This window comes from Paucibacter sediminis (genome assembly GCF_030254645.1).
Classification (GTDB): domain Bacteria; phylum Pseudomonadota; class Gammaproteobacteria; order Burkholderiales; family Burkholderiaceae_C; genus Paucibacter_B; species Paucibacter_B sediminis.
On record NZ_CP116346.1, the window covers coordinates 4213468 to 4324115 of the forward strand.

The 110648-nt window shown below is 68.4% G+C and carries 106 protein-coding genes, 2 pseudogenes and 2 riboswitches (2 of these 110 only partly in view); of the genes and pseudogenes, 59 read left to right on the forward strand and 49 right to left on the reverse strand.

Annotation, left to right across the window (positions count from 1 at the left end):
* The 5 genes from PFX98_RS19500 to PFX98_RS19520 form a co-directional block, all read right to left on the reverse strand.
* Window positions 1-5, reverse strand: partial view of a DUF4337 domain-containing protein gene (locus tag PFX98_RS19500; protein WP_285232148.1) — the 5' end (the start) only. It extends 571 nt beyond the left edge of the window; the window shows 5 of its 576 coding nt (coding positions 1-5); its start codon is at window positions 3-5; its stop codon lies beyond the left edge, outside the window.
* 17 nt (window positions 6-22) lie between these two features.
* Complete coding sequence (locus PFX98_RS19505) at window positions 23-523, reverse strand: dihydrofolate reductase (protein ID WP_285232149.1); 501 nt, start codon at window positions 521-523, stop codon at window positions 23-25.
* Window positions 524-593: 70 nt separating this feature from the next.
* A complete protein-coding gene (locus tag PFX98_RS19510; protein ID WP_285232150.1) occupies window positions 594-1439 on the reverse strand; it encodes a thymidylate synthase in 846 nt (281 codons plus the stop codon).
* Window positions 1440-1474: 35 nt separating this feature from the next.
* Window positions 1475-1687 carry a hypothetical protein gene (locus PFX98_RS19515; RefSeq protein ID WP_285232151.1) on the reverse strand — a complete coding sequence of 71 codons (213 nt, stop codon included), beginning with the start codon at window positions 1685-1687 and terminating at the stop codon, window positions 1475-1477.
* A gap of 163 nt (window positions 1688-1850) precedes the next feature.
* Entirely contained in the window at window positions 1851-3671 is a 1821-nt protein-coding gene (locus tag PFX98_RS19520) for an ABC transporter transmembrane domain-containing protein (RefSeq protein ID WP_285232152.1), read from the reverse strand.
* Between the two features lie 104 nt (window positions 3672-3775).
* On the opposite strand from PFX98_RS19520, the gene PFX98_RS19525 reads away from it, so the two are divergent.
* The 4 genes from PFX98_RS19525 to PFX98_RS19540 are packed head-to-tail and all read left to right on the forward strand — an operon-like array spanning window position 3776 to window position 8492.
* Window positions 3776-4279, forward strand: a complete 504-nt coding sequence (locus tag PFX98_RS19525; protein WP_285232153.1) for a MarR family winged helix-turn-helix transcriptional regulator — start codon at window positions 3776-3778, stop codon at window positions 4277-4279.
* Window positions 4276-5679, forward strand: coding sequence for an efflux transporter outer membrane subunit (locus PFX98_RS19530; RefSeq protein WP_285232154.1), 1404 nt, complete (start codon window positions 4276-4278; stop codon window positions 5677-5679). Before PFX98_RS19525 ends, PFX98_RS19530 begins: the two co-directional genes overlap by 4 nt.
* A 9-nt stretch (window positions 5680-5688) precedes the next feature.
* A complete protein-coding gene (locus tag PFX98_RS19535; protein WP_285232155.1) occupies window positions 5689-6921 on the forward strand; it encodes an HlyD/EmrA/EmrK family protein in 1233 nt (410 codons plus the stop codon).
* Between the two features lie 2 nt (window positions 6922-6923).
* The gene (locus PFX98_RS19540; RefSeq protein ID WP_285232156.1) at window positions 6924-8492 is read left to right on the forward strand and encodes a DHA2 family efflux MFS transporter permease subunit; all 1569 of its coding nucleotides are present in this window, start codon (window positions 6924-6926) and stop codon (window positions 8490-8492) included.
* A 371-nt stretch (window positions 8493-8863) separates the two neighbouring features.
* Here PFX98_RS19540 and PFX98_RS19545 read toward each other — a convergent pair whose 3' ends face one another.
* Entirely contained in the window at window positions 8864-10954 is a 2091-nt protein-coding gene (locus PFX98_RS19545) for an acetyl-CoA hydrolase/transferase C-terminal domain-containing protein (protein WP_285232157.1), read from the reverse strand.
* 173 nt (window positions 10955-11127) lie between these two features.
* On the opposite strand from PFX98_RS19545, the gene PFX98_RS19550 reads away from it, so the two are divergent.
* From PFX98_RS19550 to PFX98_RS19560, 3 genes are read left to right on the forward strand one after another with little or no spacing between them, the layout of a single operon-like run.
* Window positions 11128-11967 carry a GGDEF domain-containing protein gene (locus tag PFX98_RS19550; protein WP_285232158.1) on the forward strand — a complete coding sequence of 280 codons (840 nt, stop codon included), beginning with the start codon at window positions 11128-11130 and terminating at the stop codon, window positions 11965-11967.
* A 12-nt stretch (window positions 11968-11979) separates the two neighbouring features.
* On the forward strand, window positions 11980-12888 hold the full coding sequence (locus PFX98_RS19555; protein ID WP_285232159.1) for a delta(1)-pyrroline-2-carboxylate reductase family protein: 909 nt from the start codon (window positions 11980-11982) through the stop codon (window positions 12886-12888).
* Between the two features lie 34 nt (window positions 12889-12922).
* Window positions 12923-14002, forward strand: coding sequence for a hypothetical protein (locus PFX98_RS19560; RefSeq protein ID WP_285232160.1), 1080 nt, complete (start codon window positions 12923-12925; stop codon window positions 14000-14002).
* 26 nt (window positions 14003-14028) lie between these two features.
* Here the strand turns inward: PFX98_RS19560 and PFX98_RS19565 are convergent, their stop codons facing one another.
* From PFX98_RS19565 to mutL, 7 genes are read right to left on the reverse strand one after another with little or no spacing between them, the layout of a single operon-like run.
* Window positions 14029-15126 (reverse strand): lipocalin-like domain-containing protein, encoded by a 1098-nt coding sequence (locus tag PFX98_RS19565; protein WP_285232161.1) that lies wholly within the window; start codon window positions 15124-15126, stop codon window positions 14029-14031.
* On the reverse strand, window positions 15126-17675 hold the full coding sequence (locus tag PFX98_RS19570) for an ABC transporter permease (RefSeq protein ID WP_285232162.1): 2550 nt from the start codon (window positions 17673-17675) through the stop codon (window positions 15126-15128). The genes PFX98_RS19565 and PFX98_RS19570 overlap by 1 nt, the downstream gene beginning before the upstream one ends.
* A gap of 3 nt (window positions 17676-17678) precedes the next feature.
* Entirely contained in the window at window positions 17679-18311 is a 633-nt protein-coding gene (locus PFX98_RS19575; protein ID WP_285232163.1) for an ABC transporter ATP-binding protein, read from the reverse strand.
* Window positions 18298-19254, reverse strand: coding sequence for a tRNA (adenosine(37)-N6)-dimethylallyltransferase MiaA (gene miaA / locus PFX98_RS19580; RefSeq protein WP_285232164.1), 957 nt, complete (start codon window positions 19252-19254; stop codon window positions 18298-18300). The genes PFX98_RS19575 and miaA overlap by 14 nt, the downstream gene beginning before the upstream one ends.
* 13 nt (window positions 19255-19267) lie before the next feature.
* On the reverse strand, window positions 19268-20500 hold the full coding sequence (locus PFX98_RS19585; protein WP_285232165.1) for a multidrug effflux MFS transporter: 1233 nt from the start codon (window positions 20498-20500) through the stop codon (window positions 19268-19270).
* 5 nt (window positions 20501-20505) lie between these two features.
* Window positions 20506-21822: a pseudouridine synthase gene (locus tag PFX98_RS19590; protein WP_285232166.1), complete on the reverse strand. Its 1317-nt coding sequence runs from the start codon at window positions 21820-21822 to the stop codon at window positions 20506-20508.
* Between the two features lie 45 nt (window positions 21823-21867).
* Entirely contained in the window at window positions 21868-23796 is a 1929-nt protein-coding gene (gene mutL, locus PFX98_RS19595) for a DNA mismatch repair endonuclease MutL (RefSeq protein WP_285232167.1), read from the reverse strand.
* 370 nt (window positions 23797-24166) lie between these two features.
* Here mutL and PFX98_RS19600 point away from each other — a divergent pair, with 370 nt between their 5' ends.
* The 7 genes from PFX98_RS19600 (at window position 24167) to PFX98_RS19630 (ending at window position 31580) form a co-directional block, all read left to right on the forward strand.
* Complete coding sequence (locus PFX98_RS19600; RefSeq protein WP_285232168.1) at window positions 24167-25039, forward strand: c-type heme family protein; 873 nt, start codon at window positions 24167-24169, stop codon at window positions 25037-25039.
* Between the two features lie 12 nt (window positions 25040-25051).
* On the forward strand, window positions 25052-26506 hold the full coding sequence (locus PFX98_RS19605; protein WP_285232169.1) for a serine/threonine-protein kinase: 1455 nt from the start codon (window positions 25052-25054) through the stop codon (window positions 26504-26506).
* 9 nt (window positions 26507-26515) lie between these two features.
* Window positions 26516-27160 carry a DedA family protein gene (locus tag PFX98_RS19610; RefSeq protein ID WP_285232170.1) on the forward strand — a complete coding sequence of 215 codons (645 nt, stop codon included), beginning with the start codon at window positions 26516-26518 and terminating at the stop codon, window positions 27158-27160.
* Window positions 27161-27166: 6 nt separating this feature from the next.
* A complete protein-coding gene (locus PFX98_RS19615; RefSeq protein ID WP_285232171.1) occupies window positions 27167-28540 on the forward strand; it encodes a cache domain-containing protein in 1374 nt (457 codons plus the stop codon).
* Window positions 28537-29169 (forward strand): response regulator transcription factor, encoded by a 633-nt coding sequence (locus PFX98_RS19620; protein ID WP_285232172.1) that lies wholly within the window; start codon window positions 28537-28539, stop codon window positions 29167-29169. The genes PFX98_RS19615 and PFX98_RS19620 overlap by 4 nt, the downstream gene beginning before the upstream one ends.
* Before the next feature lie 127 nt (window positions 29170-29296).
* A complete protein-coding gene (locus PFX98_RS19625) occupies window positions 29297-31375 on the forward strand; it encodes a carbon starvation CstA family protein (protein ID WP_425334627.1) in 2079 nt (692 codons plus the stop codon).
* Between the two features lie 55 nt (window positions 31376-31430).
* Window positions 31431-31580 carry a YbdD/YjiX family protein gene (locus PFX98_RS19630; protein WP_285235644.1) on the forward strand — a complete coding sequence of 50 codons (150 nt, stop codon included), beginning with the start codon at window positions 31431-31433 and terminating at the stop codon, window positions 31578-31580.
* 10 nt (window positions 31581-31590) lie between these two features.
* Here the strand turns inward: PFX98_RS19630 and PFX98_RS19635 are convergent, their stop codons facing one another.
* Together PFX98_RS19635 and tsaE are read right to left on the reverse strand one after the other, a co-directional pair.
* Window positions 31591-32982 (reverse strand): N-acetylmuramoyl-L-alanine amidase, encoded by a 1392-nt coding sequence (locus PFX98_RS19635; protein ID WP_285232173.1) that lies wholly within the window; start codon window positions 32980-32982, stop codon window positions 31591-31593.
* Window positions 32979-33482, reverse strand: coding sequence for a tRNA (adenosine(37)-N6)-threonylcarbamoyltransferase complex ATPase subunit type 1 TsaE (tsaE, locus tag PFX98_RS19640; RefSeq protein ID WP_425334706.1), 504 nt, complete (start codon window positions 33480-33482; stop codon window positions 32979-32981). The genes PFX98_RS19635 and tsaE overlap by 4 nt, the downstream gene beginning before the upstream one ends.
* Before the next feature lie 51 nt (window positions 33483-33533).
* Here tsaE and queG point away from each other — a divergent pair, with 51 nt between their 5' ends.
* Window positions 33534-34589, forward strand: a complete 1056-nt coding sequence (queG, locus tag PFX98_RS19645; protein WP_285235648.1) for a tRNA epoxyqueuosine(34) reductase QueG — start codon at window positions 33534-33536, stop codon at window positions 34587-34589.
* On the opposite strand, the gene PFX98_RS19650 is transcribed toward queG, so the two are convergent.
* On the reverse strand, window positions 34578-35474 hold the full coding sequence (locus PFX98_RS19650; protein WP_285232174.1) for an AEC family transporter: 897 nt from the start codon (window positions 35472-35474) through the stop codon (window positions 34578-34580). The two genes, queG and PFX98_RS19650, sit on opposite strands and share 12 nt — an antisense overlap.
* 134 nt (window positions 35475-35608) lie before the next feature.
* Between PFX98_RS19650 and PFX98_RS19655 the strand changes: the two genes are divergently transcribed.
* From PFX98_RS19655 to PFX98_RS19665, 3 genes are read left to right on the forward strand one after another with little or no spacing between them, the layout of a single operon-like run.
* Window positions 35609-36589 carry a tripartite tricarboxylate transporter substrate binding protein BugE gene (locus PFX98_RS19655; RefSeq protein ID WP_285232175.1) on the forward strand — a complete coding sequence of 327 codons (981 nt, stop codon included), beginning with the start codon at window positions 35609-35611 and terminating at the stop codon, window positions 36587-36589.
* Window positions 36582-37487: a site-specific tyrosine recombinase XerD gene (gene xerD / locus PFX98_RS19660; RefSeq protein WP_285232176.1), complete on the forward strand. Its 906-nt coding sequence runs from the start codon at window positions 36582-36584 to the stop codon at window positions 37485-37487. The genes PFX98_RS19655 and xerD overlap by 8 nt, the downstream gene beginning before the upstream one ends.
* 9 nt (window positions 37488-37496) lie before the next feature.
* A complete protein-coding gene (locus PFX98_RS19665; RefSeq protein WP_285232177.1) occupies window positions 37497-38057 on the forward strand; it encodes a hypothetical protein in 561 nt (186 codons plus the stop codon).
* Between the two features lie 284 nt (window positions 38058-38341).
* Here PFX98_RS19665 and PFX98_RS19670 read toward each other — a convergent pair whose 3' ends face one another.
* Window positions 38342-38827, reverse strand: coding sequence for an Lrp/AsnC family transcriptional regulator (locus tag PFX98_RS19670; protein WP_285232178.1), 486 nt, complete (start codon window positions 38825-38827; stop codon window positions 38342-38344).
* A gap of 42 nt (window positions 38828-38869) precedes the next feature.
* Here PFX98_RS19670 and PFX98_RS19675 point away from each other — a divergent pair, with 42 nt between their 5' ends.
* The gene (locus PFX98_RS19675; RefSeq protein ID WP_285232179.1) at window positions 38870-39472 is read left to right on the forward strand and encodes a MarC family protein; all 603 of its coding nucleotides are present in this window, start codon (window positions 38870-38872) and stop codon (window positions 39470-39472) included.
* 247 nt (window positions 39473-39719) lie between these two features.
* Entirely contained in the window at window positions 39720-41018 is a 1299-nt protein-coding gene (gene aceA, locus PFX98_RS19680) for an isocitrate lyase (RefSeq protein ID WP_285232181.1), read from the forward strand.
* 68 nt (window positions 41019-41086) lie between these two features.
* On the opposite strand, the gene PFX98_RS19685 is transcribed toward aceA, so the two are convergent.
* Complete coding sequence (locus PFX98_RS19685; protein WP_285232182.1) at window positions 41087-42235, reverse strand: iron-containing alcohol dehydrogenase; 1149 nt, start codon at window positions 42233-42235, stop codon at window positions 41087-41089.
* A 99-nt stretch (window positions 42236-42334) separates the two neighbouring features.
* On the opposite strand from PFX98_RS19685, the gene PFX98_RS19690 reads away from it, so the two are divergent.
* The 3 genes from PFX98_RS19690 (at window position 42335) to PFX98_RS19700 (ending at window position 45655) form a co-directional block, all read left to right on the forward strand.
* Window positions 42335-43255 (forward strand): alpha/beta hydrolase, encoded by a 921-nt coding sequence (locus PFX98_RS19690; protein WP_285235649.1) that lies wholly within the window; start codon window positions 42335-42337, stop codon window positions 43253-43255.
* A complete protein-coding gene (locus PFX98_RS19695) occupies window positions 43252-44109 on the forward strand; it encodes a YbgC/FadM family acyl-CoA thioesterase (RefSeq protein WP_285232183.1) in 858 nt (285 codons plus the stop codon). Before PFX98_RS19690 ends, PFX98_RS19695 begins: the two co-directional genes overlap by 4 nt.
* Before the next feature lie 139 nt (window positions 44110-44248).
* Window positions 44249-45655: a hypothetical protein gene (locus PFX98_RS19700; RefSeq protein WP_285232184.1), complete on the forward strand. Its 1407-nt coding sequence runs from the start codon at window positions 44249-44251 to the stop codon at window positions 45653-45655.
* A 39-nt stretch (window positions 45656-45694) separates the two neighbouring features.
* Here PFX98_RS19700 and PFX98_RS19705 read toward each other — a convergent pair whose 3' ends face one another.
* Both PFX98_RS19705 and ygfZ read right to left on the reverse strand, forming a co-directional pair.
* Window positions 45695-45946 carry a DUF4936 family protein gene (locus PFX98_RS19705; protein ID WP_285232185.1) on the reverse strand — a complete coding sequence of 84 codons (252 nt, stop codon included), beginning with the start codon at window positions 45944-45946 and terminating at the stop codon, window positions 45695-45697.
* A gap of 27 nt (window positions 45947-45973) precedes the next feature.
* Window positions 45974-46921 carry a CAF17-like 4Fe-4S cluster assembly/insertion protein YgfZ gene (gene ygfZ / locus PFX98_RS19710; RefSeq protein ID WP_285232186.1) on the reverse strand — a complete coding sequence of 316 codons (948 nt, stop codon included), beginning with the start codon at window positions 46919-46921 and terminating at the stop codon, window positions 45974-45976.
* A gap of 83 nt (window positions 46922-47004) precedes the next feature.
* Here ygfZ and mltG point away from each other — a divergent pair, with 83 nt between their 5' ends.
* The 7 genes from mltG (at window position 47005) to PFX98_RS19745 (ending at window position 52024) form a co-directional block, all read left to right on the forward strand.
* On the forward strand, window positions 47005-48009 hold the full coding sequence (mltG, locus tag PFX98_RS19715; RefSeq protein ID WP_285232187.1) for an endolytic transglycosylase MltG: 1005 nt from the start codon (window positions 47005-47007) through the stop codon (window positions 48007-48009).
* Entirely contained in the window at window positions 48006-48638 is a 633-nt protein-coding gene (gene tmk, locus PFX98_RS19720; RefSeq protein WP_285232188.1) for a dTMP kinase, read from the forward strand. Before mltG ends, tmk begins: the two co-directional genes overlap by 4 nt.
* A complete protein-coding gene (gene holB / locus PFX98_RS19725; protein ID WP_285232189.1) occupies window positions 48632-49654 on the forward strand; it encodes a DNA polymerase III subunit delta' in 1023 nt (340 codons plus the stop codon). The genes tmk and holB overlap by 7 nt, the downstream gene beginning before the upstream one ends.
* 79 nt (window positions 49655-49733) lie before the next feature.
* Entirely contained in the window at window positions 49734-50135 is a 402-nt protein-coding gene (locus tag PFX98_RS19730; RefSeq protein ID WP_285232190.1) for a PilZ domain-containing protein, read from the forward strand.
* Window positions 50136-50186: 51 nt separating this feature from the next.
* Window positions 50187-50969: a TatD family hydrolase gene (locus PFX98_RS19735; RefSeq protein WP_285232191.1), complete on the forward strand. Its 783-nt coding sequence runs from the start codon at window positions 50187-50189 to the stop codon at window positions 50967-50969.
* A gap of 1 nt (window position 50970) precedes the next feature.
* A complete protein-coding gene (locus PFX98_RS19740; RefSeq protein ID WP_285232192.1) occupies window positions 50971-51648 on the forward strand; it encodes an ankyrin repeat domain-containing protein in 678 nt (225 codons plus the stop codon).
* Between the two features lie 121 nt (window positions 51649-51769).
* Entirely contained in the window at window positions 51770-52024 is a 255-nt protein-coding gene (locus PFX98_RS19745) for a hypothetical protein (RefSeq protein WP_285232193.1), read from the forward strand.
* A 10-nt stretch (window positions 52025-52034) separates the two neighbouring features.
* Here the strand turns inward: PFX98_RS19745 and PFX98_RS19750 are convergent, their stop codons facing one another.
* Together PFX98_RS19750 and PFX98_RS19755 are read right to left on the reverse strand one after the other, a co-directional pair.
* Entirely contained in the window at window positions 52035-52298 is a 264-nt protein-coding gene (locus tag PFX98_RS19750; RefSeq protein ID WP_285232194.1) for a DUF1488 family protein, read from the reverse strand.
* 20 nt (window positions 52299-52318) lie between these two features.
* Window positions 52319-52546 carry a glycine zipper 2TM domain-containing protein gene (locus PFX98_RS19755; protein WP_285232195.1) on the reverse strand — a complete coding sequence of 76 codons (228 nt, stop codon included), beginning with the start codon at window positions 52544-52546 and terminating at the stop codon, window positions 52319-52321.
* A gap of 268 nt (window positions 52547-52814) precedes the next feature.
* Between PFX98_RS19755 and PFX98_RS19760 the strand changes: the two genes are divergently transcribed.
* The 3 genes from PFX98_RS19760 (at window position 52815) to PFX98_RS19770 (ending at window position 55511) form a co-directional block, all read left to right on the forward strand.
* Window positions 52815-53900, forward strand: a complete 1086-nt coding sequence (locus PFX98_RS19760; RefSeq protein ID WP_285232196.1) for a TIR domain-containing protein — start codon at window positions 52815-52817, stop codon at window positions 53898-53900.
* A gap of 78 nt (window positions 53901-53978) precedes the next feature.
* A complete protein-coding gene (locus tag PFX98_RS19765) occupies window positions 53979-54512 on the forward strand; it encodes a hypothetical protein (RefSeq protein ID WP_285232197.1) in 534 nt (177 codons plus the stop codon).
* A gap of 297 nt (window positions 54513-54809) precedes the next feature.
* The gene (locus PFX98_RS19770; protein WP_285232198.1) at window positions 54810-55511 is read left to right on the forward strand and encodes a hypothetical protein; all 702 of its coding nucleotides are present in this window, start codon (window positions 54810-54812) and stop codon (window positions 55509-55511) included.
* A 31-nt stretch (window positions 55512-55542) separates the two neighbouring features.
* Here the strand turns inward: PFX98_RS19770 and PFX98_RS24735 are convergent, their stop codons facing one another.
* Both PFX98_RS24735 and PFX98_RS19775 read right to left on the reverse strand, forming a co-directional pair.
* Window positions 55543-55773 (reverse strand): helix-turn-helix domain-containing protein, encoded by a 231-nt coding sequence (locus PFX98_RS24735; protein ID WP_425334628.1) that lies wholly within the window; start codon window positions 55771-55773, stop codon window positions 55543-55545.
* Complete coding sequence (locus PFX98_RS19775; RefSeq protein WP_285232199.1) at window positions 55767-56225, reverse strand: helix-turn-helix domain-containing protein; 459 nt, start codon at window positions 56223-56225, stop codon at window positions 55767-55769. The genes PFX98_RS24735 and PFX98_RS19775 overlap by 7 nt, the downstream gene beginning before the upstream one ends.
* 66 nt (window positions 56226-56291) lie before the next feature.
* Between PFX98_RS19775 and PFX98_RS19780 the strand changes: the two genes are divergently transcribed.
* The 8 genes from PFX98_RS19780 to PFX98_RS19815 all read left to right on the forward strand — a co-directional run bounded on the left by PFX98_RS19780 (window position 56292) and on the right by PFX98_RS19815 (window position 61135).
* Complete coding sequence (locus PFX98_RS19780) at window positions 56292-56585, forward strand: single-stranded DNA-binding protein (protein WP_285232200.1); 294 nt, start codon at window positions 56292-56294, stop codon at window positions 56583-56585.
* Window positions 56586-56596: 11 nt separating this feature from the next.
* Window positions 56597-56812 carry a hypothetical protein gene (locus tag PFX98_RS19785; protein ID WP_285232201.1) on the forward strand — a complete coding sequence of 72 codons (216 nt, stop codon included), beginning with the start codon at window positions 56597-56599 and terminating at the stop codon, window positions 56810-56812.
* Window positions 56809-57810: a rolling circle replication-associated protein gene (locus PFX98_RS19790; RefSeq protein ID WP_285232202.1), complete on the forward strand. Its 1002-nt coding sequence runs from the start codon at window positions 56809-56811 to the stop codon at window positions 57808-57810. The genes PFX98_RS19785 and PFX98_RS19790 overlap by 4 nt, the downstream gene beginning before the upstream one ends.
* A 68-nt stretch (window positions 57811-57878) precedes the next feature.
* Window positions 57879-58073: a major capsid protein gene (locus PFX98_RS19795; RefSeq protein ID WP_285232203.1), complete on the forward strand. Its 195-nt coding sequence runs from the start codon at window positions 57879-57881 to the stop codon at window positions 58071-58073.
* A gap of 63 nt (window positions 58074-58136) precedes the next feature.
* On the forward strand, window positions 58137-58451 hold the full coding sequence (locus PFX98_RS19800; RefSeq protein ID WP_285232204.1) for a hypothetical protein: 315 nt from the start codon (window positions 58137-58139) through the stop codon (window positions 58449-58451).
* Between the two features lie 79 nt (window positions 58452-58530).
* Window positions 58531-59886 carry a virulence factor TspB C-terminal domain-related protein gene (locus tag PFX98_RS19805; RefSeq protein ID WP_285232205.1) on the forward strand — a complete coding sequence of 452 codons (1356 nt, stop codon included), beginning with the start codon at window positions 58531-58533 and terminating at the stop codon, window positions 59884-59886.
* A 2-nt stretch (window positions 59887-59888) separates the two neighbouring features.
* Window positions 59889-60161: a DUF2523 family protein gene (locus PFX98_RS19810; protein ID WP_285232206.1), complete on the forward strand. Its 273-nt coding sequence runs from the start codon at window positions 59889-59891 to the stop codon at window positions 60159-60161.
* Window positions 60158-61135 (forward strand): zonular occludens toxin family protein, encoded by a 978-nt coding sequence (locus PFX98_RS19815; protein ID WP_285232207.1) that lies wholly within the window; start codon window positions 60158-60160, stop codon window positions 61133-61135. The genes PFX98_RS19810 and PFX98_RS19815 overlap by 4 nt, the downstream gene beginning before the upstream one ends.
* 428 nt (window positions 61136-61563) lie before the next feature.
* Here PFX98_RS19815 and PFX98_RS19820 read toward each other — a convergent pair whose 3' ends face one another.
* From PFX98_RS19820 to PFX98_RS19830, 3 genes and pseudogenes are all read right to left on the reverse strand, one after another.
* On the reverse strand, window positions 61564-61902 hold the full coding sequence (locus PFX98_RS19820; protein WP_285232208.1) for a helix-turn-helix domain-containing protein: 339 nt from the start codon (window positions 61900-61902) through the stop codon (window positions 61564-61566).
* A 233-nt stretch (window positions 61903-62135) separates the two neighbouring features.
* Window positions 62136-62258 (reverse strand): annotated as a pseudogene (locus PFX98_RS19825) (alcohol dehydrogenase); the annotation flags it as partial.
* 51 nt (window positions 62259-62309) lie between these two features.
* Window positions 62310-63107 (reverse strand): Crp/Fnr family transcriptional regulator, encoded by a 798-nt coding sequence (locus PFX98_RS19830; RefSeq protein WP_285232209.1) that lies wholly within the window; start codon window positions 63105-63107, stop codon window positions 62310-62312.
* 257 nt (window positions 63108-63364) lie between these two features.
* On the opposite strand from PFX98_RS19830, the gene PFX98_RS19835 reads away from it, so the two are divergent.
* The 3 genes from PFX98_RS19835 (at window position 63365) to PFX98_RS19845 (ending at window position 65385) form a co-directional block, all read left to right on the forward strand.
* Window positions 63365-64078: a sensor histidine kinase gene (locus PFX98_RS19835; RefSeq protein ID WP_285232210.1), complete on the forward strand. Its 714-nt coding sequence runs from the start codon at window positions 63365-63367 to the stop codon at window positions 64076-64078.
* A complete protein-coding gene (locus tag PFX98_RS19840) occupies window positions 64075-64767 on the forward strand; it encodes a response regulator (RefSeq protein ID WP_285232211.1) in 693 nt (230 codons plus the stop codon). The genes PFX98_RS19835 and PFX98_RS19840 overlap by 4 nt, the downstream gene beginning before the upstream one ends.
* A gap of 102 nt (window positions 64768-64869) precedes the next feature.
* Window positions 64870-65385 (forward strand): CBS domain-containing protein, encoded by a 516-nt coding sequence (locus tag PFX98_RS19845; protein WP_285232212.1) that lies wholly within the window; start codon window positions 64870-64872, stop codon window positions 65383-65385.
* 15 nt (window positions 65386-65400) lie between these two features.
* Here PFX98_RS19845 and PFX98_RS19850 read toward each other — a convergent pair whose 3' ends face one another.
* Window positions 65401-65709, reverse strand: a complete 309-nt coding sequence (locus PFX98_RS19850; protein WP_285232213.1) for a hypothetical protein — start codon at window positions 65707-65709, stop codon at window positions 65401-65403.
* Window positions 65710-65722: 13 nt separating this feature from the next.
* Window positions 65723-66151 carry a universal stress protein gene (locus PFX98_RS19855; protein ID WP_285232214.1) on the reverse strand — a complete coding sequence of 143 codons (429 nt, stop codon included), beginning with the start codon at window positions 66149-66151 and terminating at the stop codon, window positions 65723-65725.
* A 135-nt stretch (window positions 66152-66286) separates the two neighbouring features.
* Between PFX98_RS19855 and PFX98_RS19860 the strand changes: the two genes are divergently transcribed.
* Together PFX98_RS19860 and PFX98_RS19865 are read left to right on the forward strand one after the other, a co-directional pair.
* Window positions 66287-66736 (forward strand): host attachment protein, encoded by a 450-nt coding sequence (locus PFX98_RS19860; RefSeq protein WP_285232215.1) that lies wholly within the window; start codon window positions 66287-66289, stop codon window positions 66734-66736.
* A gap of 14 nt (window positions 66737-66750) precedes the next feature.
* Window positions 66751-67362: pseudogene (locus PFX98_RS19865) on the forward strand (phosphoribosyltransferase); the annotation flags it as partial.
* Window positions 67363-67387: 25 nt separating this feature from the next.
* Here PFX98_RS19865 and PFX98_RS19870 read toward each other — a convergent pair.
* Together PFX98_RS19870 and PFX98_RS19875 are read right to left on the reverse strand one after the other, a co-directional pair.
* Window positions 67388-67885, reverse strand: coding sequence for a GlcG/HbpS family heme-binding protein (locus tag PFX98_RS19870; RefSeq protein ID WP_285232216.1), 498 nt, complete (start codon window positions 67883-67885; stop codon window positions 67388-67390).
* Window positions 67886-67905: 20 nt separating this feature from the next.
* Window positions 67906-69171 carry a putative Na+/H+ antiporter gene (locus tag PFX98_RS19875; RefSeq protein WP_285232217.1) on the reverse strand — a complete coding sequence of 422 codons (1266 nt, stop codon included), beginning with the start codon at window positions 69169-69171 and terminating at the stop codon, window positions 67906-67908.
* A gap of 129 nt (window positions 69172-69300) precedes the next feature.
* Here PFX98_RS19875 and PFX98_RS19880 point away from each other — a divergent pair, with 129 nt between their 5' ends.
* Window positions 69301-72558 carry an amidohydrolase family protein gene (locus PFX98_RS19880; RefSeq protein ID WP_285232218.1) on the forward strand — a complete coding sequence of 1086 codons (3258 nt, stop codon included), beginning with the start codon at window positions 69301-69303 and terminating at the stop codon, window positions 72556-72558.
* A 3-nt stretch (window positions 72559-72561) separates the two neighbouring features.
* Here the strand turns inward: PFX98_RS19880 and PFX98_RS19885 are convergent, their stop codons facing one another.
* The 4 genes from PFX98_RS19885 to PFX98_RS19900 form a co-directional block, all read right to left on the reverse strand.
* On the reverse strand, window positions 72562-74256 hold the full coding sequence (locus PFX98_RS19885) for a serine hydrolase domain-containing protein (protein WP_285232219.1): 1695 nt from the start codon (window positions 74254-74256) through the stop codon (window positions 72562-72564).
* Between the two features lie 123 nt (window positions 74257-74379).
* Window positions 74380-75933: a DegQ family serine endoprotease gene (locus PFX98_RS19890; protein WP_285232220.1), complete on the reverse strand. Its 1554-nt coding sequence runs from the start codon at window positions 75931-75933 to the stop codon at window positions 74380-74382.
* A 62-nt stretch (window positions 75934-75995) separates the two neighbouring features.
* Entirely contained in the window at window positions 75996-77318 is a 1323-nt protein-coding gene (locus tag PFX98_RS19895) for an ATP-binding protein (protein WP_285235650.1), read from the reverse strand.
* On the reverse strand, window positions 77318-77977 hold the full coding sequence (locus PFX98_RS19900) for a response regulator (RefSeq protein WP_285232221.1): 660 nt from the start codon (window positions 77975-77977) through the stop codon (window positions 77318-77320). Before PFX98_RS19900 ends, PFX98_RS19895 begins: the two co-directional genes overlap by 1 nt.
* A 110-nt stretch (window positions 77978-78087) precedes the next feature.
* Window positions 78088-78191, forward strand: a riboswitch (glycine riboswitch).
* Between the two features lie 9 nt (window positions 78192-78200).
* Window positions 78201-78313, forward strand: a riboswitch (glycine riboswitch).
* Between the two features lie 59 nt (window positions 78314-78372).
* Between PFX98_RS19900 and gcvT the strand changes: the two genes are divergently transcribed.
* From gcvT to PFX98_RS19920, 4 genes are all read left to right on the forward strand, one after another.
* Window positions 78373-79488 (forward strand): glycine cleavage system aminomethyltransferase GcvT, encoded by a 1116-nt coding sequence (gene gcvT / locus PFX98_RS19905; RefSeq protein ID WP_425334629.1) that lies wholly within the window; start codon window positions 78373-78375, stop codon window positions 79486-79488.
* Window positions 79489-79541: 53 nt separating this feature from the next.
* Complete coding sequence (gene gcvH / locus PFX98_RS19910) at window positions 79542-79919, forward strand: glycine cleavage system protein GcvH (RefSeq protein WP_285232222.1); 378 nt, start codon at window positions 79542-79544, stop codon at window positions 79917-79919.
* Between the two features lie 106 nt (window positions 79920-80025).
* Window positions 80026-82902: an aminomethyl-transferring glycine dehydrogenase gene (gcvP, locus tag PFX98_RS19915; protein WP_285232223.1), complete on the forward strand. Its 2877-nt coding sequence runs from the start codon at window positions 80026-80028 to the stop codon at window positions 82900-82902.
* Window positions 82903-82914: 12 nt separating this feature from the next.
* Entirely contained in the window at window positions 82915-84306 is a 1392-nt protein-coding gene (locus PFX98_RS19920) for an L-serine ammonia-lyase (RefSeq protein WP_285232224.1), read from the forward strand.
* A 12-nt stretch (window positions 84307-84318) separates the two neighbouring features.
* Here PFX98_RS19920 and PFX98_RS19925 read toward each other — a convergent pair whose 3' ends face one another.
* Both PFX98_RS19925 and PFX98_RS19930 read right to left on the reverse strand, forming a co-directional pair.
* Window positions 84319-85080: a spermine/spermidine synthase domain-containing protein gene (locus PFX98_RS19925; RefSeq protein WP_285232225.1), complete on the reverse strand. Its 762-nt coding sequence runs from the start codon at window positions 85078-85080 to the stop codon at window positions 84319-84321.
* Window positions 85080-85856, reverse strand: coding sequence for a YoaK family protein (locus PFX98_RS19930; RefSeq protein ID WP_285232226.1), 777 nt, complete (start codon window positions 85854-85856; stop codon window positions 85080-85082). The genes PFX98_RS19925 and PFX98_RS19930 overlap by 1 nt, the downstream gene beginning before the upstream one ends.
* Before the next feature lie 66 nt (window positions 85857-85922).
* Between PFX98_RS19930 and PFX98_RS19935 the strand changes: the two genes are divergently transcribed.
* On the forward strand, window positions 85923-86111 hold the full coding sequence (locus PFX98_RS19935; RefSeq protein WP_285232227.1) for a CopG family transcriptional regulator: 189 nt from the start codon (window positions 85923-85925) through the stop codon (window positions 86109-86111).
* Here the strand turns inward: PFX98_RS19935 and ftsH are convergent.
* A complete protein-coding gene (gene ftsH, locus PFX98_RS19940; RefSeq protein ID WP_285232228.1) occupies window positions 86108-87997 on the reverse strand; it encodes an ATP-dependent zinc metalloprotease FtsH in 1890 nt (629 codons plus the stop codon). The two genes, PFX98_RS19935 and ftsH, sit on opposite strands and share 4 nt — an antisense overlap.
* Window positions 87998-88138: 141 nt before the next feature.
* Here ftsH and PFX98_RS19945 point away from each other — a divergent pair, with 141 nt between their 5' ends.
* On the forward strand, window positions 88139-89404 hold the full coding sequence (locus tag PFX98_RS19945; protein WP_285232229.1) for a putative glycoside hydrolase: 1266 nt from the start codon (window positions 88139-88141) through the stop codon (window positions 89402-89404).
* A gap of 6 nt (window positions 89405-89410) precedes the next feature.
* On the opposite strand, the gene PFX98_RS19950 is transcribed toward PFX98_RS19945, so the two are convergent.
* Window positions 89411-90472 (reverse strand): patatin-like phospholipase family protein, encoded by a 1062-nt coding sequence (locus PFX98_RS19950; RefSeq protein ID WP_285232230.1) that lies wholly within the window; start codon window positions 90470-90472, stop codon window positions 89411-89413.
* A gap of 201 nt (window positions 90473-90673) precedes the next feature.
* Between PFX98_RS19950 and PFX98_RS19955 the strand changes: the two genes are divergently transcribed.
* The 3 genes from PFX98_RS19955 (at window position 90674) to PFX98_RS19965 (ending at window position 94750) form a co-directional block, all read left to right on the forward strand.
* A complete protein-coding gene (locus PFX98_RS19955; protein WP_285232231.1) occupies window positions 90674-91567 on the forward strand; it encodes a hypothetical protein in 894 nt (297 codons plus the stop codon).
* The gene (locus PFX98_RS19960; protein WP_285232232.1) at window positions 91564-93411 is read left to right on the forward strand and encodes a diguanylate cyclase; all 1848 of its coding nucleotides are present in this window, start codon (window positions 91564-91566) and stop codon (window positions 93409-93411) included. Before PFX98_RS19955 ends, PFX98_RS19960 begins: the two co-directional genes overlap by 4 nt.
* A 121-nt stretch (window positions 93412-93532) precedes the next feature.
* On the forward strand, window positions 93533-94750 hold the full coding sequence (locus PFX98_RS19965) for a DUF4382 domain-containing protein (RefSeq protein ID WP_285232233.1): 1218 nt from the start codon (window positions 93533-93535) through the stop codon (window positions 94748-94750).
* Between the two features lie 29 nt (window positions 94751-94779).
* Here PFX98_RS19965 and PFX98_RS19970 read toward each other — a convergent pair whose 3' ends face one another.
* The 4 genes from PFX98_RS19970 to PFX98_RS19985 are packed head-to-tail and all read right to left on the reverse strand — an operon-like array spanning window position 94780 to window position 98120.
* Window positions 94780-95790, reverse strand: a complete 1011-nt coding sequence (locus PFX98_RS19970) for a TRAP transporter substrate-binding protein (RefSeq protein ID WP_285232234.1) — start codon at window positions 95788-95790, stop codon at window positions 94780-94782.
* Window positions 95791-95815: 25 nt separating this feature from the next.
* Entirely contained in the window at window positions 95816-97114 is a 1299-nt protein-coding gene (locus tag PFX98_RS19975; protein WP_285232235.1) for a TRAP transporter large permease, read from the reverse strand.
* Between the two features lie 5 nt (window positions 97115-97119).
* Window positions 97120-97569: a TRAP transporter small permease gene (locus tag PFX98_RS19980; RefSeq protein WP_285235652.1), complete on the reverse strand. Its 450-nt coding sequence runs from the start codon at window positions 97567-97569 to the stop codon at window positions 97120-97122.
* A gap of 53 nt (window positions 97570-97622) precedes the next feature.
* Window positions 97623-98120, reverse strand: coding sequence for a gluconokinase (locus tag PFX98_RS19985; protein WP_285232236.1), 498 nt, complete (start codon window positions 98118-98120; stop codon window positions 97623-97625).
* Window positions 98121-98278: 158 nt separating this feature from the next.
* Here PFX98_RS19985 and gntR point away from each other — a divergent pair, with 158 nt between their 5' ends.
* Window positions 98279-99310, forward strand: coding sequence for an HTH-type transcriptional regulator GntR (gntR, locus tag PFX98_RS19990; protein WP_285232237.1), 1032 nt, complete (start codon window positions 98279-98281; stop codon window positions 99308-99310).
* Window positions 99311-99317: 7 nt separating this feature from the next.
* Here gntR and PFX98_RS19995 read toward each other — a convergent pair whose 3' ends face one another.
* Window positions 99318-100025, reverse strand: a complete 708-nt coding sequence (locus PFX98_RS19995; protein ID WP_285232238.1) for a substrate-binding periplasmic protein — start codon at window positions 100023-100025, stop codon at window positions 99318-99320.
* A gap of 182 nt (window positions 100026-100207) precedes the next feature.
* Here PFX98_RS19995 and PFX98_RS20000 point away from each other — a divergent pair, with 182 nt between their 5' ends.
* The gene (locus PFX98_RS20000; protein WP_285232239.1) at window positions 100208-102460 is read left to right on the forward strand and encodes a tetratricopeptide repeat protein; all 2253 of its coding nucleotides are present in this window, start codon (window positions 100208-100210) and stop codon (window positions 102458-102460) included.
* A gap of 4 nt (window positions 102461-102464) precedes the next feature.
* Here the strand turns inward: PFX98_RS20000 and PFX98_RS20005 are convergent, their stop codons facing one another.
* The 5 genes from PFX98_RS20005 to PFX98_RS20025 all read right to left on the reverse strand — a co-directional run bounded on the left by PFX98_RS20005 (window position 102465) and on the right by PFX98_RS20025 (window position 109876).
* Window positions 102465-105710, reverse strand: a complete 3246-nt coding sequence (locus PFX98_RS20005) for an efflux RND transporter permease subunit (protein ID WP_285232240.1) — start codon at window positions 105708-105710, stop codon at window positions 102465-102467.
* A gap of 10 nt (window positions 105711-105720) precedes the next feature.
* Window positions 105721-106887, reverse strand: a complete 1167-nt coding sequence (locus PFX98_RS20010; protein WP_285232241.1) for an efflux RND transporter periplasmic adaptor subunit — start codon at window positions 106885-106887, stop codon at window positions 105721-105723.
* Window positions 106888-107056: 169 nt separating this feature from the next.
* Complete coding sequence (locus PFX98_RS20015) at window positions 107057-108241, reverse strand: MFS transporter (protein WP_285232242.1); 1185 nt, start codon at window positions 108239-108241, stop codon at window positions 107057-107059.
* Window positions 108241-109338, reverse strand: coding sequence for a chorismate synthase (gene aroC, locus PFX98_RS20020; RefSeq protein ID WP_285232243.1), 1098 nt, complete (start codon window positions 109336-109338; stop codon window positions 108241-108243). The genes PFX98_RS20015 and aroC overlap by 1 nt, the downstream gene beginning before the upstream one ends.
* A gap of 73 nt (window positions 109339-109411) precedes the next feature.
* A complete protein-coding gene (locus PFX98_RS20025; RefSeq protein WP_285232244.1) occupies window positions 109412-109876 on the reverse strand; it encodes a CBS domain-containing protein in 465 nt (154 codons plus the stop codon).
* Between the two features lie 92 nt (window positions 109877-109968).
* Between PFX98_RS20025 and PFX98_RS20030 the strand changes: the two genes are divergently transcribed.
* Window positions 109969-110648 carry the 5' portion of an O-acetylhomoserine aminocarboxypropyltransferase gene (locus PFX98_RS20030; RefSeq protein WP_285232245.1) on the forward strand. It continues 625 nt past the right edge of the window, so 680 of the gene's 1305 nt are visible here — the first part of the coding sequence; it begins with the start codon at window positions 109969-109971; its stop codon lies off the right edge, out of view.

Consider the following 110648-nt stretch of genomic DNA (forward strand, 5'->3'; position numbering starts at 1 on the left):
GACATGGGTGAATCTCCTTGAATTACTTGCTGCGGCGCTGGTAGCGCACAAAGGCATAGGACCAGCCCTGGGCGGACTGCTGCGGCTGGCGCGCGACCTCGGCGAAGTCTTCGGCACGCCAGCTGGGGAAGAAGACATCGGCGCCCTCGAAGCTGGCGTCGATCTCGGTCAGTTCAAGGGTGTCGGCCCGGGGCAGGGCGAGGGCATAGATCTCGGCCCCGCCGATCACGAAGACCTGGGGCTCGCCGACGCAGGCGGCCAGTGCCGCCTCCAGGCCGGCGCACACCTCGGCGCCTTCCAGCATCAGACCCGCTTGGCGTGACAGCACGATGTTGCGGCGCCCGACCAGGGGGCGGAACTTGGCCGGGATCGAATCCCAGGTCTTGCGCCCCATGATGACGGTGTGGCCCAGGGTCAGGGCCTTGAAGTGCGCCATGTCCTCGGGCAGGCGGCACAGCAGCTCGTTGCCGCGACCGATGGCGCCGCCGCGCGCCACGGCAGCGATCAGGGTGATGCCGCTCATGTTCGCACCCCAGGCGCTGCGCGCCGCCCCGCCGAGCGGGGATTCGCCCCTTCGGGCGGCCGTGCGTGGCTCATACCGCCACCGGCGCCTTGATGGCCGGGTGGTGCTTGTAGTCCAGCACCTCGAAGTCCTCGAACTCATAGTCGAAGATGCTGGCCGGTCTGCGCTTGATGTTGAGCGTGGGGTAGGGGAAGGGCGCGCGCGCGAGCTGGGTCTGCACCTGCTCGGCATGATTGCTGTAGATATGGCAATCGCCGCCGGTCCAGATGAAGTCGCCCACCTCGAGATCGCATTGCTGGGCCAGCATATGGGTCAGCAGGGCGTAGCTGGCGATGTTGAAGGGCACGCCCAGAAAGATGTCGGCGCTGCGCTGGTAGAGCTGGCAGGACAGACGCCCCCGAGCCGTAGCCGAGTCCGGTGGCGCCACATAGAATTGGAAGAAGGCATGGCAGGGCATCAGCGCCATCTGGTCGAGCTCGGCCACGTTCCAGGCGCTCACGATGATGCGGCGCGAATCGGGGTTGTGCTTGAGCTGCTTCACCACCTCGGCGATCTGGTCGATATGGCTGCCGTCGGCCTTGGGCCAGCTGCGCCATTGCACGCCGTAGACCGGGCCCAGCGAGCCGTCGGGCCGCGCCCATTCATCCCAGATGCTGCAGCCGCGTTCCTGCAGCCACTGCACATTCGAGTCGCCGCGCAGAAACCACAGCAGCTCGAGGATGATGGACTTGAGGTGCACCTTCTTGGTGGTGACGAGCGGAAAGCCTTCGCGCAGGTCAAAGCGCATCTGGTGGCCGAACACGCTGCTCGTGCCGGTGCCGGTGCGGTCGCCCTTGTGCACGCCATGCTCGGCCACATGGCGCATGAAGTCTTCGTACTGGCTGCGCACCGGGCGCGAATGGGATGCTTCGGTCATGGGGGCGGATTCTAGTTACCTCCGCCGGTCCCCTCTCAGACCTGCTCCGGCTTTTCGAAGTCCTGGACCAGCGCACCCCATTCGGATGCGCTCATGTCGATTTCGACGATCTCGGGGCGGCGCGGTTCAATGCCGCGCCGGCGCTCGCCCTTGACCAGCGCGGGTTGGTCCTTGACGCGCCGGTCCGCTCCCGTCCGGCGCTCGCGACGGCCGCCCTGTTCCGCGTCCGCGCCTGCACTCTTTGCCATACATCGCTCCCTTCGACCGGGGCAAACAAAACCCATCGGCCCCGACCAGCGCGGCTGGTCGCCATGGCGCTACTGTAGCCAAGGCGCGGGCCCATGCCCGCCGCCCGACCCGCCGCCGCGTGAGGGAATTCCGCTCTTTGCGGCCCGCTGCCGCGCCGGCCTGCTAGGCCTCGAACTGCAGCGCCGCCAGGCGCGCGTACAGCCCGCCGCGCGCCACCAGCTCGGCATGCGAGCCCTGCTCGACGATGCGGCCCTGGTCCATCACGACGATGCGATCGGCACGCTGGATGGTGGCCAGGCGGTGCGCGATCACCAGCGTGCTGCGGTCGCGCATGGCGGCCTCCAGCGCCGCCTGCACCACGCGCTCGCTCTCGGCGTCGAGCGCGCTGGTGGCCTCGTCCAGCAGCAGCAGCGGCGGGTTCTTGAGGATGGCACGCGCGATGCTGATGCGCTGGCGCTGCCCGCCCGAGAGCCGCACGCCGCGCTCGCCCAGAAAGGTCTGGTAGCCCTCGGGCAGCTTCATGATGAAGTCGTGCGCGAAGGCGGCCTTGGCCGCGGCCATCACCTCGGCATCGCTGGCCTCGGGCCGACCGTAGCGGATGTTCTCCAGCGCGTTGTTGGAGAAGATCACGCTGTCCTGCGGCACCAGGCCGATGCGCTGGCGCAGTTCCTTCAGCGCCAGCTGCGGCAGGGCCTGGCCATCCAGGCGGATCTCGCCGGCCTGGGCGTCGTAGAAGCGCAGCAGCAGCTGGAACACCGTGCTCTTGCCGGCGCCGCTGGGGCCCACCAGGGCCACCGTCTCGCCGGCTTTCAGCTCCAGATCGAAATCCGCCAGCGCCGCGTGGTCGGGGCGCGAGGGGTAGTGGAACTGCACGCCGCGCAGGCTCAGGCTGGAGCCCCCCTGGGCGGCGGCCAGGGCTTGGGGCCGGGCCGGGTCCAGCACCGGCGAGCGGCTGGAGAGCAGCTCCATCAGGCGCTCGGTGGCGCCGGCGGCGCGCAGCACATCGCCCCAGACCTCGGCCAGCACCGCCACGCTGCCCACCAGCAGGGTCACGTAGACGACGGTCTGGCCCAAATGCCCCGGCGTGATGCGGCCGGCCAGCACCGCCTGCGTGCCCTGGTAGAGGCCCCACAGCAGGGCGCCGAAGGTGGCGCTGATGATGAAGGCCACCATGCCCGAGCGCACCTTGGTGCGTTTGCGCGCGGTGTCGAAGGCGGCCTCGCTGGCGGCGCTGAAGCGGCCGGCCTCGGCGCCCTCCTGGGTGTAGCTCTGCACCACGGTGACGGCATTCAGCACCTCGGCGGCGATCGCGCTGGTGTCGGCCACGCGGTCCTGGCTGGCGCGTGAGAGGCGCCGCACGCGCCGGCCGAAATACAGCGCCGGCAGCACCACCAGCACCAGGATGCCCAGCACCTGGGTCATCACATAGGGGTTGGTGACCACCAGCATGATGAGGGCGCCCGCGCCCATCACGATATTGCGCAGCCCCATCGAGAGGCTGGAGCCCACCACCGTCTGCACCACCGTGGTGTCGGTGGTGAGGCGGCTCAGCACCTCGCCGGTCTGGGTGGTCTCGAAGAACTCGGGGCTCTGCTTCAGCACATGGGCATAGACGGCATTGCGCAGGTCGGCGGTGACGCGCTCACCCAGCCAGGTCACCATGTAGAAGCGCGAGGCCGAGAACACCCCCAGCGCCACGCCCACGCCGAACAGCGCCAGGAAATGCTCGCGCAGCGCCATCACGCGCGCGCCCGGGTCGGCGGCCACGATGCCCTGGTCGATCAGCACCTTCAGCGCCAGCGGCAGGGCCAGCGTGCTGAGCGCGGCCAGCAGCAGGAACAACACCGCCAGCGCGATGCGGGCGCGGTAGGGGCGCAGAAAGGGCAGCAGGCCCGAGAGCGCCTTGGGGCTGCCCTTGGGGCGTTCCTGCGGCTTGCTGGCGGCGAGTGGCGGGGCGGTGGTGGCAGTGGCGGTCGAGCTCATCGGCGCAGTGTAGGGGCCTGCCCGTGACGCTCGCTGCCGCGACAACCCCAGCTTGCGCAGGGATATATGCTTGGGCAATAATTGCCTAGGCAATCAATCAAGCCATGAGCAAATCCAGCAGCAAACCCGTCAACTTCTACAGCGCCGACACCTACCGGGTGGACGAAAGCCTGGGCTGGCTGGTCAAGCACCTGATGCAGTCCATCGTCTACCAGGCCGACCGGCGGCTGGACCCGCATGACCTGACCCATGCGCAATGGGGCCCGCTGCTGCGCCTGCGCTTCATGGGCCCCAGCTCCAGCGCGGCGCTCGGCCGCGAGCTCGACATGGACGCCGGCGCACTGACGCGCCTGCTGGACCGGCTCGAAGCCAAGCGCCTGATCCAACGCGAGCGCTCCAGCGAGGACAGGCGCGTCGTCATCGTCTCGCTGAGCGAGGAGGGCGCAAGGCTCACCGCCAAGGTGCCGGCCATCCTGTCCGAGGTTTTCAACGCCCATCTGGTCGGCTTCAGCCACGAGGAATGGCGCACCCTGATCCAACTGCTGCAACGCGCGGTCGCCACCGGCGACGCCCTGCGTGCGGCCTCCAAGGAAGAGAAAGAGGCATGAAGAGCCCATACAAGACGCTGCGGCTGGCGCCGCTGCTGGCCAGCCTGGTGCTGGCCGCCTGCGCCCCGATTCCCAAGCTGCCCACGCCCGCCGCGGCGCTGCAGGGCGAACAGCTGGGCCTGGCGCCCCAGGAGCAGGCCAGCCTGAGCAGCGCATGGTGGCAGGGCTATGGCGATGCCCGGCTGAATGCCCTGGTGGAGAAGGCCCTGGCCGACGCCCCCAGCCTGGCGCTGGCGCGTGCGCGCATCGCGCGCGCCAGCGCCGGCATCGAGGCCGCCGAGGCGGCCGACAAACCCGCCACCGGCCTGGGGCTGGACATGCAGCGCCAGCTCTATACCGAGACCGGGCTCTATCCGCCACCGATCGCCGGCAGTGTGCGCAACACCGCCACCCTGCAGGCCGGCATCAGCTATGACTGGGACTTCTTTGGCCGCCACCAGGCCGCCCTGCAGGCCGCGCTGGGCCAGCGCCGTGCCGCCCAGGCCGATGCCGCCGCGGCGCGCCTGACGCTGGCCGCCCAGGTGACGCGCAGCTACCTGGCGCTGGCCCGCGTGCTGGCACAGCGCCAGCTGCTGGCCGAACAGCAGGCCCTGCGCGCCGCCAGCCTGCAGCTGGTGCGCGAGCGCGCCGCCGCCGGCCTGGACACCCAGCTGGAGCTGCGCGGCGCCGAGGCGCCGGTGGCCGAGTTGCAGCGCCAGGGTCTGGCGCTGGACGAGCAGGCCCAGGCCTTGCGCCACCAGCTGGCGGCGCTGACGGTGCAGCCGGCCCAGGCACTCGCCGAGTTGCGCCCGGCACTACCGACGGCCCAGGCCTGGGCGCAGGAGCCCGGCATCGACCTGCTGGGTCGCCGGCCCGATCTGCAGGCGGCGCGCTGGCGGGTGGAAGCCGCCACGCAGGACGTGACGGTGGCGCGCAGCCAGTTCTATCCCAATGTGACGCTGACGGCCTTTGCCGGCTTCAGCGCCATCGGCTTCGACCGGCTGCTGGAATCGCGCAGCCTCCAGGCCGGCTTCGGCCCCTCGCTGCGCCTGCCGATCTTCGACACCGGCCGCCTGCGCGCGCAGCTGAAGGGCTCGGCCGCCGAGCAGGACGCCGCGGTGGCGGCCTACAACGCCGCGCTGCTGGAAGCGGTGCGCGACGCCAGCGACCAGCTCAACAGCCTGAAATCCCTGCAGGCCCAGGCGCAGACCCAGGCCACGCTGGTGGCGAATGCCGAGCAGCAATTGCAGCTGGCCGAGCAGCGCCAGCAGGCCGGCCTGGGCAATCGCCTGCCGGTGCTGGCGGCGCGCCAGAGCCTGCTGGCGCAGCAGCGCCAGGCCCTGGACCTGCGCGGCCTGGGCTTGGACGCCCAAGTCAATCTGATGCGCGCCCTGGGCGGCGGCACCACCGAATCAAACTGAGAACCGACCATGAGCAACAACGACAACAGCACCCCTAGCAACGGCAAGCGCAAGCGCGGCCTGACCCTGGTCGCCAGCGCCGTGCTGCTGGGCTTCGCCGGCTACAGCGTCTACCAATGGCTGGTGGCGAGCCGCTACGAGAAGACCGACAACGCCTATGTGCAGGCCAATGTGGTGCAGATCACGCCCCTGGTGGGCGGCACCGTGCGCGCCGTCCATGTGGACGACACCGATTTCGTCAAGGCCGGCCAGCCGCTGGTGAGCCTGGACCCGGCCGATGCCAGCGTGGCGCTGGAGCAGGCCCAGGCCGCGCTGGCGCAGACGGTGCGCGAGGTGCGCACCCTGTACGCCAACAACAGCACCCTGCAGGCGCAGCTGCAGGGCCGCGAGTCCGAGGTGGCGCGCGCGCAGAGCGAGCTGGCCCGCCTGCAGGCCGATGTGCAGCGCCGCGCGCCCCTGCTGGCCAGCGGTGCGATCGGCAAGGAAGAGCTGGAGCATGCGCAGGCCCAGGTGACGTCGGCGCGCAGCGCGCTGGCCACCGCCCAGGCCGGGCTGCAGAGCGCGCGCGAGCAGCTCGCTTCCAACCAGAGCCTCACCGAAGGCACCAGCGTGGCGGAGCATCCCAATGTGCAGCGCGCCGCGGCGCGCCTGCGCGAGACCTACCTGGCCTTCAAGCGCAGCGAGCTGCCGTCGCCGGTGAGCGGCTGGGTGGCCCGGCGCAGCGTGCAGCTGGGCCAGCGCGTGGCCGCCGGCGCACCGCTGATGGCGGTGGTGGGCCTGCAGGAGGCCTGGGTCGACGCCAACTTCAAGGAAGGCCAGCTGGCGCGCCTGCGCATCGGCCAGCCCGTCACCCTGGTGGCCGACCAGTACGGCGACAAGGTCGAGTTCCACGGCACCGTGGCCGGCCTGGGTGCCGGCACCGGCGCGGCCTTTGCGCTGCTGCCGGCGCAGAACGCCACCGGCAACTGGATCAAGGTGGTGCAGCGCGTGCCGGTGCGCATCGCGCTGGACGCCAAGGAGCTGGCCGAGCACCCGCTGCGCGTGGGCCTGTCGATGAATGTGGCGGTGGACGTGCGCGATCAGGCCGGCAAGTCGGTAGCCGACGTGCCGCGCAGCGCGCCGCTGGCCGCCACCAAGGTGTTTGACGCGCAGGACCAGGCCGCCGAAGCCGAGGTGGCGCGCATCATCAAGGCCAATCTGGGCCACGCCGCCGCCAAGTCCGGCAAGCCCGCCAAGGCCTGAGCATGAGCAGCAGCTCCCCCGCCGCGGCCGCGCCCGCGCCCCTGCATGGCTCGGCCCTGGTGCTGGGCACGCTGGCGCTCTCGCTGGCGACCTTCATGAATGTGCTGGACTCGTCCATCGCCAATGTCTCGCTGCCGGCGATCTCGGGCGATCTGGGCGTGAGCCCGGTGCAGGGCACCTGGGTCATCACCAGCTTCGGCGTGGCCAATGCGATCTCGGTGCCGTTGACCGGCTGGCTGACGCAACGCTTCGGCGCGGTGCGGCTCTTCACCATGAGCGTGCTGCTCTTCGTGGTGGCCTCCTGGCTGTGCGGCTTCGCCCATTCGCTGGAGATGCTGGTGGCCTGCCGCGTGCTGCAGGGCCTGGTGGCCGGCCCGATGATTCCGCTCTCGCAGACCCTGCTGCTGGCCAGCTATCCGCGCGAGAAGGCCGGCACGGCGCTGGCGCTGTGGGGGGTGACGACCCTGGTGGCGCCGGTGGTGGGGCCGCTCTTGGGCGGCTGGATCACCGACAACGTCTCGTGGCCCTGGATCTTCTACATCAATGTGCCGGTGGGCCTGCTGGCTGCGGGCCTGACCTGGAGCATCTACCGCGAGCGCGAGACCGCGGTGAAGAAGCTGCCCATCGATGGCGTGGGCCTGGCCCTGCTGGTGATCTGGGTGGGTGCGCTGCAGATCATGCTGGACAAGGGCAAGGAGCTGGACTGGTTCGCCAGCGGCGAGATCCAGATCCTGGCGCTGACGGCGGTGGTGGGCTTCGCCTTCTTCCTGGTCTGGGAGCTCACCGATGAGCATCCGGTGGTGGACCTGCGCCTGTTCGCGCGCCGCAACTTCCTGTTCGGCGCCGCCACGCTCTCGGTGGCTTACGGCCTGTTCTTCGGCAATGTGGTGCTGCTGCCGCTATGGCTGCAGCAATGGATGGCCTACACCGCCACCGACGCGGGCATGGCGCTGGCGCCGGTGGGCCTGCTGGCCATCCTGCTCTCGCCGGTGGTGGGCCGCCATGTGGGGGTGCGCGACCCGCGCTGGATGGCCACCTTCGCCTTCGTGATGTTCGCGGTGGTGCTGAGCATGCGCGCCAACTTCACCACGCAGACGGACTTCGCCACCATCATGATCCCGACCGTGCTGCAGGGCGCGGCGCTGGCCTTCTTCTTCATTCCGCTCACCACGCTGACGCTGGCCGGCATCACGCCCGACCGCATCGCGGCGGCGGCCGGCCTGTCGAACTTCGTGCGCATCACCGCCGGCGCCATGGGCACCTCGATCTCCACCACGCTGTGGGAAAACCGCGCGGCCCTGCATCACCATCATCTGGCCGAGCGCCTGGCGCAGGGCGATCTGGTAGCCGGCGAATCGATTTCGCGCCTGCAGGCCTTGGGCATGGCGCCGCAGCAGGCTCTCGCCTATATCAACCGGCTGATCGATCAGCAGGCCTTCACGCGCGCCGCCGACGACATCTTCCTGGCCTCCGCCTTCATCTTCCTGCTGCTGATCGGCGGCGTCTGGCTCACCAAGCGTCCGCCACGCCTGGGTGCGGCGGGGCCGGTGGATGCGGGTGGGGCGCATTGATCGATCCAGGCGCGGCCGGCAGGTGATGTAGGCCCTGCGACGGTACTACTTCGAAGAACTCGCGCCTCCAGCGCACGGTCGAAGCGGCGCAGGCTGGTGGGCACGAGGCCCCTCTTGCGGTGCCGAGCCGCGCAGCCGAACCGGGTTGCGCATCGCTCCAGGCGATGCGTCGAGCGCGCCTTGTTTGAGCACCGAGCACAGTTGGCCGCCGCAGGCGGACAACGGCCCGCAGGGGTGCGAGGGCGAGTTGCGCGCGAGTCCCGGTTTGGCGAGCAGCGAGGGGAGCCTGAACGCAGTGAAGGCCGCCGCATCTGGGGCCGAGTGCCCGCCAGCCTGGGCCGCCGCGCGGACGGCACCAGCAGCGCCCCTCGTCACAAATTCGCCGCAAACAGCCTGCGAATGAACAGATCCTTGAAGCTCGATGCCTGGTCCAGCCCCAGCCGCTCCAGGTAGGCGGGCGGCACCGGCCGCTCGCCTGTGAGGCTCTTGAGAATCATCGGCAACAGCTGTAGCGGATGCTGGCTGGCATGCTTGAGCTTCTTGAGCGCGCGCACGATGGTGATCTCGTCCTCGCTGAGATCGGTGCCGAAGGGGAAGTCGGGCAGCACGCCCTCGTTGCGCCAGGGTCGCAGCTTCTCGCGCAGCATCTCGGGCCGGTTGTTGCGGTAGCGCTCGGGCAGCTGGTAGTCGGCCTCCAGCTTGCCATGCGCCTTGGCCTCGGCGATGAGTTGGTCCTGGAAGCGCGAGTCGGCGATTGCCAGCAGGCGTTTCACGATCTCGCCATCGGTCTGGCCGCGCAGATCGGCCACGCCGTACTCGGTGATGGCGATGTCGCGCAGATGGCGCGGGATGGTGATGTTGCCGTAGCTCCAGACGATCGAGCTGGTGAGGCCATGCTGGTTCTCATGCGTGGCACGCAGCATCAGGATGGAACGCGCATCCGGCAGCGCATGGCCCATCGCGACGAAGTTGTACTGGCCGCCCACGCCCGACACCATCTGGCCCGAGTCCAGCCCGTCCGACGAGGCCGCGCCCAAGAGGGTCAGCTTCATGGTGGTGTTGAAGAGGCGCGCATCGCGGCGCTGGGCACGCTTGAGGCGCTCGCAGCCCAGCGCATCGCCATAGAGCTGGTTGATGTAGGCGATGCGGGTCATCGAGATGCGCTCGCGCTGCGCCTCGGGCAGCTCGCGCAGGCGCTGATAAAAGTCGCGCGGGCCCAGGAAGAAGCCGCCATGCATGATGGTGGCATGCAGCCAGCGTTCGCCCAGCGCCGCGGCAACGCGGCCGTCGTCCAGCGCCGTGCCCGCCGGCACGCGGCCGGGCTGCAGCGCGCCGAGTTGCTCCAGGTAGGCGATATCTGGCGCCGTTAGCTCTGCGGCGATGCGGCCGCGCTCGGCCAGCGCCCGCAGCACCGCCAGGTCGGGGCGCGTGCCCACGCGGCCGGCGTTGGCCAGCTCCTGCAGGTCGGCGTCGTCGTAGACCTCGCGGCGTATCAGGCCGGCGTCGATCAGGCGCATGAAGCCGTTGACGAACATTTCCGAGCAGCCGTAGAGGCCCTGGGCAAAGCCGCCCAGCTCGCGACCCGCCAGCCCCTCGGCGCCGTCGGCGCAAAGCGCGCCGAGGATGCTGCGATAGGCCTCGGGCTGGCGGTCACGCACGATCAGGCCCTGCGCCACCGCGTCGCCCAGCGAGCCGATGCCGATCTGCAGCGTGCCGCCGTCCAGTACCAGGCTGGAGGCATGCAGGCCGATGGCGTAGTCGGCCCAGCTGATGGAGGCATTCGGCGGGCCGAACAGTTCATGGTTGGCCGCGGGGCAGCGCAGCAGCAGGTCCACCCGATCGAGCGGCCACAGCGCCGTGCCGGCCATGAAGGGCAGGCGCTCGTTCACCACCGCCACCTTCAGCAGCGGCCGGCCGGCGGCCGCCATGCGCTCGATCAGCTCCTGGGTCACGTCGGGGTTGCAGGACATCGAGAGCTGCAGCCCGCCGGCGGCGTTCTCGCGCAGCGCCACCGCCTGGGCGATCACGTTCACGCCCTGGGCCATCATGTCGCGCGCCACGAAGCTGTAGTTGGTGCAGACGAAGCCCTGCTGTGACGCGTCGTTGTTGAGGTAGTCACCGGTCTTGAAGAAGAACTCGTGCACCTCGATGTTCGGCGGCAGGGCCTGGGCGCGCGCCGCCTTCACATAGTCGAGGTCGGGGTAGTCGCCGAACACGCGCTCCAGCAGGGGCCCCAGGAAATGCTGCTCCAGCTCCGACTTGCCCACCGGCCGTTCCAGCGAGAGCGCGGTGAAGATCTTGAGCCGCCGCGCCGGTGTGGCAGCGATGCGACGATAGAGCGCGTTGACCCAGGGGTTGGGCTTGCCCAGGCCCAGCGGGATCGCCAGCACGATCTCGCCCGGGATGCGTTCCAGCACCGCGTCCACCGCGGCCTCCAGCTCGGTCAGCGTCTGCATGTCCATTTCATGTCTCCTGCTTGGTTCTTCTGCCTACTTCTTGTGCCTATAAGGCAGTGTCGGCGCAGTCGGCCCGGCCGGACTTGATTTTGGCCAAGTCAAGCGCGCGCACCGCGGCCCCCGGGGCCCATCCCCCATTCCGGGGACGCGCGTCGCCAGCCCGGGCAAGCTGTGCTGCAATGGCTGCGCGGTCCACCCACTTTCCCTTCATGCTGTTCAACGAGATCGACACGCCACGCTGGCTGCCCCTGCTGGGGCAATGGATCCAGCGCTTGGGCCTGCTGCGCACCTGGGCGCTGCTGTGCGCCGGCGCGCTGCTGCTGTGCCTGGGGCTGGCCGGCCTGCTGCTGGCGGGGCCGACCGGCCACCTCACCGCCGCCCTGGTGGCCAGCGGCATGGCGGCGGCCTGCGCCGCGTTGTGCGGCTACCTGCTGCTGCGCCTGGTCCAGCATATCGACAGCACGCAACGCGGGGTGCTGCGCCACGCCACCGAAGACCCGCTCACCGGCACGCTGAACCGCCGCTACTTCCTCGAACTGGTGGAGCGCGAATGGTCGCGGGCGCGCCGCTACGACATGTCTTGCGCGCTGCTGCTGATGGATGTGGACCATTTCAAGCGCGTCAACGAACGCTTCGGCCACCGCTGCGGCGACCAGGTGCTGCGCGAGATCGCCGCGGCCAGCGTCGAAACCCTGCGCCACGCCGACGTGCTGGCGCGTTTCGGCGGCGAGGAGTTCATCGTGTTCCTGCCGCACACCGACCCGCTCGGCGCGCTGGACGTGGCCGAGCGCATGCGCGAGCGCGTGGAGGCGCTGCAGCTGGCCTGGAACGGCGCAGAGCTGCGCGTCAGCGTCAGCCTGGGCGTGGCGGCGCTGCATCCCGAGCACCTGACGCTGGATCAGCTGATCCACGACGCCGACGATGCGCTGGCTGTGGCAAAGTCCGCGGGCCGCAATTGCGTGCGCGCTGGCGCCGGGCTGCTGCCCGGCAAGCCCAGCATGATGAACAACAACAACTGACGCCCATTCCCCATGCAGATGCTTGACGCCGCGGCCACCGCGGCCCGCTTGCCCTATGCCCGCCTGATGCCCGCCGTGGCCCAGGCCATGCTGGACCTGCGCGCCGGCCGCATCCACAGCTGCCCGCGCGCCGTGCTGCCGCTGCCCGAGGGCGGCAGCTACCTGGCCATGCCCTGCACCGATGCGCAATACGCGATCAGCAAGCTGGTCTCGGTGACGCCGGCCAACCAGGCCCTGGGCCTGCCTACCATCCAGGGCCTGGTGCTGGCAAGCGATGCCCGCAACGGCAGCCCGCTGGCCCTGCTGCATGGCGGCACGGTGACGGCGCGCCGCACCGCCGCGGTGAGCCTGCTGGGCATCGAACGCCTGCTCGGCCGCGCCCCGCAAGACCTGACCCTGGTGGGCACGGGCGGCCAGGCCTGGTCGCATGCGCTGGCGCTGCTGGAGGTCTGGCCGGGCCTGCGCCTGCGCATCAAGGGGCGCAGCGCGGCGCCCGGCTTCGTGCAGCGGCTGGCCGCACAGGGCCTGACGGCCTGCGTCTGGCAGGAGGGCGACGGCTATGGCGATTGCGCGCTCGCCGCCACCACCTCGCTGAGCGCGGTGCTGCCCGAGGATCTGGCACCCGAGACCCTGATCGTCGGCATCGGCAGCTTCCGCCCCGACATGGCCGAGCTGCCCGCCACCCAGGTGCGGGCGCGCCAGCTCTTCGTGGACGATCCCGAGGGCGCCCGGCACGAGGCCGGCGACCTGCTGCAGGCCGGCGTGGACTGGTCGCGCGTGCATGGCCTGGCCGAGCTGCTCGCGGGCGAGGTGAGGGCGCAGGGGCCCTTGCTCTACAAGACCGTGGGCCAGGCCGCCTGGGACATGGCGGCGGTGCGCTGCGCGCTTTCGGATTTCTGTGGCACTACGCTTGGGCGTTAGTATTCGTTGCAGTTGCTACTGCCAGCTGCCTCAAATGTCGAACCTCATCTCTGATATGAATGTAGGTCGCTTGCTGGCCATATTTGCCTTGTTGATCAATCAGTCGGTGTATGCGCTTGCTGGAGAATGCCTCGAGCGAACCTGGGAAGGCACTGTGGGCGGTCTTCCGGTGACGATGCGCTTTGAGACCATTTACCCAGACGACAAGCTGGCCGGAAGGTACTACTACAGTGAAAACGTCAATGATCTGCTACTGATGCCTTTGGGCGAGCAATCTGGACGTTGGGCGGAAATCGACCCGATGGGCAGGCAGACAGGAGTGTTGACACTGAGCTGCACCGAAGCCCGCCTCAGTGGCGAATGGAAGTCCGGAGATGGGAGACGACGTTTACCCGTGCTCGCACGCGCGCGCGCGGGGCTGGACTATCAGGCCCGACGCATGGCTGCCTTGCGATGGTCTGTACTTGCGGTTCCTGAGCCTAACGGCGAAGGCCGCGACTTGCTTCAGCCTTTCGGTCTTGAAGCGCTTGGGGTAACAGGCTTGCGCTTGCATGGCCATTCCGTTGGGGTGCGAACGATCAATGCCAAGCTGATGGCAGAGTTTCGAGATGCAGTCCAAGTTGCTTTGGAATGCCGGACCACAGGAAGGCTCACACAAGGCGAAGGCCATACCTACGAAAACCGCAGAACCTGGTCTGTAGAAACAAGAAATCGAGGGTTTGTTGTCGTCGTTCAGACCAGCAGCGACTTCTGCGGCCAAGCACATCCCTACCTGGATGTTGAGCACACGGTCTTCGAGGCGTCTAGAGGTGAGATTGTTCGGATGGCTGATTGGCTGTCGGAGCCCTATCAAGACGAGCTTGGCCCGAAATCTGAACTAGGGAAGTTATTGCACGGCCTGTACAGGCATGGCGGGGATGCGAGCTGCTTTGAAGAGATTGCTTTCACGACGAGCGATATGTGGCCCAGTGAGAGCGGGTTGCACTTCCGGACTATTGCGCCCTATGAAAGCCGACGTTGCATCGAGACTTTTCTGCTCCCATTCGATTCAGTGTGGCCCTACCTTTCATCTATCGGCAAGGTAGCCTCCAAGGCTTTTGTAGTTCAGCACTAGCACCGCCCAGGCGGTGCGACATTGAGTCAGGGCAGACTCATGCGGCCGCTGTAGCCCGTCATCTCCAGATAGCCCAGGCCCAGTTCGCGGCCCTGGGCATCGGCCAGGCGCGCCGCGCCCTCCCAATAGAGCATGCCGGTGCTGCGGCGCGCGTCCACCTCTTGGGCGTCGAACAGCGCGCGCAGGCTCAGGCGGCCCAGCGGCGTCTGCAGGGCCCATTCCACCGGGTACTCGGCCTGCGAGACGGCGCTGCGCCAGCGCCGCCCGGGCTGGAAGCCGAGCTCCGCGGCGGGCAGCTCGCTGTGGCTGCCGTCGGCGCGCCGCCAGCTGCCGCCGGCCCAGAGCCGGCTGCCATCGGCGCGGCGCAGCTGGAACAGGGTGAGCGCGCCGCCATCGTGCAGATTGATGCCCAGCCAGTCCCAGCCCACCGCGGCGTCCGCGCCGCTGCCCAGCAGGGCATCGCTCCACTCATGGTCCAGCCAGGCACGGCCGCGCACGCGCAGCGCGCGGCCGTCGATCCGCAGCTGCCCCTGAGCCTGCAGCTGTGGCTCGCTGATGTAGTGGCTGAACTGGGCCGCGCCCGGGCCCTTGCGGGAGAGGCCCGCCTCGCCCTGCAGCAGCGGCGGCCGGCTGGCGGCCAGCTGCAGGTCCAGCCCGAAGCCGGCCTGCGGGCTGTCCAGCCTTGCAACATAACTTGAAGAGCCACTGCCCCTGTCCTGCTCGCGGCGCAGCTGCCAGGGCCCCAACCGCAGCGCGGTGTCGGCCTCGCCGGCGCTGGCATGCGCGAAACCCTGGCGCGCCAGGCGCTGGTCGTGGCGCAGGCGGCCCGCCGCCAGTTCGCTCAATGCCGCATGGGCCAGCAGCAGCTGGCGCGGTGCGAAGCTGCCGCTTTGCTTCTGCGCCTCGGCCCGCCGCACGCGGAAAAAAGTGAGCTGGAAGCCATGGCTGGGCGGCCCGCCGCCCGCGGCGCCCAGCAGGCCGGTGAGGTACCACCATTCCACTGCCGTCTCGGGGTGGCTGCCGTGGTCGCGGGGCAGACGCAGGCTGGCCGCTGCGGCAGGCCGGGGCAGCATGCCGGCCGTCGCCATCGTCATCAGCAGCATGCAGCTTCGGCGCCCCAGCATCACCAGTCCTCCTTGACCGATTGCAGCGCATCCGGCCCGGCCGCCGCGCGCGCCGCCCACCAGGCCGTCAGGCCGCTGGCCAGCAGCACCGAGAACATCAGCAAGCCCAGGCGCGTTAGCGGCACATGCATGTCCATGCTCCAGTGAAAGCTCTGCGGGTTCAGCACCCACACCAGCACCGCGCTGATCGCCAGCCCCAGCAGCAGGCCGGCGATGGCGCCGGCCGCACCGAACAGCAGGGCCTCGGCCACCACCATGCGCCGCAGCGCGCGGCGCTCGAAGCCCAGGTGCAGCAGCAGGCCGAACTCGCGCCGCCGCGCCAGCACCTGGGCCGAAAGGCTGGCGGCCACGCCGAACAGGCCCACGCCCAGGGCCACGGCCTGCAGCCAATAGGTGACGGCAAAGCTGCGGTCGAACAGCTGCAGCGAGAAGCGCCGCAGCTCGCCGGCCGCCGCCAGCTCGATGTCCTCGGGCCGCTCGGCCAGGGCGCGCAGGCGCTGCTGCAGCGCCTGCATGTCCGCGGCGCCCGGTGGCAGGTGCAGCATCAGATCGGTGACCGCGGTATCGGCGCTCCAGCGCTGGTAGTCGGCCAGCGCGATCAGAAGGGCCGGGCTCTGGCGGCTGTAGTCGCGCCAGACGCCGCGCACCTGCACCGCCAGCGCGGCTTGGCCGGCCAGCTCCAGCATCAGCGTGTCGCCCGGGCGCAGCCGCAGTTGGTCGCGCATCGCTTCGTTCACATAGATCGGAGGCAACTGGCTGCGCGGCGCCAGCGCGCCGGTGAGCGGCAGCCGGCCTTCATCGTCCGGCAACTCGCGCGCCAGCATCAGCACCGGCTGGCCGGCCACGCTGAGCTCGCGCGTGCGCTGCTGGGCGATGCGCTCGGCCAGGCCGCTGGCGCGCAGGCGCTGCACAAAGGCCGGCGGCAGCGGCAGCCCCTCCTGGCGCGCCGCCCTCAGGCCGTTGCGCACGAACAGATCGGCGGGCAGCATGTCGCGCAGCCAGTCGTCCAGCGAGGTGCGGAAGCTGCCCACCATCACCAGCATCGCCACCGAGAGGCTCAGCGCCACCAGCACGCCGGCCAGCATGCGCGTGGCCTCGCCCGCCTGGTCGTGCGCGCGTTCGCGTATCAGCAGGGCCAGCGCGCTGCGCCGGCGCGGCAGCAGGCGGCGCAAGCCATCCACCAGGGCCGGCACCGCCGCCAGGCCGCCGAACAGCAGGCTGAGCATGGCGGCGTAGGCGCCCAGCGCCAGGCCGTGCAGCGGCGGCAACAGGCTCAGCAGCCCGCCCAGCAGCAGCAGGCCCGGGCCCAGCCAGCGCGGCAGCCGCGGATGGGTATCGGCCCCCAGGCCCTTGAGCACCTGGGCGGCCGGCAGCCGGCGCAGGCCCCAGACGGGCAGGGCGGCGGCGGCCAGGCTCACCAACAGGCCCAGGCTGCCCAGCGCCAGCAAGGGAACGAACGGCAATTGCAGCTGCGGCCTGGCCCCGCCCAACATGCCGCCCAGCATGCCGGCGCCCAGATCGCCGCCGAGCTGGCGCAGGCCCAGCGCCGCCAGGCCTATGCCCAGGGCCAGGCCCAGCAGGCTGCCCAGTAGCCCCAACAGCAGGGCCTCGCTGAGCACCAGACCGGCGCGCTCGCGCGCGCTCATGCCCAGCACGCCCAGCAGGGCGAGCTGGGGCAGGCGCTGCGCCACCGAGAGGGTGTGCACCGCGAACACCAGAAAGCCGCCGACGAACAGCGCCATCAGCGAGAGCACGCCCAGGTTGACGCGGTAGGCCTGGCTCAGCTGGGCCGCCTGCCCCTCGGCCGCCGCGGCGGTGCGCGCGCGCACCCCGGGCGGCAGGGCCAGGCCGGCGGCCACGGCCTGCGGGTCCAGCCCCGGCAGCAAGCGCAGCGCGATGCGGTCCAGCTCGCCCGGCCGGCCCAGCAGGGCCTGGGCCACGGCGATGTCCAGCACCGCCAGCGGCGCGCCGGCGGTGGCGGTGCGGCCGGCCAGGCGCAGCGTGACGCTGCGCGCCTGACCCTGGACCTGCAGGCGCAGGCTGAGCTCGGCCGGCGATTTCGCACCAAGGTCCGCGCCGAGGCGCTGCAGCGCCGCGGGATTCAGGAACAGCTGGCCATCGGCAAGCAGATCGGGAGGGCGGTCGCCGTCGAACACCGGCAGCAGCTCGGGCTGCAGCTGGGCCAGCTGCAGCATGTCCACGCCCAGCAGGCGCAGGCTGAAGGGCTGGCCCTGCGCATCCAGCAGCTGGGCGCGCCCCTCCAGCATCGGCCCCAGCGCCAGCACGTCTTCGCGCTCGGCCAGGCGCGCGAACAAGGCCTCGTCGAGCGCGCCGGTGGCGGCCGTCAGCTCCAGATCGGCCTGGCCGCTGAGCGCGCGCGCCGCGGCGTCGAATTCACGCAGGCCGGCGCTGTTGATCAGCTGCACCGCGGTGGCCAGCGCCACGCCCAGCGCGATCGCCAGCAGGGCCAGGGTCTGGCGCCCCCATTGCTGGCGCAGCGCGGGCCAAGAGAGTTGCAGCAGCCAACCAATCCACGAAGACGGCGGCATGGCTCAGGCCAGCTGGATGCAGCGGTCGGCATGCGCCGCCGCGCGCTCGGAATGCGTCACCAGCAGGCAGGCCGAGCCCTGCTCGCGCACCTGGGCCAGCAGCAACTGCAGCACCTGCTCGGCATGGCGCGGGTCGAGGTTGCCGGTGGGCTCGTCGGCCAGCACCAGGGCCGGACGGTGCACCAGGGCGCGCGCGATCGCGACGCGCTGCAGCTGGCCGCCGGAGAGCTGGCGCGGCATGCGCGCGCCCAAGTCCCCCAGGCCCACCGCATCCAGCATCTGCTGCACGCGCGCCGCATCGGGGCGGCGCTGCAGCAGCAGGGGCAGGCCCACGTTGTCGGCCACGCTCAGATGCGGCAGCACATGGAAGGCCTGGAACACGAAGCCCAGGCGCTCGCGGCGCAGCAGCGCCAGTTCCGCCTCGCCCATCAGGGTCAGGTCTTGCCCTTGCAGCAGCACCCGGCCGGCATCGGGCTTGTCCAGGCCGGCCAGGCAGTTCAGCAGGGTGGACTTGCCGCTGCCCGACTCGCCCAGCAGGGCCACCAGTTCGCCGGCCTGCAGCGTCAGGCTGATGTCGGCGAAGACGCGCGTCTCGCCGTAGGATTTGGCGAGGCCTTCGGCTTCAAGCAGGGCCATGGGCGCGCAGAATCTTTTGCAGGGCCACCAGCACCTGCAGCTCCAGCTGAGCGCTGTCGGCCGCGATCACCTGGCGCTGCGGCATCGAGCGCAGCCAGGTCAGCTGGCGCTTGGCGAGCTGGCGGGTGGCGGCGCTGCCCTGTTCGGCGAGCTGGCGAAAATCGTTCGCGTCCAGCGCCTCCCAGGTCTGGCGATAACCCACGCAGCGCATCGAGGGCAGATCCAGGCTCAGATCGCCGCGCGCGCGCAGGCGGCGCACCTCGTCGACCAGGCCGGCCTCCAGCATCTGCGCGAAGCGCTGGTCCAGCCGGCGGTGCAGCCAGGCGCGGTCCTGCGGTTCCAGCGAGATCAGCGGCCAGTCGACGCCACTGCTGCGCTCCTGCTCGGCATAGAGCTGGGACATCGGCCGGCCGGCCAGATGCCAGACCTCCAGCGCGCGCTGGATGCGCTGCGCATCATTGGGCGCGAGGCGCGCGGCGGTGATCGGGTCGACCCTGGCCAGCTCGGCATGCAGGGCGGGCCAGCCCTGCTCGGCGGCCTGGGCGTCCAGGCGCGCGCGCAGCGCCTCGTCGGCCTTCGGCAGCTCGGAGAGCCCGTCGAACAGGGCCTTGAAGTACAGCATGGTGCCGCCCACCAGCAGGGGTAGCTTGCCGCGCGCCAGGATCTCGGCGGCCAGGGTCTTGGCACTGCGCGCGAATTCGGCGGCCGAGTAGGACTGGGTCGGCTCGATGATGTCGATCAGGTGGTGCGGCACCGCCGCCAGCTCGGCTGGCGTCGGCTTGGCCGTGCCGATGTCCATGCCGCGGTAGACCAGGGCCGAATCGACGCTGATGATCTCGATGGGCAGGTATTCGGCGGCCTTCAGCGCGCAGGCGGTCTTGCCGCTGCCGGTGGGGCCGGCCAGGCAGATCGGGCGGAACGAATAGTCTTGTTGCAGCGACATGAGGAATGGATTGTCAGGCCAGGGCCGCGCCGCGCTGGCGACGGCCCTCGGCCTGCACCAGGGTCCAGGCGCACAGCGCCGTCGCCAGGCCCAGGCTCATCATGGTGAGGGCCAGCGGGCGCACCGTGCCGTCCAGGCTGCGGCTCAGCCAGGCGCTCACCGCGAAGGCGCCCAGCGCGATCGCAAAGCCCGAGAGCGCCGCGGCGGCGCCGGCCTGCCTGGGGAAGGGCCCCACCGCGCCGGCCTGGCCGCAGGGCTGCAGCACGCCATGGCCCAGCATGATGAAGCCATGCGGCAGCATCAGGGCCAGCACCGAGGGCGGCCACAGCCAGGCGGCCGCGCCCATGCCCAGCGCGCCCAGGGCGGTGAAGATGGCGCCGCGCCGCACCGTCTGCGGCAGGCTGCCATGCGCCAGCCAGCGCCGGCACAGCCAGGTGCCGCCCACATAGATGGCCGCGCCCAGGCTCACCAGGGCGCCGTAATGCATGCGGGAGAGGCCCAGCACCTCGATGAAGACAAAGGAGGAGCCGGCCAGAAAGGCGTAGAGCGTGGCGTAGGCCAGGGTGGTGAGCAGGGCGTAGGCGCGAAAGCCCGGGTGCGCCAGCACCAGCGCCCAGTTCGCCAGCCATTGGCGCGGATGCAGCGCCTGGCGCTGCCGCGCCGGCAGGCTCTCGGGGATCTGCCAGGCGATCAGCGCCAGCGCGCCGGCGGCGAACAGGCCGGTGGCCAGCAGCGCGGCGCGCCAGCCCAGGTAGAGCGCCAGCAGGCCGCCCAGGGTCGGGCTCAGCATCGCGATCAGGCCCAGGCCGCTGAGCGCGCGCGCCATCACGCGCGCACCTTCGCGCGGCTCGAACCAGTCACGCAGCATGGCGCGGCCGCCCACCACCGCGGCGGCCAGGGCCAGGCCCTGCAGGCTGCGGCAGGCCACCAGCAGCCAGATGTCGGGCGCCAGCGCCGCGGCGAGCGCGGCCAGCACATACAGGGCCAGGCCACCCAGCAGGATGGGCCGGCGGCCAAAGCGGTCGGACAGCGGCCCGATCAGCAGCTGGCCCAGGCCGAAGCTGAGCATCAGCGCCGAGAGCGTCAGCTGCACCGCGCTCATCGGCGCGGCCAGCTCGCCGCGCAGCGCCGGCAGGGCGGGCAGGTAGAGATCGGTGGTGACGGGCTGCAGGCCCAGCAGCAAGGCCAGCGCCGCGACCTGCATCAGCAGGCGCGGCGTGGCGCCCTCAGTGGCGCCCTGGTCCATGGCCATCAGTCGAAACGCTCCCAGGGCGCCAGAAAGCGCCACTGGCCGGCCGGCAGATGGCCCAGATTGATGCGGCCGATGCGCACGCGCTTCAGCCCCACCACCTTCAGGCCCACCAGCTCGCACATGCGGCGGATCTGGCGCTTGCGCCCCTCGCGCAGCACGAAGCGCAGCTGGTCTTCGTTGGCCCAGCTGACCTTGGCGGGCTTGAGCTGCACGCCGTCCAGCTCCAGGCCATGGTTGAGCAGGGCCATGCGCTCGGGAGGCATCTGCTCCATCGCACGGCCGGGGCCCACCGGTTCGCCGTTCAGGCCCACGAACTCGACGCGCACCAGGTATTCCTTCTCGACGTTGGAATCCTCGCCGATCAGCACCTTGGCGACGCGGCCGTCCTGCGTCAGCACCAGCAGGCCGGTGGAGTCGATGTCCAGGCGGCCGGCGGGCGCCAGGCCGCGCGTGTGGCCGATGTGGTACTTGATGCCCGAGGCATCGTCCGCCCACTGGGTGTTGCTGCGCACCAGCACCGAGGCGGGCTCGTAGCCGTCTTCGGCCTGGCCGGAGACATAGCCGATCGGCTTGTGCAGCAGGATGGTGACCTGCTTGGCCTGTTCCTTGTGGGCGCGCTGGTCGACCTCGATCCTGACCTCGGGGCCGACGCGCTGGCCCAGCACGGCCATCTTGCCGTCCACGCGCACCCAGCCGGCGGCAATCCATTCATCCGCCTCGCGGCGCGAGGCCATGCCCAACTCGCTCATGCGCTTGGAAAGGCGCTCACCCTCGTCCGAGGGCATCTCGCGGTGCTCGGCGCGCTGGCGCGGCGCCGGGCGCTGGGGCTCGCCCCAACTCTCGCGCTGAGGCGGGTAGGAAGGGCGCGGGCCGCTGGCGCGGCGCTGGTCGCGGCGCTGGTCGCGGCGCTGGTCGCGGCGGGGTTCGGGCGCGGGGCCCTCGCTGCGCGCACCGCGCGGATCCCGTTGATCGCGCGGATCGCGCGGATCGCGTTGCTGCGGGCCATCCTCGCGGCGGAAACTGCCGCTGGCGGGGCGGGCATCGCGGCGCGGCTCGGCGCGCGAATCGCCACGGGGGCCAGGTCTTGCGTCCGCGCGCGGCTCGGGGCGGCCGCGCGGTGCGGCGGGCCTTGCTTCCTCGCTGGCGCGGCGCTTCTCGAACTCCGCCTGGCGCTCCTGACGCTCTGCCTGGGCCTGTTCCAGGGTCTGGCGCGGGCGCGACACGCCCTTGCCGCGCAGCGGCGCGCGGCGTTCACCGTCGGGGCTGGGCTTGCTGCTGCTGTTGTTGTTCTTCTTCTTGAGGGTCAGGGTGGCCATGGTGATGCTCGGCTGTTCAAGACCGTATTGGACCACGCCGTGCCATCAACGGCCGCGCAGAAACAGCGCGTCCAGCTCGCGCATGCTGAGCTGGCGCCAGGTCGGGCGGCCATGGTTGCACTGGTCGGCGCGTTCGGTGCGCTCCATATCGCGCAGCAGGGCATTCATCTCGTCCAGGCTGAGCTGGCGATTCGCGCGCACCGCGCCATGGCAGGCCATGGTGGCCAGAATCTCGTGCTGGGCGCGCTCGATGGCATGGCTGGCGTCGAACTGGGCCAGCTCGGCCAGCACGCCGCGCACCAGCTCCACCACATCGCCGCCGGCCAGCGCGGCGGGCCGGGCGCGCACCGCCAGCACCTTGGCCGAGAGCGGCGCCACGTCCAGGCCAAGCCGTATGAGCGTCTGGCCCTGCGCCTCGGCGGTGGCGATCTCGGCCGCAGTGGCGGCAAAGGTGACGGGGATCAGCAGCGGCTGCGACTCGATCGCGGCCTCGCCCAGGCTGGACTTCAAGCGTTCGTAAACCACGCGCTCATGCGCCGCATGCATGTCCACGATCACCAGGCCCTGGGCGTTCTCGGCCAGCACATAGACGCCCTGGATCTGCGCGATGGCACGGCCCAGCGGCCAGTCGCCGCCAGGCAGCTGTGCCGGGGCTGGCGCCTCGGCGCGCGGCGGCAAGGGCAGGGCAGGCGATGCGCCGCCATACAAGGCGGCCACCTCGGCCAAGCCCAGCGAGGCCTGGCTACCCTGGCTATGGCTGCGCCAGCTGGGCGTCGCCCCGCTCAGGCTGCCATTGCCCACATAGCCCGGCGCGGCGCGCTCCTGGGCAGAGGCGGCGTTGAACCAGGCGGGCGGATTGCCGGGCCCGGGCCGGCCGAGGCTCACGCTGCTGCTGTGCGCCGCGGACAGCACACCGGCGGCCTCGGGTGCGGCCTCGGGTGCAGGCGCGGCGGCAGCCTCCTCGGCCGAGCGCGAGATGGCCAGCGCGCCCTGCACCGCGTAGCGCACGCGCTGGTGGATCTCTCGGCCATCGCGAAAGCGCACCTCGATCTTGGTGGGATGCACGTTCACGTCCACGCGGTCGGGCGCGATCTCGATGAAGAGCACATAGCTGGGCTGGCGGTTGCCATGCAGCACGTCCTCGTAGGCAGAGCGGATGCCGTGGGCGATCAGCTTGTCGCGCACATAGCGCCCGTTCACATAGACGTACTGCATGTCCGAGCGGCTGCGCGCCGCCTCGGGCAGGCCGGCGCGGCCGAACACGCGCAAGGGGCCGGCCTCGGAGAACACCGCGCGGCTGGCCGCGAAGAACTCCTCGCCCAGCACATCCTTCAGGCGCTGCTCGGCGCCGGCGGCGCGCCACTGCTCCACCAGCTTGCCTTCGTGCCAGATCGCAAAGCCCACATCGGGCCTGGCCAGCGCATGGCGGCGCACCGCCTCCAGGCAATGGGCCAGCTCGGTGGCATCGGTCTTGAGGAATTTGCGGCGCGCCGGGGTGCTGAAGAAGAGCTCGCGCACCTCCACGCTGGTGCCGCGCGAGCGCGCCGCCGGGCTCAGCTCGCCCGAGCGCGCATCCAGCCGGTTGGCATGGGGCGCGCCCTCGCAGCGGGTGGCGATGGCCATCTCGGCCACCGAGGCAATCGCCGCCAGGGCCTCGCCGCGAAAGCCCATGGTGGCCACCGATTCCAGCTCTTCCAGGCTGCGGATCTTGCTGGTGGCATGGCGCTTGAGCGCCAGCGGCAGCTCCTCCACCGGAATGCCCAGGCCGTCGTCTTCCACCACGATGGCGCGCACGCCGCCCGCCATCAGCTTCACATTGATCTGGCTGGCGCCGGCGTCCAGCGCGTTGTCCACCAGCTCGCGCACCACCGAGGCCGGCCGCTCCACCACCTCGCCGGCGGCGATCTGGCTGATCAGTTCATCGGGGAGTTCGCGGATCGCGCGGCGTTGTGTCGGTGGCGAAGACAGGTCCATGGCGCATTGTATGAAGCGGCCCGGCCCCAGAGGCTGCGAAGTAATGGATTGCGCCCGCGCCGGGGGATCCCAGGGCGCGGGAGTAGGCGCAGGCCGCCGCCCGGACTCGCGTCCGGGCCAGGGCTGCAACGCCCGCCTGCGCCCTGGGACCCCCCGGCCCACAGGGTGAGGCCCCCAAAGGCGCCCACTCGTTGTTGCCAACGCTTGTCGGGCGCACAGCACGACTGCGCGTCGGCGCCTAGATTGGACCCCTTTGGGGGCCTCACGCGGGCGCAAGCCATTGCTTCACAGCCTCTTGCCCCCGAAGTGGGTACAAGGCCGGGGGCAGGGAGGGCTATGCTCGTGCACCTGCACATTCGGGCGCCAGACCATGAAACTGCTGCTCAAGTTCAACCTGATCTTTCTGCTCATCTTCGTGCTGGGCCTGGCGGGATCGGCGCTGGTGGCGCGCGGTCTGCTGCAAAAGGCCGCCGCCGCCGAGGTGGCCGAGAGTGCCAAGCTGCTGATGCAGAACGCCAGCGCTGTGAGCGCCTACACGGCCGAGCAGATCAGGCCGCTGCTGGCGGCGCAGATGGCCGATGCCTTCCTGCCGCAGTCGGTGCCGGCCTACTCGGCCGCCGAGGTGCAGGCCACGCTGCAGAAGCACTATCCCGAGTACCGCTTCAAGTCGGCCATGCTCAACCCCACCAATCCGCGCGACCGCGCGGTGGACTGGGAAGAGGACGTGATCGCGCAATTCAGCCGCAACACCGACTTGCAGGAGCTGGTGGGCAAGCGCGACACGCCCACCGGCCCCTCGCTCTATGTGGCGCGCCCGATCCGCATCAGCAACCCGGTCTGCCTGGCCTGCCACAGCACGCCCGCGGCCGCCCCGGCAACGCTGGTGGCACGCTACGGCCCCTCGAACGGCTTTGGCTGGAAGATGGGCGACACCCTGGGCGCGCAGCTGGTGTCGGTGCCCATGACGGTGCCGCTGCAACGCGCGCACGAGGCGCTCAAGGTGGTGATGGGCGCGCTGGCCGGGGTGTTCGTGCTGATCGGCGCGGCGCTCAACTTCATGCTCTGGATGCTGGTGATACGGCCGGTGCGCCAGCTCGCCGCGCTGGCCGACCGCGTCAGCCTGGGCGAGCTGACGGCGCCCGAGTTCGAGACGCGCAGCCGCGACGAGGTGGGCGTGCTGGCCCAGTCCTTCGGCCGCATGCGCAAGAGCCTGAGCCATGCCATGAAGATGCTGGACGTCTGAGCCGGCGCCGCCATGGACCAGCCTGCCTACATCGGCAAATACCGCATCTCCGGCGTGCTCGGGCGCGGCGCCATGGGCGTGGTCTACAAGGGCTTCGACCCGCATATCCAGCGCGCCGTGGCCATCAAGACCATCCTGAAGAGCCTGCTGGACGGCGACCAGGGCAGCACCATGGCGGTGGCGCGCTTTCGCAACGAGGCCCAGGCGGTGGGCCGCATCGCCCACCCGGGCGTGGTGGCCATCCATGAGTTCGGCGAAGACGCGGACAGCGCCTACATCGTGATGGAGTTCGTCGAGGGCAGCACGCTGCAGCAGGTGCTGATGGCCACGCCCATGCTGGGCCTGCCGGCGCTGCTGCACCTGATGGACCAGCTGCTCGACGCGCTGGAGCATGCGCACCGCCAGGGCGTCTGGCACCGCGACATCAAGCCCTCCAACCTGCTGCTGAGTGTGAGCGGCCAGCTCAAGCTGACCGACTTCGGCATCGCCCGCATCGAGAATCTGGGCCTGACGCGGGTCTCGTCGGTGATCGGCACGCCCGGCTATATGGCGCCCGAGCAGTACCTGGGCGAGGGCGTGGACCAGCGCGCCGACCTGTTCGCCGCCGGCGTGCTGCTGTACCGCCTGCTGGCCGGCGTGCTGCCCTTCAACGGCAATGCCCAGCAGGTCATGTACAAGGTGCTCAACGAGGCCGCGGCGCCGCCCAGCCAGGTGGCGCTGGCGGCACGGCCGGCGCTGTTCGACAGCGTGGTCGAGCGCGCCATGGCCAAGCGGCCCGAGCAGCGCTTCGGCAGTGCCGCGGAGTTCCGCAGCATGCTGGCGGGCGTGGCCTCGATGCTGGACCCGGCGCTGCATGGCGACGCCGAGATCGGCGCCCTCGACCAATGGGCCAAGACCCTGGTGATGGCCGCGACCACCTATCCGACCACGCGGCCGGCCACGGCGTCGGCCGGTGCGCCGTCCAGCCAGGGGCATGGCAGCTGGGCCAGCCATTGGGACGGCCCCTCGCTGAGCCGCATCGAGCGCTCGCTCGCCAGCCATGTGGGGCCGATGGCCAGGTTGATGGTGCGCGAGGCCGCGCGCCAATGCCACGACCTGCAGAGCCTGGCCTCGGCGGTGGCGGCCCATATCGCCGATGCCGAGGCGCGCCAGCGCTTCCTGCAGGAAAGCACCGAGGGCAGCCAGCTCGCACCCATGGGCAGCACCGGCATCGTCGCGCCGCCGCGCGACGCCAGCCTCGCCGCGCTGGCCGCCAGCGGCCAGGCCCTGGACGAGGCCCTCAAGAGCCATGCCCTGGCGGTGCTGAGCCACGAGCTGGGGCCGATCGCGAAAGTGCTGGTGAAGCGGGCGGCGGCGCGCGCCGGCAGCGCCGAGCAGTTCATCGAGGGCCTGCTGGCCGAATGCCCGGAGCTTGATGCGCAGCAGCTCAGGCAGGCGCTGCAGGCGCCGCGCGCGGCGCCCCCATAATGCGCGCCCATGGAATACCTCGCCCTCGTCTTCGACTTCATCATCCACGTCGACCGCTATCTGAACCAGTTCGTGGCCGCCTACGGCAACTGGATCTATGCGCTGCTGTTCCTGATCATCTTCGTGGAGACCGGCCTGGTGGTGATGCCCTTCCTGCCCGGGGACTCGCTGCTCTTCATCGTCGGTGCGATGTGCGGCACCGGCCTGCTGGAGCTGCCGGTGGCGATGAGCCTGATGACGCTGGCGGCCATCGCCGGCAACCAGACCAACTACACCATCGGCCGCTTCTTCGGCCCCAAGGTGTTCCAGTGGGAGGACTCGCGCTTCTTCAACAAGCGCGCCTTCAACCAGGCGCATGAGTTCTACGAGCGCTGGGGCGGCATCACCATCGTGATCGCGCGCTTCATGCCCTTCGTGCGCACCTTCGCGCCCTTCGTGGCCGGCGTGGCGCAGATGACGCGCCGCAAGTTCACGCTCTACGACGTCAGCGGCGGCCTGCTCTGGGTGGTGGGCGTGATGAGCATGGGTTATGCCTTCGGCAACGTGCCCTGGGTGCAGCGAAACCTCGAGAAGATCATCTGGGCGCTGATCGGCATCCCGGGCCTGATCGCGATCTTCGGCGCCTGGAAGGCGCGGCGCCGCGCCCCGGCCTGAGCGTTCATGCAGCTGCGCGGCAAGCTCATCCTGCTGGCGCTGCTGCCGCTGGTGGTCTCGCTGCTGCTGATCGCCCTGGCCGTGCGCCACCAGGAGCGCGAGCTGGCCGCGCGCGAACGCGAGCTGGTGCGCGCCACCTATATGGACGCGCGCCGTACCGAGCTGCGCCACTATGTGGACCTGGCGGTGAGCACGGTGCAGCCGCTCTACGCGGGCCCCCAGCAGGGCGAGGCGGCGACGCGCGCGCGCGCCCTGGCCCTGCTGTCCTCGCTGGACTATGGCCCGGACGGCTATTTCTTCGTCTACGACCTCAGCGGCACGGTGCTGATGCATTCGCGCCAGCCCGAGCTGCTGGGCAAGAACCTCTGGGGCCTGCGCGACCCGCGCGGCCAGCTCACCATCCAGGCGCTGATCGCCCAGGCCAAGGCCGGCGGCGGCTATGTCGAGTACCTCTGGCGCAAGCCCTCCAGCGAGCAGATGGCCGCCAAGCTGGGCTATGTGGTGCAGCTGGAGCGCTGGGGCTGGATGCTGGGCACGGGCCTCTACCTGGACGGCATCGAATCCACCATGGCCGAGCTGGACCGCTCGGCCAGCCGCAATATCGCCACCACCTTGCTGTGGATCGCCGGCATCGCGGTGTTCGGCGTGGCCCTCATCAGCGCCAGCGCGCTGGCGCTCAACCTCAGCGAACACCGCAGCGCCGAGACCAAGCTGCGACTGCTGGCGCGCCAGGTGGTGGCCTCGCAGGAGGACGAGCGCGCGCATCTGGCGCGCGAGCTGCACGACGGCGTGAGCCAGACCCTGGTGTCGACCAAGCTGCTGATCGAATCGGCCGCCGAACGGGTGGGCGAGGGCGCTGCCGCGCGCCCGCTCGGCCAGGCGCTGGCCCGACTCAACAGCAGCCTCACCGAGGTGCGACGCATCTCGCACCGGCTGCGCCCGGCCCTGCTGGACACCCTGGGCCTGCCGGCCGCGCTGCAGCACCTGGCGCATGAGTTCGACGAGGCCGGCCCCACGCCGCTCGACTTTGTGCTGCAGGGCCCCGAGCGCGAGCTGCCCGAGGTGGTGAAGACGGTGCTGTTCCGCGTCGGCCAGGAGGCGCTCACCAATGCCGCCAAGCATGCGCAGGCCGGGCGGGTGGCGCTGACCCTGGCCTTCGAGCCCACGGGCGCGGTCTGCCTGACGGTGGCCGACGATGGCCGCGGCTTCGATGTCGAGGCGGTGCAGGCCCACCCCGAGCTGGGCCTGGGCCTGCGCAGCATGCGCGAACGCCTGGTCTCCATCGGCGGCCGGCTGGAGCTGCACGCCAGCCTGGGCCATGGCACCCAGCTGGAAGCCCGTGTGCCGGCCGCGGCCCTGGCTAAACTGGCCCATCCATGAGCAGCCCGCCCCTCATCCACATCATGCTGGTCGACGATCACCCGATGGTGCGCGAGGGCCTGGTGGCGCGCCTGCAGTCGGTGCCGCAGTTCCGTGTGGTGGGCGAAGCCGGTTCGGCCGACCAGGCGGTGCAGGTGCTGGGCCAATGCCGGCCCGATGTGCTGCTGATGGACGTGGGGCTCAAGGGCACGAATGGCATCGCCCTGGCCGAGCAGCTGGGCCAGAGCCACCCGGGCCTGCGCGTGCTGATGTTCAGTATGTATGACAACCCCGAGTATGTGCAGCGCGCCCTGCAGGCGGGTGCGCGCGGCTATGTGCTGAAGGATGCGCCGGCCAGCGAGATCGTCGCCGCCATCGAGGCGGTGGCGGCCGGCGGCACCTATCTCAGCACCGGCATCTCGCAGCGCCTGTTTCGCGCGCAGCAGCCGCGCCCCATGCTCTCGCCGCGCGAGAGTGAGATCCTCTCGGCGCTGGGCCGCGGCGAGTCCAGCAAGCAGATCGCGCGCAGCCTGGACCTGAGCGTGCGCACCGTCGAGGCGCATCGCCAGAGCATCAAACGCAAGCTGGGGTTGGACGGCCAGGCCGAGCTGATCAAGTACGCGGTGGAACACTCGAAAACCACGGGTTGACCCTTAGGTGGTCCCACGCGGGGGCCACGCGTAGCTTGACCGATGCGCCGTCGCGGTGCATTTCGCACACTGATGGGGAGGCGGCATCCGGATGCTCATGGGCCGCCCCCAACAGGAGACTCCCATCATGATCTCGAAGCTGCGTAGCCACCTCGCCTGGGCGGGTGTGGCGATTGTTGGAGCGCTCTCGCTCGCCTATGTGGCCCTGGCCCGCGGCGAGGCGGTCAGTGCCCTCTGGGTGGTGGTGGCCGCGGTGTGCGTCTACCTGATCGCCTACCGCTACTACAGCCTCTTCCTCGCCACCAAGGTGCTGGGCTTGGACGCGCAGCGCCAGACCCCCGCCTGGCGCCACAACGACGGCCTGGACTATGTGCCCACGCACAAATACGTGCTCTACGGCCACCACTTCGCCGCGATTGCCGGCGCCGGCCCGCTGGTGGGCCCGGTGCTGGCCGCGCAGATGGGCTATCTGCCGGGTCTGCTGTGGCTGCTGGCCGGCGTGGTGTTCGCCGGTGCGGTGCAGGACTTCATCGTGCTCTTCATCTCCACGCGCCGCGACGGCCGCTCGCTGGGCGACCTGATCAAGCAGGAGATGGGCACCGTGCCCGGCCTGATCGCCCTGTTCGGCGCCTTCATGATCATGATCATCATCCTGGCGGTGCTGGCCCTGATCGTGGTGAAGGCCCTGGCCGATTCGCCCTGGGGCACCTTCACCGTGGCCGCCACCATCCCGGTGGCACTGTTCATGGGTGTCTACCTGCGCTACATCCGCCCGGGCCGCATCGGCGAGATCTCCGTCATCGGCTTCGTGCTGCTGATGCTGTCCATCATCGGCGGCCAGTATGTGCATGAGAGCGCCACGCTGGCGCCGCTGTTCAGCTACGACGCCAAGGCCCTGACCTGGATGCTGATCGGCTACGGCTTCGTGGCCGCCTCGATCCCGGTGTGGCTGCTGCTGGCGCCGCGCGACTACCTCAGCACCTTCCTGAAGATCGGCACCATCGTGGCACTGGCGATCGGCATCGTGATCGTGGCGCCGCCGCTGCAGATGCCGGCCTTCACCCAGTTCGCCGCGGGCAACGGCCCGGTCTGGTCGGGCAATCTCTTCCCCTTCCTCTTCATCACCATCGCTTGCGGCGCGGTCTCGGGCTTCCATGCGCTGATCTCCTCGGGCACCACGCCCAAGATGCTGGAGAACGAGACGCACGCCCGCTTCATCGGCTATGGCGGCATGCTGGCCGAGTCCTTCGTCGCGGTGATGGCCCTGGTGGCGGCCTCCTGCATCCAGCCGGGCGTCTACTTCGCGATGAACAGCCCAGCCGCCCTGGTGGGCAGCAATGTGGACGCGGTGGCGCAGACGCTCTCGACCTGGGGCTTCGTGGTCACGCCCGAGATGCTCACCCAGACCGCCGCCGATGTGGGCGAGAAGACCATCCTGGCGCGCGCCGGCGGTGCGCCCACGCTGGCGGTGGGCATGGCCCATATCCTGCACCAGGTGGTGGGCGGCAAGGCCATGATGGCCTTCTGGTACCACTTCGCCATCCTGTTCGAGGCGCTCTTCATCCTCACCGCGGTGGACGCCGGCACGCGCGCCGGACGCTTCATGCTGCAGGACCTGCTGGGCAGCTTCGTGCCCGCGCTCAAGCGCACCGACTCGCTGCCCGCCAACCTGATCGCCACCGGCCTGTGCGTGGCCGCCTGGGGCTACTTCCTCTACCAGGGCGTGGTCGATCCGCTGGGCGGCATCAACACCCTGTGGCCGCTGTTCGGCATCTCCAACCAGATGCTGGCCGCCGTCGCGCTGATGCTGGGCACGGTGGTGCTGTTCAAGATGAAGAAGGACCGCTACGCCTGGGTGACGGCGCTGCCGGCCGCCTGGTTGCTGGTGTGCACGCTCACCGCCGGCTGGCTGAAGATGTTCTCGGCCGACCCCAAGGTGGGCTTCCTGGCCCATGCCGACAAGTACGCGGGCGCGGTGGCCGAGGGCAAGCTGCTGGCGCCGGCCAAGTCGCTGGCGGCGATGGAGCGCGTGGTCTTCAACGACCGCCTCGACGCCGTGCTGTGCGGGCTCTTCATCTTCGTGGTGCTGAGCGTGCTGGTCTACAGCATCAAGTCCATCCTGGCCGCGCGCGCCGAGCGCCGCCCGACGGTGCAGGAAGCGGCCTTCGTACCTTTTGCCGCTGCGGCGGGAGCCGGCGGTGATTGAGGTCGTTGAGGCGGCCAGCCGCGCCGGCCGCTACTTCGCGCAAAGCCTGCGCCTGATGGTGGGCCAGCCGGACTACGGCGCCTACGTGGCCCATATGAAGGCCACCCACCCAGAGCAGGCGCCGATGAGCTACGAGGCCTTCTTCCGCGAACGCCAGGACGCCCGCTACGGCGTCGGCACGGGGCGCATGAGCCGTTGCTGCTGAGCCGCCCGGCTCAGGACAGCGGCCGGTGCCGCGCCAGGGGCGGGTTCTTGGCAAAGTAGCGCGCGATGCCGGTGGCCAGGGCCTGCACCAGCTTGGCCTGGTAGTCGGGATCGCGCAGCCGGCTCTCCTCGTCCGGGTTGGAGATGAAGGCCGTCTCCACCAGGATGGAGGGCATGTCGGGCGCCTTCAGCACCGCAAAGCCGGCCTGCTCGACCTGGCGCTTGTGCAGATTGCCGACACGGCCGATCTGGCCCAGCACCTCGGAGCCGAGCTTGAGGCTGTCCTTGATCTGCGCCGTGGTGCTCATGTCCAGCAGGGTGCGCAGCACGGTGGCATCCTTTACCGCCAGGTTGTTGACGCCGCCCACCAGGTCGGCGGCGTTCTCGCGGTCGGCCATCCAGCGCGCCGCCGAACTGCTGGCGCCATTGGTGCTGAGCACGAACACCGAGGCGCCCTTGGCCTGCGGCGTGAAGAAGGCATCGGCGTGGATGGAGACGAACAGGTCGGCATTCACGCGCCGCGCCTTGCGCACGCGCTCGTGCAGGGGCACGAAGAAATCGGCATCGCGCGTCATCATCACGCGGATATTGGGGTTGGCGTTGAGGCGCTCGCGCAGTTGCAGGCCGATCGCCAGCACCACGTCCTTTTCCTTCAGGCCCGAGGGGCCGACGGCGCCGGGGTCCTCGCCGCCATGGCCGGGGTCCAGCGCGATCACGATCAGGCGGTCGATCTTCTGCTGCGCGCCGACGATGGGCGCCGGCGCTGGCGCCGGTGCCGGGGTCTGCAGCTCGGCCGCGCTGGCGGGCGCCGATGCCGCGGGGGGGCCCACCAGCGGCGCCGAGGCCGGCGGCCTGGGCAGCTCGGGCCGGTCGATGCGGCCGATCAGCTCGCCCAGCGCATCCTGCACCGACTGCGCCGCCGCCTTCTCCGCGTTTTCCTTCTCGCGTATCAGGGCCAGCAGCGGGTCGCGCTCCTGCAGCGGGTAGAGGTCGAACACCAGGCGGTGCTTGTAGGCCGCCACCGGCGCGATCGAGAACAGCTGCGGCGCCACGCCCTGCTTGAGGTCCAGCACGATGCGCACCACGCGCGGCTGGTTCTGGCCCACGCGCACACCGGCGATGTAGGGGTCGTCGGCCTTCACCTTGCCCAGCAGCTCGCGCAGGCCGGGGCTGAGCTCCAGACCGTCGATGTCGATCACCAGCCGGTCCGGGTTGGCGGCCAGGAAATGCTTGGCGGCCAGCGGCTTGTCGGACTCCAGCGTGACGCGCGTGTAGTCGGCCGCCGGCCAGACGCGCACCGCCACGATATTGGCGCTGCCCGGCGAACTCGCGGCGCGCAGCTGCGGGGCCTGCAGCAGCAGCGCCAGGCTGCCCATGGCGCGCAAGGCGTGGCGGCGGCTCATGTGCTCAGCCCTTTCAAGCCGTCCAGCAAGACCTGACCCTCGGGCGTGCAGGCCTCGACGCGCACGCGGCGGCTCTGGTCGTCCTGCGCTTCGAGGTGGATCGCCAGCGTGGGCGTGGGCAGCATGCCGGCCGCCTTCTCGGGCCATTCACTCAGCTTCAGGCCGGGCGCGGTGAAGATCTCGCGGAAGCCCGCGTCCTCCCACTCGCGCGGATCGTTGAAGCGGTAGAAATCGAAATGGCTGACCTCGCCGGCCGGCAGCTGGTAGCTCTCCAGCACCGCATAGCTGGGGCTCTTGATGCGGCCCGTCACGCCGAGCGCGCGCAGGAGATGGCGCACCAGGCTGGTCTTGCCGGCGCCCAGGGTGCCGTGCAGCTCGATGCTGGCATGCATCGGGCCAGGAGCATGGGTCAAGGCATGCGCGAGGGCCTGCGCAAAGCGCTCGCAGGCCGACTCGTCGGGCCAGTGGAACAGGCGGGTTTCTAGAATGGCCAAATGCAGCACGCTCCGCGAACTGAAGAAAAACAAACCGAGATCGATGCCCAGGCGGTGATGGCGCAACTGCAGGCCTGGGCGCTTGAGCTGGGATTCTCACAGATTGGCGTGGCCGATATCGACCTCAGCAGCGCCGAGCCTGGCTTGCTGGCCTGGCTGGCGGCGGGCTTTCACGGCAGCATGCATTACATGGCCAGCCATGGCCTCAAGCGCGCCCGGCCGGCCGAGCTGGTGCCGGGCACGGTGCGCGTGCTGACCGCGCGCATGGACTATCTGCCCCAGCGGCTGCCGGGTGACTGGCAGGCGATCGAATGGCAGCGCCTGGCCGAGCCGCTGGCCGCCCAGGTCTCGCTCTATGCCCGCGGCCGCGACTATCACAAGGTGCTGCGCCAGCGCCTGCAGCAGCTCGCCAGCCGGCTGGAGGCGCTGGTGGGGCCGCTGGGCTACCGCGTCTTCACCGATTCCGCCCCGGTGCTGGAGGTGGAGCTGGCCAGCCGCTCCGGCATCGGCTGGCGCGGCAAGCACAGCCTGACCCTGCACCGCGAGGCCGGCTCGATGTTCTTCCTGGGCGAGATCATGGTGGACCTGCCGCTGCCGCTGAGCGAGGCGGTCAGCGGCCATTGCGGGCAATGCACGGCCTGCATCGATGTCTGCCCGACCCGCGCCATCGTCGCGCCCTACCAGGTGGATGCGCGGCGCTGCATCTCCTACCTGACGATCGAGTCGGACGAGCCGATCCCGCTGGAGCTGCGGCCGCTGCTGGGCAACCGCATCTATGGCTGCGACGACTGCCAGCTCGTCTGCCCCTGGAACAAGTTCGCGCAGCGCCACGCCCTGGCGGATTTCGACACCCGCGGCCCCTTCGAGGCGCCCACCCTGCTGCAGCTGTGGGGCTGGAGCGAGGCCGAGTTCCTGCGCCACACCGAGGGCTCGGCGATACGCCGCATCGGCCACGCGCGCTGGCAGCGCAACCTGGCGGTGGCGATGGGCAATGCGCTCAGGCAAGACCTGGCCCCGGCGGATGAGGCCGCGCTGCGCGCCGCGCTGCAGAAGCGACTGCCGCAGGCCAGTGAGCTGCTGGCCGAACACATCCATTGGGCCTTAGAAACGTAGCAGCATCAGCCACAGCGGCACGGTCAGCATGCCCAGCAGTGTCGAGACCGTCACCAGCCCGGCGACGAAGGAGGCGTGGCCGCCCATGCGCGCCGCCAGCACATAGGCGCTGGACGCGGTGGGCAGGGCGGCAAAGGCCACCAGGATGCTGCGCTGGCCCGGCGCCAACGCCAGCGCCCAGGCGAAGGCAAAGGCCAGCAGGGGCAGGGCGGCATGGCGTATCGCCAGCAGCGCGGCGGCCAGCTTGGGCGAATCCTTCAAGGCGCCCAGGCGCAGGCCGGCGCCCACCGCCATCAGGCCCAGGGGCAGGGCGGCCAGGCCGATCTTCTGCAGGCTGATGGCGGCGGCCTCGGGCAGGCGCAGGCCCAGCAGATTGGCCACCAAGCCGGCCAGGGTGCTGAGGATGAGCGGATTGCGCCCCAGCTCGCGCAGATAGCCGTGCCCGCCATGGCGCGCCAGCGGCCAGACCGCGGCCACATTGGCCAGCGGCACGCAGATGGCGATCAGCAGCGCCACCCAGGCCACGCCCTGCGCGCCCTGCAGGCGCTCGGCCAGGGCCAGCGCGATGAAGCTGTTGAAGCGAAAACCCACCTGGGCGCCCGAGGCATGGGTCTGCGCATCCACCCCGGGCCACAGGCGCAGCGCATAGGCCAGCAGCACGCCGCTGCCCACCACCGCCAGGCCGCCCAGGGCCAGGTGCAGGGTGGCGGCCGGCTGCAGCACGCTGCGCGAGATCGAGTTGAACAGCAGCACCGGGAAGAGCAGGTAGTACACCAGCTTCTCGGCCGCCTCCCACACCGGGCGATCCAGGCTGGTGTAGCGACACAGGGCGAAGCCCGTCAGGATCAGCAGAAAGTCAGGCAGCAGCAACAGCAGGTCCGTCATGCGCCCAGTGTGCCTGCGGGCCGGGCGCGCCCCATGCGTGAGGCTACGTAATTCCGCTAGCATGGCTTGCGACCGGGCCGCCTAGCATCGCGGCAGGAGACATCCACCAAGACTACGACAAGGGAAACCTCACGATGAAGCGCCGTCATTGCCTACAAGCCAGCGTGGCCCTGGCCGCCAGCACCCTGCTGACCCCGACCCTTTCGCATGCGCAGGGCTATCCCAACAAGCCGATCCGGCTGGTGGTGCCTTTTGCACCCGGCGGCACCACCGACATCGTGGCCCGCGTGGTGGCCGAGAAGCTGCACCTGGCGCTGGGCCAGACCGTGGTGGTGGAGAACAAGGCCGGCGGCGGCGGCAAGGTGGGTGCCAACGAAACCGCCAAGGCCGCGCCGGACGGTTATGCGCTGGGCATGGCGACGGTCTCGACCACCGCGGCCAACCCCGCCATCGACCCCAAGATTCCCTACAACCCGCTCACCGACTTCACCCCCATCACCAATGTGGCGGCCACGCCCAATGTGATCGCGGTGCACCCGAGCTTCCCGGCGCGCGACTACAAGGGCTTTGTCGCCGAGCTCAAGAAGAACCCGGGCAAGTACAGCTTCGCCAGCTCCGGCACCGGCGGCATCGGCCATCTGCAGATGGAGCTCTACAAGAACCTGGCGGGCGTGTTCGTGCTGCACATCCCCTACCGCGGCGCCGGTCCGGCGTTGAATGACACGGTGGCCGGCCAGGTGCCGATGATTTTCGACAACCTGCCCTCGGCGCTGCCCTTCATCAAGGACGGGCGCCTGATCCCCATCGTGGTGGCGGCGCCGCAGCGCCTGACCCAGCTGCCCAATGTGCCCACCTTCAAGGAGGTCGGGCTGGAGCCAGTCAACCGCATGGCCTATTACGGCATCTATGGGCCCAAGGGTCTGCCCAAGGAGGTGGTGGACAAGGTCTATGCCGCCGTCAAGAAGACGCTGGAGCTGCCGGATGTGAAGAAGCGCATCGAGGACACCGGCTCGCTGATCGTGGCCAACACGCCCGAGCAGTTCGGCGCCCAGATCAAGGCCGAGTACGAGGTCTACAAAAAGGTCGTTGAACAGCAAAAGCTGAAACTTGACTGAGCTTCTTGAGCGCAGCCGGCTAGGTATAGACGCTTTTGTCGAAGCCCTCTGGATCGAGGACGGGCTGGCACGCAACACCCTGGAGGCTTACAAGCGCGACCTGCTGCTGCTGGCCGACTGGCTGGCGCGCGAGCCCGGCCGCGCGCTGGACGAGGCCCGCGAGCTGGACCTGCTGGGCTATGCCAGCGCGCGCCACGAGGCCAGCCGCGCCACCAGCGCGAACCGGCGGCTCTCGGTGTTCAAGCGCTATTTCCGCTGGGCGCTGCGTGAGCAGCGCTGCACGCAAGACCCGACCCTGCGCCTGCAGAACGCCCGCCAGCCGCTGCGCGTGCCCAAGACGCTTGGCGAGGGCCAGATCGAGGCCCTGCTGTCGGCGCCGAACGTCGGCGAGCCGCTGGGCCTGCGCGACCGCGCCATGTTGGAGCTGATGTATGCCAGCGGCCTGCGCGTGAGCGAGCTGGTGACCCTCAAGAGCGTGCATGTGGGCATGAAGGAGGCGGCGCTGCGCATCACCGGCAAGGGCAGCAAGGAGCGCCTCGTGCCCTTTGGCGAGGAGGCCCATGGCTGGCTCTTGCGCTATCTGCAGGAGGCGCGCGCCGAGCTGTTGCAGGGGCGGCGCAGCGAGGCGCTGTTCGTGACCGTGCAGGGCGAGGGCATGAGCCGGCAGATGTTCTGGAAACTGGTGAAGAAATACGCCGTCGAGGCCGGAATCCTGGCGCCGATCTCACCGCATACGCTGAGACACGCCTTCGCCACCCATCTGCTCAACCACGGCGCCGATCTGCGTGCGGTGCAGCTGCTACTGGGGCACGCCGACCTTTCCACCACCCAGATCTACACCCATGTGGCGCGCGAGCGGCTCAAGAGCCTGCATGCGGCGCACCACCCGCGTGGGTAGGAGGCCTTCATGAATGCGATCATCGCCATCATTCTCGCGCTCGTCGCGAACGTCGCCACGGCTGCCGAGTGGGCCTATCAGCGCGTCGACGCTACGGACGCATCGAAGAATCGAACCATCACCTACTCGGTCGATGATGCGGGCAACAAGCTCATCATCTTCGGCCGCAGCGGAGCGGGCCGCGAATTCGCAGCATTCCAAGGCATGATCATTGCCGATGTCTGGGGCGACGGTCCAAAGGACACCGGCATGGGGAAGGCGTACGCGCTCGGTACTACCTGGAAACACCAGTACGAATACGCGAACGACAAGGAAAACCATGTCGTGAGCATCACCTACACGGTCGCGCCTGGTGAAAAGGCGACCTTCGACAACGTGTCATACGACACCGTTCGCATCACGGGCCTCGCCACCTACACCACGAGCCGCGGATACAACGGATCCATCACGCGCGAGTGTTTGTACGCCGAAGCCGTTCGTAACTGTATCGTCTACAAGCAACGCACGCGCGGCTCGACTGGCACCGTCTACAACGACACCACGGCAACACTCCTTGCCTACAAGCCCTGAACAGCTATTCATGCGCTGTTCACGGGCATGCAGAGGCAAGCATGACGAATTTCCTGAAATGCCCCATGTGGAGGTCGCCGAAGGTAGTTGTCCCGTGCTGCGGCAGCGCGCGCCGCGGAGGCGTTCGGTCCACGCTGGCCCTATTCGATCGTCTGATTCAGGTGTCAGGCGAGAGGTCCGTGGCGTTCTGAATGTTGTCAGCGCGGCTGTCATCGGTGCCTGCCGCCGTGCTCCGGCTCGGTCGCATCGCCCGTGACGTGGCTTTTGATGCCTAGCATCGGGCATCAGCGCACCGGTAGGCCCGACGGCGGCTTGATCTCCTCCAGGCAGATCATCGAGCGCACGTCGGCCACCCCTTCCAGCTGCATCAGCTTGTCGGTGAGGAATTGCGAGAGCGCCTTGAGATCGCTGGCCACCACCTTGAGCAGGTAGTCGCAATCGCCCGAGACGGTGTGGCACTCGAGGATCTGCGGGAAGTCGCGCAGCAAGGCCTCCAGCTCGCGCACCCGTGCAAAGGCCTGGGCCTCGATGTTGAGGCTGACGAAGGCGGTCACCCCCAGGCCCAGGCTGGCGGGCGCCACCAGGGCGCGGTAACCCTGCAGCACGCCGCGCTCCTCCAGCGCGCGCACGCGACGAAAGCATTGCGGCGGCGAGAGATGGATCTGCGCCGCCAGGTCCACATTCGAGATGCGGCCATCGCGCTGCAGGATCTCGAGGATCTTGCTGTCGATGGCGTCCAGGGTGGGTGGGGCAGGGGTGGCGGCTGGCATAGAAGCGCAGTCTAAGGGCTGACCCTGAGGGACAATCCCGCGATGGACCATAGCTTTCTCTCCGCCTTCATCCTGCTGCTGCTGGTCTTGGACCCGCTGGGCAGCCTGCCCATCTTCATTTCCATCATGCGCGAGGTGCCCAAGCCGCGCCGCACCCGCATGGCGGCGCGCGAGGTGGGCATTGCCTTCGCGGTGCTGTTCGCCTTCATGTTCCTGGGCGGCAGCTTTCTGCAAGTGATGCATCTCTCCGAGCGTTCGCTGGAGGTGGCCGGCGGGGTGATCCTGCTCATCATCGCGATCCGCATGATCTTCGGCAGCGCCGGCGAGTCGGCCTATGGCATCGAGCCCGGCCGCGAACCCTTCATCTTCCCCCTGGCCGTGCCCCTGCTGGCCGGCCCCTCGGCGATGGCCACGGTGCTGCTGCTGGCCTCGCGCCAGCCCGAGCGCATCTTCGACTGGATCGGCGCGCTCACCGCCGCCATGCTGGTCTCGGGCCTGACCCTCCTGCTGGCCGATCGCATCCGCAAGATCCTGGGCGACTCGGTGGTCTCGGCGATCGAGAAGCTGATGGGCCTGGTGCTGACCGCGATTGCGGTGGAAATGGTGCTGGCCGGGTTGAAGCGCTATTTCATCGGTGGCCTGTGACTGGCCTAAATTTCACGATACGAAACAGCGTTATCAGATCGCAAAATTTCGGCTTGCTGCGCTGCCGCAATTTTTCTCATTATGGTGAGTGTCGTTTCACAATCCGATGTCATCAATACAAGCTATTGATTTTAAAGGGAAACATTTTTAGTCTTATATAAGACACAAGTCTTCCACGAAAGCTGGCAAAGGCCTAATCTAGGACCCATCGAATCCTTTGTTTTTCACCTCACAGCAGGAGCTTTCCATGACGACACTCACCCGTGACCAGCAAATCGCCGCCCTCGAGAAGGATTGGGCCGAGAACCCCCGTTGGAAGGGCATCAAGCGCGGCTACACCGCTGCCGATGTGGTGCGTCTGCGTGGCTCGCTGGCCATCGAGCACACCCTGGCCAAGCGCGGCGCCGAGAAGCTCTGGGGCCTGGTGAACACCGAGCCCTTCGTCAACTCGCTGGGCGCGCTGACCGGCAACCAGGCCATGCAGCAGGTCAAGGCCGGCCTGAAGGCCATCTATCTGTCGGGCTGGCAGGTCGCCGGCGACGCCAACAGCAATGGCGAGATGTACCCCGACCAGTCGCTGTACTCGGTGGACTCGGTGCCCAAGGTCGTGAAGAAGATCAACGCCACCTTCAAGCGCGCCGACGAAATCCAGTGGAGCGAAGGCAAGAACGACATCGACTACTTCGCTCCCATCGTGGCCGATGCCGAAGCTGGTTTCGGCGGCGTGCTGAACGCCTTCGAGCTGATGAAGTCCATGATCGAAGCCGGCGCCGCTGGCGTGCACTTCGAAGACCAACTGGCCGCCGCCAAGAAGTGCGGCCACATGGGTGGCAAGGTGCTGGTGCCCACCCGCGAGGCCGTGGCCAAGCTGGTCGCCGCGCGCCTGGCGGCCGACGTGATGGGCACGCCCACCGTGCTGCTGGCCCGTACCGATGCCGAAGCCGGCGATCTGGTCACCACCGACGTGGACGACAACGACAAGCCCTTCTGCACCGGCGAGCGCACCGTCGAAGGCTTCTTCCGCACCCGCAACGGTCTGGACCAGGCCATCAGCCGCGGCCTGGCCTACGCGCCCTATGCCGACATGATCTGGTGCGAGACCGGCAAGCCCGACCTGGCCTTCGCCAAGGCCTTCGCCGACGCCATCCACGCCAAGTTCCCCGGCAAGCTGCTGGCCTACAACTGCTCGCCTTCCTTCAACTGGAAGAAAAACCTGGACGATGCCACCATCGCCAAGTTCCAGCGCGAGCTCGGCGCGATGGGCTACAAGTTCCAGTTCATCACGCTGGCCGGCTTCCACAGCCTGAACTACTCGATGTTCAACCTGGCCTACGGCTACGCCCGCAACAATATGAGCGCCTTCGTGGAGCTGCAGGAAGCCGAGTTCGCCGCTGCCGAGCGTGGCTTCACCGCCGTGAAGCACCAGCGCGAAGTGGGCACGGGTTACTTCGACGCCGTCACCACCACCATCGAAGCCGATGCCTCCACCGCGGCGCTGAAGGGTTCGACCGAAGACGAACAGTTCTTCGACAAGAAGCACGGCTGATCGCGATCGCGTTCAGCAGCCGGCCCGAACTCAAAAGGTTCGGGCCTTTTTCATGCCTGTGCCTGTCTCTACATGGAGGCGCGCAGCAGCGCCGCGTACTCCTCGCGCGTGGCCACGCGCGGGTTGGTCTTGTGGCAATGGTCCTTCATCGCGCCGTCGATGACGCGCTCGAAGAGGTCTTCTGTCACGCCCAATGCCGCCAGCCCACTCGCCAGACCCAGGCGTGCATTCATGTCCCGCAGGGCCTCGGCCATCGCCTCGCCGGCAGGATCGCAGCGCGCGATGCCCATCGCCTGCGCCATGCGTGGCAGGCGCGCATCCTGCTGCAGGCTCTCATGCTGGGCGTTGAAGCGCACCACCGCCGGCAGGAACATCGCGTTCAGCGTGCCATGGTGCAGGCGCGGGTTCACGCCGCCCAGCGAATGGCTCAGCGAATGCACCGCACCCAGGCCCTTCTGGAAGGCCATCGCACCTTGCATGCTGGCGCTCATCATCTGCAGGCGCGCATCGCGGTCGCTGCCGTCGCGGGTGGCGCGCTCGATCGCGGCCCAGCCGCGCCGCAGGCCTTCCAGCGCGATGCCGTCGGCGGGCGGGTTGAAGGCCGCGGACATGAAGGTCTCCATGCAATGCGCAATCGCGTCCATGCCAGTGGCGGCCGTCAGCAGCGGCGGCAGGCCCAGGGTCAGCTCGGGATCGCAGATCGCCGACTTGGGCAGCAGCTCCCAGTTGTGGAAGCCCAGCTTGCGCCCATCGTCCACGATGACGATGGCGCCGCGCGCCACCTCGCTGCCGGTGCCGGCGGTGGTGGGCATCGCGATCAGCGGCAGCACCGCCTTGGTGATCAGCCCGCTGCCGCCCTCGATGGTGGCGTAGCGCGTGAGCGGCCCCTCGTGGGTGGCGGCGATCGCCACGCCCTTGGCCAGGTCCATGGCCGAGCCGCCGCCGATGGCGATCAGGCCGTCGCAGCCGCCCTCGCGCCAGGCCTGCACACCCAGGCGCACCGCCGCCTCGGTGGGGTTGGCGGGGGTGCCGTCGAACACGGGCAGGGCAGGGCCCTGCCAGCCGGACAGCGCCAGCTCCAGCACGCCGGCCGCGCGCACGCCGGCATCGGTGATCACCAGCGGCCGGCGCATGCCGATGCGCGCGCATTCGGCGCCCAGCCACTCGCGCGCGCCATGTGCGAGGTGGATATGGGTGAGGTACTGGATCAGGGCCATGCTGGTGTTCCTTCCTAGTCTGCGAAAATCCGCCATCGTTGGATTGGCCGAGCCTAAGCCCTGGAGTTCTTGTTGAGTAGCACCTTGTTGACACCGCGCATGGCGGGTGTGCTGACGCGCATCCACCGCGCCAACCGCCCGGCCTTTCATTCCCTCACGCCCAAGCAGGCCCGCATTGGCTACCTGATGGGGGCCGAGATCCTGGACCTGCCGCGCGCGCCGCTGCCCCGCGTGGAGAACCTCAGCGTACCGGGCGCCGAGGGGCCGCTGGCCGCGCGCCTGTATGCGCCCAAGACCGCCGAGGAAGCCAGGCTGCCGGTGCTGCTCTATCTGCATGGCGGCGGCTTCACCATCGGCAGCCTGGAAACGCACGACTCGCTGTGCCGGCAGCTCGCGCTGCGCAGCGGCGCGGCGGTGCTGTCGCTGGACTACCGGCTCGCGCCGGAGCACAAATTCCCCGCCGCGGTGGACGATGCCTGGGCGGTGATGCGCTGGTTGCCGGGTGCGGCCGCGGCCCTGGGGCTGGACGGCAGCCGCATCGCCGTGGGCGGCGACAGCGCCGGCGGCACGCTGGCGGCGGTGTGTGCGCTGCACGCGCGCGATCTCGGGCAAGACCTGGCCCTGCAGCTGCTGATCACTCCCGGCACCTGCGCCCATGCCGACACGCCCTCGCACAAGCTGTTCGCCAACGGCTTCCTGCTCGACGCGGCGGCGATCGCCTGGTTCTTCGACCATTACATCGAGCACCATCACAAGCGCGACTGGCGCTTCGCACCCATGGAGGCGCCCGACCACAGCGGCCTGGCCCCGGCCTGCGTGATCCTGGCCGAATGCGATCCGCTGGTGGACGAGGGCGTCGCCTACGCCGACCTGCTGCGCGCCAATGGCGCTACGGTGCAGCTGGAGCTGTACCGCGGCGTGACCCATGATTTCATCAAGATGGGCCGCAGCATTCCCGAGGCCCTGCTGGCGCTGGACGCCTGCGCCCTGGCGCTGAAGGAGGCGCTTTTCAAGCCATGAACCGCAGCAACTTCCGTTTCTTCGAGCGCCTGCGCGTGCGCTGGGCCGAGATTGACGCCCAGCAAATCGTCTTCAACGGCCATTACCTGACCTACTTCGACACCGCCGTGGGCGGCTACTGGCGCGCCCTGGCGCTGCCCTATGCCGAAACCATGCAGTCGCTGGGCGGCGACCTGTTCGTGCGCAAGGCGACGCTGGAATACCTGGGCTCGGCGCGCTATGACGATCAGCTCGAGATCGGCGTGCGCTGCGAGCGCGTCGGCAACAGCTCCATGCTGGTGCAATGCGCGGTGTTCCGCGCCGACGAGCTGCTGGTGCATGGCGAGCTGATCTATGTGTTCGCCGACGCGCAGACCCAGACCCCCAAGCCGGTGCCCGAGACCCTGCGCCAGGCGCTCACCGGCTTCGAGGCTGGCGCGGCCATGGTCGAAGTGCATGTCGGCGCCTGGTCGGAGCTGGGCACCGACGCCAGCCGGATTCGCCAGGCGGTGTTCGTCGACGAACAGAAGATCCCGGCCGAGATGGAATGGGACGCCGGCGACGCCAGCTGCCTGCATGCGGTGGCCTACAACCGCCTTGGCAAGGCCCTGGCCACGGGCCGACTGCTGGAGCATGTGCCGGGCGTGGCCAAGATCGGCCGCATGGCGGTGCTGCGGCCGATGCGCGGCGGCCAGGTCGGGCGCCAGGTGCTGGAAGCGCTGATGGCGGCCGGCCGCGAGCGCGGCTACCGCGAGGTGCTGCTGCACGCGCAGCTCAGCGCCGCCGGTTTCTACACCCGTGCCGGCTTTGTGCAGCGCGGCCCGGTGTTCGAGGAGGCCGGCATCGGCCATGTGGAGATGGTGCGCGACCTTTGACCTTTGTCGTTCATGCGCTTCCATGTGTCGCGCAACGGGCCCAAACTGGGCTTGGTCGGGCACGCCCCCAGTTCGGGGATTGACGCAGCGCACCACCGCACGCGATGCTCCGCGACATCCAAATCGAAAGAGGCATGTCATGGTGCGACCCCGACTGATTCCTATTGCTCTGGCCGTCGCCATGTGCAGCGCCGCTGCGCAGGCTTCCGATCTGAGCTATTTGAAGGGCTTGCTGGATGCCACGCCGGCCGGCGGTTGGGTCAAGGCGAATACCAATGTGTTCACGGCGGCGTCGCCGACGGGTGCAGATGCCGCGCCATCGGTGCCAAGTGGCCCGATCGCGGTGACCTACGCTTGGGCAGGCATGGCCTGGGACGGCTCACGCGGCAATATCCTGCTGTTCGGCGGTGGCCACGCCAACTATGTCGGTAACGAGGTGTACATCTGGCAAGGCTCGGATGGCACATGGACGCGTGGCAGCCTGCCCAGCAAGGTGGATCTCAGTACTGGCTTCGTGTTGGGGGCCGGAGCACCGCAGTCCTCGCATACTTACCAAACCACGATCTACGCACCTGGCACCGACCGCCTCGTCGTTTTCGGTGGTGCAGCCTGGAACGGCGGCGGTGCTCCATCAGATGCAAATGGGCGAACCGGCGCCTGGTGGTGGAACCCGTCGCTGGCCGACCCCAACAAGGTGGGTGGTGGCGACAACACTGGCTGGGATAGCACCCGCGCAGGATCCAATTCTTGGCAAGTGCGCCCTTACGATCCCTGGGTTGGTATGGACCCCTTGACCGGACGGAGTTTTGCCAACGGCACCAGCGCCTATCGCTCAGAAGGCGGCAAGGACGTGGTCTATCTCACCCTGGATCAGAACTCATCCGGCCTGCCCGCCCTGTTCCGCTACGAATTGGGAACGCCGAACACGCCTGACAGTTGGTCGCAGGTGGGTATCGATTCAGGTGCGACGTTCTTGAGCTCTGGCGCCGCTGCCATCGACACGGCCCATGGTCTGTTCGTCCGTACCGCCATGACGGGTGGCAGCTTCCAGAACGACCTTGCAGTATGGGATCTCTCGAAGAACAACGCCGCGAATCCCTCGTTGAACAAGGAAGTTGGCGTCAAACTGGTCGATACCAACGGCGGCGACTGGGTTCCCAATTTCTCCACCTCGGTGGCCTATGACTCGGCAACCGGACAGCTCGTATTCTGGGATGGCACTGCCGGCGGTACGGTCTGGACTGCCAAGGCAGAGTTCCTGCAGGACGGTTCCCTGGATACGGTGTGGACCGTGCACAAGGCTGAAAGCACCACGGCGGCTCAACCCAAGGGAAATTTCGGCGACGGTGTGCTCGGCAAGTGGGAGTACGCGCCCGAGCTTGGCGCCTTTATCGCTATGGACACGCCCGATCTCGCTGCCGGCGACGCCGGCATCTGGTTGTACAAGCCGCTTGCGGCTGTGCCCGAGGCCAGCACGACAGCAATGCTGACCGTCGGACTGCTGGGGCTGGGCCTTGTCGCCCGCCGCCGCCGCCGAGTTGCCTGAAGAGCGGGCCGCCGCCGGGCCCGGTCGGCGTCGGCGGCCTCAGTGATCCCCTTGTAGCGCCGAGAATATTTCGGCATGCCTGTCGCCGTCGATGAAAGGCGCCATGGCCGCGGCAATTTTCTGCTCGAGGCCAGGCCCGTCGTGCAAGGATGGGCCGTAGATCTCCATCCAGGTCAATCGCGCCCCGTCGCTGTCTTGTCGCTGGAGCAGCCGAACGGGTTCGTCACCGCGCGCGGCCAGGAAAGCGTGCCATGCCTCCGGCGCGCGTTCAGCCACTAGCCGGTAGTACACGTAAATCTCCGACCTGCCCATTTGCACTTACGCGGGCTCGCGCAGCTCGTAGGGCAGGGGGCGCACCTCGAGCAGCGCTCCGTCGGCGGCGCCCAGGTGCAGGCTGCCGCCCTCCAAGGCCGCGATCTTGGTTTCGGCCAGCAGCAGGGCGCGGCCGTCGCGCTCGGCCACCGCCGCCACCAGGCCCGCGGGCTGGCCCGGATCTTCGCTGTGGAAGATTTCCTGGCCGACCTGCGCCGGGGCGGCGGTTTCGAACAGAAAGGTGCGGCGCTTCAGGGTGCCGCGGTACTGGCTGCGTGCCACCACCTCCTGGCCGGGGTAGCAGCCCTTCTGGAAGTTCACCCCGCCCAGCAGTTCGAGGTTCAGCATCTGCGGCACGAATTGCTCCACCGTGGCGGCCTGCACCCAGGCCAGCCCGCTTTGCACGTCCAGCCACTGCCAGTCGGCGGCGCTCAGCGCCGGCAGCGCGGGCGCCGGTGCCGTGGCGGGCAGGGCCAGCAGATAGCGCGCCTGGCCGGCCGCCTGACCGGCCACATTCGGCAGCCGCAAGACCTGACCCTCGTTGAAAGCTGCCAGGTCCCAGGTCTGGGCCGGCGCCACCGCGCCCAGCCAGGCGCTGGCCGGCGCGCCCGCCAGGCCCCAGAGCTGGAACTCGGCCGTGGCATCGCTGAGCTTGCACTTGGCGCGCATCACGAACATGCTCAAACGCTTGAGCGTCGGCGCCAGCAGCTCCACCGGCAGCACCAGCAAGAGCTCCTCGGGCCCGCTCTTCCAGCCGACCAGGGTGGCCAGCAGGCGGCCCTTGGCGGAGCAGTAGCCGGCCAGGCGGGCCTGGCCGTCGCCCAGCAGGGCGAAGTCCTGGGTCAGCTGGCTGTGCAGGAACTTGGCGGCCTCGGCGCCGGCCGCGCGGATCACGCCGAATTGGGTCAGCCGCAGCGCGGCGCCGGAGAGGGGGGCGATGGTTTCTTGGCTCATGGGGGGCGATTATCATCAGCGCCCGCCAACACCGCCTCCATCACTGCCGCATCCAGGGCGGCTTGCAAGGACATTTCGAGACCATGAAGACATTGGGCAAGGCCCTGCTGACCCTTTCCTTGATGGCGCTGCTGGCCCTGGGCGCGGCTGCGGCCGGCGCCTGGTGGTGGCTGCAGCGGCCGATGACGCTGGCGGCGCCCTCGGTCGAGCTCTCGATCGAGGCCGGCAGCTCGCCGCGCGAGGTGGCCCAGGCCTGGGTGGCGGCCGGGGTGCAGGAGGATGCGCGAGTGCTGTACCAATGGTTCCGCTGGTCGGGCCAGGCCAAGCAGATACGCGCCGGCAGCTACGAGATCCACCAGGGCGCCACGCCGCGCGAACTGCTCGCCAAGATGGTGCGCGGCGACGAGGTGCTCGAGCAGGTGCGCCTCATCGAGGGCTGGACCTTCCGCCAATGGCGCGCCGCGCTGGCCGCCGCGCCGGCGCTCAAGCACCAGACCGCCGAACTCGGCGAGGCCGACATCATGGCCGCCCTGGGGGCGCCGGGCCAGCACCCGGAAGGGCGCTTCTTTCCCGACACCTATGCCTACAGCCGCGGCGTCAGCGACCTCACCGTGCTCAGGCGCGCCTACCGCACGATGGGCCGGAAGCTGGACGCGGCCTGGGCCGGCCGGGCCGAGAAGCTGCCGCTCAAGTCGCCCGACGAGGCGCTGATCCTGGCCTCCATCGTCGAGAAGGAGACCGGCGCCGCGGCCGACCGCAGCCTGGTGGCTGCCGTGTTCGTGAACCGCCTGCGCCTCGGCATGCCCTTGCAGACCGACCCCAGCGTGATCTATGGCCTGGGTGCGGCCTTCGACGGCAATCTGCGCAAGCGCGACCTGCTGGCCGACACGCCCTACAACAGCTACACCCGCGGCGGCCTGCCGCCCACCCCCATCGCCATGCCGGGCGCCGCCTCGCTGGCCGCGGCCCTGCACCCGGCGCCCTCGCGCGCGCTCTATTTCGTGGCGCGCGGCGATGGCAGCAGCGAATTCAGCGATGACCTGGCCGCGCATAATCGCGCCGTCAACAAATACCAGCGCGGCAAGTGAGCTTTTATCCCCGTTTCATCAGCATTGAAGGCATCGACGGTGCCGGCAAGTCGACCCATATCGCCGCCCTGACCGAACGCCTGGCCGCCGGCGGGGCCAAGGTCTTGAACACCCGCGAACCCGGCGGCACCGAGCTGGCCGAGCGCCTGCGCGAGTTGGTGCTGCACAGCGGCATGGACGGCCTGACCGAGGCGTTGCTGGTGTTTGCCGGCCGGCGCGACCATTTGCAGCGCGTCATCGAGCCGGCCCTGGCGGCCGGCCAGACAGTGCTGTGCGACCGCTTCACCGACGCCACCTTCGCCTACCAGGGCGCCGGCCGCGGCATGGACCTGCAGGTGCTGGCGACGCTGGAGCAATGGGTGCAGCAGGGTCCCCGGGGTCTTCTTCGTCAACCCGATCTGACGATCTGGTTCGACCTGCCGCCCGCCACCGCCGCGCAGCGCCGCGCCGCGGCGCGCGAGGCCGATCGTTTCGAGCAGCAGGACCTGGACTTCTTCGAGCGCGTGCGCGCCGGCTACGCGGCACGCGCCGCAGCCGCGCCGGCGCGCTTTGCCCGCATCGACGCCAGCGGCACGGTCGACGAGGTCGCGGCGCAATTGCGTGCCGTGATGGAGGCGCGGGGATGCTAGGCCCCGACGGCAAGCTGCCGCTGCCCTGGCTGGAGGCGCCGCTGGCGCAGGCGCTGGCGAACGCGCGCTCGCATGCGCTGCTGGTGCAGGGCCCGGCCGGCGTGGGCCAGTTCGACATGGCCCTGCTGCTGGCCCAGTCCTGGTTGTGCGAGGCGCCGGCCGCCGGCAAGCTGGCCTGTGGCCGCTGCGCCGCCTGCCACCTGTTCCTGGCCCATGCCCATCCGGACTTCATGGTGCTGCTGCCCGAGGCCTTGCGCGAGAGCCTGGGCTACGGCGCCGATGACGAGGAGGGCGGTGCCGAGGCCAAGACCGGCAAGGCCAGCAAGGCCAAGCCCAGCCGCGAGATCAAGATCGATGCGGTGCGCCAGATGCTGGGTTTCGCCCAGGTCACGGCGGCGCGCGGGCGCGCCAAGGTGGTGGTGGTCTATCCCGCCGAGGCGCTCAACACCGTGGCGGCGAACGCCTTGCTGAAGACCCTGGAAGAGCCGGCCGGCATGCTGCGTTTCGCGCTTGCCAGCAGTGCCCCCGAGGCCTTGCTGCCCACCATACGCAGCCGCTGCCAGCCGGTGCCACTGGGTCTGCCGCCGCAGGAACTGGCGCAGGCCTGGCTGGCCGAGCAGGGCGTGGAGGCGGCCGAGGTGCTGCTGGCCGCCACCGGCGGCCGCCCGCAGGAGGCGCTGGCCTGGTATGCCGACGGCGTGCGCGCCCAGGCCTGGCTGGAGCTGCCGCGCCGCGTGGCGCGCGGCGAAAGCGCGGCGCTGAGCGACTGGCCGGTGCCGCGCGCCATCGCCGCGCTGCAGCGCCTCACCCACGACCTGCTGCGCGGCAGCCATGGCGCGCCGCCCAGCTATTTCCCGCCCACGGCCCTGCCCAAGCCGCGCGGCGCGGCCGGCCTGCATGCCTGGGGCCGGGCCTTGCAGGACGCGGCGCGGCATGCCGAGCACCCGCTCAACGCCGGGCTGCTGATGGAATCGCTGGTGGCACAGGGGCAGCGCGCGATGCGCGTGGCGGCCTGAACGAGAAAAGCAGAGAAGCTCCCGCTTGTCGGTGCATTCGCGCGGATAGGCGGCCTTGACCTTCGCTACACTGCCGCTTATGAGTGAAATTCCAACCAAGCCCCAGGCCGCTGCCCTGGCAGCCGTGCCGGCTGGCGGGGGTGCGCGCCCGAGCGTGGTGCAGTTGGTCTTCAAGGAAAAGGGCGCGCTCTATGCCGCCTACATTCCCATCTTCACCGACGGCGGCATCTTCGTGCCGACCACGCGCGACTACAAGCTGGGCGAGGACATCTATCTGCTGATGATGCTGCCCGAGGACCCGCAGCGTTACCCGGTGGCCGGCAAGATTGCCTGGATCACCCCGGCGAATGCCTCGGCCGGCCGCACCCAGGGCGTGGGCGTGCGCTTTCCGGGCGACGAGAAAACCCGCCTCATCAAGCTGAAGATCGAAGAGATGCTGGGCACCTCGATTTCCTCGGCCAAGGCGACGCAGACCATCTGACTCCTTTTGACATACGGCGCGCCGCCCGGCGCGGACCCGTGTGAGGCTGCCATGTACATCGACTCCCATTGCCATCTGAGCTTTCCCGAGCTCAAGGCCAATCTGCCGCAGATCCTGGCCGAGATGCAGGCCGCGCGCGTGACGCAGGCGATCTGCATCTGCACCACCATGGAAGAGTTTCCCGAGGTGCGTGCGCTGGCCCATGCGCACCCGCAGCTCTTCGCCACCGTGGGCGTGCACCCGGACAACGAGGACGTGCACGAGCCCAGCGTGGCCGAGCTGGTGGCGGGCGCGCAGGACCCCAGGGTGCTGGCCATCGGCGAGACCGGCCTGGACTATTACCGCCTGGGCGAGCGCACCCTGGCCGACATGGAATGGCAGCGCGAGCGCTTTCGCACCCATATCCGCGCCGCCCGCCAGGCCGCCAAGCCGATGGTGATCCACACGCGCAGCAGCGCCGCGCACACGCTGGAGATCCTGAAGGAGGAGGGCGGCGAGCAGGCCGGCGGGGTGTTCCATTGCTTCACCGAGAGCCTGGAGGTGGCCAAGGCAGCGGTGGATCTGGGCTTCTATATCTCGTTCTCGGGCATCCTGACCTTCAAGAACGCCGCCGACCTGCGCGCGGTGGCGCTGGCCCTGCCGCTTGACCATCTGCTGATCGAGACCGACAGCCCCTATCTCGCCCCCATGCCCTACCGCGGCAAGACCAACAGCCCGGCCTATGTGCCCCATGTGGCGGAACATCTGGCGGCCGTGAAGGGTCTGGCGGTGGAAGCGGTGGCCGAGGCCTGCAGTGCCAACACCAGGCGGCTGTTCCGCCTGCCCGAGGCCTGAGATGGGCGCAATACGCCTGCGCGTCTGGGTGGGGCTGTGGCTGGGCCTGCTGCTGGCCATGCCCGCCCTGCTGCATGCGCAGGCAGCTGGCGCCCAGGCCGGCGATCCATTGACCGAGCAGTGGCTGGCGGCCGCGCAGCGCGACAACGCCGGCCTCATCATGACCCTGATGTTGCGCGGCACCGACCCCAATCTGCGCAATGCCGAGCGCCAGACCGCGCTGCATCTGGCGCTGCGCAACGAAGCCGACAAGACCGTCCAGACCCTGCTCAAGCATCCCGGCCTGGACGTCAACGCCATCAACCAGGCAGGCGAGACGCCGCTCATGCTGGCGGCCCTGAAGGCGCGGCTGGACTGGATGAAGGCCCTGGTGGCGCGCGGCGCGCTCGTCAACGAACCCGGCTGGACCGCCCTGCATTACGCCTGCAGCGGCCCCGATCGCGGCGCGGTGCGCTGGTTGCTGGAGCAGGGCGCCGAGATCGACGCGCGCTCGCCCAATGGCAGCACGCCACTGATGATGGCGGCCGGCTACGGCGAGAGCAGCAGCGTCGAGGTGCTGCTGAAGGCCGGTGCCGATGCCGGCCTGCGCAACGAGCAGGGCATGGACGCGGCGGACTTCGCACGCCGCGCCGGACGCGATCGGGTGGCCGAGCAAATTGCCCTGGCGCGCAAACGTTGAATAAGGCTTGCGCCGCAGCACCGGCGTAGGAACTTGCCTGACAAGCGGTTTGGCCCTGGGCCGACTGACGCAAGCCGCCGCCGCTCCCTACAGTTGCTCCCATACCTACCGGAGCAAAACCATGCGCCTGAACCCCAACGCCACTTCGCTCGTCGATCCCTTCGCCATGCTGCTGGACCTGGACAGCGTGGTGTTCGCGATGGAACATTCCGAGCGCCTCAGCCGCCTGCGCAGCCGCATCTACCGCCCGCTGGACAAGCCGCTGATCCCCAAGGGCAAGGCCGCACTGAAGGCGCTCAGCGAGCTGGCCGACTTCGACCGCATGGTCGATGACGCCGGCCTCGAATGCGACGCCGACGACACACAGGCCTGCTGACGCAGCTGCGCTAGGGCGCGTCCTGCACGCGCAAGTCGAACTCGCGCAACATCACCGGCTCGAGCGCACCCTCGGCGACGCGGCGCAACACCGCGACATTGATCAATGCCGCGAAGCGCTGATAGGTCTCCAGCGGATCGTCGTCGACGGCCTCGGGGCGAAACCGGTAATGCAGGGCGCGCCGGCTGACGCTGGCCCCCACCAGCGCATCCCCATGAGAGACCCAGAAGCGCACGGCCTCCGAATCGGGATGAAAGTAGGCGTCGTGTGACAAGGCGGGCTCCATTGGTTGCATCAACGCTTCTTGTCCTTCTCCAGTTCATTGGCAATCACACCGCCGATGACGGCACCGCCCACGGTGCCCACTGTGCTGCCGCCAGTCAACACCGCGCCGCCCACGGCGCCAACGCCAGCCCCCACGGCCACATTGCGATCGCGGTGCGACATGCCCGCGCAGGCGCTCAGGCCAAGCAGGAGAATCAGTGAGCACAGGCTGATCTGAGTACGGTAGCGATTGATCATGACGGGACCTCGGTAGTAAAGCTGAAAACGACAAGCCCAACATAGGGCTTGGCCAGGCCGACGTCCGTGCGGTGGCGTACCAAGGCGCTACCTCTGTACCCGCTGAGTCATGGCAGCGCGCGAAGCTGCGATAAGCGGCGCGTTCACTGTCAAGCCCGCGCCACCATAGATTTTTTGCCGGCAGGCAGCCGTTGTCATGCATCAGCACAAGGTGTTGTCCAGCAGAATTGCGCCCTAAATTCAAGTTGGCCGTCACCAGACACGGACTATGCGCGACCCACAATTCTTTCTCGATGACTTCGCGGCCTATGCTAAGAAGTCTGGTGTACCTCTGTCACCTGACGCCTCGGCTCTGTTGTTCAAGGTGGAAACGGAAGCTGCTGCAGCCAACTCCTGGATTCACACCGGTTTGTACCTCGCAAACCTGATCGACGAGATTGCCGATTTCAAGCGCGTTCTGCTGAAGCACGGGCTAGATCCACATCAGGCTAGTGATCGCGCGCGAAGAGTGGCCTTGGATACTGGCGGCGACAAGTACCAGGACACATCGGACGACCTGTACAGCTCTGATGACGGCAGTGGCACCCGATCACTCATTGGCGGCGCTGCGGTCACCCGTGCGCGCTCTCAGGGAAAGACCTCGCTGTCACTCCTGGATCTTCTCTCGGCGGTCTTTGACGTACACGACGCGTACAGCGGCCCCCTCAGCAATGCTGAATGGACCGACGAGGGGCTACACGTCCCTTTCAACACGTTGTCGCACATCCTTGGGCGGCGCTATCCAGAGCTTTGGCTGCCTTTCGACACAGTACGACGTGACCTTGGGCTTCTCACACCAGAAGCGATGCGTCGGGAGCCGATCGAGGGTGCTCCATCCCACGTTCGCAATGGATTGTTGTCATTCTTTGCCGATAACCCTGACTACGGCAAGAACTGCTTCCTAATCATGCCGTTCCGGGAGTCCCTTCAACTCCAGCAAGTTCACGAGACCCTTCGTGAGACCCTGGCAACATTCGATCTGAAGCTCCTCAGGGCGGACGATCACGTTTACTCGGAAAACCTCTTCACTAACATAGAAGTCTTCATGCATGGCTGCCGATTCGGTATCTCTGTTATTGAGCGCATGCAAACCGAACAGCACAACGCTAATGTCGCACTTGAAGTGGGGTACATGCTCGGGCTAAAGAAGGACGTTTGCCTTCTCAAGGAGAGAACCGTTCCCGCGCTCCCGTCTGATTTGCAAGGCAGGTTGTACACAGAGTTCGACATGTTCGCTGTGCCGCAGACAGTTCGCGCGAGTGTGGGGAGGTGGCTAAGGGATCGACGCATTCTTGGTGGCGAGCGTGACGGTTAACCCTTCGCTGTACCCGAAGTGCTACAGCCGGCTTCGCCAGCCTCCGCACTCGGGTGAGCTCAAACGTGAGGCCCAAGTATGACCAAGCCCTCCACAACGCCAGACAAGCGAACACTGGTCGATCGCGCGCTCGATCGCATCAAAAACAATCGGGTGGCAGCTGCACTCATCATTCTGTGCATTGGCCTCGGCGCGCTGGCAAGCTTGACTGACTCACTGAAGAAGCTGCACCAGGTCTTGCCTGCGCCATCCAAGGTCGCAGTTGACGGTCAATGGAAGTCAGAGCCATTTGAGCCCTATGGCTCGGGCAAGCAGACTCTCGTGCTAGAGGTCAAGGAGGTCGCCGAAGGAGGGCTCGCTGGTTTCGTTCGCTTCTACGACTCGCAGGGGAAACCAGCGTCACCTGAGTTCGATATTCAAGGCAAGCGCGAGTCGAACAAGGTCACGCTTTCCTTTGTCGGCGGCCTGAAGAGAAGTCCTCCATCGGGCGGGCCCTTGGTTCCAGTTCCGGAGTCGTTCTCTGGGGACCTCTCTGGCAATGACTTCAAGCTTGTCTATGAGCGTGACGGATACACCCCAATTGCGCTCGTCGCCCACAAGGTCCAGCCGTGATTGTGCTGGGGCCTAATCCTTCCATCGTGGGGACGACCAACATCTGGCTTCGCCTGCTGTTGTTCTACGCCAGTTCGCTTGTCTGCATGTACATGCAAACAAATTCAGCGAGGACTGAGGTTGGCCCCAGAGTATCGATGCTTCTGCTGACCTGCTGCTCCTTCCGGTGCCATAGGCAGCGACTCAAACTGTTATCCTTGTTTGCACAGCATGAATCGCCGTCGCGTTGGCGCGCTATGCGCGCGTTAGTCATCAGAAAGCGGACTTTCGATGAGTAGGCCACAACCAACAATTTCTGTGCAGTTGCAGCGTGACTGGCTGATTCGTCGGCCCGTTATTTACCGGTATCTTGACAAGAGGTTTGTCGATGCGTTCTTTGAAACGGGGGCGTTGAGGCTCTCGTCCTTTGCTGCCTTTTCCAAGCATAAGGACGAGGAAAGGCAAGACTCGCTCGAGGGCCATGGATCTGTGGTTCACCGAAACAGCGAAGGCTCGGGTCAAACAGTGTTCGCCTTAACTGCACAAGGACACAGTGCTTTTGTTCTTTGCGGCGCTATGAACTACCAAACTGACCTTGCCGAGTCGTTTAAAACTGACTCTGGCTTTCGGATCAATGATTCACTTGGCTTTGGCGACGCGATCTCAAAGTACATCCCGGGCTTCCAGCTTGGCATGGAGGGCCCTTGTCTTTACTTGGGCAAAAAGTTAGTAGTCCGCGACATGGGGCCAGTTGACCTTCACGCAGTGAAGGGCGCTCAAACGGGCGAAGAGGTAGCCGTTGGCAAGCTATTTCAAACCGTTGCTGCCGCCGCTGGGAATGACCTCATGTTTCTCAAGTCAGCCACATATGCGCATCAGAATGAGTACCGTCTTCTGTGGCATTCCCCGCACGTGGTGTCCGACTACATAGACATCGTCTGCCCAGAGGCAATCCAGTTTTGCACGCGTTTTGAAGATATGTTGGCTGAGCGTCCTGATGGTGATCGAGGCGCGGCCTAACGAAGTGGGGTCGACCTTTCGCGCGTCTTTCCTACTTTGACGACCGGTTCCCGCAACCGGGTTCGTTCGCGGACTGGCCTTGACGCGACAGCCGCCACAGCGAAAGCCGGGCTGTTTGGGGGCCTACAGTGCTCAGCCATCGCCAAACAGTGCGCTCCGACACGTCCAGCACCCGAGCTATGCGCCGTGTCAGAAGAGAAAGACCTAGGTCTGATAGCAACTCCCTGAAGCTGCCGGGATCGCTCGGAAGGCGATTCAACATGCTGGTTGTATCGGCTTAGCCAGGTCGAAAAAAGGGCCGCGAGGCGACCCAAGATCTGCTGCGCGCCCTGGCGATGGCGCTTTCGATAGTTCGACAATGTGTATTGCGGGTTTCTGTTGAGTTTTCGCGTTAGCCCCGATGGCTACGGCGTTCGCGTCGTTTCCGGCCACCGACAAAACGACGCATAGAAAAGCCGAAAGCACCGCGCTTGCGGCCTGCAAGAAGGGGTTCCGCCTGGGAAGGTTGGCGACCTCTTGAAGCTCCCAAAGCTGGGCCGGGTCCATGTCGACCAGACAGGCTAAAACGGCGAGCTTTTCCTTAGGTAGCGGACGCCTCCCGGCCTTCGCATCAGTGATCGAGTTTGGCGATATGCCAAGGTGCTGAGCGAGCGCCTTTTGGCTACCGCATATTTTTGCGGCGTCGTCAATCACCCCTTGGAAGGTCTGCATCATTTTCCCCACTTAGATAGGCTTCGGTTCGCCACACAAATTCCTGTGTGGTCACTACTGGAGCCAACCATGATCAAAGTGACCATCGCCCAAACCACCGTTCGTGAGTTTAAGGGCAACAGCAAGACCACCGGCAAGCCTTACAACCTGCGCATCCAGGCGGCTTACGCCCATACCGTGGACAAGGACGGCAACCCGCCCCCCTTCCCGGAAAAGTTCGAGGTGATGCTCGATCAAGACCAGCCCGCGTATGCCGTGGGCGACTACCAGCTGCACCCGTCGAGCCTCTACATCGACCGCGATGGCCGTTTGGCCGTTTCGGCGCGGTTGGCTCCCCTGAAGCGTCCTGCGGCTGCGGCCTGACGGGTGCACCCATGGCCGGCGTTCACGATTTCGTGACTGCGCAGCATGCCGCCGAGCTGGCGGTATTGCGCATGGCCGCGCTCGCCGTCCTGGCGCGTGCGTCTGCTGACGATGCGGAAATCGTCAGTCTCTCCTTGTCGGTGGCGGCTGACGCGTTCGGCGCGCCCTCGGTGGACGTCGAGCTGCAGGGGCACGGCGGCATGCCGGTTGGAGGATTCTCCCTGTGAGCCTGCAAGCTGAAGCCGTTCGCCACGCCGAACTGAACTTGCACGACGTCAACATGTTGGGGCGTGGTGCTGAGCGTCACGCCGAAGCCTGGGCGCTTTCGGCTCGTGAGCTTGAGGACGATCACTGGCACCAATACGGCTACGCAACGCCGGTTGGTCGCCACTCGGCCAGCGCCGAAGGCGCGGGGCTTGTCTCAGTTCCAACAACGGAGAAGCGGGCCGGTTTTAAGGTTTCGGCGGCTCTCTCCGAAGCGATCACACGCGGCGAGCGTGCAGAGCTGCGCGCGAAGGTCTGTGCCTTCGAGGCGGAAGCGATACGGCGGCGGCTCGCGAAGCTGCGCATGAATGTGGGCTTCGCTGCTCGTGGTCATGCGGTGGCAGAGAAGGGCCATCGTTCGGACGAGTGCTTGATGCTGACGCTCACCTATGCCGGCAGCAATGACGACTGGAAGCCGAACCACATCAAGGGCTTCTTGCAGAACGTTCGCAAGTGGATGCAGCGGCGCGGGTATCTGTGCCGTTATGTGTGGGTGGCCGAGCTGCAAAAGCGCGGCGTCATCCATTACCACGTCGCCCTGTGGGTGCCTCGTGGTGTTCATATTCCCCGTCCTGATGCCTGCGGCTGGTGGCCGCACGGCATGACCCGCACAGAGCGGGCGAGGGCGGCGGTCCCCTATCTGCTCAAGTACCTCAGCAAGGACACGAGCAAAACCTTTGGGAGCTTTCCCGATGGCTCACGCATCTACGGTATTGGCGGCCTGGACCACTCTATTCGGCGCGCTCGCCGGTGGCTTGGTCTGCCTAGTTTTGTGCAGGCGAATTCTGCAATCTCCGATGACTGGAAGCGATGCGAGGGCGGCGGCTGGCTTAGCCCTAGCGGTGAGCACTTTGAATCGGAGTTCCGGCGCGTCTCGGTTGGTGGTGCTTACGCACTCCAGCGCGTCCTTACTCACCCGCGAAGCATTGAGGCGGCAGGGCCGTTTTCCTGGGTGAACTGATTTCCTGCTGTGGCCGGCGTGGTGCACCGGCTGTGGCTTCTTCAATCCGCACCGTTGAAAGGTTCGCCATGAACAAGCGTTTCTCCCTCCTCCTGGCCCCTCTGGCTCTGCTGGCTGCTCACGCTCACGCCGCTGTGCCGGCTGATGTGACCACGGCCATTACCGACATGAAGGCTGATGGCATGACGGTCGCCACCGCTGTGCTGGTCGCCGTCATTGCGGTGTCGGCCATCAAGTTCATTCGCCGCGGCATCTCGGGCTAAGGCATGGCTACCGGGTTGCTTGGTCCTTCCGGGACTTGCCACCCTCCCAGCTCGCCGTCTGTCATGGACGGCGAGTATGGGGCTGCGGCCGTGTCGGACGTTATCGCGAGCGTCGGCGTGAAGTTCGTGCAGGACGGAACTTGTACGTATGCCTACACGGTCGGCGGCAGCGGCATTTATGACCTGTCGTGGCGGCGCGCTCCTGTTTCCGGGGCTTCGTGTGTCAACGATCCGGCGTGGGTCGGCCCAGCGGTTCCGTATGGCTTCCCCGATTGCGAGTACGTCGCTAAGGAGGACGTCATAGAGGTGTCCTGGCTGATTGGCGGTGTGCTGTTCGCGGTGTGGGGCGTGAAGTTTCTGCGAGGGCTGTTCCGATGACTGCACCGATTGACTTTTACGCGCTGTGCCTCGGTATCGGTGCGCTCGGCGTGTTCTGGCTGATCCTGAAGGACGAATGATGCGGCGCGCTCTCTTGGCTCTCGCTGGGCTGGTGTCGTTGCCGGCCCTCGCTACCACCATCAACGGTACGGGCGGCGCAAGCATTGTCTATACCTCGGGCGGGGCCACGATCAGCGATGGCTCCGGCGTTTCGTTTCAGGGCCGTACCTGGGAAACGCCTTCAAACCGTCAAGCGCAGGTTGTCGAAAGCTACAAAGTGCCGGTTGGTGGAAACACCATCGACGTGCAGTCCCGGCGCACCATCCAGCCGATGGACGTTGTGAAAGCTGCGGCTGCTGTGGTGGCTCGGCGCGTGCCCTATGTGGCGCAAGGCATGTTCATTTGGGACATGTTCAACAAGGAACGCATTCGCCCTGGCGGTGCGGACAATCTTGAATTTGACCCTGGTGTCTTGCCGACTGACGTTCAGGCTTGGAAGTGCACCAGTGGCGCGAGTACCAACACATCTAATTCGCCTAGCGCAGCGTGTGGCCCGTTGTTTGAAGCTAAACGCGGAACTAAAACGGTCACTACGCCTTTTTCGTGTGGGACGGTGACTGCTGGCGTTACGTCAATCAGTTGCAGCGGCGCCTACTACGAGACTGGCTACGGCCCGGTGTACTGGGCTGCTGCCGCCACTGTGGTGACGGACAAGCAGTGTCAACCTGTTGTTGATTTCGAGGACCCGTCCTATTCGTATCCGGGCGGCGCTCCCGGTGCTGACGGCAAGTGTCCGACCGGTCGATATACCGTGCCGATCAGCGAGGCTGAAGCGGCCAGCAAGGTGGAGAACCACCAGGCGCCGAGTGGCGCCGATCTGAACAAGGCTGCCGAGGAAACCTTGCAGAAGGGCGGCACGATTCCTAACGCCTCGGAGCGCCAGCTCTCGGGCCCCTCGTCGGTCACTGGCACGCCGCAGCAGTCGTCAACCACGAACCCGGACGGCACGCAAAAGAGCGAGACAAAAGCCCCGGTGACGAATTACACGTTCGAGGGCAACCACATCAATTACACGACCACGGTCATTACCACGATCAACAACAACGGGCAGACGACCACCATCAACGAACAGAAGCCGTTGGAACCGTCCGACCAGTGCAAGCAGAACCCGGGTTCGCTCGGCTGCGCGGATCTGGATAGGCCCGATGCCGCCGAGCTGCAAAAGAAGGACGTTCCGGCGATGGTCACGCCGCAAGCAGGGTGGGGCGCTGATGGTGGGTCATGCCCTGCCCCTGTCTCTACGCATGTGCTTGGGATGCCGGTTGTGGTGGACAACACGCTTTTCTGCGAGTTCCTGTCGGGCATTCGCTTCGCCGTGGTGGCTTCGTGCGCCCTGGCTGCGGTGCTGATCTTCATGGGCGGTTTCAAGGAGTAGTAATGGCTGGCTTTGGTTCTTTCGTCATGGCCATGGCCGCTCCGGTGGCGCGTCAGGTGATGACTGCGCTCGGCTTCGGCGTGGTGTCATTCATTGGCGTCGATCTGGCGGTTTCCGGTCTGCTGGATCAGGCCCGGGCTAACTGGTCGAGCATGGGCGCGGGCGTCGCGGCCTATGTCGCGCTATCCGGCGCGAATCACGGTCTGTCGCTGGTCGCCGGGGCCATCGTTGGCCGCGTGGCTCTGATCCCGTTGAAGCGGATGCAGCTTCTGTGATCACGTTGATTACCGGAGCGCCAGGCGCGGGCAAGACTGCGGCCCTCGTCGATCTGCTCTTGCAGCTCACCAAGGGCCGTGCCGTCTACTGCGATGGCATCCCGGAGCTGCAATTGCCCCATGTGCCGCTTGATGATCCCAAGCGCTGGCCGGAGCTGGTCGAGGATGGCGCGGCTGTGGTGATTGACGAAGTTCAGCGCGTTTGGCGGCCTGCCGGCGCTGGTGCACGTGTGCCGGCTGAGATTGAAGCCCTTGAAACGCACCGGCATCGCGGCCTTGATTTCTTCCTGATCACCCAGCATCCTAATTTGTTGCATCAGAACGTGCGCCGGCTGGTCGGGCGTCACATTCATTTGCGCGATGTGGGCATGCTGGGCCGCTGGTGGTACGAGTGGCCCGAGGCGACGAATCCGGAGACGTTCCGCGCCGCGCCGATCAAGAAGCGCTACTCGCTGCCGAAGCGCGTTTTCGGCAAGTACAAAAGCGCGAGCATCCACATCAAGCCGATTCGGTCCATGCCGCGCTCCGTCCTCGTGCTGGGCGCGGCGGTGCTGGCCCTGGGCGGCCTGGGTGTGCGTGCGTATTCGTCCGTGTCGAGCAAGCTGGATGGCGGCAAGCCTGCGGCCCACGTTCCTATGGCGCGCGCGTCGGCTCCTGGCCCGGTTGATCCGGTCGCGTCGTTGACGGTGCCGGCAGCGGTGCCTATGGCCCCTCAGGCCGCCGCGTCGGCCCCGAAGGTGGTCGGGTGCATCGCGTATCGCGATCGTTGCTCCTGCCTCGGTTCTGATGGCTTCCCGGTCGTGGTCGAGTGGGAGGCTTGTCAGTCGTCGGCTCGCGGCTTTGGTGGATTGGTCGCGCTGAACATGGACAAGCCCACCGAGGCCCCCAAGCCAGCCGAGAAAGCTGCCGATTCGCAGCCTGGGCCCGGGTTGATCAGCTTCGGCGGGGACCCGAGGTCACACATCCTCAAGTAGACGCCGGCGCGGCGAGCGGGCCGCGTAGCGGACCGATTGAGGCGCGGGCCTAGCTCATAATGGGTTATCTGGGGAGCAGATAAAGCTATGGGCGTTCATGACCGTGATTGGTATCAAGAGCACTACAAGGAAAACGTGCTCGGTATTAGGAGGCGCTTCCGGTGGCTGAAGCTGCCTTCGAGTCCTTCTCAGCTCCCCGTGTCCTCGGAGCCTCCGTTTGTTGACAATTTGAAGAGGTTGCCGCCTCGTCGAGAATTTCGACGTTCCCACAGCTGGTGGGAGCGCAATTGGTGGCGCTTGCTGGTGATCTTCGTCGTCGTAGGTTTGGCGTGTGCCTGTCTAAAGGCCGTGTTGCTGCTGGTCGCTTGATTTAGCCGGGTCCGGGGCGGTAGCCCTGGGGAGTTGGCCACCGGCCACGGGAACCCAGCCTAGGCGAAATGCCGTTCGTTGCTCGCGGGCCTTGCCTTGAACTCCGCGCCGAGGTGTTCGCGTCCTCTAGACCTTCGCAGCTCGCGCCATAGGGCTTCGTTCGTTTGAATGGCCAGCCGTGTCCGGTTGGACATCTCACAATCCCATACGCTGTGGCCTTCACGAGACAACCACCACAGGGAAAGCAGAGCGACACGCGGGGTCTTTCCGCGCTTCCAGCGCTCCACGGTGCGCACGCTGACGCCCAGCGCTTTGGCGATGCGAGCGCATGACGGGTGGCCTAAGTCGGCCATCAGTTGGGCGAGGTTGCCCGGGTCTTTGGGCAGGCGGTTCAACATGCCTTAAGGGTCGGAAACCCTAGGCCAAAACTTGAGGCCCAGCGGCGCAGCATCCCCCAAAGGTGTGACGCTGCAAGTTCGACAATGTGTATTATGTTAACCATCATTACCATGTGATCCTGTGCTTGGCCTTGGCCGCGCCTGCTGCCGACGCCCGCGACTCACACCGCCGTGCTGGCGACCTGCTTCTCCTCTCACCACGCCGGCCGACGGCTTTGCGCTGAGCTGAGCTCTCAGCCGCATTGCAGCACCGCGGCGCCCACCAGGCGCCCGCTGCGCAGGTCGGCCAGCGCCGCGTTGGCCTGTGCCAGCGGGTACGGCGTGACGCGCACCCGCAGCGGCTGCCGCCGGGCCATTCCAAGGCCAGGCGGCCCGGCAATTCGCGCAGACGGGCATCGACAAGCTCATCAAGCATGGCCAGCCAGTCGCTCCGCCTGCAGGTCCAAGCTGCCGCGCGTGCTCGACGCCAGCTGGCGCAGCAAGCCCATGTCCAGGATTTCCACCTCGCGGTTGTCCACGCGCAGGCAGCCCCAATCGGCCAGCAGCGTGAACGAGCGGCTGACGGTCTCGTGGGCAACGCCGAGATGGCTGGCGATATCGCGCCGGCACATGCGCAGGTACAAGCGCCGCGCCGACTGGCCCATCAGCTGCATGCGCGCCGACAGCTGCAGCAGGAAGCGCGCCAGCCGGACCTCGGCCGCCACCGCTGCCATCAGCTGCAGCACCTCGCCCTGGCGCTGCAGCTCCAGGCTGGTGGCCTTTTGCAGCAGCGGCTCGAAGGCCGGTAGCGACGCGGCCAGGCCTGCCAGGTCCTGCACCTGCAGGGCGAATACGCGTGCGTCCTCCAGCGCGATGGCCGCGGTGGGATGCCGGCCCAGGCAGATCGCATCAAAGCCCAGCAAGTCGCCGCGCAAGGCAAAGCCCAGCACCTGCTCGTAGCCGTCCTCGGCGGTGCGCACGCGCTTGAAGGCACCGCTTTGCACGAAGTAGATGCACTCCACGCCCGCGCCCTCGTGGAACAGCGCCGCGTCGGCGCGCAGCTGGCGCAGCGCGAGCGGGAAGCCATCGCTGGTGGCGCCCACCTGCCAAGTCGCACCCAGCAGCCTCAGCAGATCGGACAGGCTGTGAGGCAGCGGCGCATCCCTGGCGGTTCGCTGCGGCGCGAAAGCGCGCATCAGGTCGGATCCGGATGCCGTGGCGTACATGAGAACTCCCGCGTGCCTGCAAGACTTTGAGGGCCTGCAGCAAGCATCGGCGATCGGCCGGGCCGGCGCCATCGGCGCAAGGCGCGGCCTGGCGTGCGCGCATTCCGAGCCGGGTTCGGAGTATTCCTAGCCGCATGCGCGCCCTCGCCTTCGCAAACCCGATGCGCTTGCGCCAGGTCAAATCCACGCCGCGGCCTTGGGTGCAATTTCCAAGCTGCTGCGCCCTGCTCACGACAAGCCGGGCGCTGGGGTCGACGATGGAACAGGAATCCACAGAGCGGGATGGCTTGGCGCTGGCGCTGCGGCGTTTCTCGGGCAGCCTGATCGACGCGCGCGAGGAGGAACGCCGCCGCATCTCGCGCGAGCTGCACGACGAAATGGGCCAGCGCCTCTCGGCCCTGAAGATGGGCTTGATGGGCTTGAGCGAGGAACTGCAGGGGCGCGCCAGCCAGAAGCAGTTGCAGGCCATGTTGCAGACCCTGGATGGCGCCGTTGCGGCAATGCGCAGGATTGCCGCGGACCTGCGGCCGCTGATGCTCGACGACCTGGGTCTGAACGCCGCGATCGAATGGCTGGCGCGCGAGTCGGGGCACCGGCTCGGGCTGGAGGTGAGCGTGGAGCTCGACGACAGCGAGCCCCCGGCCGATCACCGCATGGCCACCGCGCTCTACCGCATGGTGCAGGAGGCGCTCAGCAATGTCGGCAAGCACGCGCGGGCGCGGCGGGTTTGGATCGCCCTGCACCATGTCGGCCAGCAGCTGCAGCTGACGGTGCAGGACGATGGCCGCGGCTTTCCCAGCCCCCTGCCGAACCGCGACGATGCCTTTGGCCTGCTGGGCATGAGCGAACGCGCGGCCCTGCTGGGCGGCAGCCTGCTGCTGGACCAGGGGCCCGCCGGAGGCGCGCGCGTGCGGGTCGTGCTGCCGCTGGGCCAGCCAGCCGACCCGCGGCGCGCGGGAGAGCCAGCATGACGCGCGCCTTCGATGCCCCGCTGGCCATGCCGTTGCGGCTGCTGCTCGTCGACGACCATGCCATGGTGCGCGAGGGCCTCAGGCACATCCTGCAGGCCTGCGACGCGCGCTGGACGGTGGATGAGGCCAGCTCCGGCCACGAGGCGCTGGCCTGCCTGGGCCGGCATGCCGCCGACGTCATGATCGCCGATCTCTCCATGCCGGGCATGAGCGGCCTGGAGCTGATCGCCCGGGTGCGGGCCGAGTTCCCAGCCACGCGCGTGCTGGTGCTGAGCATGCATGCAGAGGAGCAGTACGCCTTGCGCGCCTTCAAGGCCGGCGCCCAGGGCTACCTCACCAAGGACAGCGCCTCGGCCGAGTTGGCCCGCGCCGTCAGCAAGCTGGCCGCGGGCGGCAGCTACGCCTCGGCCAGCCTGGCCGAACGCGTGATCCAGCAGCTCAGCGGCGCCCTCCCCGCGCCCAGCCACGAGCAGCTCAGCAACCGCGAACTCGAGGTGCTGCGGCGCTTGGTGGGTGGCCAGCGCCTGATCGACATCGCCGACGCGCTGCACCTTTCCATCAAGACGGTCAGCAGCCACAAGACGCACATCCTCGAAAAGCTGCAGCTGCCGAATCTGGCCGCCCTGGTGCGCTACGGCATCGAGCACCAGCTGGACGACGCCGATACCGGCCCCGGCCCGCTCGGCTAGCTGTTGAGCCGACTCAACGCCTGGCCGCCGGCGCTGCGCACACTCCGCATGTGGACGCCGTGGCGTCAGCTGCCAATGGAGCGAGCTATGCAAGTTGGAACCATGTGCAAACGGCAGGTCGTCAGCATTGACGCGCAGGGTTCGCTGGGCGAGGCCGCGCGCCTGATGCGCCAGCACCATGTGGGCGCCCTGGTGGTCACCAGCGGCGAAGCGCAGGGCCGGCATGTCTACGGCATCGTCACCGACCGCGACCTGGTGCTGGACGCGCTGGCGCGCGAGGCGCGGGGCGAAGACCTGCGCGTGGGCGAGTTGGCCCACACCACCCTGGTGCTGGTCGCCGAGCACGCCGAGCTCGGCGACGCCATGCAGGCCATGGCGCACAGCGGCGTGCGCCGCCTGCTGGTGAAGGGCAGCGGCGACCAGCTGCTGGGCCTGCTCTCGCTGGACGACCTGATCGAGGCCTACTCGGCCGAGCTGGTGAGCCTGGTGCGCATCATCCGCAGCGGCATGGCCCGCGAGCTGCGCGAGACCCCGGCCACGCCGGCGGCCCGGGGCGAGCCGCTGCTGATCCCGGCCATCGGCCGTGCCAACTGGGCCAGCGTGGTGGCCGGCGCCTGAGCGGCAGGCCCGCGCTCAGGGTTCAGACAGATGCGGGGGCGACTGGCCTTCGGCCGGCGCCCCGGTCTCGGGATCGATCCAGGCGGCCATGCCGATCTCGTCTTCGACCTCGGGCAGGGTCTCGCCGGGCGCCAGGCTTTCCTCGCCGGCGTGGCGGTCGGCGCGCGCCAGCTCATAGCTTTCGAAGGGGCCGAAGGCCGGGCCGTCCGGCTCGGCCTGCCAGTAATAGCCATCGGGCCGGTCCAGGATCAGATCGTCCTCGCGCTGTTCGACGCGGGTGGCGCTTCGTGGCTGGCCTGCCTGGCGTGGTTGCTTGGGCTTCATGATGCCGATGACGCTACTTCACCAGCAGCACCGGCATGCTGGCCATATGCACCACCCGTTGTGCCACCGAACCCAGCAGCACCCCGCCCAGCGCGCCCATGCCGCGCGTGCCCATGACGATCTGGTCCACCCCGGCTTCGCTCGCCGCGCGCACGATCTCGGGCGCCACCATGCCGGTCACGCCCTTGCTGGCGATCACGTTCAGGCCGCAGTCCTTGGCCATGCGGGCGGCGGTTTCCAGCACGCGCGCCTGGTTGGCGCGCACCGCGCTGTCCAGCTCCTCGAAGCCGGCGGGCGTCAGCTCGCCATAGAAGGCCGGCGGGCTGGCCACATGCAGCAGGATCAGCTCCAGCTGCGCCTGGGCCTTTGCCAGCTTGGCCACCGCCTCGATCGCATGTTGCGAATGCTCGGATCCATCGACAGGTATCAATAGCTTCAACATGATGTGCTCCAGCTGTCTATGCCGCCCCAGCGTAGCGAGGCGGGCTCGGCGGCCGTTGAGCCGGCGCAATGCCGCACGCCACCGCGGCACTAGATTCGTGGCAGGGCAGCCGCCAAGTGCTGCAAGGAGCCGGACATGAAGACGCAATGGATCCTGATTGCCAACGCCGCCACGGCACGCCTGTATGGCCGCGCCTCGCCGGCGCAGCCGCTGGAGGTGCTGGCCGAACACAATCACCCGGAAAGCCGCCTGAAGGGCAGCGAACTGGGCAGCGACCGGCCCGGCCATGAGGCCTCAGACCACAGCAGCGCCGGCAGCCGCTTCGAGCCGCGCACCGACGCCCGCCGCAAGCAGCACCAGCAGTTTGCCGACGAGCTGGCCGAGCGGCTCGCCCAGGGCCTGGCGGAGGGCCGCTACGACAGCCTGTGGCTGTTCGCCTCCAACCCCTTCCTGGGCGAACTCAGGGCGCGCCTGAGCCCCCAGGTGGCTCGGCATGTGCAGCTCGCACACGCGAGCGACCTCACCGCCCTGCCCCTTGACGAGCTGGCGCAAAGGTTGCGCGATCCGCGCCTGTTCGAGGCCTGATGGCCCATCCCGTCATGTTCGCGGACCGCGAGGACGCGGCGCGCCGGTTGGCCGAGCGCCTGCTGGGGCATCGCGGCCAGCACCCGTTGGTGCTGGCGATACCGCGCGGCGCCGTGCCGATGGCCAAGCTGCTCGCCGAGCGGCTGCAAGGCGAGCTGGACCTGGTGCTGGTGCGCAAGCTGCGGGCGCCTTGGCAGCCCGAGCTGGCGATCGGCTCGGTGGATGAGAGCGGCTGGACCTACCTGGCGCCTTACGCGGCCGAGACGGGCGCCGACGCGGCCTATATCGCCGCCGAGCAGCGCCACCAGCTCGAGACCATCCGGCGCCGCCGCGCCGCCTACACGCCGCTGCGCGCGCCGATCGATCCGGCCGGGCGCATCGTCATCGTGGTGGACGACGGCCTCGCCACCGGCGCCACCATGGTGGCAGCCCTGCATGGGCTGCGGCAGCGCCGGCCGGCGCGACTGATCTGCGCGGTGCCGGTGGCATCGGACAACGCGCTCGAGAAGGTCGCCGCGCTGGCCGACGAGGTGGTGTGCCTGCAGGCCCCCGCTGACTTCGAGGCGGTGGGGCAGTTCTATCGCGAATTTGCCCAGGTCGAGGACGAGGAGGTGATGGCGCTGCTGCGCGACTGGCTCGAAAGACGCTTGCTCAGAACTCGATCAGATCGGCCACGCCCTTCAGCCCCGCCCGCGCACAGGCCTCGTCCTGCTCGCCGCCCGGCGCGCCGGACACGCCGATGCCGCCCAGCAGGCTGCCGCCGCCTTCGATCGGCAGGCCGCCGCCGGCGGCGATGAAGCGCGGCTGGTTGCGCAGGCCGCTCATGGGCCGGCCGGGCTGGGTCTCCTGCGCCAGCGCGCTGCTGGCGCTGCGGAAGCTCAGCGCCGTCCAGGCCTTGCTGGCGGCCACCTCCACGGTGTGCGGCCCGGCGTAACGGTCGCGCAACAGCACCTGGGTGATGCCGGCGCGATCGACCACCGCCACCGCCACCTGGAAGCCCTGCTTGCGGCAGGATTCCAGCGCCGCGCGCGCCGCCTGCAGGGCGGTCTCCGGTGTCAGCGACCTGGTCGCGTAGCTGCCTTCCTGGGCCTGCGCATGCAGACCGAAGCAGGCGCACAGCAGCATCGCAAGGCGGGTTTTGTAGGACATGCAAACCTCCAGCGGTTTCGTTAGAGCAAGGCAAACGACAACATCGCCACCGCCGTCGGCAACAGGGCGGCCGCCAACAAGCCTAGCGGATGAATGCTGGCTTCGGCAAAGCTGCCGCGCAATATCGCCACGCCGGCGGGATTCGGCGCGTTGGCGATCACCGTCAGACCGCCGCCGCAGATGGCGCCGGACACCAGCGCGATCTTGAACTCCTGGCTCAGCCCGGGCACCAGCGAGCCCAGATAGGTGAGCGCCGCGTTGTCGGTGATGGCGGTGAGCGCGGTGGCGCCGAAGAACACCGCGCGCGCGTCCATGCCCATCAGCAGCGGTTGCAACCACCATTGCTGCAGACCGCCCAGCACCACCAGGCCGGCCAGGAAGAAGGCCACCAGCAGCGCCTCGCGCAGGATCAGCGTGTCCTGGTGGCGCTGGTAGGCGGTGGCAAAACCGAGGAAGAACAGGAACAGGCCCATGAACAGCGCGGGATGGTGGGCAAACATCACCACGCCGGCCAGGAACGCCAGGTGCACCAGCATGATGGCCACCGGCACACGCGCCGGCTCGGCCACCCTGGGGGCCTGCGCCATCACCGCCAACTCGCTGCGAAAGTACAGCGCCGCCAAGCCGGCATTGAGCAGCACCGCCAGCGCCGCCTTACCGCCGAAATGGCTCAGCATGAAGGCCAGGTCCCAGTTCCAGGGGCCGGCCACCATCAGCACCGGCGGCGCCGCAAACGGCGTCAGCGCGCCGCCAATGGAGATGTTGACGAACAGCACGCCCACCGTGGCATAGCGCAGCCGCGTGCTGACCTGATGGGCGAACAGGCGGTCGCGCAGCATCAGCGCCGCCAGCGTCATCGCCGCGGGCTCGGTGATGAAGGAGCCCAGCAGGGGCACCAGGGCCAGCACCAGAAAATAGGTGCAGGCGCCCTGCCCGGCGCGCGGCGCCAGGCCCGCCAGGCCGCGCACGCAGGCACCGGCCAGCTGCAGCACCGGCCGCGTGCCGGCAATCACCATGATGGCAAACACGAACATGGGCTCGGTGAAGTTGCGCGTGTCGATGTATTGCAGGGCCTGGCCGCGGCCCGCCAGCGCGAACAGGCACAGCATCAACACCATGGCCCAGAAGCCGAACACCACCTCCACCTCGCCCAGCAGATGCCAGATGCCGGCGTGCCGCGGCCGGCTGTGGGCGAGGTGCTCGAACAGCTTGGTCGAGAAGGTGTGCACCAGCGCCAGTGCGAACAAAAGGGCGCCGATCCACTGGATGTTGCTGTCGAAAGTCATGGTCTGCGGGCCATTCGGGCCCAGGTTCGGTGGGCTCCGATGGTAACCAGGCACGGCCGTTCGCCTAGCGGCTCAAAAAAGGGCAAGCCCCATGGTGAGGGCCTTGACGGCTCGCTAAGCTCGGCCGCCATGCCATACACCTTCCCATCCGCACTCAAACTCCTCAGCGCAGCGCTGCTACAAGCGGCCCTCTTCTCCAGCTCCATGGCGGCCAACGATGCCAAGGCCCCCGCCTGGGACGTCAACAAGCCGCCCGGCGAGGCGCGCACGGTGCAGATCGATGCCCGCAGCGGCACCTGGATGAGCGTGGACGTGAGCCCCGACGGCAAGCAGCTGGTGTTCGACCTGCTGGGCGACCTCTACCTGCTGCCCATCGAAGGCGGCGAGGCCAAGGCCCTGACGCACAGCATCGCCTGGGAGATGCAGGCGCGTTTCTCGCCCGACGGCAAGCAGCTGGCCTATGTGTCGGACGCCGGCGGTGGCGACAACATCTGGGTCATGAATGTGGACGGCAGCGGCGCGCGCGCCATCAGCAAGGAAGACTACCGGCTGATGAACAACCCGGTGTGGCACCCCAATGGCCGCTACATCGCCGCACGCAAGCATTACACCGGCACGCGCTCGCTGGGCTCGGGCGAGATCTGGCTGTTCAGCCTGGATGGCGGCAAGGGTGTGCAGCTCAACGAGAAACCCAACTGGCAGAAGGACCTGGGCGAACCCGCGCTCTCGCCCGATGGCAAATACCTCTACTACTCGAACGACGCCACGCCCGGCCGCAGCTTCGAGTACAACAAGGACTCCAACAAGGAGATCTTCCGCATCGTGCGGCAGGACTTGAGCGACGGCAGCAGCGAGCCCTTCGTCACCGGCCCCGGCGGCGCGATCCGCCCCACGCCCTCGCCCGATGGTAGGTACCTCGCCTTTGTGCGCCGCATCCGCAACAGTTCCGGCAATCAATCGACCCTGTTCCTGAAGGATCTGCAGAGCGGCCGCGAATTCCCGGCCTGGGGTGAGCTCGAGCGCGACATGCAGGAGTCCTGGTCGGTGCAGGGCGTCTATCCCGGCTTTGCCTGGACCCCCGACGCCAAGCAGATCGTCGTCTGGGCCAAGGGCGGGCTGTGGCGGGTCGACCCCTTCAAGCAGAGCGCCGCCCCCATTGCCTTCCATGTGAAGGACAGCCGCGAGGTGCGCCCGGCGCTGCGCGTGGCGCACGAGGTGGCGCCCGACCAGTTCGACGTGCACCAGCTGCGCTGGGTCAACGTCTCGCCCGACGGGAAACGTGCGGTGTATTCCGCCTTGGGCTATCTGTATCTGAAGGATCTGCCTAACGGCACGCCGAAACGTCTGACGCAGCAGGGCGAGCATTTCGAATCCTTCCCGAGCTTCTCGCGCGACGGTCGCGAAGTCGTGTTCACGACCTGGAGCGACGAGAAGCTGGGCAGCGTGCGCAAGCTGGACCTGGCCAGCGGCCGCGAGACCGTCATCACCAAGGAACCCGGCAAATACCTGCAGCCGCGCTTCTCGCCCGACGGCAAGCAGGTGGCCTATGTGAAGGCGCGTGGCGGCTTCCTCACCACGCCCTGGCATGGCCTGGAGACGGGCGTGTTCATCGCCGCCAGCGACGGCCGCGGCAAGGCCGAGCGCATCAGCAAGGACGGCGATGCGCCGCAGTTCGGCGCCGGCAGCGAGGCCCTCTATCTGACCCGCCACAGCTTTACCAACGAGGTGGACTCGGCGCACAAGCTGGTGCGCGTGAACCTGGCGGACCGGCAGGAGACCGAGATCGCCAAGAGCGAGTTCGCGAGCGAATACGCGGTCTCGCCCGACGGCCGCTGGCTGGGCTTTGCTGAGCGCTTCCACGCCTATGTGATGCCGCTGCCGCAGACCGGCAAGTCGATCAGCGTCGGCCCCAAGGCCGAGGCCCTGCCCGTCAAACAGCTGGACGTGAATGCGGGCGAGTACCTGCATTGGTCGGGCGACAGCCAGACCCTGCGCTACACCCTGGGCGACGAGCTCTTCAATGTGCCGGTGGTGGACGGCAAGCCCTCGGAGACCGGCATCAAGATCGGCTTCAAGCAGGCCGCAGACAAGCCGCGCGGCAGGCTCGCCATCAGCGGCGCGCGCATCGTCACGATGAAGGGCGACGAGGTCATCGACGACGGCGTGATCCTGGTGGATGGCAACCGCATCGCCGCGATCGGCAAGCGCGGCGAGGTGCAGGTGCCGGCCGATGCGCTCGCCATCGACGCCAAGGGCAAGACCGTGATCCCCGGCCTGATCGACGCGCATTGGCATGGCGGCATGGGCGAGAGCCAGATCATCCCGCAGCAGAGCTGGGTCAACTACGCCTCGCTGGCCTTCGGCCTCACCACCATCCACGACCCCTCCAACCGCACCAGCGACATCTACACGCAATCGGAGATGCAGCGCGCCGGCCATGTGGTGGCGCCGCGCATCTACTCCACCGGCACCATCCTCTATGGCGCCAAGGCGGATGTGACGGCCATCGTCAACAACCTGGACGACGCCCTCACCCACCTCAAGCGCCTCAAGGCCGGCGGCGCGATGAGCGTGAAGAGCTACAACCAGCCGCGCCGCGACCAGCGCCAGCAGATCATCGAAGCGGCGCGCCAGACCGACATGATGGTGGTGCCCGAGGGCGGCTCGCTGTTCCAGCTCAATATGACCCAGGTGGTGGACGGCCACACCGGCGTGGAGCATGCCTTGCCGGTGGCCAAGGTCTACGACGATGTGAAGCAGCTCTGGAGCCAGACCCAGGTGGGCTACACGCCGACGCTCAACGTCGGCTACGGCGGCCTGGACGGCGAGCATTACTGGTACGCCACCACCGAGGTGTGGAAGCACCCGATTCTTTCGCAGTTCGTGCCGCGCTCGGTGCTGGAGCCGCGCAGCGTGCGCCGCCTCACCGCACCGCTGGAAGACTTCAACATCATCCAGGTGGCCAAGACCGCCACCGAGCTGGAGCGCGCCGGCGTGCGCACCAATATCGGCGCCCATGGCCAGCGCGAGGGCCTGGGCGCGCATTGGGAGATGTGGATGTTCGGCCTGGGCGGCATGAGCTCGCTGGAAGCGATCCGCAGCGCCACCCTGAACCCGGCCCGCTACCTGGGGCTGGACAAGGACATCGGCTCGCTCGAGGCCGGCAAGCTGGCCGACCTGGTGATCATCGACGGCGATGTGCTGGGCAATATCCGCAACAGCGACAAGATCAGCAATGTGATGCTGAACGGGCGCCTGTACGCGCTGCCCTCGATGAACGAGGTGGGCCTGCGCAGCAAGGCGCGCAAGCCCTTCTTCTTCGAGGGCGCCGGCGTGCACACGCCCATCGACACCGAGATGGTGTCGCATGGGCATGAAGGCGACTGAACGTCAGCGGCGCTGCATCACCAGCTTGTTGGGCCCCTGCAGCAGGGTCAGCTGGCTGGCGCGGCCCTCGCTGAGCACGAAGTCGAGCTTGGCGTCGACCTGGGCGACGTAGAGGTTCAGCGGCGTCGTGGCCTTGAGTTCGAAGGCCGGCTGGCCCGGCGCTTGGCCGCGCAGCACGCCCTGCTCGTCCCTGAACACCTTGATCTGGAACTGCGGCGACTGGTACTCGCCGATCAAGGCCTGCTGCTGTTCGGGTGAGAGCGCGATCGTCGTCACGACGGGCAGGTCGCCACTGCGCTTCCAGTCCTCGGCCGCGCCCTCACCGTCCTGGTAAAGCGCCAACGCGACGACCTTGCCGGCGCCATCGCGCTGGGCCTTGAAGCGCGCCACGCTCATCTCGAAGGCAAACTCGTCGGGCCCGACCGGCAGCAGCGCCACCGGCCGGCCGCCACCGCGCGTGGACATCAGGCGGCCGTCCTGCACGGCCAGCATGCGCGTCTGCTTGTCGTCGAGGGCATAGACGCCTTCGAAGGCCTTGAGCTGCGCGGCCGTCATCGCGATGGGCTGCAGCTCCGCGTATTTGTGGCCGATCGCGAAGGCGCCGAGCTTGCGCGACAGCAGGTCCAGATTGAGCCCCGGGCCGGTCGAGTTGCGCAACAGCACCACGCTGGTCTGGGTCTGCGGCATGTAGGCGAGCGAGGAGACGAAGCCGTTGATGCCGCCGCCATGCTGGTAGAGGGTCTGGCCGCGCAGCGTCTGGCTGGCGATGCCGAAACCGTAGTTGGCCGCGCTGGCCTTGCCCTCGGGCGTCACCATGCGCGCGTAGCTGGCGGGCGACAGCAGCTTGCCGCCGTGCAGCAGCCGGTTCCAGCGCCAGAGCTCATCGACGGTGGAGACAAAGGCGCCGGCCGCATGCGGCTGGGTCATGCTGATCATGTTGTCAACGATCACGCCCTGGGCCGGATCGGCGCCATAGCCGCTGGCCATGCCCTTGATGACGCGCGTCTCGCCGGGATAGCCGGTGCGCGCCAGCTGGTTCGGCGCCAGCATGGCCTCGTTGATGTACTGATGCCAGGGCTTGCCGGTGATCGCCTCGATGACGGCGCCCACCAGCACATAGCCCGAGTTGTTGTAGAGCCAGCCCTGGCCGGGCGCGAAGTCCGCCGGCTGGTTCTTGAACTCATCGATCAGCTGCGCGGTGCTCAGTTCGCGCCGCACCGGGTTGGCCATATAGCCCGGGATGCCGGTGTAGCTCTTGATGCCCGAGGTGTGGTTGAGCAGCTGCAGCAGGCTGATCTTGTCGCCCTGCGGGTAGGCGGGCAGGTATTTGGCGAGCGGATCGTCGAGCCGGGCGCGCCCCTCGTCGATCAGCTTCAGGAGCGCGGCGGCGGCGAACTGCTTGGTCACCGAACCGATGCGAAAGGCCTGGTCGGGCGAGAGCGGCACGCCCAGCTCCAGGCTGGCCATGCCGCGCGCACCGCGGTACAGCACGTGCTCGCCGCGTGCGACCAGAATCGCCACGCCCGGGCCGTCGCGGCCAAGCTTCTGCTCGTCGAGCAGTTGTTCGGCGTAGGCGGCGATGCTGGGCCCATCGGGCAGGGTCTGGGCGCTGGCCGGCGAGATCAGGCCGGCAAGGAACAGGCTGCCGAGCAGGGCCTGGCTGCTGACGGGGCGGACATGGCGGCGGGTGTCGAGCACGGGCGGGCTCCTCGGTGGTTTTTGAGGAGCGCAGCATGCCCCTGCGCCATGCCCGGATCAAAGCCGCGGGCGACGAAGCGCAGCGACCGCGGGATGAACCGTCAACAAGGCCGACCGGGCCGCTCAGCCGAGTCTCACCGGCACGAAGATCTTCTCCTTGCCGCGCTGCACCAGCAGGGCCACCGACTTCTCCGCGCCGGCCACCACCGAGCGCACCTGCTCGATGCTGCTGACCGGCGTGCCATTCACCGCCAGCAGCACATCGCCGGGGCGCACGCCGGCCTGTGCGGCGGGGCCGCCGGCGTCCTCCACCACCAGGCCCTCGCGCAGGCCGGACTCGCGCTTTTCCTCGGGCTGCAGCGGGCGCAGCGCCAGCCCCAGCTTGCCCTGGGCCGGGCCTGCCTCGTCGCTGCTGGCCACTTGCGCGCCCTTGTCGTTGGCATCGCCGAGCTTGGCGCTGATCTCCTCGCGCTTGCCCTGGCGCCAGATCTCCAGCTTGGCGCTCTCGCCCGGCGTGGCCAGGCCCAGCAGGGTGGGCAGGTCGGTGCTGGCGACGATCGCCTGGCCCTTGAACTTCAGGATCACATCGCCCGGACGCAGACCGGCCTTGGCGGCGGGCCCGCCCTCCTCCACGCTCGCCACCAGCGCGCCCTCGGGGCGCTCGAGCTTGAAGGAGTCGGCAAAGCTCTGGTTCACGTCCTGGATGGTCACGCCCAGGCGCGCATGCTGGGCCTTGCCGCCGTTCTGGATCTGCTGGCGCACCCGGTTCGCGAGCTCGATCGGGATCGCGAAGGACAGGCCCTGGTAGCCGCCGCTCTGGCTGTAGATCTGCGAGTTGATGCCCACCACCTCGCCGCGCGCATTGAAGAGCGGGCCGCCCGAGTTGCCGGGGTTGATGGCCACGTCGGTCTGCAGGAAGGGCACGAAGTTCTCCTGCGGCAGCGCGCGGCCCTTGGCGCTCACCACGCCGGCGCTGACGCTGTTCTCGAAGCCATAGGGCGAGCCGATCGCCAGCACCCATTCGCCCACACGCAGATCCTTGGTGGAGCCGAGCTGCACGGTGGGCAGGCCCTTGGCCTCGATCTTGATCACCGCCACATCGGTCTTGGGATCGGCACCCAGCACCTTGGCGCGGAACTCGCGGCGATCGGTGAGCTTGACGGTGACCTCGCTGGCATCGCGCACCACATGGGCGTTGGTGAGGATCACGCCGTCGTCGCTGACGATGAAGCCCGAGCCCTGGCCGCGCGTGGGCATCTCGCGACCTTCAGGGGCGCCCGGCATGCCGGGCACGCCGAAGCGGCGGAAGAATTCGTAGAAGGGATCGTTCGGGTCCAGCTGCGGCTGCTGGCCGCGCCGCATCGATGTCTTGACGCTGCCGGTGACGCTGATGTTCACCACCGCGGCGCCCTGGCGCGCGGCGATCTGGGCAAAGTCGGGAAAGCCGGCGGGGGCAGGTGTTGCCACCGGGGCCGGCCCTTGCGCGCTGGGCGCGGCGCTGGCCAGCAGCTCGCTGGCAGGCGTCGCGGCTTCGGCGGGGGTGGCCGAGGTCTTGATCGCCACCGCGCCGCGCATCGCTGCGGCACCGCCGGCGGCGCCCAGCACCCCGGCGGTCACCAGCGCCCACACGAGGCGCTTGGCCGGAACCATGGTTTCGCTGACTTGCTTGGTGTTCATGAGGAAGCCTCCTGAGAGTGAGTTGACGCGATGGCCGAACTTTGCTCTCGGAGACTTAGACCTCACTTAATGCGCGGCAGCCTGAGTTCCACCCGCAGGCCGCCCAGCGCCGCCGCCTCGCCCAGCGTGAGCCTGGCGCCATGGCGCTCGGCGATCGCCTTCACGATGGCCAGGCCCAGGCCGCTGCCGCTGGCCTGCTGCGCGTCGGCGCTGCGGTAGAAGCGATCGAACACGCGTTCGCGCTCGGCCACCGCAATGCCGGGGCCGCTGTCCTCCACCACCAGCAGGGCCTCGTCGGGCGTGGCCAGCAGGCTCACGTCCACGCGCCCGCCTTCCGGGCTGTATTTGACGGCGTTGTCCAGCAGATTGCGCAGCAGCATGCGCAGCGCCTGGGGCTCGCCCCGCACCTGGGCGGCATCGCAACGCGTCAGGCCCAGGTCGATCTGGCGCGCCGCGGCGGCATCGCTGATGTCCACCACCGCATCCTTGCAGAGCTGGTCCAGCGCCAGCGGCTGCGCCAGCTGCTGGGCCTCGCCCGGCGCCTGCTCGCGCGCCAGCGCCATCAGCTGTTCGATCAGATGGCTGGCGCGCTCGATGCCGCTGGCCAGGCGCCCGATCGCCAGTGCCTGGCCGGGTGCATCGGGCGCGCGCTGCAGCGATTGCAGCTGCAGCTTCAATGCCGCCAGCGGTGAGCGCAGCTCGTGCGCCGCATCCGCAATGAAGTGCTGCTGCGCCTCGAAGGCCTGGCGCACCCGGCCCAAGAGCGAGTTGAGCTCGTCCACCAGGGGCTTGACCTCGGCGGGCAGCTCCTCGCTGGCCACCGGCGAGAGATCGTCGACCGCGCGCGCGGCCAGCTGGTCGCGCACCTTGGCCACCGGCTCCAGTGAATGGCTCACCACCCACCACACCACCAGAGCCAGCAGCGGCAGCATCAGGGCGATGGGCGCGATGGTGCGAAAGGCCAGCTGGCCGGCCATGCGCTGGCGCACCGCCAGGTCCTGCGCAACCTGCACCACCTGGTAGCGCGTCTGCAGCGAGAACACGCGGAAATGCTTGCCGTTGGCGTCCAGGTTCGAGAAGCCCAGCACCGCGCGCTGCGGCAGCAGGGCTTCACCCGGAGAGCGGAACATCGGTACGCCATCCAAGCCCCAGACCTGCACCATGAAGTCGTAGCTCTTCTGGTCGCCCAGCGGCAGGCTCACCGTGCCGCTGCCGACGCTGCCCTGCAGGGAGAAGGCCATCTGCTGCATGTGGTAGTCGAAGATCTCGTCGGCCTCCTGCAGCGCGGTGCGGTAGGCGCTGCCGCCCTGCACCAGGGCCGAGAGCGAGAAGGCCAGCAGCAGGAAGGCGATCAGGCGGTAGCGCAGGGAGCGGGGAAACAGCATCATTCCTTGGGCACCCGGTAGCCCACGCCGCGCACGTTCTGGATCAGCGCCGCACCCAGCTTCTTGCGCAGGCCGTGGATATAGACCTCCACCGCATTGCTGCTGATCTCGTCCTTCCAGCTGTAGAGCTTTTCCTCCAGCTGCTGGCGCGACAGCACCATGCCCGGCCGCGCCAGCAGCGGCTCCAGCACCGCCCATTCGCGCGCCGACAGCGTGACCTGCCGGCCCTCGGCCACCACCTCGCGGGTGGCGGGGTTGATGCTCACGCCGCGGTGTTCGTAAACCGGCTCGGCGCGGCCGCTGGCACGGCGCAGCAGCGCGCGGATGCGCGCCAGCAATTCATGCAGCTCGAAGGGCTTGAGCACATAGTCGTCGGCGCCGGCGTCCAGCCCGGCAATGCGCTGCTCCAGTGCGTCGCGGGCGGTGGCGATCAGCACCGGCATGACCTGCTTGCGCGCCCGCAGCGCGCGCAGCACGCTCATGCCATCGCGCTTGGGCAGGCCCAGGTCCAGGAGCACCAGGTCGTAGTTCTGTGCCTGCAGGGCCGCGTCGGCCAGTTCGCCGTCGCGCACCCAGTCGACCGCATAGCTTTCGGCGCGCAGCAACTCGAGCAGTTGCTCGCCAATCATCGGGTCGTCTTCCACCAGCAGCAGTCGCATGCCAAGTCCTCTTGCCGGATTTACGGGGAAGTGAGATTTTCCATGCACGGCAAGGCCGGCCATTAGACGAGACTTAATTTGCTCGCCCGGCCCCAAAACCATGGCTACAATCCGCGCCGTCAGGAGAGAGCTTTCCACGCAAAGCCGCCGAAGGCGCAGAGGCACTGGTGATCCCACGCTTCGAACGCTCAGGCAAAAGGACTGACAAGACGCCTCGATGCAGGCGTTCCTCACTGGAGAGAGGCGGGTCTTTGTTGAACTCGCCCACCGAAGGGGCAAGCTGTCGGCGATACGCCGGTGGTCAATCTCTCAGGTACCAAGGACAGCGAGGGCATATCCCCCACCATCGGTCTCAGGACCGGGTGGGCTTTCAGAATGCCCTCGGAGTAAGTCCCTTGTCCGCCGATCTCAAGACCACCCCCCTGCACGCTCTGCACATCGAACTTGGCGCCAAGATGGTGCCCTTTGGCGGCTACGACATGCCGGTGCAGTACAAGGAAGGCATCCTCGCCGAGCACAAGCACACGCGCACGGCGGCCGGCCTGTTCGACGTTTCCCACATGGGCCAGCTGCGCCTGGTCGGCGCCGATGCCGGTGCCGCACTGGAAACGATCGTGCCCGTCGACGTGATCGACCTGCCGGTGTTCAAGCAGCGCTATGCGCTCTTCACCAATGAGCAGGGCGGCATCCTCGACGACCTGATGCTGTGCCGCCGCCCCGACGACATCTTTGTGGTGGTGAACGCCGCCTGCAAGGAGCAGGACACCGCGCATCTGCAGGCCAAGATCGGCGGCCGCTGCGAGGTCATCAGCCTGCCCGAACGCGCCCTGCTGGCGCTGCAGGGCCCGCAGGCCGTCACCGCGCTGGCGCGCCTGAACCCCGAGGTGGCCAAGCTCACCTTCATGACCGGCGGCTTCTTCAATCTGGACGGCATCGAGACCTTCCTGACCCGCTCGGGCTATACCGGCGAAGACGGCTTCGAGATCTCGGTGCACAACGACCAGGCGGTGGCGCTGGCGCGCAAGCTGCTGGCCCAAGCCGAGGTCAAGCCCATCGGCCTGGGCGCGCGCGACACCCTGCGCCTGGAAGCCGGCCTTTGCCTGTACGGCCACGACATCAATACCGAGACCACGCCGGTGGAAGGCGCGCTGACCTGGGCGATCCAGAAGGTGCGCCGCGCCGGTGGCGCGCGTGCCGGCGGCTACCCCGGCGCCGCGGTGATCGACGGCCAGCTCGCCGGCGGCGCCAGCCGCAAGCGCGTGGGCCTGATCAGCGCCGAGCGCATGCCGGTGCGCGAAGGCGCCAAGGTGGTGGACGCCGAGGGCAAGGAACTGGGCGTCGTCACCAGCGGCTCGCTGGGCCCCACGGTGGGCAGCCCGGTGGCCCTGGCCTATCTGCCCAGCAGCCACACGGCGGTGGGCACGCCGGTGTTCGCCCTGGTGCGCGACAAGCGCGTGGCCATGAGCGTGGCGCCGACGCCCTTCGCACCGCATCGTTATTTCCGCGGCTGATCCCGCCATTCTTTGGACCCCCTGGTCTTTTCTCCCAACATTCGGAGCACACCATGAGCAACATCAAGTACACGCCTGACCACGAGTGGGTCCAGATCGAAGCCGATGGCACCGCCACCGTGGGCATCACCGTTCATGCGCAAGACGCGCTGGGCGATGTGGTGTTCGTGGACCTGCCCAATGTGGGCCAGAGCTATGCCGAGAAGGAAGTGGCCGGCGTGGTGGAGTCGGTGAAGGCCGCCGCCGACGTCTACATGCCCGTGGATGGCGAGATCACCGCCGTCAACGAAGAGCTGCGCAACGATCCCTCGCTGGCCAACACCGACCCGCTCAAGAGCGGCTGGTTCTTCAAGGTCAAGCTGAGCAACCCCGCCCAGCTCGACGCGCTGATGGACAGCACCGCCTACGACGAGCTGGTCAAGAACAGCTGATCCCAGCCGTTCACAGCAAAGCAGAAAGAAAGCGGGCACGGAGTGCCCGTTGTTGTATTGAAAACCGGTGCCCCGGCCACCAGCCCGGGCGCCTGAGGATTGCGCCATGTTGATGTCTGCCCTGAAGCCGCTCGGTGAGCTCGAGAACGCCGCCGAATTCCAAGCCCGCCATATCGGCCCCGATGCGGCCGATGAGGCGGCGATGCTGTCCGTGATCGGCGCGGCCTCGCGCCGCGCGCTGATCGAGGCCATCGTGCCCGCCAGCATCAAGCGCAGCCAGGGCATGCAACTGCCGGGCGTCGCCACCGAAGCCCAGGCGCTGGCCGAATTGAAGGCCGTGGCAGCCAAGAACAAGGTGCTGAAGAGCTATATCGGCCAGGGCTATTACGACACCCTGACCCCCGGCGTGATCCTGCGCAACATCCTCGAGAACCCCGCCTGGTACACCGCCTACACGCCCTACCAGGCCGAGATCTCGCAAGGCCGCATGGAAGCGCTGGTGAACTTCCAGACCATGGTCACCGACCTGACCGGCATGGCGATCGCCAACTCCTCGATGCTGGACGAGGCCACCGCCGCCGCCGAGGCCATGACCCTGGCCGCGCGCGTGGGCAAGAGCAAGTCCACGGTGATCTTCGTCGCCGACGACGTGCTGCCCCAGACACTGGAGGTGCTGCGCACCCGCGCCAAGCCGCTGGGCTTCAGCGTGCAAGTGGGTGCCGCCGCCGAGGCCGGTCAGAGCGAGTGCTTTGCCGCGCTCGTGCAATACCCCGGCGTGAGCGGTGAAGTGCGCGGCCTGCAGGCGCTTGCCGATGCGGTGCACGCCCAGGGCGGCCTGCTGATCGTCGCGGCCGACCTGCTGGCACTGACGCTCCTGAAGGCGCCCGGCGAGCAAGGCGCCGACATCGCGGTGGGCACCACCCAGCGCTTCGGCATGCCGATGTGCAATGGCGGCCCGCACGCCGCCTACATGGCCTGCAAGGACGAGTACAAGCGCAACCTGCCCGGCCGCCTGGTGGGCGTGAGCGTCGATGTGCATGGCAACCCGGCCTACCGCCTGGCGCTGCAGACGCGCGAGCAGCACATCCGCCGCGAGAAGGCCACCTCGAACATCTGTACCGCCCAGGTGCTGCCGGCCGTGGTGGCCAGCATGTACGCGGTCTACCATGGCCCGCAAGGCCTGAAGCGCATCGCCCAGCGCGTCGCCAGCTACACCGCCATCCTGGCCCAGGCGCTGGGCGAGCGCGTGGCCAACGGCAGCGCCTTCGACACACTGGAGATCAAGACCGGCGCCGCCACCGAGGCCACCCTGGCCAAGGCCGTGGCCGCGGGCATGAACTTCCGTCGCACCTCGGCGCAGAGCGTGTCGGTCTCGCTGGACGAGACCACCACGCGCGCCGACCTGGCCGCCATCCTGGCGGTGTTCGGCCTCTCTGCGGACCTCGCCGCCTTCGAGAAGGGCGTCGCCACCCTGATCCCGGCCGAGCTGCAGCGCACGAGCGCCTACCTGACGCACCCGGTGTTCAACCGCTACCACTCGGAAACCGAGATGCTGCGCTATCTGCGCGCCCTGGCCGACAAGGACCTGGCGCTGGACCGCAGCATGATCCCGCTGGGCTCCTGCACCATGAAGCTCAACGCCACCAGCGAGATGATTCCGATCACCTGGCCGGAGTTCGCGGGCGTGCACCCCTTCGCCCCGCACGATCAGCTGCAGGGTTATGCGCAGCTGAACGAGCAGCTCACCGGCTGGCTCTGCCAGGCCACCGGCTATGCTGGTATCTCGCTGCAGCCCAATGCCGGCTCGCAGGGCGAGTACGCCGGCCTGCTGGCCATCAAGGCCTGGCACGAGTCCCGCGGCGATGCGCATCGCAAGATCTGCCTGATCCCCGAGTCGGCCCATGGCACCAACCCCGCCTCGGCCCAGATGGTGGGCATGCAGGTGGTGGTGACCAAGTGCGACAAGGAAGGCAATATCGACCTGGCCGACCTGAAGGCCAAGTGCGAGCAGCATGCCGCCAACCTTGCCGCCATCATGATCACCTACCCCTCCACCTACGGCGTGTTCGACACCCATGTGAAGGAGATCTGCGCCATGGTGAAGAGCCACGGCGGCCGCGTCTATGTGGACGGCGCCAATATGAACGCCCTGGTGGGCGTGGCGGCGCCCGGCGAATTCGGCGGCGATGTCAGCCACCTGAACCTGCACAAGACCTTCTGCATCCCGCACGGCGGTGGCGGCCCGGGCGTCGGCCCGGTCTGCGTGGTGGCCGATCTGGTGCCCTATCTGCCGGCGCACCGCTCGGCCGGCTACCAGAGCGAGACCGCCATCGGTGCCGTCTCGGCCGCGCCGCTGGGCAATGCCGCGGTGCTGCCGATCAGCTGGATGTATGTGCGCATGATGGCCGCCGAGGGCCTGACCGCCGCCACCGAGGTGGCCATCCTCTCGGCCAACTATGTGGCCGCGCGCCTGGCCGACGCCTATGACATCCACTTCAGCGGCAATATCGCCGGCGTGAAGGGTGGCGGCGTGGCGCACGAGTGCATCCTGGACATCCGCCCTCTCAAGGACGCCACCGGCGTGGGCGCCGAGGACGTGGCCAAGCGCCTGATCGACTATGGCTTCCATGCCCCCACCCTGTCCTTCCCGGTGGCCGGCACGCTGATGGTGGAACCCACCGAAAGCGAATCCAAGGCCGAGCTGGACCGCTTCTGCGACGCCATGCTGGCGATCCGCGCCGAGATTGCCCAGGTGGCCGATGGGGTCTGGACGCGCGAGGACAACCCGCTGGTGAATGCGCCGCATACTGCCGAGAGCCTGCTCAAGGCCGATTGGACGCACGGCTACAGCCGCGAGGTCGCCGCCTACCCGGTGGCCACGCTGCGCCGCCAGAAGTACTGGGTGCCGGTGGGCCGGGTGGACAACGTCTACGGCGACCGCAACCTGGTCTGCTCCTGCCCCCCGATGACTGCCTACGAGTAAAGAGAGCCCCCGATGGCCGTTTCCGTTTTCGACCTGTTCAAGATCGGTATCGGGCCATCGAGCTCGCACACCGTGGGGCCCATGCGCGCGGCGCGCCTGTTCGGGCTGCGCCTGCGCCATGAGGGCTTGCTGGAACGCACTGCGCGCGTGAGCTCACAGCTCTACGGCTCGCTGGGCGCCACCGGCAAGGGCCACGGCAGCGACAAGGCGGTGCTCTTGGGCCTGGCCGGGCACGAGCCCGACAGCGTCGATGTGGAGCGCGTCGAGGCCTATCTGGCCGAGATCCGCGGCAGCAAGCGCATCAGCCTGCTGGGCGAGCATGGCATTGGCTTCGACGAGGCGAAAGATCTGACCCTGTTCCGCCGCCAGAGCCTGCCCCTGCATGCCAATGGCATGCGCTTCAGCGCCTTCGATGCGGCGGGCGAGTTGCTGGCGGAGCGCACCTATTACTCGGTGGGCGGCGGCTTCGTCGTCACCGAAGAGGTGCTGGCCGACGGCCAGAAGCAGAAGGTGATCGCACCCGATGCCACCGTGCTGCCCTACCCCTTCAAGACCGGCGACGAGTTGCTGGTCTTGACCAAGACGCACGGTATCAGCATCGCCGAGGTGATGCGGCGCAACGAACGCCACTGGCGCAGCGACGAGGAGACGCGCGCCGGCCTGCTCAAGATCTGGCAGGTGATGCAGGACTGCGTGACGCGCGGCTGCCGTACCGAGGGCATTCTGCCGGGTGGCTTCAAGGTCAAGCGCCGTGCCGCCCAGTTGCACCGCGACCTCACCGCCAACCCCGAGGCCGCGCTGCGCGACCCGCTGCAGGTGATGGACTGGGTCAACCTCTATGCGCTGGCGGTGAACGAGGAGAACGCCGCCGGCGGCCGCGTCGTCACCGCGCCCACCAATGGCGCGGCCGGCATCGTGCCGGCGGTGCTGCATTACTACAGCCGCTTCGTCCACCATGCCAACGACGAGGGCGTGATCGACTTCCTGCTCACCGCCGCGGCGATCGGCATTCTCTACAAGGAAAACGCCTCGATCTCGGGCGCCGAGGTGGGCTGCCAGGGCGAGGTGGGCGTGGCCTGCTCGATGGCCGCGGCGGCGCTGTGCCAGGTGATGGGCGGCACGCCTGAGCAGGTGGAGAACGCCGCCGAGATCGGCATGGAGCACCACCTGGGCCTCACCTGCGACCCGGTGGGCGGCCTGGTGCAGATCCCCTGCATCGAGCGCAACGCGATCGCCTCGGTGAAGGCCATCAACGCGGCACGCATGGCGCTGCGCGGCGACGGCACGCATTTCGTCAGCCTGGACAAGGTCATCAAGACCATGCGCGACACCGGCGCCGACATGATGACCAAGTACAAGGAGACCGCGCGCGGCGGTCTGGCAGTGAATATCGTCGAGTGTTGAGGCTGGCGGTGCTCAGGCACCGTCCTGCAAGCGCTTGAGCTCGGCCGCCACCGCGGCAAACGAGGGCAGCAACTCGTCCCAGGTCTGGCGATCGAAATGCCGCGGCTTGCGCAGGAGCGCCGGCCGCGACTGCCGCAGCAGCAGGCCCTTGCAGGCGAACACGATGCTGTTGCTGCAATCGCCGTCGCCCACCACCAGCACCTCTTCGCCGAAGCTGCGCCGTATGCGCGCCAGATGGGTCTCGAAATCGACATGGCCGGTGTGCAGATTGGCCACCATCAGGCCGTTGGGCTGCAGGGCATCGAGGCAGTCGTCGTAGAAGCGCTGCGAGCACAGGGCCGGCGGCGTGCCCTCGCTGTCGAAGCCGTCCACCATCAGCACGTCCATGCGGTAGGGCGGGAAGCGCACGAAATCGGCACCGTCGCCCTCGCGCACCTTGAAACGCTCGTCGTCCGGCGGCACCTTGAACTCGCTCTTCAGCGCGATCACATGGGGGTTGATCTCCACCACCTTGATGCGCGTCGTGGGCAGGTAGCGGTGGCAGAACTTTGCCAGCGAGCCGCCGCCCAGGCCGATCATGGCGAGCGTGTCGGGCTCGTCCTTGAGCAGCAGAAAGCCCATCATGGTGCGCGTGTAGTCCAGGTCCAGCGCATAGGGCCGCAGCGTCTGCATGCGGCTCTGGATCTCGCAGATGGAGAAATGCAGGGCCTTGGTGTTAAGCGTCTCGTAGACGAAGGGCTTGACGTGGTCGTTCACGGGTTCGGATTCGAGCATCAGGTGTGGCGAGACAGGGGATGGGAGAGCTGGCGGCCATGCCGCAGGTCGAGCAGCAGCGGTGGCGCGGCCAGCACGACCAGCAGGCAGGCAATCGGGATGGTGGCACTGAAGCCGAAATGCTTGAAGGCCAGGGCGCCGAGCAGGCCGCCGAAGAAGAACAGGCCCAGCACCAGCGCATGGATGGCCAGCTTGTCGCGGTTGGCCCGCACGACATGGATGGCATTGGCATCGGGGTTGCGGTTCCAGTAGAACAGCCGCCCCAGTTCAAGGCCCAGGTCGGTGATCACACCGGTCATATGGGTGGTGCGTATCTCGGCGCGCGAAATCTTGGTGACGATGGCGTTCTGCAAGCCCATCACAAAGCACAGCAGCAGCACCGCGGTGGGGATCAGCAGATGCTCGAAGGAGCTCAGGTGCGCGCCCACCAGGCCAAAGGCCAGCAGCAGCACGGCCTCCAGCAACAGCGCCAGCGCATATTTGCTGCGCAGCTGGCGGCGTCTGGCCCAGTTGATCAGCACCGCCGTGCAGGCGGCGCCGCACACGAACGAGGCCAGCGCGGCCAGCCCGGCAACCGCCAGGCCGAAACCGCCGGTGGCCAGGTCGTCCGCGATCGCCGAGACGATGCCCGTCATGTGCGAGGTGTAGCGCTGCACGGCCAGATAGCCACCGGCATTGATGGCACCGGCCACAAAGGCCAGGATGCCACCCAACTGCCGGTTCGCCTCGCGGGTGCGAACCCGGCCGGTCAGACGATGCAGGTAGTGGAATGCCATTGACTTGTAATCTAATGTGCATTCAGCATGATTGCAATTACAATTTGATTAACATATGGAGCCGGTATGGAACTGAAGACTGCCCGCCTGACCGTGTTGATCGATCCGGCCAAGAAGAAGGCCTTTGAAACGCTGTGCGCCAAGCAGGATGTGACACCGTCCCAGGTGGTGCGCAAGCTGATACGTGAGTACCTCGCGGCGCATGGCGTGAGCTTTGTGCCTGGCGGCGAGGACGACAGCGGCGCCGCGGCCTAAGCGTTGGCGGAAACTCCGGCCGCAGGCAGCGCCCTGGCTGCCTCGGCCAGCGGCCGCAGTTCTTCCTCGCCAAGACTCTCCTGCGCCAGCAGGCGTTCGGCCCCTTGCGCCAGCAGGTCGCGCCGGGCCGTCAACAAGGCCGTGGCGCGGCCATAGGCCTCGTCCACCAGGGCGCGCACCGCGTCGTCGATACGGCGCGCCGTCGCGTCGGACAGCCCGCCCTCCAGCGCCAGGTTCTCGGGCAGCTCGAGAAAACGCTGGCGCTGGCGCTCGTAGACCACCTGCCCCACCGTTTCCGACATGCCGTAGCGCGTCACCATGTCGTGGGCGATGTCGCTGGCCTTGACCAGATCGTCGGCCGCGCCGGTGGAGACCTCGCCCAGCAGCAGCGCCTCGGCCGCGCGCCCCGCCATCAGCACCGCCAGGCGATTGCACAGCTCGCTGCGGCTGGCCAGGTAGCGATCCTCGCTGGGCCGCTGCAAGGTGTAGCCCAGCGCGCCCACGCCGCGGGGAATGATGGAGATCTTGTGCACTGGGTCGCTGCCGGGCAGCACCATGGCCACCAGGGCATGGCCCATCTCGTGCACCGCCACCGTGCGGCGCTCCTGCTCGCCCAGCACGCGCTGGCGATGCTCCAGCCCGGCGACGATGCGCTCCACCGCCGCGGTGAAGTCCTGCATCGCCACCGCCTCGGCGCCGCGCCGCGTGGCCAGCAGCGCCGCCTCGTTGACCAGGTTGGCCAGATCCGCGCCGGCAAAGCCGGGCGTCAGCGCCGCCACCGCATCGGGGTCCACATCCGCACTCAGCGTGACCTTCTTCAGATGCACACGCAGCACGTCGACGCGGCCCTTGCGGTCGGGCCGGTCCACCAGCACCTGGCGGTCGAAGCGGCCGGCGCGCAGCAGGGCCGGGTCCAGCACCTCGGGCCGGTTGGTGGCGGCCAGGATCACCACCCCGGTGCTGGCGTCGAAGCCGTCCATCTCGGCAAGCAACTGGTTGAGCGTCTGCTCCTTCTCGTCATGGCCGCCGCTCAGCGGGCCGACGCCGCGCGCACGGCCCAGGGCGTCGAGCTCGTCGATGAAGATGATGCAGGGCGCCGAGGCGCGGGCCTGCTCGAACAGGTCGCGCACGCGCGCCGCGCCCACGCCGACGAACATCTCGACGAACTCCGAGCCGGTGATCGAGAAGAAGGGCACGCCGGCCTCGCCCGCCATGGCACGCGCCAGCAGGGTCTTGCCGGTGCCGGGCGGCCCGACCAGCAGCACGCCCTTGGGCATGTGCGCGCCCAGGCGGCCATAGGCCTTGGGGTTCCTGAGGAAGTCCACCGATTCGCGCAACTCGGCCTTGGCCTCGTCGACGCCCGCCACATCGTCGAAACGCACCCCCACATCGGTCTCGGAATGCAGCTTGGCGCGGCTCTTGCCCACCGAGAGCAGGCCACCCAGCCCGCCCTGCCCCGCCATGCGCTTGGCCATCAGGCTCCAGACCCCCATCAGCACCAGGGCCGGCACCACCCAGGACAGCAGGTCGCGCAGCAAGGTGTTCTCCACCACGCCCTCGAAGCGCACCTCGTACTGCGCCAGCTCCCGTGCCAGCTCGGGCGCCACGCGGGTTGTGACGATGCGGGTGCGGCCGTCGGGCTGCGCGGCCTTGAGCTTGCCCTCGATGAACTGGCTGCCCACCGTGATGGACTCCAGCCGGCCGGCCTTCAGGTGCTGGAGAAACTCGCTGTAGGGAATCGGCTGGACCTGGGTGGACGCCACCCACAGATCGCGCAGCCAGAACAGCGCCACCAGGGCCAGCAGCAGCAACCAGAGCTTTTGCAGCCGCCAGTCCAGCGGCGCGTTCGGCGCGGGTTTGGGCGGCTCGGGCGGGTTCGGGCTCATGGCGGCGATTCTCCTGGACGGGGCGAACGATGTCGCCGCAGGCCCCCAGTCTCGCTGATCTGGATCAAGGCCGGCCGCAGACAGCGGGCCTAGCTTGAGCGCTGCGAGCGGCTCGAAAATGCGTCCCGGAGGCATGCGGCCATGAACCATTCTTCTCCTGCTTGGCGCGGCAGCATGCTGCTGTGCCTGGCCCTGCTGTGGGCACCCACGGCTTGGGCGCGGGAGCTGCAGGTGGTCGATGCCGGCAGCGGCCTGCCGATCGCCGCGGCCACGCTGGTGGCGGGCGGCGCGCAGACGCTCAGCGATGCGTCCGGGCGCGCCGAGCTTGCCGAGACGGCGGGCAGCAGCGTGTCGGCCCGCGCGCCGGGCTACCAGCGCCGCACGCTGGCACTCGCCGGCAGCGGCCCCTTGCGCATCGCCCTGCAGCCCATCCAGCCCAAGGCCCTCTATCTGTCGGCCTATGGCATCGGCAACGCGCTGTTGCGCGCCGACGCCTTGCAGCTGATCGAGCGCACCGAGCTGAATGCCCTGGTGATCGACATCAAGGGCGATCGCGGCATCGTGCCCTACCGCAGCGCGGCGGTGGCCGCGGCGGGCCTGGCGCAGCCTATCGTCACGGTGGCCGACATGCCCGCGCTGATGGCCGAGCTGAAGGGCCGGGGGCTGTACCTGATCGCGCGCATCGTGGTGTTCAAGGACGAGCCGCTGGCCCAGGCCCAGCCCCGCTGGGCCGTGCACGACGCGCGCGGCCAGCTCTGGCAGGACCGCGAGGAACTGGCCTGGATCGACCCCTTCGAACGCGCGGCCTGGGAGCGCAGCCTGGCCCTGGCCGAGGAAGCGGCGGCGCTGGGCTTCGACGAGCTGCAGTTCGACTACCTGCGTTTTCCGGATCAGGCCGGCCTGCGCTTCGGCCAGCCCAATACCGAGGCCGGCCGGGTGGCCGCCATCGTCGCCTTTCTCGACGCCGCCCGCCGGCGCGTGGCGCGCTACAACGTCTTCATCGCCGCCGACATCTTCGGTTACGTGGTCTGGAACAGCGACGACACCCAGATCGGCCAGCAGCTCGAGAGCCTGGCCGGCCATGTGCACCTGTTCTCGCCCATGCTCTATCCCTCGGGCTTCGCCTTCGGCATTCCCGGCCATCGCGAGCCGATGAAGGCGCCCTACGAGTTGGTGGCGCATTCGCTGCAGCGCGCCGGCGAGCGCACCGGCCGCGGCCCGCCGCTGTACCGGCCCTGGTTGCAGGCCTTTGCCGACTATGCCTTCGACCACCAGGCCTTCGGCGCCACCGAGATCCGCGCCCAGATCGACGCGGCCGAGGCCCAGGGCGCGCAGGGCTGGATGCTGTGGAACCCGCGCAACCGCTACGAGGCCGCGGGCCTCAAGGACAAAGAACAGCCGCGCTGACGCGGCTCAGGGGCCGCGCGGCGCCAGGAACAGGGCCTGCGCATCCATCGAGCTGCGCTTGCCCACCGCCGGCAGATCGGAGTGCAACCAGGCCTGCGCGGCACGGCGCCCCAACTCGAACAGCTGGCGCAGCAGGCGCGGGTCGGTGTTGAGCTTGCTGGAGGCGTCGAAGGGCGCCAGCCCCGGCTCATCGGCAATGCGGTGCATGCGCAGGGCCTTGTAGCGCGTCGGATCCACGCGCTGGTCGGCCAGCAGCTTCTGCACGAAGGCGATGGCGCGCAACTCGGCCACCAGGCTGGCGTTGAAGGTGATCTCGTTGACGCGGTCGTTGATCTCGACCGCCGTCTGCGGGATGCCGTCATGTTCGCGCGGGTTGATCTGCACCAGCAGCACATCGTCGCTCGCGGTGCCATAGATCAGCGGCCAGAGCGCCGGATTGCCGGAGAAGCCGCCGTCCCAGAAGGCCTCGCCGTCGATCACCACCGTCTGTGCGCTCTGCGGCAGGCAGGCCGAGGCGAGCAAGGCATCGATGCTCAGCTCCGTGCCGCTGAAGACATGCGGCTGGCCGCTGCGCACCGAGGTGGCAGCCACGAAGACCTTCAGCGGGCCATGGCGCAAGGCATCCTCGTCCACATGGGCGGCGACGATGTCGCGCAGCGGGTCGAGCTTGAAGGGGTTGAGCTGGGCCGGGCTCCAGAGCTTGAGCCAGTTGTCCCACAGCGCATAGCCGGGCCACTGGTCGCGGTTGAAGGCCCAGGCCGGCAAGCTGGGGCCGGGCGGCGCCCAGCAGCCCGCCACGCCACCGATGGCCTGCCAGAACTTCGCCAATGCGGCGCGCGCGCCCGCCGCCTCGCCGCGGGCCCAGCCGCTGGCCAGCACGGCGGCATTCATCGCGCCGGCACTGGTGCCCGAGATGCCATCGATCGCTAGCCGACCATCTTCCAGCAACGCGTCCAGCACGCCCCAGGTGAAGGCGCCATGCGAGCCGCCGCCCTGCAGGGCGAGGTCGATGGCGGGGCGGGCCTGCGGCGCGGCGCGGGAGCGTGAGGGGCGGGAGCTGGTGGGCATGGCATGCAGCGTTGGGCGGTCGCGGGGGCCGGAGCGGGCATTGTGCCGGCCCGGCGCCGGCAGCGCTGGCACGGCAGAGCCAGCACTTGGTCACGGATTCGGCGTGAATGCGTGCCTCGGGCCGGCTGGTAGCCGTGAATACATGCCAATATCAAAACATTCTGTTACGACACGTCGTTCATGCCCCGGTGTCTGAGCATCTTGTGGCGCCTTGGGCACAAGGCGATACGCGGCGCTGCCCTGCTCGGGGCTGCGTTGGCGCTGGCGAGCCCGGCCGCCGCCGCGCCGCTCGAGCGCCTGGTCTGGGCCGGCGCGCCCTACGCGCCCATGGCGATCCGCGAGGGGCCACTGCGCCTGCGCGGCTATGTGGACCGCATGGTCGCCGAGGTGCTGCAGCCCGGCCTGCCGCAGTACCGGCACGAGACCCTCGACGCCTCGCCGATGCGGCTCGATCGCGAGCTGCAGGGGCCCGAACAGGCGGTCTGCAGCCCGGCCTTCAGCCGCACGCCCAGCCGCATGCAGCGCTATGCCTTCACCGAGGCGATCTTTCGCTTCCTGCCAACGGGCGTGGTGTTGAGGAAGACGGATGCACGCGCTCCGGTCACCGCGGGCGAGCGTGCCACCCTGTCGCTGCGGGAACTGCTCGTGCGCAAGGTGCAGATGGGCTTGGTCGGCTACCGGGCTCACGGGCCGGCGGTGGATGCGCTGCTGAGCGACCATGTGGCACAGGTGCGGCGCTTCATTCTCGGCACCTCCAACCAGTCGGTGCTGGCCATGCTGGCGCGCAGCCATGCCTTGGACGCGGTGTTGGTGTACGAGTTCGAGCTGAGCTACTTCAACAGCCTGCATCCCGAACTCGGCCGCACGCTGGGCTGGTGGCCATTGACCGAACTCAGCGACACGCAGCTCTCCTACATCGCCTGCTCGAACAATCCGGCCGGCCGGCGCGCCGCCGCCGCCATCGATGCCCTGCTGACCCAGCCCGGCGTTCGGGAGCGCATCCAGGCGCTCTACGAAGAGTGGCTCAATGCCGACAGCCAGCAGCAGCTGCGCGCGCTGCGCGGCCGCATGGGTGCGAGGTACTGGCAGGAATGACGCGCCGCTCCTCTTGCATCGGCGGGGCCCGGCGGGTCCGAGCCCTGCTGCTCGCAGGCGCGCTGCTGGCCGCAGGCGGCTTGTCGACCGGCGCGCGCGCCGCAGATGCCGGCAGCGTGGACTTGGGCCAGGAGATCGCACGGCTGCAGCGTGCCGGCCTGCCCGCCGCGCTGGAGCAGCGCCGGCAATTGCTGAACGGCCTGCAAGCTCGCCTGACCCCGCAGGACAGCCGAAATGCGCTGGCGCTGAGGGTGCTGGAGTGCCAGGACCCGCTCGAGCCCGAGACCTTTTTGCGCGGTGTCGAGCAGACGCTCAAGGCCGGGCTTGAAAAAGACGCCGATCGCCTGCTGCTGCTGGAATGCGCGGGGCGCCTGCAGGAGCCGCTGCGCAGTGCCGCCGCGGCAATCGCCAGCTACACCGAGGGCATCGAGCTGGCCCGCGCGCTGAAGCAGGAGGACATGCTGCTGACGTTGCTGGGGGTGCGCAGCGGAGCGCGCTCGCAAACCGGCCAGCATGCGCTGGCGCTGACGGATGCGCTGGAGGCCTACCGGCTGGCGGAGGCCCGTGGCACCTCGGACTACGGCTTCGCATTGCAGAACATCGGTATCGCCTATCGGCGCATCGGCGAGCTGGAGCTGGCGATCCAGTACCTGGAGCGCAGCCGCCAGCAGTCCGCGCGCCTGGACCGTTGGGATTCGCTGGTCAGCGATCTGCTGCAGCTTGCCTACTCTTACCACGACCTCGGTCAGCTGGACACGGCGATGGCGCTGTTCCGCCAGGTGCAGCAAGGCGCCGAGGCGCGCGGCGATTTCGCCAACCTCGCCGCGGCCCTGGCGGGCCAGGCGATGAGCGAGGTGAAGGCCAAGCGCTACACCGAGGCGCTGGCCTCGGCAAGCGCGGCACGCCGCGCCTTTGACAAGGTCGGCATCACGGATCGCATGCCCGAGTTCCAGCGCGCCCGCGCCCTGGCCGGGCTGGGCCAGCATGCCGAGGCGGCCCGCCTGTTCGACGCCTTGCTGCCCGCCTGGGAGGCGGAGGGCCAGACCCGCTACCTCGCCATGCTGCTCGAGAGCCGCGCCGCGACGCGGGCGGCCCTGGGCCAACACGCGGCCGCGTACGCGGATCTCAGGCGTTACCAGACCCTGCGCGAGGCGCAGGTGAGCCAGCAGGCGGACCAGCGCAGCCAGTGGATGCGGCAGCAATTCGACGCGTCGCAGCGCGAGCAGCAGATCCAGGCCTTGATCGCGGCGCGGCGGGCCCAATACCTCGCGATCGCGCTGGCGCTGGTGTTGCTGGTGGCGGTCGTGGCGATCGCCTGGCGCTGGCGCCTGCGCAGCCGCAAGTACCGCGACCTGGCCTTGACCGACACCCTCACCGGCGTGGCGAACCGCCGCTGCGTCGAGCGCTACGCGCAGCAATGTCTGGCCTCGCGGCGCTTCGGCCAGCACGCGGTCAGCCTGCTGATGTTCGACATCGACCACTTCAAGCGAGTCAACGATCAGCATGGCCACGCGGCCGGCGACCTGGTGATCCAGCGGGTGGCGCAGACCGGCAAGGCGCAGCTGCGCCAGGGTGACCTGCTGGGGCGCGTCGGCGGCGAAGAATTCCTGGTCGTGCTGCCGGGCACCGATGCGGACGCCGCGCGGGCCGTGGCCGAGCGTGTCCGCAAGGCCGTGCAGGCGCTCGACTTCGGCGACGTGCATCCCGAACTCAGGGTCACGATCAGCCTCGGCTTCGTCGCCGCGGGGGCCGCCGAGGGCCGGGATCTGGCCCATTGGCAAGCCTGCGCCGATGCCGCGCTCTACCGCGCCAAGCAGGGTGGGCGGAATCAGGTCCAGGGCTGAGCAAAACGCCTGCTTACACCTGCAACACGCCGCTTCCGGCGCCAGCGCCCCGGCTCGGATCAAATTCGAAAGCTAGCCAGGAACTCGTCCAGGGAGTTCCACTTTCCAGGAGATCCACACCATGAACATCGCAAAAAATACGCCCCTCGCATCCCGTCTGGCCGCTGCCGCGCTGGCAGTCATCCTCGGCGCCTGCGGCGGTGGCGGTGGCGACGCCGGCACCAGCCCGCCACCCGCCTCCACCATGGGCAGCCTGCGCGTGGCGCTGACCGATGCACCCAGCTGTGGCTACGAGCATGTCTTCGTGTCGGTGCAGAAGGTGCGCGTGCACCAGAGCAGCAACGCCGCCGACGGCGACGCGGGTTGGTCGGAGCTGGTGCTGGCACCGGCCAAGCGTGTCGACCTGCTGACGCTCACCAACGGCGTGCTGAGCGAACTCGGCCAGACCGCCCTGCCCGCCGGCAAGTACACCCAGCTGCGTCTGGTGCTGGCGGCCAATGATGGCGCCAACCCGATGGCCAACGCCGTCACGCCCAGCGGTGGCCAGGAGGTCGCGCTCAGCACGCCCAGCGCGCTGCAGAGCGGGCTGAAGCTGAATGCCAATATCGACGTGGCCGCCGATCAGGTGGCCGACATGGTGCTGGACTTCGACGCCTGCCGGTCGGTGGTGCGCCTAGGCAACTCGGGCGGCTACAACCTCAAGCCGGTGGTGGCGGTGCTGCCGCGGGTGAGCGATGCGGCCCAGCGCGTGATCGGCTATGTGGTGCCGGCGCTGGCCGCTGGCACCCAGGTCTCGGCCCAGCTCAACGGCGTGCCGGTCAAGTCCACGGTGCCGGACGCCAGCGGCAAGTTCGTGCTGGCGCCCCTGCCGGTGGGCAGCTACGACGTGGTGATTCAGAGCAGCGGCCGGGCCACCGCCACGGTGACGGGCGTGCCGGTGAGCAGCACCGCGAACACCACGCTCAACGCCGCCAGCGCGCCGATCGACCCGCCGCTGTCGGGCCAGCATCTGGCCAGCGGCACGGTGACCCTGAACCCTGCGGTGAGCCCGATCGACGCCATGGTGGTGGCGCGCAAGACCTACACCGGCGGCCCCACCGTCGAGGTGGCTGCGATGCCAGTGGACGGCCTGACGGGCTCCTTCGCCTTGACTCTGCCGAGCGCGGCGCCGGTCAAGACCGCCTACCTGGCCAACGCCACGGCACTGAGCTTCCAGGCCGACACCGCTACGCCGACCGGCAAGTACAGCCTGGTGGCCAGCACGGCCAGCCTCAGCAAGACCTTGCTCATCGATGTCAGCAACAGCGATGCGCTGGCGCTGAGCCTGACGCTGCCCTGAGGCACAGCCAGGCCGCGCTGCCTGCCGACTTACTTCCTGGCGCGCAGCCTGCCCAGCTCGGCCTGGGTCTCGTTCCAGAGATCCATGCCGACGTTGGCGGCAATGCTGGCGTTCACGCGCGTCAGGCGGTCGCGCATGCGGCCGGCCTCGGCGGGGCTCAGCTCGTTGATCTGCATGCCCTTGGCCTTGAGGTCGGTGAGCGCCTTGGCGGCCTCGTCGCGCGTGTCCTTGCGTTCGAACTCGCGCGCGGCGACGGCGGCCTTCTGAAGCGCCGCGCGCTCGTCCTTGCTGAGGCCGTCCCAGTACTTCTTGCTCACCAGCACGATCCAGGGGCTGTAGACATGGTTGGTGACGGTGAGGTACTTCTGCACCTCGTAGAACTTACTCGAGAGAATCGTGTTGTAGGGGTTCTCCTGCCCGTCCACCGCCTTGGTCTCGAGCGCGCTGAACAGCTCCGAGAAGGGCAAGGGCACGGCATTCGCGCCCAGGCTCTTGAAGCTGTCGAGGAAGACGTTGTTCTGCATCACGCGCAGCTTGATGCCGTCCAGATCCTCCAGCCTGGCCACCGCGCGCTTGTTGTTGGTGAGGTTGCGGAAGCCGTTCTCCCAGTACACCAGGCCCACCAGGCCTTTCTCTTCCAGCTTGGCCTTGACCTTCTCGCCGATCGGCCCGTCCAGCAAGGCGTCGGCTTCCTTGGCGTTGTTGATCAGGAAGGGCGTGTCCCACAGCGCCATCTCCTTGACGATGCCCACTAGGGTGGCGGTGGAACCCACCATCATTTCCTGCGCACCGCCGATCAAGGCCTGCTGCATCTGCGTGTCGGGGCCCAGCGCCGCGCCGCCGATGGCGCGCAGCTTCATCTTGCCGCCCGAGGCCGCGGCGAGCTGCTCGGCAAAGAGCTTGACCGCCCTGCCCTGGTTGCTGGCCTCGGCCAGGCCGTAGCCAAAGCGGATCAGGCGCGGTTTGATGTCCTGCGCCATGGCGCTGCCGGCGGCCAGGGCCAGCGCGGTGACGAGGATTCTGCGGGTCAGCTTGGTCATGAACGGGGTCTCCTTGAGCATGGGTTCAGCGCATCCACGCCACCGGCGCGATGACGATTTGCGGGAACAGGGTGAACAGGGTCAGTATCAGCACATAGGTGATGAGGAAGGGGTTCACACCCTTGATGACCTGGTGCATGGACAGACGGCCCACGCCGGCCACCACATTCAGCACCGTGCCCACCGGCGGGGTGATCAGGCCGATGGCGCCGTTGAGCACGAACATCAGGCCGAAGTAGACCGGGTCGATGCCGGCCTTCACCGCGATCGGCAGCATCACCGGCGCGAAGATCAGGATGGTGGGCGTGAGGTCCAGCGCCGTGCCTATCACCACCAGGGCGATCATCATCACCGCCATCAAGAGGCGCGGCGACTCCACCAGCGCGCCCAGCCAGCCGGTCAGCACGCCGGGCAGATCGGCCAGCGTGATCATGTAGCTGGCCACCTGGGCGCCGGCGCACAGGAACATCACCACCGCGGTGGTCTTGGCGGCACGCACCAGCACCTCGTGGAAGCCGGCCAGGCTCAGCTCGCGGTGCACGAAGAAAGCCACCACCAGGGCATAGACGGCCGCCACCACGGCCGCCTCGGTGGGCGTGAACAGGCCCGACTTCATGCCGCCGATGATGATCAGCGGCATCAGCAGGGCCCAGAAGGCCTTCACGGTGGCGCGCAGGCGCTCGCGCATCGGCAGCGGCTCGCCCTGGGGCAGATCGATCTTGCGCAGCTGCAGCTTCCAGGCCACCACCAGGCCCACGCCCATGATCAGCCCCGGCACGATGCCCGAGAGGAACAGCGCCGAGATCGAGGTGTTGGTGGTCACGCCATAGATCACGAAGGGCATCGAGGGCGGGATGATGGGCGCGATGATGCCGCCCGAGGCGATCAGCCCGGCCGAGGTGTGCATGGGATAGCCATGGCGCTGCATCATGGGCAGCAGGATGGTGGCCAGCGCGGCGGTGTCGGCCAGCGCCGAGCCGCTCATGCTGGCCATCAGCACCGCGGCGCCGATCGCCACGAAGCCCAGGCCGCCGCGGATATGGCCCACCCAGGCCTGCGCCATGGTGATGATGCGCCGGCTGATGCCACCGGCATTCATCAGCTCGCCGGCCAGGATGAAGAAGGGCACGGCCAGCAGCGGGAAGCTGTCCACCCCGGCCACCAGGTTCTGCGCCAGCAGCTGGGTGTCCCAGAAATCCAGCGCCCAGGCCATGCCGGCGCCGGTCAGCACGAGGGCGAAGGCCATCGGCATGCCGATGCCCATCAGCGCCAGCATGCCGACGGAGAAGATCACGAAGGCCAGCGCCTCGTTGCTCAAGCCCATGACCATCATTCCACCTCCAGGTCGTGGCTAAGATCGAGCGGCGCAGCGCGCAGCAGCTGCCATAACGCCATCAGCGCGATCGCCAGCGAGCTGAGCAGGGCTGGCAGCGGCAGCAGCGCGCTGGAATAGCCCAGCACCACCGATTGGCTGTCCATGCCCACCCGCACCTGCTGCCAGGCGCCCCAGGCCACCAGGCTGGCCGCCAGCACCACGGCGGCGCGGATCACGGCGGCCATCAGCATCAGCGCGCGCGGCCGGCTGCGCAGCGGCAGCAGAAAGCTGGTGAAGGCCATGTGCTCGCCGCGCGGATAGGCGGCAGTGGCGCCGATGAAGACCATCCAGACAAAGAGCAGGCGCGAGAGCTCTTCGCTCGCCGCCACGCCGCTGCCGAAGCCGTAGCGCAACACCACGTTGACAAAGACGGCGGCGGCCATCACCGCCAGGCAGGCGGCCATCGCGCCCTCGCTGAGGCGCAGCCAGAGTGGCCTGCCGGAACTGCTGTTGCTGGTCACGCTTGGCTCCTTGCCCAGCCGGCGGCCAGGTCGAGTTGTTCTTGCGGCGGCAAGGCCGCCGGGACCGTGAGGACCCTGGCCTCGCCGCTTGGCGATTCGAGGGTCTGGAACTGGCTTTGCACCAGGCTGGCGGGGAACAGATGCTGGTGCGCACGCGCGGCCACGCGCTGCAGCGCCAGCTCGGGGCTGATCTCGAGGAACACGAAGCCCAAATCCGGCCGCGCCGCGCGCAGGCGCTCGCGGTAGCTGCGTTTGAGCGCGGAGCAGCTCAGCACCACGCCCTGGGGATGGGCCTGCAGCTGCAGCGCCAGGCGCTCCAGCCAGCCATGGCGGTCGGCGTCGGTCAGCGCGCTGCCGGCCGCCATCTTGGCCACCGACGCCGCATCGTGAAAGCTGTCGCCCTCCAGAAAGGTGAAGCCCAGGGCCGCTGCCAGCCCCTGACCCAAGCTGGTCTTGCCGCAACCGGCGACACCCATGACGGTGATGGCATGCATTGGACAGCGCTATCCCATTCAAGTAAAAAAACCAGGTGACCCGGCACCTGCTGCAAGCGCCCCGGCCTCGCATGGGTGAAACACCGCATGGCTCCAAGGGCAGGACAGCGCTATCCTAGTGCCCAAACCAGACGCACCACATCAGGGAAACTACGGCCATGTCCGCGCCAACCGCACCAAAACGACGCCGCGCCACCGGCCGCACCACGCTGGCCGAGGTGGCCCAGGCAGCGGGCGTCAGCCCCATCACTGTGTCGCGTGCGCTGCGCGGCGAACGCGCGGTCGCCAGCGAGCTGGTGACCCGGGTGCGCGAGGCCGCCGAACGCCTGGGCTATGTGCCCGACCCGGCGGCGCGCGCGCTGGCCTCCTCGCGCAGCACCCAGGTGGCCGTGCTGATCCCCTTGCTCAGCAATGCCCTGTTCGTGGACCTGCTGGACGCGGCCCAGCGCAGCCTGCTGGAGGCCGGCTACCAAAGCCTGATCGGCGTCACCCATTACCGCCCTGACGAGGAGGAGGCGCTGCTGCGCGCCTACCTGATGCACCGTCCGGCCGGCCTGATCGTGACGGGCTTCGACCGCACCGAGGCCGCCCGGCGCCTGATCGCCGACAGCGGCGTGCCCTGCGTGCATGTCATGGAAACGCATGCCGAGCCGGGGGTCTACAGCGTGGGCTTCTCGCAGTCGGACGCCGGCCGCGCGATGACGCAATGCCTGCTCGCACATGGCCGCCAGCGCATCGCCTTCGTGGCCGCCCAACTGGATCCGCGCACCCTGCAGCGCGCCAGCGGCTATCGCCAGGCCATGCAGCTGGCCGGCCGCCACGAGCCCAAGCGCGAGCTGCTCTCGCCCCGCCCCTCCTCGATGGCGCTGGGCGCCGAACTGTTCGAGCAGCTGATGCGCGAGCAGCCCGACACCGATGCGATCTTCTTCTGCAACGACGACCTGGCCCAGGGCGCGCTGCTGGCCGCGCTGCGCCTGGGCATTGCCGTGCCCGCGCGGGTGGCGGTGGCAGGCTTCAACGACCTGACCGGCAGCGACCAGATGCTGCCGGCGCTCAGCACGGTGCGCACGCCGCGTGCCGCGATCGGCCGCGAAGCCGCACGCATGCTGCTGGGCCTGATCCGCGGCGAGCAGCCCGCCGCGCCCAGCCTGGACCTGGGCTACGAGCTGGTGCTGAGGCAAAGCCTCTAGCGCCTTCTCAGCGCTTGCCCAGCGGCGGGTTGTCGTTCGGCAACCAGCGCTTGTAGATGGTCAGAAAGCGACCGTCCTGCTTCATCGCATCGAGCTGCTGCTGCCAGGCCTTCACAGTGGCATCGGGCGTGGTGAGCGAGAAGGCGATATAGCCCTCGGAGCTGGCAAAGCTGTAGACCACCTCGAAAGCGTCCGCCGGCACGCCGGCCTGGGCCATGATTTGCGGCATGGTGATGCGCTCGGTGGCAAACAGCGGCGCGCGCCGCGCCTGCAGCATCTTGATGCCCTGCACCGGGTCGCTCACCGGCACCAGGTTCTTGAAGCCCTGGGTGCTGAGCTGCTCGCCGGTGTACCAGTCGCGCACCACCAGCACCGCCTTGACCTTCTTCGCATCGTTGAGGCTGCGCAGGCGCACGCCGTCGCCGTTGGGGGCGTAGATCGAGCTGTAGAAGGTGACGATGGGGCCCACCCATTTGAAGAGCTTCTCGCGCGCCGGCGTGCGCGCCATCGCGAACAGCGCCACCGGCTCACGGCCCTGGGCTTCGCGGTAGGCGCGGCTCCAGGGCATGAACTCGATCTCGGCCGGCGCCCCCAGGCGCTGCTGGATCTCGCGCACGATCTCGACCGACAGGCCCTTGCCAACGCCGTTCTCGCTGAAATTGACCGGTGCGAACTCTTCGCTGAGCAGGCGCAGGGCGGGCGCGGCGCGCGCCATCGCTGGCAGGCAGCAGGCGAGGCCAATGGCGAAAGCAAGCAGTGAATGTCGCATGTGGAAGCGCATGCTAGCGATCCTGAACCAATCCACAAGCCGGGTCTGCCCCAGCGCTGTGGCACGCTGGCGGCGCGCCGTGCCTGGATAATCGCGCCGCCCGCCAGAACAGCCCCAATGCCCCAACGATGAGCGCAACGCGCGACCCTTCTCCGCTCGAATTGCAGCCTCTGCTGCTGAGCTTCAACGCCAGGCGCTATGACGAGATGGAGCGGGCCGCACGCGCATTGCTGCTGAGCTTTCCGGACTCGGGCTCGCTCTGGAAGGCGCTCGGCGTCGCCCTGCAGGCCCAGGGCAAGGAGGCCATCGAGACGCTGAGGCGCGCGCGCTCGCTGCTGCCGGACGATGCCGAACTGCCCAGCAATCTGGGCAATCTCCTGAGCCAGCAGGGCCGGCATGAGGAGGCGCTGAGCTGCTACCGGGACGCCCTCGCGCTGCGCCCCGATTTCGCCGAGGCGCATGGCAACCTTGGCCTGGCGCTGATGCGCGCCGGGCGGCTGGACGAAGCCCAGTCTTGCCTGCAACACGCCCTGCAACTGAAGCCGGGTTTCGTCGAAGCGCATTGCAATCTGGGCCTGGTGCTGCAGCGGCTTGGCCGCATGGACGAGGCGCTGGCTTCGTTTGAGCGCGCGCTCGCCCTCAAGCCCGACTTCGCCGCCGCTCAGTCGCTGCTGGGCAAGGCGCTGTTCGATGCGGCCCATGCCCTGGCCGCGCAGGGCCGGACCGACGCCGCGATCGCCCGCTACCAGCAGCTGCTGCGGCGGCAACCCCAGCATCTGCCCGCCCTGTGCAATCTGGGCCTGCTGCAGCAGGGGCTGGGCCGGCTTGCCGACGCGGAGGCACTCTACCGGCGCGGCCTCGCGCTCGATCCCGGCGCCACCGAATTGCTGAACAACCTCGGCAACACCTTGAAGGCCCAGGGCCGTCTCGACGAAGCCTTGACGCTCTACCGTCGCGCCATCGCCGCCCGCCCCGACGACACGCTGGCCCATGGCAATCTGGCCGCCGCCCTGCGCGAACTCGGCGACTTCGACGGCGCCGCGCATGGCTATCGGCGCATCCTGGCACTGCAACCCGAGCAGCGCTGGGCCCATAGCGACCTGCTGTTCCTGCAGTGCCATCTGGAGCCGGATACGGCGGCTGCGGCGCGCGCCGCGGCCGAAGGCTATGGCGCAACGCTGGCCAGCATCACCCCGGCGCGCGACAGCTGGCCCGACGCCGCCGAGCCGGCGCGCTGCCTGCGCGTCGGTCTGGTGTCGGCCGACCTGCGCGAGCATCCGGTCGGCTACTTTCTGCAAACCTTGCTGGCGGCCTTGGCGGCGCAGGCCAGCGACAGGCTGGCCCTGCTGATCTACGCGAATAGCGCGCAGCATGATGGCCTCAGCGCAGCGCTGAAGGCCAGCGTTTCAGGCTGGCGCCAGGTGCAGGGCATGAGCGATGCGCAGCTGGCGGCGCAGATCGAGGCGGACGGCGTTGACATCCTGATCGATCTCTCGGGCCACACCGCGGGCAACCGCCTGCCCCTGTTCGCGCGCAAGCCCGCGCCGCTGCAGCTCTCCTGGCTGGGCTATTGCGCCAGCACCGGCGTAGCCGCCATCGACTATGTGCTGAGCGACCCCTGGATTGCGCCGCCGGGCACGGAGGCGGCCTTCACCGAACGGCTGTGGCGCCTGCCCGAGAGTTTTCTGTGCTTCACGCCGCCCACGCCGGCCCTGCCGGTAGCCCCCCTGCCCGCTGCCGCACGCGGCCATCTCACCTTCGGCTGCTTCAACAAGCTCAACAAGCTCAACGACGCGGTGCTGCGCTTGTGGGCCGAGCTGCTGGCCGCGGTGCCGGGCAGCCGGCTATACCTGAAGAATGCCCAGCTGGATATCGCCAGCACGCGCGCCGGCCTGCAGGCCCGCCTTGCCGCGCTGGGCGTGCCCGCCGAGCGCCTGTGGCTGGAGGGCGCCAGCCCGCGCGCAGACTATCTGCGTTGCTACGCAAACGTCGACATCGCGCTGGACCCCTTCCCCTACCCCGGCGGCACCACCAGCATGGAGGCGCTGTGGATGGGCGTGCCGGTGCTGACCCTGGCCGGCACCACGCCGCTGTCGCGCCAGGGCGTCAGCATCATGCAAAACCTGCAGCTGCCGGATTGGGTGGCCGCCGACCGCGCCGACTATCTGGCCTTGGCGCAGCGGCATGCCGCCGACCTGCCGACCCTGGCAGTGTTGCGCCAGGATCTGCGCGCGCGCCTGCTGCGCTCGCCGCTGTGCGACGCGCCCCGCTTCGCCACGCATTTCGAAGCGGCGCTGCGGCAGCTGTGGCGCCGCCACTGCGACGAAAAAAAGGCCCCGAACCAGTCGGGGCCTCCAGCCTGCGTCTCACCGCAAGCTTGAACCGTCAGTCCTTCGCGGCGGGCATGGCGCCGGGCATGTCCAGCGGCATCGCGCTGCCATGGGCCGCGTCCGCCGCGGCAGTCTGCGAGCCCTTGGGCGCCGGCTTGCGCAGGCGCACCAGGTAGGAGTACAGCACCGGCACCACCACCAGGGTCAGGATGGTCGAGGTGATCACGCCGCCGATGATGGCGCGGCCCATCGGCGCCTGGATCTCGCCACCCTCGTTGAGCGCGATGGCCATCGGCAACATGCCGAACACCATCGCCGCGGTGGTCATGATGATGGGGCGCATGCGGATCAGGCCGGCCTGCAGCAGGGCATCGGGCACCGAGGCGCCGGCCTTGCGTGCATGATTGGCAAAGTCCACCAGCAGGATGGCGTTCTTGGTCACCAGGCCCATCAGCATCACCAGGCCGATCATCGAGAACACGTTCAGCGTGGTCCCGGTGACCAACAGGGCCAGCATCACGCCGATCAGGGCCAGGGGCAGCGAGGCCATGATGGCGATGGGTTGCACGAAGCTGCCGAACTGGCTGGCCAGCACGATGTAGATGAAGATCACCGCCAGGCCCATGGCCGCCAGCAGACCCTTGAAGGCGTCGGCCTGCTGCTTGCCGGCACCGTCCACATTGAAGCTGGTGCCGGGCGGCAGGTGGGTCGCCTTGATGAGCTTCTGCACATCCGCGTTGACGTCGCCGGAGGGGCGGCCCTCGACGCCGGCGAACACCGCCTCGCGGCGCTGCAGGTTCTGGCGGCGGATCACCTCGGGGTTGAACACCGGCTCGATGGTGGCCACCTGGTCCAAGGCGATCGGCGAGCCGTCCTTGGCAAAGGCCACCGGCAGCTTGAGCATCTGGTCGACACGCTGGCGCTGCTCCACCGGCAGGCGCAGCAGCACCTCGACCTGGTTGCCATCGGGCGTGGTCCAGTAGGTGGCCACGTCGCCATTGACATAGGCGCGCAGCGATGCTGCCACCTGCGGGCCGGTCAGGCCCAGCTCGCGGATGGCCGAATCCTTGAGCTTGACGGCGAAGGCCGGCAGGCCAGGCTTGACGGTGGTCTCCACGTCCACGGCCCCCTTGATCTTCTTGATCTTGGCGACCAGATCGTTGGCCACCTGGGTCAGCACCTCGGGATCGTTGCCCAGGATGGTGATCCAGATCTCGCGGTTGCCGCCGACGCTGGCGTCCACGCCGGGGATCTTGGCGATGTCGGCGCGGATCGCGTCCTCGATCTCCTTCTGGCTGCGCTTGCGCGCCTTCTTGTCCACCAGCGAGATGCTCAGCGTGGCCTGGTTGCGGCCGGTGGCCAGGCCCTCGCCGGTGCTGCCGACCACGGTGGAGACCGTCTTGATCTCCGGGTAGCGGTTCAGGATCTCCTCGATCTGCGCCACCTTGGTGCTGCTGCGCTCCAGGCTGGAGGCCACCGGCAGGCGCAGGTTGATCTGGGTAAAGCTGTCATCCGTCTTGGGCGCGAACTCCGAGCCCACGAAACCGGCCAGCACCAGCGCAATGAAGAAGCTCAGCGTGCCGCCCCACAGCACCAGGCCGCGCGGCGTGATGGTGGCAAAGCGCAGGCGGCGCTTTTGCGTGCGGTCGCGCAGGCCCTGGGCATCGAAGGGGCGCGCGAACACCGGCAGCCAGGCGCGGTAGCGGCGACCCGAGAACACCCAGCGGATGGTGCGCTCATAGACCCGGTGCAGCACATCCATGCCCAGGTCGGTGGCACGGATCATGTGCCCGATCACCGGCATGCGCTTCAGGTAGTGGCTGGGCGGGTCCTTCCAGACCGAGCTCAGCATCGGGTCGAGCGTGAAGCTGACGAACAGGCTCACCAGCACCGCCACCGCCACCGTGATGCCGAAGGGGTAGAAGAACTTGCCGATGATGCCGCCCATGAAGGAGACCGGCACGAACACCGCGCAGATCGCGAAGGTGGTGGCCATCACCGCCAGGCCGATCTCGTTGGTGCCGTCTTCGGCGGCGCGGTGGTGGTCCTTGCCCATCGCCACATGACGCACGATGTTCTCGCGCACCACGATGGCATCGTCGATCAACAGACCGATGCACAGCGAGAGCGCCATCATGGTCATGAAGTTGAGCGTGAAGCCGAAGGCATGCACGGCGATGAAGCTGGAGATCACCGCGATCGGCAGGGTCAGACCGGTGATGATGGTGGAGCGCCAGCTGTGCAGGAACAGGAACACGATGGCCACGGTCAGCAGCGCGCCCTCGATCAGGGTGTGCTTGAGACCTTCCAGCGAATTCTTGACGTTGTCGCTGGAGGCATAGATCAGGTTCAGCTCGACGTCGGCCGGCAGGCTCTTGCGCAGCTCGGCCATCGCTTCCTTGACGCCGTCGCCGGTGGCGACGATGTTGGCGTCCTGCTGCTTGAAGACATTGAAGGTCACGGCCTGGGCGCCATTGATGCGCGCGATGCTGTCGGCCTCGCGCTCACGCTCGACCAGCTTGCCCAGGTCGCCCAGGGTCAGCACCAGATTGCCACGCCGCGCCACCACCACGTTGACGAACTGCTTGGGATCCTTGACGCGGCCCTCGACGCGCAGGATCGCGTCGGCGGTCTGGTCGGAAATCAGGCCCACGGGCTGGTCCATATTGGCGTCGCGCAGGGCGGCCGAGATTTCGGCCGGCGTGACGTTGTAGGCGCGCAGGCGCAGCGGATCCAGATCGATGCGCACCTCGCGCGTCACCATGCCGCTCACGTCCACCCGCGCCACGCCGTCGACGCGACCGAGGCGCTTGGCCACCGTCAGCTCGGCCATCATGGAGAGCTCGCGCGCCGGGCGCGTCTTGCTCATCAGCGCGGCCAGCACCACCGGCTGGTTCTCCTCCACCGAGGCGCGCGCCACGGTGGGCGCCTTGGCGTCCTTGGGGAAGATCGCCTGCACGGCGGAGACGCGGTCGCGCACCTCCTGCATGGCGCGGCCCATGTCGGTGTTGAGGCCGAACTCGACCTGGGCCTGCACACGGCCCTCGAAGCTGCGCGAGATCACCTTCTCGACGCCAGCGATGCTGTTGAGCGCCTCTTCCAGCGGCTTGGCGATTTCACGCTCCACCGCCTCGGGCGAGGCGCCGGGGTAGCGCACGTCCACTGAGGCCACCGGGATGGAGATGTCGGGCAGGTTCTCCACGCCCAGCTTGGCGTAGCTGAACAGGCCCAGTACGCAGAGGGCCACCATCACCATGGTGGCGAAGACCGGGTTTTGAATCGAGACGCGTGTCATCCACATGGCGTGCTCCTCAGTTGGCCGCCGGGGCTGCCACGGCGCTGGCCACCTTGGCATCCTTGGATTTGGCGGCCACCACCTCGGCCTTGCTGCCTTCGCGCAGATTGTCGAAGCGCGCCGCCAGCACCTGGGCGTCCGCGCTGAGGCCTTGCAGCACCTCGACGCGGCCCTCGCGCTGGTCGCGCCGGCCGGTGGTGACGATGCGGCGCACCAGCGCGCCCTTTTCGATCATCCAGACATGGTCCTGGCCCGAGGTGCTGCCCACCGCGGCAATCGGCACCGCCAGGCGCTGCGCATCGTCCTGCAGCTCCACGCGGGCCACCGCGTACTGGCCGGCACGAAACTCCTCCTTGGGGTTGCTGAGCTCCAGGGTCACGCCGATCGAGCGGGTGCCGGGTTCGGCGGCCGGCGCGATGCGGGCGATGCGCGCCTCCACCGGCTTGTCCACGCCCTCGATGCGCACGTTCACCGCCATGCCGGGCTTGAGCCGGCTGACCTCGTGCGTACCCACCAGGCCCGCCAGCTCCAGCTTGCTGAGGTCGACGATGCTGAGGATCTGCTGCTCGGGCGCCAGCTTCTCGCCCGGCAGGGCATGGCGCTTGGACACCACGCCGTTGATGGGCGCCACCAGGGCGGCCTGGCGCAGCACCACCTGGCTGGTGTCGTACTGGGCCTTGGCGCTGAGCAGGGAGGCGCGCGCCGCTTCCAGCGCGGCACGCGAGGTGTCCAGCGCGGTGGAGGCAATGAATTTCTGATCGGCCAGGCCCTGGTTGGCCTTGTACTGGCGCTCGGCCTGCTCGAGCTGGGCGCGGGCGGATTCGACGCTGGCGCTGCGCTCAGCGGCGCGGTAGCGCAGCTCCTCCAGATCGACCTGGCCCAGGGCCTGGCCGACGTGCACGCGGCTGCCTTCGGCCACCGCCAGGCTGAGCAGGGTGCCGGCCGACTTGCTGCGCACCACCACCGTGCCCGGCGCCACCAGCGGGCCCGAGAACTCGATCAGCTCGGGCATGCTGACCTTGGACGGCTTGACGACCTCGCCGGCGGTGAACTCCAGGGCCACCTCGGCCTTCTTGTCATCGGGTTTCTTGGGGCTATCGCCCTTGCTGGCAAACACGGCCACACCGGTACCACCGGCCAAGATGGCCACGGCCACACCACCATAAATCCATTGCTTGCGCATGGTTCCCCCGATCGAAGCGGATGTTGAAAGTGGGGGCAGTGTAGGGACGCGATTCGCGGCTGCCAGGGGGCCTGCGACGAACTGCGGATTGCTCGACCCCGACTGCTCACAGCACGGACAAAAGGTGGCCCATGCGTGACCAACCGTGACGAAATGCAAAGTGCACGCGTCAGCGCGTGGCGTCCAGCCGGGCGCTGCGCCAGCAGCACAGCGCGCCCAGCAGCGCCGCCGCGGTGGCCGCCCAGAAGGTGGCGGCATAGCCCCACAGCGAGGCCAGCGAGGCGCCGCCCACGCTGCCCAGCACGCCCGAGCAGCCATAGCCCAGCACCGAGTAGAGCGCCTGGCCGCGGCCGCGCAAGCGCCCCGGGAAGTAGCGAGTCACCAGCGCGATGCAGGCGGTGTGCTGGGCGGCAAAGGTGAGCGCATGGGTGCACTGCGCCAGCACCAGCACCCAGACCCAGGCACCGAAAGCGGCGGTGGCGGCAAAGCGCGCGGCCGACAGCAGCGCCGCCGCCATCAGCCAGCCATGCAGGCTGCCGCGCTCCAGCAAGCGGCCCTGGAAGGCAAACCAGACGATCTCCACCACCACCGACACCGCCCACAGCCCGCCCACCACCGGCTTGCCGTAGCCCAGCTCGTCCAGGTAGAGGCTGAAGAAGGCATAGAGGGCCGAATGCGCCAGCACGGTGAGGAACACGCCGGCGAAGAACCAGCGCACCTCCGGGTGGCTGAGCACCTCGCGCAGCGGCGGCGCCGGCTCATGGCCATGCGAGGGCGCATGCTGCTCGGGCAGGCGGTGCGCGGCCCACACCACCAGCAGCAGCAGGGCGATCACGGTCCAGGCGAAGTAGCGCATGCCGAAATGCTGGAACCACCAGCCGGCCAGCAGCACCGTGCTGAGAAAGCCGACCGAGCCCCAGACGCGCACGCGGCCGTACTTGCGCGCATCCATGCCGCCGCCCTGGGTCACCAACTGCGCCGCCACCACGGTCTCGGTGAGCGGCACGATGGCGGCGTTGAACAGGTACATCAGAAAGCAGGCCGCCGCCAGGCTGGCAAAGCTGGGTGGCAGCAGAAAGCCCAGCGAGGCCAGCAGGCAGGCCAGGCTGGCCCAGCGGATCAGGCGCACGCGCTGGCCGCTGCGGTCGGCCAGCGCGCCCCAGGCATAGGGCGCGAACAGCCGCGTCCAGCTCGAGATCGAGACCAGCACGCCGATCGCGAACACCGGCAGGCCCAGTTCCTTGTACCAGAGCGGCGCGTAGGGATTGAAGGCGCCGATGCTGGCGAAATAGGCGAAGGACAGCAGCGCGCAGGCACCCAGCGTGCGGCCGGGGGCAGCGGCCGCGTCGGCCATCAGATGTGCGAGGGGATGGCCGGCAGCGCGTGCCGCACGTCACCGCATTGCGCGCGGTGGCGCAGCGCATGGTCCATCAGCACCAGGGCCAGCATGGCCTCGGCGATGGGGGTGGCGCGGATGCCCACGCAGGGGTCGTGGCGGCCAAAGGTTTCCACCTGGGTGGGCTCGCCGGCGCGGTTGATCGAGGCCTTGGCGCTGCGGATCGAGCTGGTGGGCTTGATGGCGATCGAGACCGAAAGATCCTGGCCGGTGGAGATGCCACCCAGCACGCCACCGGCGTTGTTGCTGGCAAAGCCGCCGGGGGTCAGCTCGTCGCCATGCTGGCTGCCGCGCTGCGCCACGCTGGCAAAGCCGGCGCCGATCTCCACGCCCTTGACCGCGTTGATGCCCATCATCGCGTAGGCGATCTCGGCGTCCAGCTTGTCGAACAGCGGCTCGCCCAGGCCCACCGGCACGCCGGTGGCTTCCACGCGGATGCGCGCACCCACCGAGTCGCCGGCCTTGCGCAGCGCGTCCATATAGTCCTCCAGCTCGGCGATCTTGCTGGCGTTGGCGGCGAAGAAGGGGTTCTGCCCCACATGCTGCCAGCCCTCGAAGGGGATCTCCAGCTCGCCCAGCTGGGTCATGCAGCCGCGGAACTCGGTGCCGTACTGCTGCTTCAACCATTTGCGAGCCACCGCGCCGGCCCCCACCATGGGCGCGGTCAGGCGCGCCGAGGAGCGGCCGCCGCCGCGCGGATCGCGCAGGCCGTATTTGCGCCAGTAGCTGTAGTCGGCGTGGCCGGGGCGGAAGGTGTCGAGGATGTTGCCGTAGTCCTTGCTGCGCTGGTCGGTGTTCTTGATCAGCAGGCAGATCGGCGTGCCGGTGGTGAGGCCCTCGTAGACGCCGGAGAGGATCTCGACGGCATCGGGCTCGTTGCGCTGGGTCACATGGCGCGAGGTGCCGGGGCGGCGCCGATCCAGCTCGGGCTGGATGTCGGCCTCGCTAAGGCTCAGGCCGGGCGGGCAGCCATCGATCACGCAGCCGATCGCCGGCCCATGGCTCTCGCCGAAATTCGTGACGCGGAACAACTCACCAAATGTGCTGCCTGACATGCCGGATCCAAGAAAACAGAGCCCGGCCGAGATGCCGGGCTGTGGCCTGGATTCTATCGACAGCGGGCCGCGCTCAGAGCTTGGCGCTGTCGGCGCCCTCTTCCTCGACCGGCCAGTCGCGGATATAGGCCTTGAGCATGCGGTTCTCGAAGTCCTGGCTGTCGACCACGGCCTTGGCCACGTCGTAGAAGGAGATCACGCCCATCAGCGTCTTGCCGTTCAGCACCGGCATGTAGCGGGCATGGCGCCCCAGCATCATGCGGCGCACCTCGTCGATCTCGGTCTCGGGCGTGCAGGTGAGCGGATGGTCGTCCATCACCGTGCGCACGATGGAGGAACCGACGCTGCCGCCATTGCGCTGCACCGCCGCGATCACCTCGCGAAAGGTCAGCATGCCCACCAGATCGCCATGCTCCATCACCACCAGTGAGCCGATGTCGTATTCGGCCATGGTGGCGATGGCTTCGGCCAGCGCTTGATCCGGCGCAACCGTGTAGAGGGTCCCGCCCTTGACGCGGAGTATGTCGACAACTTTCATGGTGGGCCTCCTCGGAGATCTGGGTAATGGACTGCGGCAGATGGCGTCCAACATAGCACACAATCCCCGCATCGAACACAAGCGGAGACACCATGTCCGGCTACGCCGACCCTGGCTTTGATACCTTGGCGCTACACGCGGGGGCAACACCCGACCCCGCCACCGGCGCACGCGCCACGCCCCTGCACCTCACGACCTCCTTCGTCTTCGAAAACTCGGAGCACGCGGCCTCGCTGTTCAATATGGAACGCGCCGGCCATGTCTACTCGCGCATCTCCAACCCCACCACCGCGGTGTTCGAGGAGCGCGTGGCGGCGCTGGAAGGCGGCGTGGGCGCGATCGCCACCGCCAGCGGCCAGGCCGCCCTTCACCTGGCCATCGCCACCCTGGCCGGCGCCGGCGCGCACATCGTGGCCTCGGCCGCGCTCTATGGCGGTTCGCACAATCTGCTGCACTACACGCTGGCGCGCTTCGGCATTGCCACCACCTTTGTGCGCCCCGGCGACCTGGACGCCTGGAAGGCGGCGATCCGCCCCAACACCAAGCTGCTGTTCGGCGAGACCCTGGGCAACCCCGGCCTGGACGTGCTCGACATACCGAATGTGGCCGCCATCGCCCATGAGGCCGGCCTGCCGCTGTTGGTGGACTCGACCCTCACCACGCCCTATTTGATGCGGCCCTTCGAGCATGGCGCCGATCTGGTCTACCACTCGGCCACCAAGTTCCTGAGCGGCCATGGCACGGTGGTAGGCGGCGTGCTGGCCGACAGCGG

Excerpts from the sequence above, each read along its gene's own strand:
- PFX98_RS19585 (WP_285232165.1), bottom strand. The coding sequence starts at position 20,500 with ATGGACCAGGGCGCCACTGAGGGCGCCACGCCGCGCCTGCTGATGCAG.
- PFX98_RS19520 (WP_285232152.1), bottom strand. The coding sequence starts at position 3,671 with ATGAGCTCGACCGCCACTGCCACCACCGCCCCGCCACTCGCCGCCAGC.
- mutL (WP_285232167.1), bottom strand. The coding sequence starts at position 23,796 with ATGGACCTGTCTTCGCCACCGACACAACGCCGCGCGATCCGCGAACTC.
- PFX98_RS19525 (WP_285232153.1), top strand. The coding sequence starts at position 3,776 with ATGAGCAAATCCAGCAGCAAACCCGTCAACTTCTACAGCGCCGACACC.
- PFX98_RS19785 (WP_285232201.1), top strand. The coding sequence starts at position 56,597 with ATGGCCGGCGTTCACGATTTCGTGACTGCGCAGCATGCCGCCGAGCTG.
- PFX98_RS19925 (WP_285232225.1), bottom strand. The coding sequence starts at position 85,080 with ATGCTCGAATCCGAACCCGTGAACGACCACGTCAAGCCCTTCGTCTAC.
- PFX98_RS19550 (WP_285232158.1), top strand. The coding sequence starts at position 11,128 with ATGGCTGCGCGGTCCACCCACTTTCCCTTCATGCTGTTCAACGAGATC.
- holB (WP_285232189.1), top strand. The coding sequence starts at position 48,632 with ATGCTAGGCCCCGACGGCAAGCTGCCGCTGCCCTGGCTGGAGGCGCCG.
- PFX98_RS19555 (WP_285232159.1), top strand. The coding sequence starts at position 11,980 with ATGCAGATGCTTGACGCCGCGGCCACCGCGGCCCGCTTGCCCTATGCC.
- PFX98_RS19950 (WP_285232230.1), bottom strand. The coding sequence starts at position 90,472 with ATGCCCACCAGCTCCCGCCCCTCACGCTCCCGCGCCGCGCCGCAGGCC.
- PFX98_RS19505 (WP_285232149.1), bottom strand. The coding sequence starts at position 523 with ATGAGCGGCATCACCCTGATCGCTGCCGTGGCGCGCGGCGGCGCCATC.
- PFX98_RS19900 (WP_285232221.1), bottom strand. The coding sequence starts at position 77,977 with ATGCGACTGCTGCTGGTGGAAGACGACCCGATGATTGGCGAGCAACTG.
- PFX98_RS19675 (WP_285232179.1), top strand. The coding sequence starts at position 38,870 with ATGGACCATAGCTTTCTCTCCGCCTTCATCCTGCTGCTGCTGGTCTTG.
- PFX98_RS19835 (WP_285232210.1), top strand. The coding sequence starts at position 63,365 with ATGGAACAGGAATCCACAGAGCGGGATGGCTTGGCGCTGGCGCTGCGG.
- PFX98_RS20025 (WP_285232244.1), bottom strand. The coding sequence starts at position 109,876 with ATGAAAGTTGTCGACATACTCCGCGTCAAGGGCGGGACCCTCTACACG.
- PFX98_RS19870 (WP_285232216.1), bottom strand. The coding sequence starts at position 67,885 with ATGTCCTACAAAACCCGCCTTGCGATGCTGCTGTGCGCCTGCTTCGGT.
- PFX98_RS19620 (WP_285232172.1), top strand. The coding sequence starts at position 28,537 with ATGAGCAGCCCGCCCCTCATCCACATCATGCTGGTCGACGATCACCCG.
- PFX98_RS19830 (WP_285232209.1), bottom strand. The coding sequence starts at position 63,107 with ATGTACGCCACGGCATCCGGATCCGACCTGATGCGCGCTTTCGCGCCG.
- PFX98_RS19635 (WP_285232173.1), bottom strand. The coding sequence starts at position 32,982 with ATGAGCCGCCGCCACGCCTTGCGCGCCATGGGCAGCCTGGCGCTGCTG.
- ftsH (WP_285232228.1), bottom strand. The coding sequence starts at position 87,997 with ATGAGCCCGAACCCGCCCGAGCCGCCCAAACCCGCGCCGAACGCGCCG.
- gcvH (WP_285232222.1), top strand. The coding sequence starts at position 79,542 with ATGAGCAACATCAAGTACACGCCTGACCACGAGTGGGTCCAGATCGAA.
- PFX98_RS19820 (WP_285232208.1), bottom strand. The coding sequence starts at position 61,902 with ATGTTGAACCGCCTGCCCAAAGACCCGGGCAACCTCGCCCAACTGATG.
- PFX98_RS19850 (WP_285232213.1), bottom strand. The coding sequence starts at position 65,709 with ATGAAGCCCAAGCAACCACGCCAGGCAGGCCAGCCACGAAGCGCCACC.
- PFX98_RS19740 (WP_285232192.1), top strand. The coding sequence starts at position 50,971 with ATGGGCGCAATACGCCTGCGCGTCTGGGTGGGGCTGTGGCTGGGCCTG.
- PFX98_RS19760 (WP_285232196.1), top strand. The coding sequence starts at position 52,815 with ATGCGCGACCCACAATTCTTTCTCGATGACTTCGCGGCCTATGCTAAG.
- PFX98_RS19970 (WP_285232234.1), bottom strand. The coding sequence starts at position 95,790 with ATGACCAAGCTGACCCGCAGAATCCTCGTCACCGCGCTGGCCCTGGCC.
- PFX98_RS19985 (WP_285232236.1), bottom strand. The coding sequence starts at position 98,120 with ATGCATGCCATCACCGTCATGGGTGTCGCCGGTTGCGGCAAGACCAGC.
- PFX98_RS19690 (WP_285235649.1), top strand. The coding sequence starts at position 42,335 with ATGGCGGGTGTGCTGACGCGCATCCACCGCGCCAACCGCCCGGCCTTT.
- PFX98_RS19605 (WP_285232169.1), top strand. The coding sequence starts at position 25,052 with ATGGACCAGCCTGCCTACATCGGCAAATACCGCATCTCCGGCGTGCTC.
- PFX98_RS19575 (WP_285232163.1), bottom strand. The coding sequence starts at position 18,311 with ATGGCCCTGCTTGAAGCCGAAGGCCTCGCCAAATCCTACGGCGAGACG.
- PFX98_RS19610 (WP_285232170.1), top strand. The coding sequence starts at position 26,516 with ATGGAATACCTCGCCCTCGTCTTCGACTTCATCATCCACGTCGACCGC.
- PFX98_RS19630 (WP_285235644.1), top strand. The coding sequence starts at position 31,431 with ATGGTGGGCCAGCCGGACTACGGCGCCTACGTGGCCCATATGAAGGCC.
- PFX98_RS19965 (WP_285232233.1), top strand. The coding sequence starts at position 93,533 with ATGAACATCGCAAAAAATACGCCCCTCGCATCCCGTCTGGCCGCTGCC.
- PFX98_RS20010 (WP_285232241.1), bottom strand. The coding sequence starts at position 106,887 with ATGCGCAAGCAATGGATTTATGGTGGTGTGGCCGTGGCCATCTTGGCC.
- PFX98_RS19810 (WP_285232206.1), top strand. The coding sequence starts at position 59,889 with ATGGCTGGCTTTGGTTCTTTCGTCATGGCCATGGCCGCTCCGGTGGCG.
- PFX98_RS19685 (WP_285232182.1), bottom strand. The coding sequence starts at position 42,235 with ATGGCCCTGATCCAGTACCTCACCCATATCCACCTCGCACATGGCGCG.
- PFX98_RS19615 (WP_285232171.1), top strand. The coding sequence starts at position 27,167 with ATGCAGCTGCGCGGCAAGCTCATCCTGCTGGCGCTGCTGCCGCTGGTG.
- PFX98_RS19565 (WP_285232161.1), bottom strand. The coding sequence starts at position 15,126 with ATGCTGGGGCGCCGAAGCTGCATGCTGCTGATGACGATGGCGACGGCC.
- PFX98_RS19670 (WP_285232178.1), bottom strand. The coding sequence starts at position 38,827 with ATGCCAGCCGCCACCCCTGCCCCACCCACCCTGGACGCCATCGACAGC.
- PFX98_RS19890 (WP_285232220.1), bottom strand. The coding sequence starts at position 75,933 with ATGAACACCAAGCAAGTCAGCGAAACCATGGTTCCGGCCAAGCGCCTC.
- PFX98_RS20015 (WP_285232242.1), bottom strand. The coding sequence starts at position 108,241 with ATGGCCGACGCGGCCGCTGCCCCCGGCCGCACGCTGGGTGCCTGCGCG.
- PFX98_RS19755 (WP_285232195.1), bottom strand. The coding sequence starts at position 52,546 with ATGATCAATCGCTACCGTACTCAGATCAGCCTGTGCTCACTGATTCTC.
- PFX98_RS19510 (WP_285232150.1), bottom strand. The coding sequence starts at position 1,439 with ATGACCGAAGCATCCCATTCGCGCCCGGTGCGCAGCCAGTACGAAGAC.
- PFX98_RS19945 (WP_285232229.1), top strand. The coding sequence starts at position 88,139 with ATGAACCATTCTTCTCCTGCTTGGCGCGGCAGCATGCTGCTGTGCCTG.
- PFX98_RS19650 (WP_285232174.1), bottom strand. The coding sequence starts at position 35,474 with ATGACGGACCTGCTGTTGCTGCTGCCTGACTTTCTGCTGATCCTGACG.
- PFX98_RS19840 (WP_285232211.1), top strand. The coding sequence starts at position 64,075 with ATGACGCGCGCCTTCGATGCCCCGCTGGCCATGCCGTTGCGGCTGCTG.
- mltG (WP_285232187.1), top strand. The coding sequence starts at position 47,005 with ATGAAGACATTGGGCAAGGCCCTGCTGACCCTTTCCTTGATGGCGCTG.
- aroC (WP_285232243.1), bottom strand. The coding sequence starts at position 109,338 with ATGTCAGGCAGCACATTTGGTGAGTTGTTCCGCGTCACGAATTTCGGC.
- PFX98_RS19880 (WP_285232218.1), top strand. The coding sequence starts at position 69,301 with ATGCCATACACCTTCCCATCCGCACTCAAACTCCTCAGCGCAGCGCTG.
- PFX98_RS19855 (WP_285232214.1), bottom strand. The coding sequence starts at position 66,151 with ATGTTGAAGCTATTGATACCTGTCGATGGATCCGAGCATTCGCAACAT.
- PFX98_RS19590 (WP_285232166.1), bottom strand. The coding sequence starts at position 21,822 with ATGGCCACCCTGACCCTCAAGAAGAAGAACAACAACAGCAGCAGCAAG.
- PFX98_RS19735 (WP_285232191.1), top strand. The coding sequence starts at position 50,187 with ATGTACATCGACTCCCATTGCCATCTGAGCTTTCCCGAGCTCAAGGCC.
- PFX98_RS19860 (WP_285232215.1), top strand. The coding sequence starts at position 66,287 with ATGAAGACGCAATGGATCCTGATTGCCAACGCCGCCACGGCACGCCTG.
- PFX98_RS19920 (WP_285232224.1), top strand. The coding sequence starts at position 82,915 with ATGGCCGTTTCCGTTTTCGACCTGTTCAAGATCGGTATCGGGCCATCG.
- gntR (WP_285232237.1), top strand. The coding sequence starts at position 98,279 with ATGTCCGCGCCAACCGCACCAAAACGACGCCGCGCCACCGGCCGCACC.
- PFX98_RS19540 (WP_285232156.1), top strand. The coding sequence starts at position 6,924 with ATGAGCAGCAGCTCCCCCGCCGCGGCCGCGCCCGCGCCCCTGCATGGC.
- PFX98_RS19665 (WP_285232177.1), top strand. The coding sequence starts at position 37,497 with ATGAATGCGATCATCGCCATCATTCTCGCGCTCGTCGCGAACGTCGCC.
- queG (WP_285235648.1), top strand. The coding sequence starts at position 33,534 with ATGGCGCAACTGCAGGCCTGGGCGCTTGAGCTGGGATTCTCACAGATT.
- ygfZ (WP_285232186.1), bottom strand. The coding sequence starts at position 46,921 with ATGAGCCAAGAAACCATCGCCCCCCTCTCCGGCGCCGCGCTGCGGCTG.
- PFX98_RS24735 (WP_425334628.1), bottom strand. The coding sequence starts at position 55,773 with ATGTTGAATCGCCTTCCGAGCGATCCCGGCAGCTTCAGGGAGTTGCTA.
- PFX98_RS19845 (WP_285232212.1), top strand. The coding sequence starts at position 64,870 with ATGTGCAAACGGCAGGTCGTCAGCATTGACGCGCAGGGTTCGCTGGGC.
- PFX98_RS19700 (WP_285232184.1), top strand. The coding sequence starts at position 44,249 with ATGGTGCGACCCCGACTGATTCCTATTGCTCTGGCCGTCGCCATGTGC.
- aceA (WP_285232181.1), top strand. The coding sequence starts at position 39,720 with ATGACGACACTCACCCGTGACCAGCAAATCGCCGCCCTCGAGAAGGAT.
- PFX98_RS19775 (WP_285232199.1), bottom strand. The coding sequence starts at position 56,225 with ATGATGCAGACCTTCCAAGGGGTGATTGACGACGCCGCAAAAATATGC.
- PFX98_RS19875 (WP_285232217.1), bottom strand. The coding sequence starts at position 69,171 with ATGACTTTCGACAGCAACATCCAGTGGATCGGCGCCCTTTTGTTCGCA.
- PFX98_RS19980 (WP_285235652.1), bottom strand. The coding sequence starts at position 97,569 with ATGGCCGCCTGCCTGGCGGTGATGGCCGCCGCCGTCTTTGTCAACGTG.
- PFX98_RS19800 (WP_285232204.1), top strand. The coding sequence starts at position 58,137 with ATGGACGGCGAGTATGGGGCTGCGGCCGTGTCGGACGTTATCGCGAGC.
- PFX98_RS19935 (WP_285232227.1), top strand. The coding sequence starts at position 85,923 with ATGGAACTGAAGACTGCCCGCCTGACCGTGTTGATCGATCCGGCCAAG.
- PFX98_RS19530 (WP_285232154.1), top strand. The coding sequence starts at position 4,276 with ATGAAGAGCCCATACAAGACGCTGCGGCTGGCGCCGCTGCTGGCCAGC.
- PFX98_RS19600 (WP_285232168.1), top strand. The coding sequence starts at position 24,167 with ATGAAACTGCTGCTCAAGTTCAACCTGATCTTTCTGCTCATCTTCGTG.
- PFX98_RS19570 (WP_285232162.1), bottom strand. The coding sequence starts at position 17,675 with ATGCCGCCGTCTTCGTGGATTGGTTGGCTGCTGCAACTCTCTTGGCCC.
- PFX98_RS19780 (WP_285232200.1), top strand. The coding sequence starts at position 56,292 with ATGATCAAAGTGACCATCGCCCAAACCACCGTTCGTGAGTTTAAGGGC.
- PFX98_RS19745 (WP_285232193.1), top strand. The coding sequence starts at position 51,770 with ATGCGCCTGAACCCCAACGCCACTTCGCTCGTCGATCCCTTCGCCATG.
- PFX98_RS19560 (WP_285232160.1), top strand. The coding sequence starts at position 12,923 with ATGTCGAACCTCATCTCTGATATGAATGTAGGTCGCTTGCTGGCCATA.
- miaA (WP_285232164.1), bottom strand. The coding sequence starts at position 19,254 with ATGTCGCTGCAACAAGACTATTCGTTCCGCCCGATCTGCCTGGCCGGC.
- PFX98_RS19795 (WP_285232203.1), top strand. The coding sequence starts at position 57,879 with ATGAACAAGCGTTTCTCCCTCCTCCTGGCCCCTCTGGCTCTGCTGGCT.
- PFX98_RS19995 (WP_285232238.1), bottom strand. The coding sequence starts at position 100,025 with ATGGCGCGCGCCGCGCCCGCCCTGCGCCTGCTCAGCGAAGAGTTCGCA.
- PFX98_RS19895 (WP_285235650.1), bottom strand. The coding sequence starts at position 77,318 with ATGCTGTTTCCCCGCTCCCTGCGCTACCGCCTGATCGCCTTCCTGCTG.
- PFX98_RS19625 (WP_425334627.1), top strand. The coding sequence starts at position 29,297 with ATGATCTCGAAGCTGCGTAGCCACCTCGCCTGGGCGGGTGTGGCGATT.
- PFX98_RS20000 (WP_285232239.1), top strand. The coding sequence starts at position 100,208 with ATGAGCGCAACGCGCGACCCTTCTCCGCTCGAATTGCAGCCTCTGCTG.
- PFX98_RS19765 (WP_285232197.1), top strand. The coding sequence starts at position 53,979 with ATGACCAAGCCCTCCACAACGCCAGACAAGCGAACACTGGTCGATCGC.
- PFX98_RS19805 (WP_285232205.1), top strand. The coding sequence starts at position 58,531 with ATGCGGCGCGCTCTCTTGGCTCTCGCTGGGCTGGTGTCGTTGCCGGCC.
- PFX98_RS19930 (WP_285232226.1), bottom strand. The coding sequence starts at position 85,856 with ATGGCATTCCACTACCTGCATCGTCTGACCGGCCGGGTTCGCACCCGC.
- PFX98_RS19695 (WP_285232183.1), top strand. The coding sequence starts at position 43,252 with ATGAACCGCAGCAACTTCCGTTTCTTCGAGCGCCTGCGCGTGCGCTGG.
- PFX98_RS19535 (WP_285232155.1), top strand. The coding sequence starts at position 5,689 with ATGAGCAACAACGACAACAGCACCCCTAGCAACGGCAAGCGCAAGCGC.
- gcvP (WP_285232223.1), top strand. The coding sequence starts at position 80,026 with ATGTTGATGTCTGCCCTGAAGCCGCTCGGTGAGCTCGAGAACGCCGCC.
- PFX98_RS19655 (WP_285232175.1), top strand. The coding sequence starts at position 35,609 with ATGAAGCGCCGTCATTGCCTACAAGCCAGCGTGGCCCTGGCCGCCAGC.
- PFX98_RS19975 (WP_285232235.1), bottom strand. The coding sequence starts at position 97,114 with ATGGGCTTGAGCAACGAGGCGCTGGCCTTCGTGATCTTCTCCGTCGGC.
- PFX98_RS19515 (WP_285232151.1), bottom strand. The coding sequence starts at position 1,687 with ATGGCAAAGAGTGCAGGCGCGGACGCGGAACAGGGCGGCCGTCGCGAG.
- PFX98_RS19960 (WP_285232232.1), top strand. The coding sequence starts at position 91,564 with ATGACGCGCCGCTCCTCTTGCATCGGCGGGGCCCGGCGGGTCCGAGCC.
- PFX98_RS19730 (WP_285232190.1), top strand. The coding sequence starts at position 49,734 with ATGAGTGAAATTCCAACCAAGCCCCAGGCCGCTGCCCTGGCAGCCGTG.
- PFX98_RS20005 (WP_285232240.1), bottom strand. The coding sequence starts at position 105,710 with ATGTGGATGACACGCGTCTCGATTCAAAACCCGGTCTTCGCCACCATG.
- PFX98_RS19545 (WP_285232157.1), bottom strand. The coding sequence starts at position 10,954 with ATGGACATGCAGACGCTGACCGAGCTGGAGGCCGCGGTGGACGCGGTG.